Raw genomic sequence first — 115,343 nt, 5'->3', positions numbered from 1 at the left:
CCGTACTCATGGCGGAGCTTGTTATCAATGCTATGAATTTTAAAGATATTCAGCATTAGTCTGGATGACGTGTTGATACCATGAAAAAGATTTCTTAGGCGAGCGTGCTAATGTCCCACTACCGTCATTATTTTTATCGACGTAGATAAACCCGTAGCGTTTTTTCATCTCCCCCGTCCCGGCCGAGACTAAATCAATACACCCCCACGGGGTATATCCCATCAGTTCCACGCCATCTTCCACCACCGCTTTTTTCATCTCACGTATGTGGGCGGCAAGGTAGTCGATACGGTACTGGTCGTTGACTGTACCATCGCTCTCGCGCACGTCGATGGCGCCAAATCCATTTTCGACAATAAATAGCGGCAGTTGATAATGATCCCAGAACCAGTTCAGCGAATAGCGCAGACCGACCGGATCAATCTGCCAGCCCCAGTCCGATTTTTGCACGTACGGGTTAGGTACCAGGCTTTTCGACTCATCGTAATCCAACTGGGGGTTATCCGCCGTAGCCTGCGTCGCGAAAGACATATAGTAGCTAAAACCGATGTAATCAACGCAGCCCAGGGCCAGCGCCTGACGGTCTTCCTTGGTGATATCGAGTTCAAAGCCACGGCGAGCAAAGTAGTTGAGAAGATGTTGCGGGTATCTACCACGCACATGCACGTCGGTAAACCAGTAACGACGGTGCATGGCGTTCATCGCCATCATCATATCGTCTGGCGCGCAGGTCAGCGGGTAGATTGGACACATGGCAATCATGCACCCTACCTGCAACGCGGGGTTAATTTCACGCGCGGTCTTCACCGCCAGCGCGCTTGCCACCAGTTCATAGTGCGCCGCCTGGTACATGACCGGCTCGCGATCTTCACCAGGCTGGTACTTCAGACCAGAATTAGTAAAAGGGGCGAAGTCTTCGTGATAATTCGCCTGGTTGTTAATCTCATTAAACGTCATCCAGTACTTCACTTTGTGCTGATAACGCGTGAAAACCACCCCGGCAAAACGGACAAAGAAATCGATAAGTTTACGATTGCGCCAGCCGCCGTATTCCGTCACCAGATGGTAAGGCATCTCAAAATGCGACAGCGTAATTACCGGCTCAATGCCATGTTTCAGACATTCGTCGAACAGATCATCATAAAACTGCAGGCCGGCTTCATTAGGTTGCGCTTCATCGCCTAATGGGAAAATACGTGTCCACGCAATGGAAGTACGAAAACATTTAAAGCCCATTTCAGCAAACAGCTTTATGTCCTCTTTATAGCGGTGATAAAAATCAATCGCCTCATGGTTAGGGTAATTTTTACCGGCGATCACACCGTCAGTAATTTCACGCGCCACACCATGCGCCCCCGCCGTCATCACATCAGCAACGCTAATTCCCTTTCCACCTTCCCGCCAGCCACCTTCCAGTTGGTGAGCGGCTACAGCGCCCCCCCACATGAAATCTGCTTTAAATCCAGACATACCTTCCCCCTATCATGATTACCCTGTTCAAAACACTCTCGGTGAGGTCCGCAACAGAAAACAGAAACCGGTTTCAGTACGATACTGCGCATTTGGCTGGCTGGTTTCAAGCACAAGAATGTACCCGGTTTCATTTTCGTGGCGCGATTCAAACAAATAGATAAATGACTGTAAAATGCTGAAAAAATCAGCAGATAAAACTTGATGCAGAGCAGGCTCGCAAACGTTTGCTTTCCCTGTTAGAATTGCGCCGAATTTAACTTTTACTGCAAGTAAACATGTGGGGAAGCAGGCAGTGACCGATAAAACCTCTCTTAGCTACAAAGATGCCGGTGTTGATATTGATGCAGGTAATGCTCTGGTTGATCGAATCAAAGGCGTAGTAAAGAAAACGCGTCGCCCGGAAGTAATGGGTGGTCTGGGTGGCTTCGGTGCGCTGTGCGCATTGCCGCAAAAATATCGTGAACCGGTACTGGTTTCCGGCACAGATGGCGTAGGCACAAAACTGCGTCTGGCGATGGACCTGAAACGCCACGACACCATTGGCATCGACCTGGTCGCGATGTGCGTCAACGACCTCGTGGTTCAGGGTGCTGAGCCGCTGTTTTTCCTCGACTACTATGCGACTGGCAAACTGGATGTGGATACCGCAGCCAGCGTCATTAATGGTATTGCCGAAGGCTGTCTGCAGTCAGGCTGTGCGCTGGTGGGCGGTGAAACGGCTGAAATGCCGGGCATGTACCACGGCGAAGATTACGACGTGGCTGGCTTCTGCGTTGGCGTCGTCGAAAAATCCGAGATTATCGACGGTTCAAAAGTGGCTGACGGCGACGTGCTGATTGCGCTCGGCTCCAGCGGCCCGCACTCCAACGGCTACTCCCTGGTACGTAAAATCGTTGAAGTCAGCGGTTGTGACCCTGAAACCACCGAGCTTGAAGGCAAGTCGCTGGCCGATCACTTACTGGCCCCGACCCGTATTTACGTAAAATCCATTCTGGAGCTGATCGAGAAGGTTGATGTGCATGCCATCGCCCACCTGACCGGCGGCGGCTTCTGGGAAAATATTCCGCGCGTCCTGCCAGACAACACGCAGGCAGTGATCGACGAATCCTCATGGCAGTGGCCAGCCGTCTTCACCTGGCTGCAAACGGCGGGTAACGTCAGCCAGCACGAGATGTACCGTACCTTCAACTGCGGCGTAGGCATGGTCATCGCCCTGCCAGCTTCGGAAGTGGACAACGCCCTCGCTTTGCTCAATGAGAAAGGTGAAAACGCATGGAAAATCGGTATCATCAAAGCCTCTGATTCCGAACAGCGTGTGGTCATTGAATGAAAAACATTGTGGTGCTCATTTCCGGTAACGGAAGCAATTTGCAGGCGATCATCGACGCCTGCGAACAGAAAAAAATCAATGGCACCATACGGGCAGTATTCAGTAACAAGGCCGATGCGTTCGGCCTTGAACGTGCACGAGAAGCGAATATTCCGGCACATTCGCTGGAGGCCGCTCAGTTTGCCAGCCGCGACGCATTTGACCGCCAACTGATACAAGAGATTGACGCCTACGGCCCCGATGTCGTGGTGCTGGCCGGTTATATGCGCATCCTCAGCCCGGCGTTTGTCGCTCACTATTCGGAACGGTTGCTGAATATCCACCCGTCTTTATTGCCGAAGTATCCCGGTTTGCACACGCACCGTCAGGTACTGGATAACGGCGATGAAGAGCATGGAACCTCCGTCCATTTTGTTACTGATGAACTGGACGGTGGACCGGTTATTCTCCAGGCCAAGGTTCCGGTATTTGAAGGCGACAGCGAAGATGACGTCACTGCCCGGGTTCAGGCCCAGGAACATGCGATTTACCCGCTGGTGGTAAGCTGGTTTATCGATGGTCGCCTGAAGATGCGCGATAACGCAGCATGGTTGGACGGCGTTCGCCTGCCGCCGCAAGGCTACGCCGCCGACGAATAATCACATCTTCCGGTAGGCCTGATGGCGCTTCGCTTATCCGGCCTACTATTCTTCCCCCCTTTCTCTTTGCTATCAGACAGTTTATTGTCATATTTTTCTGGCACAGTTGGACATCTGAGAGCAATGCTCGCCATAATAAATCGGTAGTGTCCCGTGAATGAAACGGAGTAAAAGTGGTAATGGGTCAGGAAAAGCTATATATCGAGAAAGAACTCAGCTGGTTAGCGTTTAACGAACGTGTACTCCAGGAAGCTGCTGATAAATCAAACCCGTTGATCGAACGGATGCGTTTTTTAGGCATCTATTCCAATAACCTCGACGAGTTTTACAAGGTTCGTTTTGCCGAACTGAAGCGCCGAATCATCATTAGCGAAGAACAGGGTTCAAACTCTCACTCCCGCCATCTGCTCGGCAAAATCCAGGCCCGCGTATTAAAAGCCGATCAGGAATTTGACGGCCTGTATAACGAATTACTGCTGGAGATGGCGCGTAACCAGATTTTCTTAATCAACGAACGCCAATTGTCGGTGAATCAGCAGAGCTGGTTACGCCATTACTTCAAGCAATATCTTCGCCAGCACATTACGCCGATTCTGATTAACCGTGAGACGGATTTAGTCCAGTTTCTGAAAGATGACTATACCTATCTGGCGGTGGAGATTATCCGTGGTGATACGATCCGCTACGCGCTACTGGAAATCCCTTCTGACAAGGTTCCCCGTTTTGTGAATTTGCCGCCGGAGACCCCGCGTCGTCGTAAGCCGATGATCCTGTTGGACAACATTTTACGTTATTGCCTTGACGATATTTTCAAAGGGTTCTTTGATTACGATGCGCTGAACGCCTATTCGATGAAAATGACCCGCGACGCGGAATACGATTTAGTGCACGAGATGGAATCCAGCCTGATGGAGCTGATGTCATCCAGCCTGAAACAGCGTCTGACCGCCGAGCCTGTGCGCTTTGTTTATCAGCGAGATATGCCTAATGCGCTGGTCGAGGTGCTGCGTGAAAAACTGACCATTTCTCGCTACGACTCCATCGTTCCCGGCGGGCGTTACCATAACTTCAAAGACTTTATTAACTTCCCCAATGTTGGCAAAGCTAACCTGGTGAATAAACCACTGCCCCGTCTGCGTCACATCTGGTTCGATAACGAGAAATTCCGTAACGGATTTGATGCAATCCGCGAGCGTGATGTACTGCTTTATTATCCGTATCACACCTTTGAACATGTGCTGGAACTGCTGCGTCAGGCCTCCTTCGACCCAAGCGTACTGGCGATAAAAATCAACATCTACCGTGTGGCAAAAGACTCGCGCATCATCGACGCGATGATCCATGCCGCGCATAACGGTAAGAAAGTCACTGTCGTCGTGGAACTGCAGGCACGCTTCGATGAAGAAGCCAACATTCACTGGGCCAAACGTCTTACCGAAGCGGGCGTTCACGTCATCTTCTCCGCCCCAGGCCTGAAAATTCACGCCAAGCTGTTTCTTATCTCACGTAAAGAAGGCGATGACGTCGTGCGCTATGCGCATATCGGGACCGGTAACTTCAACGAAAAAACGGCGCGCCTCTATACCGATTACTCATTGCTTACCGCCGATTCACGCATTACTAACGAAGTTCGCCGGGTGTTCAACTTCATTGAAAACCCATATCGTCCGGTAACATTTGATTATCTGTTGGTTTCTCCGCAGAACTCACGTCGCCTGCTGTACGCCATGATCGACAAAGAGATCGCTAACGCACAGCAAGGGTTACCTTCAGGAATTACGTTAAAACTGAATAACCTGGTCGACAAAGGTCTGGTGGATCGTCTCTATGCAGCCTCAGGCTCGGGCGTGCCGGTCAATTTATTGATTCGCGGTATGTGTTCTCTGATCCCGAACCTTGAAGGCATCAGCGATAATATTCGCGTTATCAGCATTGTTGACCGCTACCTCGAACATGACCGGGTTTATATCTTTGAGAACGGCGGCGATAAGCAGGTGTATCTCTCCTCGGCTGACTGGATGACAAGAAATATCGACTATCGTATCGAAGTCGCTACCCCGCTACTTGATCCACGCCTCAAGCAACGCGTGCTGGATATCATTGATATTCTGTTTAGCGATACGGTGAAGGCCCGCTTCATCGATAAAGAACTGAGTAATCGCTACGTGCCACGTGGAAACCGCCGTAAGGTTCAGTCACAATTGGCGATTTACGACTACATCAAATCACTCGAGCAACCTGACTAACGATATGCCAATACACGACAAGTCACCACGACCGCAGGAATTTGCTGCGGTCGACCTGGGTTCAAACAGTTTTCATATGGTCATTGCCCGCGTGGTTGATGGTGCAATGCAAATTATCGGACGACTGAAACAACGCGTACATCTGGCGGATGGACTCGGCGCAGACAACAAGCTGAGCGAAGAAGCAATGGAGCGCGGGTTAAGCTGTTTGTCGCTTTTCGCCGAACGACTGCAAGGTTTTCCCCCGTCGAGCGTATGTATCGTGGGAACCCATACTCTACGTCAGGCGCTGAACGCGACCGATTTTCTCAAGCGCGCAGAAAAAGTTATCCCCTACCCGATTGAGATTATTTCTGGCAATGAAGAAGCACGTCTGATTTTTATGGGCGTTGAACACACCCAGCCGGAAAAAGGCCGCAAGCTGGTTATCGATATCGGCGGCGGTTCAACGGAACTGGTGATCGGCGAAGATTTCGAACCCAAACTGGTCGAAAGCCGCCGTATGGGCTGCGTTAGTTTTGCTCAGATGTATTTCCCGGGCGGCGCTATCAGTCGGGAAAACTTCCAGCGCGCCCGCATGGCGGCAGCACAAAAACTTGAAACGCTAACCTGGCAGTTTCGTATTCAGGGCTGGAACGTTGCGCTGGGCGCGTCGGGTACCATTAAAGCGGCACACGAAGTGCTGCTGGAGATGGGGGAGAAAGATGGTTTTATCACCCCCGAACGTCTGGAAAAACTGACCGCTGAAGTGCTGAAGCACGCGTCATTCGATGCGCTCAGTTTGCCGGGACTGTCAGAAGAACGAAAAGCGGTGTTTGTACCTGGGCTTGCTATTTTGTGCGGCGTTTTTGATGCGCTGGCGATTCGCGAGCTTCGGCTGTCCGATGGCGCGCTACGTGAAGGCGTGCTGTATGAGATGGAAGGCCGTTTTCGCCATCAGGATGTACGTAGCCGCACCGCCAGCAGCCTGGCGAATCAGTACAACATTGACAGTGAGCAAGCCCGGCGTGTGCTGGAAACCACCATGCAGATGTATGACCAGTGGCATATTCAGCAGCCAAAACTGGCCAATCCCCAGCTGGAAGCGTTACTGCGCTGGGCTGCGATGCTGCATGAGGTTGGGCTGAATATTAACCATAGCGGCCTGCATCGCCATTCTGCTTACATTTTACAAAATAGCGATTTACCGGGATTCAATCAGGAACAGCAACTGATGATGGCAACATTAGTTCGTTACCATCGTAAAGCGGTGAAACTTGATGATTTACCCCGCTTTACGCTGTTTAAGAAAAAACAGTTTCTGCCGTTAATCCAGCTATTGCGTCTGGGGGTATTACTGAATAATCAGCGTCAGGCGACAACCACGCCGCCGACCCTGACCCTGCTAACCGAAGACAACCACTGGACCTTACGCTTCCCACATGACTGGTTCAGCCAAAATGCGCTGGTACTGCTCGATCTGGAAAAAGAGCAGCAATACTGGGAAGCGGTAACCGGCTGGCGTCTCAAAATTGAAGAAGAAAGCTCACCCGATATCGCAGCATAAGCTCTTAACAGGTGCCGGCTCGTCTGGCACCTGCTCTTCCAGCGTTTCGCGCAGCGGCAACGGTTTGCCAATCAAATACCCCTGCAGGTAATCAATTCCCAGCGAAATCACCGCGCTGCGTATTTCTTCGCTTTCGACATACTCCGCAACCACCAGCATTCTTTTCATCCGCGCCAGATGACAAATGGAGGCCACGATTTGGTAATCGAGGCTGTTCGAAACGATATTACGAATAAAACTGCCGTCAATTTTCAGGATATCGGCATTCACATTTTTCAGTCGCGCATAGCTGGCATATCCGGTGCCAAAATCATCAATCGCAATCTGACAGCCCAAAGATTGCAGCTGTAGTAACGTCGCCTGTGCCTGTTCCGCATTGGTTAAGGCATTGCTTTCCGTCACCTCAAAGATGAGTTGCCAGGCTTCAACTTTGTATTTTGTCAGTAACTGATTGATGTCATGCGGAAGCCGGGCACGGCATACCGATGTAGGTGATAAGTTAATAGCAAACCGACGGGCAGGCATTTGTTCCCGATTCCGCGCCATAAATTTCAGCGTGTTTTCAATCACCCACATGTCGATGCTGGATGACAAACCAAACTCGTGCGCTACCGGCAAGAAATTATCCGGAGCGATAGTTTCACCATCATCCCCATGAAGTCGCAGCAGAATTTCATGATAGACATCGCCACGCACGCCAGCGATCGGCTGCGCCATCAGGAAAAAGCGATTGTGCTCCAGCGCCTGCTGCAGACGGTTCATCATCGCAACCTTATCTTTCAGGTCACGTTGCAAGTGCATCACGCCGCGTCGCTGCATATTTTCTGGAGAATTGGTCGCCAGAGATATTTCGGCAATGGTGCTTAACTCACCGAGCAATAAATAAATGTGGTTAACCGGAGCGCGAACATAGCAAAAGCTGATGCCAACCTGCGGCTGTAAAGGCATGCCATCCCAGATAAAGCGGAATTGCTTAATATGCCTGTCCAGGGCTTCAATGCGCTCCTGATGAGCCTCTGTGTTAAAACGCAAAACGAGATCATTACCCGATAATTGATAGACATGCTCATCCGGTTCTAACAGAGGTGTTATCCACTGAGCGAGCTTTTGCTTGTACTGGATACGCAGCATAATGCCGTAATTTTTCACCAGCAGTTCCATGCCGGGCACGCGCAAAAAGCAGAGCACTGACCAGGGCGCTTTTTTCAAATCCCGATTCAACGCACGCAAGTTTGGAATATGTACCATTGGATCATAGAATGCCAGACGATGGTTCCGTCGGGTAACAAACCGCTGGCGCGTTGCCAGTACGGCAATGAAATTCACTATAAAGGAGAAAACCAGATAGCTCGATGAGGTAATGGCAAGCTGGGTATCATAGCCCGAATACCAGGGCATATAGCGCTGATAATAATGAATTGCAGTAATAAGTACGACTGACCATATCAACGAAATAAATCTATAACCGTAACGCATTGCGCCCCATAGCATAACGGGCAGTAACAGTGATAAGGTATAATTCGTGCTAAATATTGAGCTTTGTTCATTTAGCGGCATACACAACATTGACATAAATGCGGCCAATATAATCGACCAGACTGCAAGCTCTGTTTTGGTAACTTTGCTGTCAAACTGCTGCTTTAACTGAGAAAAATAGCCTCTCAGGTGCAATGGATTGCGAATCGTTCGAATAATAAGATAGCACAGTGGTACCCCAACCAAATTCCCCGCCAGCATAGCCTGATAATTGATTAACGTGCCGGTGTTAAAGGGCATTACGCCCACCATGCCTGATTTGCTCTCATAGACGCCCACAAAGGCGGCAAACTGGAAGAGAATCAGAAACAGCGTTGCCGGGCAGAACACCTGCCAGAACATTCGCTGAAACATCAGGTGAGAATCGCCGTGGGAAACATTGTTGCGTCGGGGAACGAATACCTTATACCCGCCCCAACTAAGCACTAGCGTAACTATAAAGTGAGAAATTATTGAGAGTGTTTCAAATAGTCCAACCTGCGGATATTTATACCAGATTATGGAAATGATAATTCCTGGCAATGCCGCCCAGCCAAAAAAGAGCATCAGACTAATCATCAGCGCCAATGGCAGATAGAAAAGTATTACGGTCCCCGTACTAATATGGGCATAGGTGTTGGCAGTGCTCAATATAGGCAACAGCAAAGAAGGCAAGATGAGAGGTAACGCCCACCATCTATCTCTAATACCAATATATTTTTTATTGAGTTTCATAGATGCTCAGTAGAATCCCACACATCCTGTAGGGGGTATTCAGACAGGCATCCCACCTGACTTTAAATCGTTAAAGTAATACATCATATTGATTCATCAATTCTAGTTGTCAGCAAAGGCCGACGTTTGATACATATCAAAAAAAATGCCCCTCATTAATCAATTATTACTCTTTTCATTATTTTTTATCGTTAATTCATTATTCGCGCAAATAATCATATTAATTTCCATAACATAAGGGGATAAAACAACTGAAGCAATTTTACATAACGAAGAATTGACCATTCCCTCGCAGTATGCCTTAATGTGAGTATCGCCCATGTCGGGTACACTACAAGGAACCTTTTGTGAGCCAGGTTACCAGCCTACGCAAACGACACCGATTTAACAGTCGCATGATCCGGATCGTACTGCTTATCAGCTTCCTCTTCTTCTTCGGACGCTTCGTCTACTCCGCCATTGGTGCGTGGCATCACCACCAGGACAAAAAAGAATCTCAGCAGCTAACCCTGCCGCAACAGACCTCCCCAGCACAAACAGCCCCACGTTAATCGCTCGCAGACCGCGTTGATGTCCTGACCCTCAAGATTCCTTACCGGATGGCTAATCGTCTGACAGTTAACCATCCGGTAAGGGATTTGTGTTCCCTCCCGTCACTACTTTTATAATGCCGCATACTACCCCAGCAAATCATTTTTTGATTTCCGTACAATTGCACAATATTTTCGCTCCTCGTCACCACAATATTCGCACTGAGTTACTATGTTTCTGTGTATTGGAGATAATAAACGTAAATACAGTTCAAATAGTCACACACCAATAGCATTAGTTAATATAAATAACGCCCACATTAATATTTAAAATGTAATTACATATATATAAGATTTTGGCTTTTTATATTCAACAAGGTAATACGATGCAGGGTTTTACATTATTCCCGAAAATTCGAAGCGGTATTGAATGACTCACTGGGCACAGCGATGCTATCCAACATCACCGCTGGTGTATTGTTGGTTTCCCTGCGACCTTTCCGCGCCGAAGAAATCGTGCAGATTGGCACTGTCACCGGGACAGTTGAAAAAGTGCATCTTTTCTCAACTACCCTACTCACCGCTGATAGTAAAAAGGTGGTGATCCCTAACGGCAAAATTATCGCTGACAATATTGCCCCCCGTTTCGCCGCACCGACCAGGTCGATTGTCGATGAAAATACGCTGACCGGGGGGTATTTCCTCTGCTGGGCCGCATTAGCGTTGATTAATAGCTTAAAAACCCACTCTTAAATAAAATTTGAAAATTAAATGCTAAAAAGGAGACCGTAAATATCATCATCGTTACATGTTTCCATGTCTCACATTACAGGCTACAAAAAACAACCTCCCCCCCTCCCCAACATATCTGTACAATACTCTCTATCGTTTTCTATGCGTTATTCATGATGAAGGAATCCATAAAAATGGAACAACCGGTCAAATGTGACCCACATATCCTGTCGTTACTGAAAAAAACCTCCCTCAATCACATTGACTATCTGGTCGACGTTCTGACAGACAACGGCAAGGGCCGGGTAGCATTATCATCGTCCGTTAAGGACTTACTACTCGAAGAGAAGGCAGAACGGGACTACAGCGAGCATGGACTGCGGCATCTGCTACATGAATTGCAGGAATATGGCGGACACTCGCTCGTTAATATTTTCCGCAGTGAGCCGTTGCCTTATTCTGAGTTATTAACCGATGTTCATAAAAAGCTCAATGGCAAAGACAGCAAGAAAAAAAATAACGCCACAAAAGAGCGGGAAATCGTCCTAAGTTTGTTTGGTGATGACTGGCAGTCATTAGCCGATCATGAACGTTGGGAGCGCTGCACAGAAACGAAAGTTGTCTCCGGTTTTTTCAAGATGCAGGATAATCTGCGCATCAACGATAAAGGGGTTGTTATCGGCCTGTCAACTGCGGCAAGCGTAGCGGCATTTGCCGCACTCCGCTTACATCCCGTCACTGCTATCGTCAGTACGATTGGCCTTGCTAACCAAACGCTTGGGGAGGCATACCGGGTAACAATTCCTTTCATTGCCCATATCGCGATGCTCAACATGCTTTACTCGCCCAAAGTAGCGCAGTAAAAATACCGTAACTAACCCAGCAGAATTCACCCTATGTCAACTTTAGCGAACAACAATCAGATAGCTGAGCAAGAAGCGGCCTTCGAGGTGGACATCGTCGACGCGCAAAATAATGCCCTGGTGAAAATACACAGCCAGCCTGGATACTGGCAAGATATTGCGCAACAGGACTCGCAGACGGAACTTGATCCCAGCAGCATTTCACTCTTTAACCACTGGCTCAGTAGCGTACCCACCGTCGCCACTGCCGTTGCAGGTAACGCGACACAATTAATGACCTGTTCTTTCGAATACAGCCAACTGGTACAGGCGAAAGATGGCAGCGGAGCAATCGGCGCGGTACTTAATCCAGACACCAACAAAATTGGCGCACAAGCCCGATTTCACGAAGCTGAAAATCTGAAGTCGCTGGTCAATGCCAGCCTGGTTTTTAATATCGCGTCACAACTTCTGGCCCAAAAACATCTTGCCGATATTAATGAGAGGCTGCGGATCATCGAACAAAAGATCGATTCGATTAAAAGCCATCTTGAACAATCGCGCCTCGCGAAGATCCAGGCTTTCCATGAACATCTCAATATTATCGGTTTATTACTGAGCCGTAATGACATTATCACCAAAGAGTCACTACTCAACCTGGCCAAAAGCGCGCAGGAAGTACGCTCGCAGGTTAAGCATCTTGAAAAGGATATCACTCAGGCATATCGAGAAATTGAACAATTTGAACCAACCAGTTGGTTTGGATCTGACGATCTCCGGGAAGCGCTCAAACTGAAAATAAGCAATGTTGAACGGTTGCAGCGTGAGTATCTGACGGGTATGCAATGTTTGTTGGTGGCTAATCTCATCCTGTTCATCAAGCATGACGGCAACCAAGAATTTGTCCTGACAAGCGAAGTATATTTAAAAGAACTGAATGCCAGCAACGGCATATTTCAGCAATGGGAAAAAATAAAACGTAAAGTCGCCCATCATCTCAGCAAGATGAAGCCGTTATTTGAACGAGCAAGCAGCACCCAGGCAAATGCCTTACAGGTAGAACGCAAGCTAAATCAAACGGATAATCTGCTTAACACTGATAACGTTTTACTTACACAACTCGGCGAACGCATCCAGGCAGCCCAATCACCGCAGGTATTGTTAGAGATTGTGGATAATAAGGTGCTGAGAGGTCGCTTTTTGCGTTAGCGCACCGGCGCTAACTAACCGTCCTGAATTGGCTATACAATACGAGATGTCGCGGCTGGAAGCAGCGGCATCTCGCCAACCAAGCGGGTGAAGGCGTGCTGGTTGAGATTTCCACAAATTATTGATATTTGGCAATCTCATTCTAATGACAATCAACTTGAAATATACGCTGTAAATTCCGCAAAGAATATATCCAGTTTTAGTAATAAGCAGGACATGGAGTCCCCGAAGTAATCAATATGGATATTCATTATTATTAAATGACTTTCTTTATGACTCGACCTGGTTCGACGATTACGTCAAATTTACCGTCAGGAACTGTGCGCCGCATAGAAAATTCATGAATGTACACAAATAAAAACCCCCTGTAAAAACAGAGGGTTGATTGCAATTTTACCTGTTCATGAAAACTCAGGAAAGGTTATCGGCTTATTCCCACTCAATCGTGGCTGGTGGCTTACCGCTAATGTCATACACCACGCGAGAAATGCCGTTCACTTCGTTGATGATGCGGTTAGAGACGCGGCCTAAGAAGTCATACGGCAGGTGCGCCCAGTGTGCGGTCATAAAGTCGATAGTTTCGACCGCGCGCAGAGAGACAACCCAGTCATATTTACGGCCATCGCCCATCACGCCAACGGAACGTACCGGCAGGAACACGGTAAACGCCTGGCTGACTTTGTTGTACAGGTCAGCTTTGTGCAGCTCTTCAATGAAGATAGCGTCCGCACGACGCAGCAGGTCGCAGTACTCTTTCTTCACTTCACCCAGCACACGAACACCGAGACCCGGGCCCGGGAACGGGTGACGGTAGAGCATGTCGTACGGCAGGCCCAATTCCAGACCGATTTTGCGCACTTCGTCTTTGAACAGCTCACGCAGCGGCTCAACCAGCCCCATCTTCATCTCTTTCGGCAGGCCGCCCACGTTGTGGTGAGATTTGATGACGTGTGCTTTACCGGTCGCGGAAGCGGCAGATTCGATTACGTCAGGATAGATAGTCCCCTGCGCCAGCCACTTCACATCTTCCAGCTTCAGCGCTTCTTCGTCGAATACTTCAACGAACACACGGCCGATGATCTTACGTTTAGCTTCCGGATCGTTCTCGCCTTTCAGCGCTTCCAGGAAGCGCGATTCGCCTTCCACGTGAACAATGTTCAGACCAAAGTGGTCGCCGAACATGTCCATCACCTGCTGGGCTTCGTTCAGACGCAGCAGACCGTTGTCCACGAACACGCAGGTCAGGTTTTTACCGATTGCGCGGTGCAGCAGCATGGCGGTTACGGAAGAATCCACGCCGCCGGAAAGGCCGAGGATCACTTTGTCGTCGCCAACCTGCTCGCGAATACGGACAACGGCATCGTCGATGATTTTCGCCGGAGTCCACAGCGCTTCACACTGGCAGATATCGCGTACGAAGCGCTCCAGCATGCGCATACCCTGACGGGTGTGGGTTACTTCCGGGTGGAACTGCACGCCGTAGAAGCGTTTTTCTTCGTGCGCCATAATGGCGAACGGGCAGGTCTCGGTGCTGGCAACGGTGACGAAACCTTCCGGGATCGCGGTTACTTTGTCGCCGTGACTCATCCATACGTCAAGCAGCGGTTTGCCGTCGGCGGTCAGAGAATCTTCGATACCGCGAATCAGCGCGCTGTCGGTCTGTACCTCAACCTGGGCGTAGCCGAATTCACGCTCGTTAGAACCTTCAACGTGGCCGCCCAGCTGCATTGCCATGGTCTGCATACCGTAGCAGACGCCGAAGACCGGCACACCGGCGTTGAAGACATACTCAGGCGCACGCGGGCTGTTTGCTTCGGTGGTGCTTTCCGGGCCACCGGAGAGGATGATGCCGCTCGGGTTAAACTCACGGATTTGTGCTTCAGTAACATCCCATGCCCACAGTTCACAGTAGACGCCCAGTTCACGTACGCGACGTGCAACCAGTTGGGTGTACTGCGATCCGAAATCGAGGATGAGAATGCGATGTTTATGAATATTGTCTGTCATTTGACGATAATTCCGAGGCAAGTGAAACAATAACAAAACGCCCGGTTTAAAACCGGGCGCGGAAACTTATCAGGAGCCCAAGCGGTAGTTCGGGGACTCTTTGGTAATGGTCACGTCGTGAACGTGGCTTTCCTGGATACCCGCACCGCTGATACGCACGAATTCAGCCTTCGTACGCAGCAGGTCGATGGTACCACAACCGGTCAGACCCATACAGGAACGCAAGCCCCCCATCTGCTGGTGAATGATCTCTTTCAGGCGGCCTTTATACGCTACGCGGCCTTCGATACCTTCCGGCACCAGTTTGTCAGCGGCGTTGTCGCTCTGGAAGTAACGGTCGGAGGAACCTTTGGACATCGCGCCCAGGGAGCCCATACCGCGGTAGGATTTGTAAGAACGGCCCTGATACAGTTCGATTTCGCCCGGAGACTCTTCGGTACCCGCCAGCATAGAGCCAACCATGACGGCAGCGGCGCCAGCGGCAATCGCTTTAGCGATGTCGCCGGAGAAACGGATACCGCCGTCGGCGATAACTGGAATACCGGTACCTTCCAGCGCTTCAACCGCGTCAGAAACGGCAGTGATCTGCGGAACGCCCACGCCAGTGACGATACGGGTAGTACAGATGGAGCCAGGGCCGATACCGACTTTCACCGCGCTGCAACCAGCTTCGGCGAGTGCGCGAGCGCCAGCGCCAGTGGCGACGTTACCGCCGATGATTTGCAGGTCAGGATATTTAGCACGGGTTTCACGGATACGTTGCAGCACGCCTTCAGAGTGACCGTGAGAGGAATCGATCAACAGTACGTCAACGCCGGCAGCAACCAGCGCGTCAACACGTTCTTCGTTACCTGCACCTGCGCCTACAGCCGCGCCGACACGCAGACGACCATGCTCGTCTTTACATGAGTTCGGTTTACGTTCTGCTTTCTGGAAATCTTTAACGGTGATCATGCCGAGCAGGTGGAAGCTGTCATCAACAACCAGCGCTTTCTCAACGCGCTTCTCGTGCATTTTGGCCAGCACGACATCACGCGCTTCACCTTCACGAACGGTCACCAGGCGCTCTTTCGGCGTCATGTATACGCTAACCGGCTGGTTCAGGTCAGTCACAAAGCGCACGTCACGACCGGTGATGATGCCAACCAGCTCGTTGTCTTCAGTCACTACCGGGTAACCCGCAAAACCGTTACGCTCAGTCAGTTCTTTTACTTCACGCAGGGTGGTGGTTGGCAGCACCGTCTGCGGGTCGGTTACCACGCCAGATTCGTGTTTTTTCACGCGGCGGACTTCCTCAGCCTGGCGCTCGATAGACATGTTCTTGTGGATAAAACCGATGCCGCCTTCCTGTGCCAGGGCAATAGCCAGGCGCGCTTCCGTCACGGTATCCATTGCTGCGGAGAGCATAGGAATGTTCAGGCGAATCGTTTTGGTCAGCTGAGTGCTAAGGTCAGCCGTGTTCGGCAGAACGGTAGAATGAGCGGGAACGAGGAGGACGTCGTCAAACGTCAGGGCTTCTTTTGCGATACGTAGCATGGGCAATATCTCACCTGGGAGGTTATTAAATATTGCCGCGGCATTATACAGAGCGTAACCGATTGCATCCACACTTTTTTGCAAAAAAACCTTGCGCTCCTCTGTGAGCATGTTACTTTCGACTGAATAACCTGCTGATTTAGAATTTGATCCCGCTCACATGTTATCCTCTCAGACCTCCTCAATTTTTACCGTAAGCCGCCTGAATCAGACGGTTCGTCTGCTGCTTGAGCAGGAGATGGGACAAGTGTGGATCAGCGGCGAAATATCGAATTTCACCCAGCCCTCTTCCGGCCACTGGTACTTCACCTTAAAAGACGATAACGCCCAGGTGCGTTGCGCGATGTTCCGCAACAGCAACCGCCGGGTGACGTTCCGTCCGCAGCACGGTCAGCAGGTACTGGTACGCGCCAACATCACGCTGTACGAACCGCGCGGCGATTACCAGATAATTGTTGAGAGCATGCAGCCCGCGGGCGAAGGGCTATTACAGCAGAAGTATGAACAGCTGAAAGCCAAACTGCAGGCGGAAGGGTTGTTCGATCAGCAATATAAGCAGCCGCTGCCCTCCCCGGCCCACTGTGTCGGGGTGATTACCTCGAAAACCGGCGCGGCGCTGCACGATATTCTCCACGTTCTTAAACGCCGCGATCCGTCGCTGCCGGTAGTTATCTACCCTACCGCTGTACAGGGCGACGACGCGCCGGGGCAAATCGTTCGCGCCATTGAACTGGCAAACGCGCGCGGCGAGTGCGACGTGTTAATCGTCGGGCGCGGCGGCGGCTCGCTGGAAGATTTATGGAGTTTTAACGACGAACGCGTGGCGCGCGCAATATTTGCCAGCCGCATTCCAGTGGTTAGCGCTGTCGGCCACGAAACCGACGTCACTATCGCCGATTTTGTCGGAGACCTGCGCGCGCCGACGCCGTCGGCGGCGGCGGAAATCGTCAGCCGTAACCAGCAAGAGCTGCTGCGTCAGGTGCAATCTGCCCAGCAGCGTCTGGGCATGGCGATGGATTACTACCTCGCCAACCGCACCCGTCGTTTCACGCAGCTTTTCCACCGCCTCCAGCAGCAGCACCCGCAGTTGCGTCTGGCGCGCCAGCAAACTTCTCTGGAACGGCTGCGTCAGCGCATGAGCAGCGCGCTGGAAAACCAAATAAAGCAGGCGAATCAGCGCCAGCAACGTATGCTGCAGCGACTGAATCAACAAAATCCACAGCCCCGCATTTATCGCGCACAAGCCCGTATTCAGCAGTTGGAATATCGTCTGATGGAGAATGTACGCACACGTATAAGCGAACAGCGAGAGCGTTTCGGCAACGCGGTTACCCATCTCGAAGCGGTCAGTCCGCTGGCGACGCTGGCGCGCGGCTACAGCGTTTCTACCACCACGGGCGGCGGCGTACTGAAACAGATCAAACAGGTCAGCGCAGGCGATGTCATCACCACCCGACTAGCAGATGGCTGGGTGGAAAGCGAAGTGAGGGGCGTAACGGCGGCGAAAAAAACGCGGAAGAAAAAGCCGGTTTAAACCGGCACATACTCCACGCGTTTTTTCGAAATCAGCCCATGGCCATGCTGACAGAAATAATCCACCGCGCCACAAGCCTTGAGTACTTCGAGTGGTTGATGGCACTCTGGGCAACGTGCTTCCAGTTGAAAATCTTTTTGGCAACTCTCACAGCGCGCCGCACCGTTTTGTGGCTCCAGTTCAGCGTGGCAATCCGGACAAATGATAGACATTGCAACTCCAGTACAGGGATCGATTCTTGCGTTGAGTTTAACACGCTGCGCTGAATGTCGCCCAGGTCCAACAAAACGTCATACCTCATCAATTGAATGACCGGGGCATAGTTTCTGCCCCGGCATAATCGAGGTGTTATCAGGCGCTGGTTGCCGGTTTAGTTTGCGTATTTTCCAGCATGCGACGAATGGGAACAATAAGGACAATCAGGACCGCGGCGCAGATCAGCAGCGCAATCGAGCAGCGAGCGAAGAGATCCGGCAGCATATCCAGTTGGTCAGCCTTCACATGACCGCCAATCAGACCTGCGGCCAGGTTACCCAGCGCACTGGCACAGAACCACAGGCCCATCATTTGCCCACGCATTCTTTCCGGCGCCAGCAGCGTCATGGTCGCCAGACCGATCGGGCTCAGACACAGCTCGCCAAGCGTCAGCATCAGGATACTGCCTACCAGCCAGAATGGAGAAACGCCCGCTCCGCCGTTGCTGAGAACGTTTTGCGCCGCCAGCATCATCAGGCCAAAGCCTGCCGCCGCACACAAAATACCGATAACGAACTTAGTGATGCTGCTCGGGCGAATGTTCATACTCGCCAGCTTCGGCCACGCCCAACTAAATACCGGCGCCAGCAGGATGATAAACAGGGCGTTTATCGACTGGAACCAAACCGCCGGAATTTCAAAATCACCGATCATACGGTTAGTGTAGTCGTTGGCGAACAGGTTGAACGAGGTGGGTTTTTGCTCAAACGCCGACCAGAAGAATGCGGCGGAAACCAGCAGGATAAAGCAAACCAGCAGTCTGGCGCGCTCTTTGCGATTCAGGCCGGCAAAGATGAACAGGTAGATAAAGTAGAGCGCAACAGAGGCGGCAATCACGTACACCAGTATGCTGGCAACCGCGACCGGATTAATCACAATCACGCCCTGCGCAATCAGCGTAACGATAATCGCCACACCGACAGCCAGCGCGAGTAGCCATGCGCCCACACCGTTACGCTTCACTACCGGGCTGTTCCAGGTCGAGTCCAGTCCCACTTCGCTGTCGTAGCGTTTCATCGACGGAACGGCAAACACACGGAAGATGATTAACGCCACCAGCATGCCGATACCACCGATACCAAAGCCCCAATGCCAGCCATGGGTTTTAATCAACCAACCGGAGATCAAGGGGGCGATGAATGACCCCATATTGATGCCCATGTAAAACAGCGAGAAACCGCCGTCACGACGCGCATCGCCTTTTTTATACAATGTGCCAACCATGACCGAAATACAGGTCTTAAACAGACCGGAACCGAGCACGATAAACATCAGGCCGATAAAGAACAGGTTGTTACCCATAATGGCCGAAAGCGCAATCGACAGATGACCAAGCGCAATCAGGATGGAACCGTACCATACGGCTTTCTGTTGGCCGAGCCAGTTATCCGCCAGCCAACCACCAGGCAGCGCGGCGAGATACATCGTACCGGCAAAAATACCCACAATCGCCGAGGCGTTTTCACGCGCCAGCCCCATGCCGCCGTCATAGACGGTAGCCGCCATAAACAGGATCAGTAATGGGCGAATGCCATAAAACGAGAAACGCTCCCACATCTCTGTGAAGAACAGCGAGCCGAGCGGATAAGGATGACCGAAGAAAGTTCGGCTTTCTTTTTGATTAACAGAGGATTGCATAATTCTCCCGAAAGTTATGTCGTCGTGCGTGTATACACCGCATGTACGCCAGCCAGTTACGTATCTGACCGATTTTTTACATGCGGCGAAAAGTTATTTAACCATTTGATAACCTAAGACTAGTTTTGTCTAGTACCAACCCCCGGACTTTAAGATGAAAACTCGACAAATGTCTACTTTCTTAGATTTAAACTTGGTAAAAAACGAATAGTGATTGACATCGCACGGTCAGAAGCTGGCGATGGAATACCGAAAAAAAACCCGCGACAAGCGCGGGTTTTTATCAACATCAGCAATGATTATTTGCTTTTTTTAATGTGCTTAATCAAACGTTTACGTTTACGCATCTGGGTCGGCGTCAGCGTATTACGTTTATTCGCAAACGGGTTTTCCCCTTCTTTGAACTGAATGCGGATCGGAGTCCCCATCACGTCCAGAGTTTTGCGGAAGTAGTTCATCAGATAGCGCTTATATGAATCCGGCAGATCTTTCACCTGATTGCCATGAATCACCACGATCGGCGGGTTATAACCACCGGCATGGGCATATTTCAGCTTCACGCGACGACCACGTACCAGCGGCGGCTGATGATCTTCTACCGCCATGGTCATGATACGCGTCAGCATCGCGGTACTAACGCGACGAGTGGAGCTGTCGTACGCTTCGCGGACCGATTCAAACAGATTACCGACACCGCTACCGTGCAGCGCAGAGATAAAGTGTACGCGCGCAAAATCAATAAAGCCCAGACGGAAGTCCAGCGTTTCCTTGACCTGCTCTTTCACTTCCTGCGTCAGGCCGTCCCATTTGTTGACGACAATAACAAGTGAGCGCCCACTATTGAGGATAAAGCCCAGCAGCGACAGGTCCTGATCGGAAATACCTTCCCGCGCATCAATCACCAGCATGACCACGTTGGCATCTTCAATCGCCTGCAGCGTTTTGATGACTGAGAATTTTTCTACCGCTTCGGTAATTTTCCCGCGCTTACGCACGCCAGCGGTGTCGATCAGCACATATTCACGTTCGTCGCGTTGCATCGGAATATAAATGCTGTCACGCGTGGTCCCTGGCATGTCGTAAACCACCACGCGGTCTTCGCCGAGAATACGGTTAGTCAGTGTGGACTTACCTACGTTCGGACGCCCGACAATCGCCAGCTTGATCGGCAGATCCTGCGGGTTGAAGTCGTCTTCAGGCTCTTCTTCACCGTTTTCTTTGGCTTCCAGTTGCGCCCAATATTCCGCATCTTCATCGACTTCTTCCTGCGGCGCAACGTCATCCATCCACGGCAGCAGAACATGCTCCAGCAGGCTGAGAACGCCGCGACCATGGGAGGCAGCAATCGGATAAATTTCACCCAGACCCAGCGAGTAGAAATCAACAACCGCCTGATCGGGATCCAGTCCGTCCGTTTTGTTGGCCACCAGGAACGTCGGTTTCTGGCGTGAACGCAGATGTTTAGCAATGGCTTCATCCGCTGGCATCAGGCCAGCACGCGCATCCACCATAAACAGTACAACGTCCGCTTCCTCGATAGCCAACAGAGACTGTTCAGCCATGCGGGTTTCAACACCGTCTTCGGTGCCATCAATACCGCCGGTATCAATGCAGATAAACTCGCGGCCTTCAATTTCCGCACGACCGTACTTACGGTCACGAGTCAGACCCGGGAAATCCGCAACCAGCGCATCTCGGGTGCGAGTTAGACGGTTAAATAACGTGGATTTGCCAACGTTAGGGCGCCCGACAAGCGCGACCACAGGTACCATGTTTAAAGCCTCATTTAAAAAATCATCAGACAACGCGCACATTTTTGCGCCGTTGTTAAAAACAGTAAAACGGCCCCTGCACCAGGAGCCGTTTTTCAAAGCGAGCGGCCAAGACGATTAACGCGTAATGGAGTACAGCGTACCGTCTTTCGCCTGGATCAGCAGTTTACCATCCGCAGAGACTGGCTCGGTCAGGAAACCGGAGCTGTCGACTTTCTGCTGGGCAACAAAGCGACCATCTTCAACGTTAATCCAGTGCAGGTAGCCTTCGCTATCGCCCACAACCAAATTGCCGTTATACAATGCCGGAGACGTCAGCAGACGGTGCAACAGATCGCTTTGCGTCCACAGCGTCACGCCGCCGTCGGTGGTCAGCGCCAGTATGCGGTCGTTCTGATCGACCAGGTAGATACGGTTTCCATCGACGATGAAATCATTTACCGAGCCCAGTTCACGTTTCCACATAATCTGGCCACTGCGCAGATCCAGCGCGGTCAGGTTACCATTATAAGCCAGCGCGTAAACAACGCCATTGACGATAACCGGCGTGGTATCAACGTCACTCAGACGATCGATTTCCGTTGGGCCTGTCGCCTGAGAAATACGTTGCTGCCAAATCATCTGGCCCTGCTGCATCAGCACGGCGCTTACGCGACCGTTATCACCACCAACAATTGCTGCGCCAAAGGCCGTCGCAGGGGCAGATTCGCCACGCAGAGACAGGGATGGCATGTCGAGGTTAACGGTCCACTTGATGGCGCCGTCAGCTTCGTTCAACGCCTGCAATTGACCGTTGCTGGTGTGGATTAATACCATGCCATCGCTCACAACCGGACGGGACAGCGCTTCACCGGCAACTTTCGTTTGCCATGCGGTGGTACCGTCGCTGGTATTCAACGCATAAACCTGCGCTTTTTCACTGCCAATGTAAACATGACCACCGGACACGGTTACGCCGCCAGAAAGCTGTGCAGATGCACGGGAGAACCAACCGTCTTTCTCACCCAGATTAACAGACCACACTTCTTTGCCGTCGTCTGCGTTCAACGCTTTCACGACACCTGCGCGATCGGCTGCATAGACAACGTTATCCGCCAGCGCAGGATGAAGATTGGAATAGAAATCACCAATACCGTTGCCCACGGAAGTGCTCCAGTCCGTAGACGGAGTAAACTGATTTTCAACCACCGGTAATGGGGACATCTTAACGACATCTTCTTCGCCACTAAACAGTGAACAGCCGCTCAATAGGGTAACGGAAAGCAGCCCTGGCAGAAGTAATTTACGCAATTGCATCGGGTCCCTCTCAGATGGACAAATTATTGATTTTCATCTGCATCATTTCGCTCAGAGCAGGAGAGGCATCGCTTTTCACACCCGCTTCCCATGCGCTACGCGCACCTTGTTTGTCGCCCTTGCTCAGCAACGCTTCACCGCGCAGATCGGCAACAATGGCCGTCCACCCTTCACCTTTAATGGTGTCGAGTGTTTTCAGCGCGGTATCAGCCTGTTTAAGCTGCACCTGAACACGAGCCAGACGCAGGTTAATCACCGCTTTGAGATTCTCATCGCTGGTTGCAGCCAGGCCTTGTTGCAGCTGGCTTGCAGCTTTCTCAAGTTCATTTTGGTCAACAAACTGCTGCGCAAGTTCCAGTGAAGCTAACGCGCCGTAGGTATTTTTATTCTCTGCTGCAAATTTCTCTGCCGCAGGAATGCTATCCGCTTTACCCGCGCTAACCGCGGTCACCGTATTTTGGTATGCCAGAGAAGCAGAGCGTGCGGACTCCGTCTGATGGCTGGTCCAGTAACGCCAGCCAACCAGTGCGCCAACCCCTAAAATTATCCCAACCGCCAGCGCTTTGCCGTTTTCGGCAAAGAAGCGTTTTACCGCATCAACCTGGTCGTGTTCGTTCTCGTAAATTTCCACGCTGTCCTTCTCCTTAGCCCAGTAGAGTGCGCAAATGCGCGGCAACGCCATCCTGCGCTACTGCCGTTTGCTCACCAGAGCGCAAATCCTTCACTACAACAGTACCGTCAGCCACTTCGGACTCACCCAGTACCAGTGCAACGCGGGCGCCCCACTTATCGGCACGGGCAAACTGTTTCTTAAAGTTGCCGCCGCCGTGGTTGGTCATCAGTTTCACACCAGGAACTTCATCACGCAGACGTTCCGCAAGCCGCATTGCCGCCGACTGCGTGTCTGTGCCTGAAGCAACCAGGTATATATCGACAACAGGGGAGGTAATAAATTCCGGATTCACTGCCTGAACTAATAAAACAAGGCGTTCCAGGCCCATGGCGAAGCCCACAGCTGGCGTTGCACGACCGCCCAGTTGCTCTACCAGACCGTCGTAACGACCACCGGCACACACGGTGCCCTGCGAGCCCAGACTGCTGGTAACCCACTCAAATACGGTGCGGTTGTAGTAATCAAGACCACGAACCAGACGCTGATTAACGGTGTAGGCAATCCCTGCGGATTCCAGTAGTTTGCACAGACCCGCGAAATGCTCGCGAGAGTCATCATCGAGATAATCACCCAGCGCAGGTGCGTCGTTGAGCAGCGCCTGCACTTCTGGGTTTTTGGAGTCAAGCACGCGCAGCGGGTTGGTGTACATGCGACGCTTGCAGTCTTCGTCCAGTTTCTCTTTATGCTGTTCCAGATAGGCGACCAGCGCATCACGGTAGTTAGCGCGGGCTTCAAGCGAACCAATTGAGTTCAGCTCCAGGCTAACATGTTGAGAAATACCCAGCGCGCGCCACCAGCGAGCGGTCAGCATAATCAGTTCAGCATCAATGTCCGGCCCCTGCAGGCCAAACACTTCGACACCCAACTGATGGAACTGACGATAGCGTCCTTTCTGCGGACGTTCGTGGCGGAACATCGGCCCGATATACCACAGACGCTGTTCCTGATTGTACAGGAGACCATGTTCAATGCCGGCGCGTACGCAGCCCGCAGTCCCTTCAGGACGCAGAGTCAGGCTGTCGCCATTTCTGTCCTCAAAGGTATACATCTCTTTTTCAACCACGTCGGTAACTTCACCGATCGCGCGTTTGAATAACGGGGTCTGCTCTACAATCGGCAAGCGGATTTCACTGTAACCGTAGCTACCGAGCACGTTTTTGAGTGTGCCTTCAATGCGCTGCCAGATGGCGGTTTCGCCAGGCAGATAATCGTTCATGCCGCGAATGGCTTGAATGTTTTTTGCCACGTTTATTCTCTTTATGAATATAAAAATGAACCCTCAGCGCTAACCCGAACAATGCGGGCGCCATGCGGGTTCAATCATACACGGGAAGCACGCCGCTTCCCATCACGTTGTTATTTTTCAAGCTGCTGCACGTCGATACGGCGCGCTTCGTCCAGGATACTCGCTTTAGCGCGAATACGGGCTTCAAGCTGTGTGATCATATCGTCGTTGTCGAGTCGGTCCTTACGCACACCGTCTTCGTACAGGCCGCTTTTCTTGTTACCGCCCGTCACGCCCAGCGTAGAAACCAGCGCTTCGCCAGGACCATTTACCACACAGCCGATGATCGAAACATCCATTGGCGTAATGATATCTTCCAGGCGTTGCTCCAACGCGTTAACCGTACCGATAACGTCGAATTCCTGACGTGAGCAGGTTGGACAAGCGATGAAATTGATCCCGCGCGCGCGAATGCGCAGCGATTTCAGAATATCGAAGCCCACTTTGATCTCTTCCACCGGATCGGCAGCCAGAGAAACACGCAGCGTATCGCCGATCCCTTCTGATAGCAGCAATCCTAAACCGATCGCGGATTTCACCGCCCCGCTACGTGCGCCACCGGCTTCGGTGATCCCCAGATGCAGCGGTTGATCGATCTGTTTCGCCAGCAGGCGATAGGATTCTACGGCGAGGAAAACGTCAGAGGCTTTAACGCTGACTTTGAATTGATCGAAGTTCAAACGATCGAGGTGATCCACATGACGCATAGCGGATTCCAGCAGCGCCTGCGGCGTCGGTTCACCGTATTTTTCCTGCAGATCTTTTTCCAGCGATCCGGCGTTTACGCCGATGCGGATAGGAATATTTTTATCACGAGCGCAGTCTACTACCATACGGATGCGCTCTTCATTACCGATATTGCCTGGGTTGATACGCAGACAGTCAACGCCGTATTCCGCCACTTTCAGCGCGATACGGTAGTCGAAGTGAATATCGGCAACCAGCGGGACATTAACCTGCTGTTTGATAAGCTTGAACGCTTCTGCAGCATCCATTGTCGGTACAGAGACACGAACAATATCTGCGCCTACGCGTTCCAGCGCTTTGATCTGATTAACCGTCGCTTCCACGTCAGTGGTGCGCGTATTGGTCATAGACTGTACGGCGATGGGCGCGCCATCGCCGATCGGCACGTTCCCAACGTAAATGCGTGTCGATTTTCTACGTTGAATTGGAGCCTGGTTATGCATTAAAAAATCTCCCGCATTGCCGTCTGTTACTGAGCCGGTGATTGTTCGGCATTAACGGTCAGACGTGCAACCTGGTTAGTTCTGATAAAACGACTCAGATCGACAGGTTTACCCTGGAACTGAATCTGCACTGCCGCCGGAGCGCCAATTTTCAGTTTGTACGGCGCCTGACCGGTCAAATTCAGATTACCGTCTTTACGCTGCATACCGCTGAACAATTTTTTACCGGTCGCATCGGTTACTTCCAACCAGCAATCGGCGGTAAAGTTCATTACCAGTGCGTTAGGATCGGCTGCTGGGGTACTTACACCCGCCTGGTCAGTCGGCAGCGGGGCCGCATTTGTTGGTGCTGCGGTTGCGGTATCGACATTGGCCTGAGACGGCGCTACAACAGCATTCTGTTGCGCATCCGCGGCTGGCGCCGGGGTTGCCGGAGCATCCGTCGATGGCGCGGCGTCCGCCACTGCGCCATCATCTGCAGTCGGCGTCGTCTCCTGACCTGCTGCGGCGCTGGTATCTAACGGTACATTCTGCGCAGTGTCTTTACCGGCATTCAGCTCAGCAGAAGATTGATCGGCCATGGTGCTGATCTCTTCCTGCTGCGCTTTATGGTTCTGCCACCACCAGGCGCCTGTCAGTCCGACAACGACAAACAGCACCAGCCAGGTGAAGGTCATTAACCAGCCATCGCGCTTTTTACGACGCTTACCGAGCGAGAAGCTCTGCATCGGCGCGACTTTAGCAGGGCGAACTGGAGCCTGTTTTTCCAGCCCTGGCAACAGTTCTTCTTCAGGAATATGCACCAGACGCGCATAAGAACGGATGTACCCACGCAGGAATGTTGAAGCGAGATCGGCTGGTGCCTTATCTTCTTCAATATCGCGTACCGTGGAGACCTTCAGGCACAGTCGTTCCGCGACTGCCTGTTGGCTGAATCCGAGTTGTTCACGGGCATTGCGCAGACGAACGCCGGTGGAGAGTGCTTCATTTTTGTCGTGCGTGGCTTCAGTATTCATTCGCTACAGCTGCGTAAATTTGGGTTCTGGCGCCGGCGAGTCACAATGCTCACCCACACCGCGAAACATCTGGTCAGTTAACCTTCGTCAGACAGTATAAAACGGTCAGACTACCAATGACAAAAAAGCGTAAACCTGAGGGCTAAACTCTTGTTGCGCCGTTACATACTGCCTTAAAGTCGACAAAAACGCACCGTTATTATTGACCTGACGACAACAACCAAAGAACCTCACCTGGCTTACATTGCACTACGGTACAAGAATTATACCGTAGTGCGCTCGACATCAAACGGTTTTGATGTCGATAGCATCACCCTGCATACGCTTGCGCAGAGTACGCTTGGTACGGTCGATAACGTCGCCTGCCAATTGGCCGCAGGCTGCATCGATGTCATCGCCACGTGTTTTACGCACGATGGTGGTGAAACCATAGCTCATCAACACTTTGGAGAAACGATCGATACGGCTGTTAGAGCTACGACCATACGGTGCGCCAGGGAACGGGTTCCACGGGATCAGGTTGATCTTACACGGCGTATCTTTCAGCAGTTCAGCCAGTTGATGCGCGTGTTCGGTACCGTCATTGATGTGATCCAACATGACATACTCAATGGTCACACGACCCTGGTTGGCGTTGGATTTTTCCAGATAACGACGCACTGCCCCGAGGAACGTTTCGATATTGTACTTTTTGTTGATAGGCACAATTTCGTCACGAATTTCATCGTTCGGCGCATGCAGAGAGATCGCCAGCGCAACGTCAATCATATCGCCCAGCTTATCCAACGCAGGTACAACCCCTGAGGTGGAAAGCGTAACGCGACGCTTGGACAGCCCGAAACCGAAGTCATCCAGCATGATTTCCATCGCCGGCACCACGTTAGTCAGGTTGAGCAACGGCTCGCCCATCCCCATCATCACCACGTTGGTGATAGGACGAACACCCGTTGCTTTTACCGCGCCGACGATTTTCGCCGCACGCCAAACCTGACCAATGATTTCCGACACTCGCAGGTTACGGTTAAATCCCTGTTGCGCCGTAGAGCAGAATTTACACTCTAATGCACAACCAACCTGTGAAGAAACACACAGGGTCGCGCGATCGTCTTCCGGAATATAAACGGTTTCAACGCGCTGATCGCCAACCGCGATAGCCCATTTGATCGTGCCGTCAGAGGAACGCTGCTCTTCCACCACTTCCGGGGCGCGAATTTCAGCGACTTCTTTCAGCTTGTTACGCAGCACCTTATTGATGTCAGTCATGTCATCAAAGTTGTCGCTGCAATAGTGGTACATCCACTTCATGACCTGATCGGCACGAAACGGCTTTTCGCCCATTTCTTTGAAGAATTCGCGCATTTGCTGACGGTTCAGATCCAGCAGGTTAATTTTTCCATTTTTATTTGGAACCGCAGGAATGACGACTTCAGAGGTGTTAACTAATTCAGACATAATTTTTTCCGGCCTCGTTGTTACACGTTGTGGCCCGTGGAGGGTTAAAAAGAAACGCCCCGGCAAGCGGTCTGCTCTTCCGGGGCGTTACATTGTACAAAGTCTGGCGCAGGGATGCCACGTTTGCACGAAGCATTAGCGAAAATAATATGTAAAGAAAGAACGTAGGCCTGATAAGACGCCTCGCGTCGCCATCAGGCAAAGCAGAGCCGGATGCGCAAACGCTTATCCGGCCTACAGGACGAGCTTATTAGCGCGTACGCGGGCAAACCTCGCCCTCACCGAAGAAATAGGCGATTTCGCGAGCGGCAGATTCAACGGAATCAGAACCGTGAGTCCCGTTTTCGGTGAAGCTGTCAGCGTAGTCGGCACGCAGGGTACCGGCCAGCGCGTTCGCCGGGTTGGTAGCGCCCAGCAGATCGCGATGACGCTGTACGGCGTTTTCGCTTTCCAGAACGGAAACAACGATCGGACCGGAGGTCATGAATTCAACCAGACCGTCAAAGAACGGTTTGCCGTCGTGCTCAGCATAAAAGCCACGCGCCTGCTCAACGGTCAGGTGCAGCATTTTAGTCCCTACAATCTTGAACCCTGCAGCTTCAAAGCGCGCAAAGATGCTCCCAATAACGTTTTTTGCCACCGCGTTTGGTTTAATGATGGAAAAAGTACGTTCAATAGCCATTGATAACCTCTGTAATATGTTCTGTTGTTGTCTATATAGATGTACGACCTGGCGCGGATTATAAAGAGCATCCCGGCAATTGACTATTGATGAAGGTAACATTTCTTTAAAATAAGATGAGTTTTAGCAACAAATACTCACCAACTGGTCTACTGCACCGAAAATCTCACCGTCGCCACCTGTCCGGCGTCATCCATCACCAGCAGTTGGTAATCCCCTTTGACCGTCAGACGTAGCGTCAGGTGACGCCCGCGCTCGTCCAGACGTTGTCCGTTAAGAAACCACCAGCGATCGCCTGTTCCACCGCTGGTTTGCACCGGCAATGAAGCCTCTGGAGAACCAGGTAAACGCTTCACAATCGCGCCATCGCGCAGACCTGTCAACTGCAACGGTAACCCGGGATCCTGCCCCAACGGCGGACATGTGGCAGAAACAGGCGGTAATCTCGCCCCACGGCGCTCTGCTTCCGGCAGCCATGGTTCAAGCGGCAAGGGCCAGACGATAAGCGTCTGTTCGCGCGCCTGCGGGCAATCCGCCGCCACGCGTTTGCCCTCTCCGTCCAGCCAGACAGGGAAACGAATGCCGTTAACGCCTTCCTGCTCAGGTAATAACAGTGTTGGCGGCTGACTGCCATCCAGTAGCCAGGTTGCCAGACGGCGGCGACAGTTACTGTCTCCAGCCGCAAGAGATTGCCCGCCCGGCCAACATACCACGCCGCGGCTAACGGATTCAGGACGGGGGTCTTCCGGCTGATTCGTCCCGCGAGAGAGCAGCAGATTGTTGACCTGATTGAGCACAGGTACGGCGCTGGCAAAGCCAAACTGCCCCACCACCGGCGTACCGTCGGGCCTGCCGGTCCAGATGCCAATCACATAACGGGCGTTAATCCCAATCGCCCACGCATCGCGATAGCCATAGCTGGTACCCGTTTTCCACGCCAGAGGAACCACTCTGCTCAGTGCGTTATCCGGTAGCGGTTGTGCTTCGTCAGCCATAATCCGGCGAATAATCCACGCCGCGCCTGCCGACATCAGCGGACGCTCCAGTAGCGGGTCTGCCGGCTGCAGGCGCAATTTACCCGCCTTCCCGTGGCGGGCGAAGGCGCTATACGCCGCCGCCATATCATCAAGCCTTGCCCCCGCCCCGCCCAAAATCAGCGACAGATTCGGCGCAGCCCCTGCGGGCAGATATAACGGTAAACCGACGTTACGTAACGATGCGGCAAAACGCTTCGGGCCATAGGCTTCCAGAACCTGGACCGCAGGTAGATTCAGCGAACGAACCAGCGCCTCGCTCATGCTTACCGGTCCGTGAAAACCACTGTCAAAATTCCCCGGTCGATAATCACCGGTTCGCCGTGGTACATCCTGCAACAACGAAGCAGGATGAATTAATCCGTCATCCAGCGCCAAACCATAGATAAACGGCTTCAGCACCGATCCCGGCGAGCGGATCGCATTCACCATATCCACATGACCAAAGCGGGAGTCATCATTCATATCCACCGACCCCACCCAGCCACGCACGCTCATATCGGTGTGATCGACCACAATCATCGCCAGCGAACTGCGCGCCGGCAATCGCCCTTTCCAGTTTTGCGCCAGCTCTTCGAGTTGCCGCTGCAACCCGGCGTCAAGGGTAGTCACGATTTTATCGCTGCGGCTTTTTCCCAGCATCATGCGCGAAAATAACGGCGCTAACTGCGGCATCTGCCTGGGGGCCAGCCAGACCGGCTCTTCGCGTGACTCCTGCACCTGTTTTGCGGACCAAATGCCCTGAATTGCCATACGTTCGAGCACTTTATTACGCGCCGCCTCAGCGCGCTCCGGCCAACGGTCCGGACGCAGACGGCTCGGCGCCTGTGGCAGCACAGCAAGCAATGCTGCATCAGAGTAGCTCAGTTGTGCAGGCGATTTGCCAAGATAGGCCCAGCTCGCTGCGCCCACGCCTTGCAGCGTGCCGCCAAACGGCGCACGGTTAAGATACAGCGTCAGAATGTCGCGCTTGGACAGATGCCATTCCAGTTGCAACGCGCGCCAGAGCTGGCGAAACTTGCCGCCAAAGGTGCGTGGGTGGGGATCGAGTAAACGCGCCACCTGCATGGTGAGCGTACTGCCGCCCGAGACGACACGCCCGGATGAGAGGTCCTGCCACGCGGCGCGCAGTACTGAAAACGGATTGACCCCGGGGTGTTTCCAGAACCAACGGTCTTCGTAGTTAATTAAGGCCTGAAGGTAGCGGGGGGATACCTCATCAATCGTCACCGGATAACGCCAGATACCGTCCGCGTCGGCGAAGCGCCAGAGAGGCGTACCATCGTGCGCCACCACGACACGCGCGGGATCCACCTCATGAAGCGGCAGCGGCCAGATTTTGTCTGCCGCCCAAATCGCCATCACAAACACTAGCGCAACGACTGCCAGCCAGAGCCAGCAGCCGCGTTTACCCAACCCGCGCATCATTTATGGTCTGACAATCAAAAGCCCCTCTGCCGCACCGGTTGCCCGCCACTGCGGAACATACATTGATTCCACCTGCGGGACGGGAACCTGATACGTTCCCGGTGTTACTGCTCTCGCCAGATAGACCAGCGTAACCGCCTGTCCTTCATTGACCGCCACCGCAGCGACAAAGCGATCGTCACGGAACTCAATATGCTGGATATCCGCCTGCTGCATCTGATTGAGCAGGTTCGCCACTTCGCTACCGCTATCCTGCAGACTGGCGCTGCCGTTAGCCAGATTTTGGTTTTCCAGCTCCAGTCCGGCAGGCAGTAAGTCGACGACCAGCGCATCCGGCACGTTCTGGCTGGCTTTAACGTCCAGCCAGACCAGCACCAGTTCGCCGCTGCGCAGAGAATCCAGTGATTTGCTGCTCCCGTCGAGTCCCAGGATCTGACGTTCAATATGCAGGACGTTGCTGGCAGGCGTCGGTGCGGTTTGCGGATAACCGCTGACATCCAGACGCAGCCACAGCGGCAGATTACCGGTATTCGTGACGCTCAGCGTGGACAGCTCGTCGGCATCCAGATTCCGGGTTTGCGATTTATCACCTGCTAACGGTTGTTCAGAGAGTGATGTTTGCGCCTGCCACGTGCCAGGTAAATCCTGTAACGTACGCGCGGCAAGGAACAACGCATTATTTTCCTGAGTAGAGAGCCAGCGCTGACCAAAGGCCTGTTCTGACAATGTGTTCAGCAACGTATTCTGCTCTTCAGGTTTGAGCTTGTTCTCTTCCAGCAATGCCAGCATCAGCGCGTTGTCGCGTAGCTGACTGCCGTAATCCGCCATCCACTGTTGTGCATCGCGACGCGGTGTATTCAGCGCCAACGTAAGCGCCTGTTCACTGCGATTAGCATCGCCCATGTTTTTCAGCGCGATCCCCAGTTGCAACAGCGGTAAACCAGAAGCCGCCTGAGCGCGGCGCTCCCAGATTTCACGCAGTGCGCCAAGCGGGGCTTTTTGCTGACGAGCCAACACCAGCGCGGCGTAGGCCTGTACAGCAAACCTGCTTGCAGACGAGTCATCGGTATAACGAATCGACATCATCCCCGGATCCTGCAAATAACGCAGCAGCCGCTCGTTCCCCCGGTTAATCACCTCAACCGGGACGCTGTAGCCTTGTTCGTTCGCGCGGACGAGGAAATCCATTACGTACGCGGTCAGCCAGTACTCTTCCGGCCCGTTCTTATCCCACAGCGCAAAACCGCCGTTATCGCGCTGCATTTGCAGTAAACGGGAAATGCCAATCTCTACTGCCACACGGCGTTTTTCATCACTGTCGCCCGCGATACCTAATGCCTTCAGTTGCGCGGCATTGGTGTATAAAGAGGGGAACAACCCGCTCGCCGTTTGCTCAAGACAACCGTAAGGGTAAGCTTTCAGTTCACGGATGTAGCGCGCCAGATTCAGCGGCGGTTTACCGCTGAACAGCAATTGTCCCTGCATTGTCACAGGAGAGAAATTAGCCAACTCTTCGCCTGGCAGCTGCCAGGTTGCCCCCGGCTGGAGCGCAACGCCATTATTGACAGTTTGCGCGGGAAACGCCGGGCGCACGCCAATCTTCCACTGTTTGTGCTGCACAGGCAGCGTCTCCCCTGGCAGAGACAGACCGCTAATCTGCGCCTGAATTTCCCCCTCGCCAAAGCCTTCCCGCGCGCGCACCGGAATAAACAGCGTAGTCCGTACGCCTGGCGCCAGATTCACAGGCGCAAGATCTTGCCCTATCAGTTCCAGTAAACCGCTGGCCGCGAGGTTAATATTCAGCGTCTGTGGTTTATCGGTCAGGTTGGTCACGTCCAGCGTCAGGCGCGAAGTATCTCCCCCGGCCAAAAAGCGCGGCATGTTCAGTTCAGCAATCACCGGCGCGGCGACAATCACTTTGCTTTCGCTGCTGCCAAAGTCATCCGCCGTCCAGGCCTGCGCCATGACCCGCAGCTCGCCGTTGAAATCACCAATCGGTAACGTCACCGTACCTTCGCCCTGCTCGTTAAGCGTGACCGGTAACGCCTGTTGCGCCACGATATTGACGTGATTAACCGGAGGCTTACCGCCACGCTTTAACTCATCGCCATCGCCACCAAAGCGCAGCGCCGCCAGACGACCTTGCCCTTCGATGACCTGACCGTAGATATCATAAATATCCGCACCATAGCGTTTTTGCCCGAAAAACGCCTGCCAGGGGTCGGGCGTAACGTAATCAGTGATGTTCAACACCCCGCTGTCAACGGCAGAGACCAGTACGTTAACCTGTTTTGGCACGTCGCCATTTTTAACGCTGGCTTTAATCTTGACGGTTAACGGCTGATTTGGGCGTATTTTCGCCGGGGTTTCCAGCGCCAGTCCCAGACGACGATTTTCATCGCCCAGCGGTAAATGCAGCAACCCAACCGCCCGTTTTGGCGTCGCCGAACGGGATTTGTCGCCAGGACGAACCACCAGCGCACTGAGATACAAATCGTGGCGATTCCAGGTTTTATCGACTGGAATAGTGAGGTCCAGGCCATTCGCAGGCACGTCTATTTCTTGCCACCACAACGGTCCTTCGCTGGATTCTACCATCGCATAACCTTTGCCAGCCGCGGGGGCGGCAATATGCAGCTTCATGGTATCGCCAGGACGATAGCCGGGTTTATCCAGTTTCAGGGTCACACGATCGGGGCGAACAGAGCCGCTGCCGTCGCTATTATCCTGCCAGCTATAACCCGCCCAGAAGCGCACGCTGCTCACCGCATCATTCGGCGCTTTTACTTCCAGACGATAAGCGCCCCACTCAACCGGGAAGCTCACTTTACCGGTTTCATCGGCCTTAAGATCCAGAGTCTGCTCACCTTCGATCAGATCTTTTTGATCAAACTGCGATTGCCAGCCCTCGCCTTCAGTCCAGTTCCAGTAATAATCACGACGTTCGCGGATCAAACGCACCTGCAAGCCGGACACCGCTTTTTTATCGCCTTGCGCATCGGCATAAACGATATCGAAAGCGGCATTGCTGTCTTCATCGACGATAGGCTGATTCACCGTGGTGTCAGTGCGATAATCATAAACAGCTTTCGCCGCAAACTGCGGTCGAATCCCCGGCAGCGTATCCGCAGGCCAGATGGCTTGTTCAACCCGACGCGTCACCGGGCGGCCACCCGACTCCAGCAGGCTGGCTTGCAACACCACCTGTAACGGGGAATGCGTCTCCTGCCACTGGCTGTTGGCGGTCACTTCACCGCGACCGTGATCGTCCAGCGTGAGCTGAACTTCATCGAGACTGCGGGAAAGGTTTTCTTCGGCAATATTACCAAACTGAAACCCCGGCAGTGTCTGCACCGCTTCGCGTAACGGGCGCAGGAAAAGCTGGCCTTGCAGAGCGTTGCCGTTGGCGGGCGCGCCGTACAGGTAGTAACCCACCACCGAGAATTTCACTTCATCAGTTGGCGCTACCGGCATTTTGCTGGCGGTGAGATTGAGCGCCATCCGCTCTGGCATAAAATCTTCAACGTGGAAATCCCACATCCGCGACTGGTTGTCGCCAGTATTGGCGCGAATATGCCACATACCGGTTGGCGCGCTGCTATCCAGCAGCCAGCTAAAGCGGTACAGACCGTTCTCCGGCTGGCTGACAACCGAGCGTAAAACCTGTCCGTCGGGCTTGACCACTTCCAGCTTCACCGGCTGGTCGGGCAACGTTTTACCGTCGCTGTCACGTAGTAATCCATTGAGGATCACCGTTTCACCGGGGCGATAGAGATCGCGCGGACCAAACATAAAGAACTGTTTGTTGTATCCCGGCGCGCCGGCAATATCAAACTCAGCCAGATCCAATGCCGGAAGTTTCAGGTCAAGCAGCGTAGTCTGCCCGTCTTTGCGGGCCAGCAATAAGGCAGCTTCTTTATCAGTCTTAAGCTGTACATGCCCCTGCGCGTCACTGGTGGCTTGCGCCAGCGTCTGCCCTTTTTCGTTGAGTAATGTGACGTCAATGCCCTGCTGCGCTGCGCCGTTTTCCAGACTCTGCGTAAAGATATCCAGTTGATTATGGTAACGATGCGCTGACACACCAATATCGCTGAGCGTAAACAGCGTCGCGGCATTACTGTAGTTGTATTTTCCGGCCTGATTCATCACCGCGATGTAAACACCAGCCTGCTGCAACGGTTTGATTTCGCTCAGCGGCAGCAACAGCTTTTCGCGAGTGTTGCGCGCAGGGTTGAGGTCAAAGCGTCCGGTATAGACCAGTTCCGCCATTTTCAGCAGATTATCGGATTCCCAGTTCGACAACGAATTGCGGTATTCCCACTGGCTGACAAACGCGCCGAGCGACTCTGGCTTCACGCGATAAAAATTCACATCCACACTGTTAACGTTGAGCGCCATCACCGGCAGCCCTTCAATCACCTTTCCCGGCAGTAGCGAACCGCGACTGGCGAACCCTACGCTCGGCTGGACGTCACGTGTGGTGATATTTTTTTCATAATCGATACCAAACGTCGCTTTATTCAGCGCCAGTAAATCACGCTCAATGGTAACCACCAGTTCCCGGTTAGGTTCGAGGTGCCGTAAGCGTAGCTCTTTCAGGTTTGGCGCCAGCTCCCAGGCACCATCGACTTTGCCGCTTTTTTTATCGACAACGTGCACTACGCGGGAAAAATCCTGTTCCGGATCGAGGGGAATGGAGAAGGTCAACACGAGCGTTGCCGCGCCGTCGAGCTGGACCTCTGAGGCATCTAACAGCGTCAGCGACTTGCCCTGACTTTGTTGCATCAGCTTCTCTAACTGGGTCTTGTCTTTTGCGGGCGCAGTCTGCGGAGCAGGTGCATCCGGCTTCGCAGCCGTCGTCGATTTTTCGTTATTATTATCACACCCGACAAGTGCCAGCATCAGCATGCAGGCCGCTACGCGTAAATGTTTCATTTTTCATCCCTGGCCGTAGTGGCCCGTTAGCTACGTAGAACAACTATTATGCGTTAGTTTTCAGGCTGTGGAAGCCAGTAAATAAACAACGTTGTCCTAATTTTCGTGATTAATGTGGATTCGCCTGACAAATCAGCCTCTTTTACTTGTCGCTTTGCACTAAACGTCCGACAATTTGCCAAAACCTGGTAAAAATGGAGATGCCTATGACCACCGCCTTCTTTGTCGCTGCCGACTGGCTTGCCGAACACATTGACGACCCGGAAATACAAATCCTTGATGCCCGGATGGCACCTCCAGGTCAGGAAGATCGCGATGTTGGCGAGGAGTATCGCGCAGGTCATATTCCTGGCGCCGTTTTTTTTGATATTGAAGCGCTTTCCGACCATACCTCGCCGTTGCCGCACATGATGCCGCGCCCGGAAGCCTTCGCTGTCGCGATGCGCGAATTGGGTGTTCATCAGGATAAACATCTGGTTGTCTACGATGACGGCAATCTGTTTTCGGCGCCGCGCGCATGGTGGATGCTGCGGACTTTTGGCGTCGAAAATGTCTCCATTCTGGCGGGTGGTCTTGCTGGCTGGCAGCGCGATGAGCTCATGCTGCAGGAAGGAAACGAGGAGTTACCCGAAGGCGAATTTAACGTCGCATTTACGCCTGAAGCCGTGGTGCGCGTCACCGATGTGCTGCTGGCCAGTCATGAAAAAACGGCGCAGATCGTCGATGCCCGCCCGGCTGCGCGTTTTAATGCCGAAGTTGACGAGCCGCGTCCAGGCCTGAAGCGTGGTCATGTACCCGGTGCGCTTAACGTACCGTGGACAGAGCTGGTTCGTGACGGCGAACTCAAAACTACCGATGAGCTGGATGCTATTTTCTTCAGCCACGGCGTGAGCTTTGACCGCCCCATTATCGCCAGCTGCGGCTCCGGCGTAACGGCTGCCGTGGTGGTACTGGCGCTTGCCGCGCTGGATGTTTCGAACGTCGCACTGTATGACGGGGCGTGGAGCGAATGGGGAGCGCGCAACGATTTACCGGTAGAACCATCTGAGGCTAAATAAAATCTGATTTACTCATCTTTTTCGCCCACAAAAAAACCGCCCAAATGAGCGGTTTTTTTGTGCCAGTCCGGTTCGCGGCCTTTCCAGCAGGCTATGTCACCATAGCAATGCAAGCGCGTCTCAGCAAACAAATACTCCCTTTTAAGGGAGCGAAAGTCAAGTTGATTAGCAGGGAAACTATTCAATATTTAGCGTATTATCTTCCCCGGCCCTTTCCGCCGTCTCGCAAACGGGCGCTGGCTTCAGGAAAGGATGTCCCATGGCCGTTTATGCAAGCGCGTCTCAGCGCTTGCTATCGCGGCATTATCGCCAGTGGTGCTGTCGTGATGCGGTCTTCGCATGGACCGCGCAATGAAGATACGATACTTCTGTATCGTGCTTGTTGTTTCTGGCGCGTTGTGTCTTCACGGGGATCGGGATTACCCAGGTAATTCCATACACGTGACGCTCAGCACCCAGGGCAAGTAAGCCTGGTAGCCGCCCTTCGGGGCGGCTTTCCTTCACTCAGATAATCCGGTTCTGTTTAAAGTCGCGCAGGAAGCCGCCCCAGCGGCGTTCGTAGAACGGTGCGATATGCTCGGTGATAAAGTGGCTGACACCCTTCTCGCCTTTCTTCACCTGGCAAATATCAATCGGTTCATCGCCCGGCAATGTGTCGGTCGCGACGCTGCCCGCAGCGTGGATGATCTCTTCAATATCACCGTCAGCTTCAATCCCGATCAACAGGTTTGGCTGAGCTTCCGCACTTTCTTTGATTGAGCAGAGAAACGCACGTTTTACCGGCTTGATGGTTTTAAACAGCGTGGTCAGCGAGTCGATCATCTGCGCTGGCGGTTCAGCGACTTCAGAGAGGATCAGCGATTCGCCGCCTTCCAGTACTTCCTGGGTGCTTAGCGGACTCCCCTCTTCACCGATCAGCAGACTGATTTCACGCGGCATAAACTCTTTGCCGGTCGGCAACTTCGCGTTGAGAAACAGCGTTTCGCCGAGCGTCATTTCAAATAACGTACGCACCGGCATGACGACAAATGCTTGCTCATCTTCAACCGCCTGCTGCAGGGCCTCAAGGGAAGTAAAGAACGGGATCACGGTTGTGCCGTCTTCTTTTTCCCAGTGCTGAAGGTCGAGGGCGCTGTCTTCAACCACCGCCTCGCCTTCTGCAGCAGTACCCGGCACCCAGACGGTGGATTCAAGTAAAGTACGGAAAAATGCCGGTCGATGCGCAGGCTCTGTCGCCGCTTGTTCCAGCAACGTTTCTAATTCATTTTTTGTTTCGGACATAAGGATCACAAATTGGATGAATACATGTAGGCCGGATAAGCGTAGCGCCATCCGGCAATACAGTCATGAATTATGCGGTCAGCAGATTCGCGATGGTGCGCACACCCAGACCGGTTGCGCCCGCAGACCACTGCTCAACTGGCGCTTTGCGATAAGTTGCAGAGCAGTCGATGTGCAGCCAGCCTTGCTGGTAGTTTTCCACAAAATGAGACAGGAAGCCTGCTGCAGTGCTCGCACCCGCCGGATAGGCCGCACTGCCGGTGTTATTCAGTTCGGCAAAGTTAGACGGCAGCTGACTACGGTGGAACTCAGCCAACGGCAGACGCCAGAACGGCTCGTTTTCTTGTGCCGCGCTTGCCAGCAGACGGGCAGCCAGCTTGTCGTCAAAACTGAACAACGCGTGATAATCGTTACCCAGGGCGGTTTTCGCGGCGCCGGTCAGCGTAGCTGCATCAATAATCAGCTCCGGTTTTTGCGCGCTGGCGTCGATCAGACCATCCGCCAGCACCAGGCGTCCTTCCGCATCGGTATTCATCACTTCCACTTTTTTGCCGTTGCGATAGTGAATAATATCGCCCAGCTTAAAGGCGTTGCCGCTGATCAGGTTATCCGCGCAGCACAGATACAGCTTCACACGCTTGTTCAGACCACGGGTGATGGCAAACGCCAGCGCGCCGGTGACCGTTGCCGCACCGCCCATATCGGACTTCATTGAGTCCATAAATGCGCTTTGCTTGATGCTGTAACCGCCGGAGTCAAAAGTAATGCCTTTGCCAACCAAACAAGCGTAAACCGGGGCTTCTTTGTCGCCAGTCGGGTTGTAGTCCAGCGCCAGCAGCACCGGAGGACGCTCAGAACCGCGCCCCACGGTATGCAGTCCCATGTAGTTCTGCTCACGCAGATCTTCTCCTTTGGTGATGCGGTAAGAGACGTTATCGCAGGCAACAGAGCACAGCAGGTCGACCGCGCGCTGCGCCAGTTGTTCCGGGCCCAGTTCTTCCGCCGGGGCGTTAATGGTATCGCGCACCCAGTCAATAATCTTCAGACGGTTATCCAGCTCTTTACGCTGTGCTTCGTCCAGGGCAGCCCACTCAACTTTGCGACTGCCTTTCGGTCCTTTATAACCCTGCCAGAAAGCCCAGCTGCGTTCGGTATCCCAGCCTTCACCGTCCAGTTGCACGTGTTTAATACCCAGGCCATCGATTTTACGCGCGGCGCGCTGGATAAGGCCGAGGTCATCTTTTCCGTTCAGGTGCAGGGTAATGCCTTCATTATTAATGCTGTATGTTGCCTTTTCACCCCAGCGGGCATCGGCAGGTTGCGTGGAAAGCGTAATTTTCATGGCTTCTGTCATTTTATTTATCCTTATTTTCGCGCATACAGGAAAACGGGCCACCCGTGGGCAGCCCGTTGACTTATTCGGCTTCGTCCAGCCAGACCAGTAAAATGGCCTCAAGGATTTTTTCGTTCGATGCCTGTGGATCATCATCGAACTCTTCCAGGTCACAGATCCACTGGTGCAGATCGGTGAAACGAACGGTCTTGGGATCGAGATCGGGGAAGGCGTCGTACAGCGCTTCACCGATTTCACGGCTATCGGTCCACTTCAGTCCCATACTACCCTCTGTTAATGCTCACGTGCATGATTGATTGTGTAACGTGGGATTTCGACCACTAAATCGTCCTCGGTTACCCGCGCCTGACAGCTTAAACGGCTCTCCGGCTCCAGGCCCCAGGCTTTATCCAGCATGTCGTCTTCTTCTTCCGTGCTTTCCGGCAAAGAATCAAAACCTTCACGTACGATGCAGTGACAGGTCGTGCAGGCACAGGATTTTTCACAGGCATGTTCAATCTCGATACCGTTACGCAGGGCAACGTCGAGAATGGTTTCGCCGGTCTCAGCTTCCAGAACTGCGCCATCAGGACAGAGATCCTGATGAGGCAAAATAACAATCTTTGGCATATTAAACCTCGTCCACGGAATGGCCTTTCAGCGCGCTACGGACGGATTTGTCCATGCGGCGAGCGGCGAATTCCTGGGTTTGTTTGTCTACGTTTTTAATGGCTTGTTCTATCGCGTCAACATCGTCACCCTGCGCAACCTCGCTCAAGTGCGCGGCGGCGGTGTCGATAGCCTGACGCTCTGCGGCGCTTAACAGCGCGGCATCAGCGTTCAGCGCACCGGATAAGCTTTCCAGTACACGTGCCGCTTCGACTTTCTGTTCTGCCAGCATACGGGCTTTGACGTCCTGCTCGGCAAAACTCATCGAATCCTGAATCATGGAGGCGATTTCACCGTCGGTCAGACCATAGGACGGTTTGACCTGAATGGAGGACTCAACGCCGGTGGATTTCTCCATAGCGGTGACGCTCAGCAGCCCATCGGCATCCACCTGAAAGGTCACACGGATATGCGCGCCGCCTGCTGGCAGCGCAGGAATACCGCGCAGCGCAAAGCGCGCCAGTGAACGACAGTCCTGCACCAGCTCACGCTCGCCTTGCATCACGTGGATGGACATCGCGGTCTGGCCGTCTTTAAAGGTGGTAAAGTCCTGCGCACGCGCCACCGGGATAGTGGTGTTACGCGGGATCACTTTCTCCACCAGACCGCCCATGGTTTCAAGGCCCAGGGACAGCGGAATGACGTCCAGCAGCAGCATTTCGCTGTCTGGTTTATTCCCGACCAGAATATCCGCCTGGATTGCCGCGCCGATAGCGACCACTTTATCCGGGTCGATAGAGGTCAGCGGCGTACGGCCAAAAAACTCACCAACGCGTTCACGTACCAGCGGCACGCGGGTTGAACCACCGACCATCACCACTTCCAACACATCTTGCGGCTCAACGCCCGCATCTTTCAGCGCGCGACGGCAGGCCAGCAGCGTACGCTTAACCAGTGCGGAAATAAGTTCATTGAAGGTTTCACGGGTGATTTCACCCTGCCATCCCGCCACGTTAACCGTTACAGAATCGGCGTCGCTGAGTGCAATTTTCGCCGCAATGGCGGCATCCAACAGTTCACGCTGTACGCGGTTGTCGCTGCGATCGGCAACCCCCGCCTGCTCGCGAATGTAATCGGCGAGCAGATGGTCAAAATCATCGCCGCCGAGCGCGGAATCACCGCCGGTCGCCAGCACTTCGAACACGCCGCGGCTCAGGCGCAGAATAGAAATATCAAAGGTACCGCCGCCAAGGTCATAGACTGCGATCACGCCTTCCTGACCGGAGTCCAGGCCATAAGCGATCGCCGCAGCGGTCGGCTCATTCAGCAGACGTAATACGTGCAGACCAGCCAGGCGCGCGGCGTCTTTGGTTCCCTGACGCTGTGCATCGTCAAAATATGCCGGAACGGTGATCACGACGCCGTCCAGTTCACCGGACAGCGATTCGGTTGCCCGCGCGGCCAGCGCTTTCAAAATGTCAGCAGATACGCGCACCGGATTAAGTAAACCGGCAGCGGTTTCAATCATCGGCAGGCCGTTTTCACTGGCCTGAAACGTATAAGGCTGATGCGGATAGCGCACCTGGATATCCGCCAGAGAGCGGCCCATCATGCGTTTTACCGAACTCACGGTATTGGTCGGGTCAAGCGCGGCATTGGCGCGGGCATCGTAACCGACAGAGTAGCCCTGCGGCTGATAGTGAACCACTGACGGCAACAGGTGGCGACCCTCATGGTCTGCCAGCGTTTCGGCCTGGCCGCTGCGTACGGTTGCAACCAGGGAGTTGGTAGTGCCTAAATCGATACCTACCGCCAGACGACGCTGGTGCGGCGCGGCGCTCAGACCAGGCTCACTAATTTGTAATAAGGCCATTTTCGCTTCCGGAAATTAAAAATCGAGCAGTTTTTCTTCGAGTTGTTCTGCACTGCTTCGCAGTTTATCGAGAAAACGCAGCTTACGCACGGTATCCGCCGCCGCGTCCCACATCTCGTTATCCAGCTGTTCAACCATCAGTTGATGGCGACTTTCAAACATTTTTTTCACGCGCTGGATAAAACTTTCCAGTCGCGATTCGTCTTTCGTCTGCCCGATCTCGTCAAGCTCTTCTCGCAGTTCCAGTTGCTCCATCAGGAACGCGGTATCACGCACCGTGTGCTGCTCATTGCGAATATCAAAACCGTGTAAAGACAATAAGTATTCGGCGCGCATCAAGGGATGACGCAGCGTTTGCCAGGCCTGGTTGATAGTGGCGGACTGCGAAACCGCAGCAAGTTGTTCCGCCTGAGAACCGCTGGCGAATTTATCAGGATGATACTGACGTTGGAGATCCTGAAAACGGATCGTCAGGGCCTGGAGATCAATAGGATATTGAGCGGGTAATCCGAAGAGAGTGAAGTAATCCATAACTATCTCAGGGGTAGCCTGTTAGAACAAACCCCACACGTAAAATCATGCGTGTGGGGTTATCGGTGAGCGCGTTATACGTGGAAGCTTTCGCCGCATCCACATTCGTCTTTCACGTTCGGGTTAGTGAACTTAAACCCTTCGTTCAGACCTTCTTTGACGAAGTCTAACTGCGTACCGTCGAGAAATTGCAGGCTCTTACCGTCGACCACAACTTTAACGCCTTTGTCTTCAAACACGGTATCTTCAGCCGCCGGCTCGTCAACAAATTCCAGTACATAGGCCATACCTGAGCAGCCGGAGGTTCTCACGCCCAGACGCAGGCCAAACCCCTTACCGCGGTTCGCCAGGAAGGTATTTACACGCGCTGCTGCACTGTCGCTTAAGGTAATCGACATAATAAAACCTCAACTCTTAATTATTTTGCTTCACGTTTGCTTTTGTAATCCGCAATCGCGGCTTTAATCGCGTCTTCAGCCAGGATAGAGCAGTGAATTTTCACCGGTGGCAGTTCAAGCTCGTCGGCGATATCGGTGTTTTTAATCGCCTGTGCTTCGTCCAGCGATTTCCCTTTTACCCATTCGGTAACCAGAGAGCTGGAGGCAATGGCGGAACCGCAGCCGTAAGTCTTGAAACGCGCGTCTTCAATGATACCCTCATTGTTGACTTTGATCTGCAACTTCATCACGTCGCCACAGGCCGGTGCGCCGACCATGCCGCTACCCACGTTCTCGTCGCTGTTGTCAAAAGAGCCCACGTTACGTGGATTCTCGTAGTGATCGATAACTTTTTCGCTGTAAGCCATGTTGAATTCTCCTTATTGGTGCCGAATTAGTGATGTGACCATTCAATACTGTTCAAATCCACGCCCTGTTTGAACATTTCCCACAGTGGAGAAAGGTCGCGCAGACGGCCAATGGAGTTGCGAACCAGATTGATGGCATAGTCAATCTCTTCTTCGGTAGTGAAACGACCTAAAGAGAAACGAATTGAGCTGTGTGCCAGCTCGTCGGTCATACCCAGCGCGCGCAGCACATAGGATGGCTCCAGGCTTGCTGAAGTACATGCAGAACCGGAGGATACCGCCAGGTCTTTCAGCGCCATAATCAGCGACTCGCCTTCAACAAAGTTGAAGCTGACGTTGAGAATGTTCGGTGCGCCCTGTTCGAGATCGCCGTTCAGGTACACTTCTTCCATGTCCTTCACGCCGTTCCACAGACGGTTACGCAGACTGCGCAGACGCGCCATCTCGGTTTCCATCTCTTCTTTCGCGATACGGTACGCTTCACCCATGCCAACGATCTGGTGGACAGGCAAAGTACCGGAACGCATGCCGCGCTCGTGACCGCCGCCGTGCATCTGCGCTTCGATACGAATACGCGGTTTACGACGCACGTACAGCGCGCCGATACCTTTCGGACCATAGATTTTGTGGCCGGAGAAGGACATCAGGTCAACTTTCAGTTGGCTCAGGTCGATAGGCAGTTTGCCCACGCTCTGAGTGGCGTCAACGTGATAGATGATGCCGCGCGCACGGCACATTTCACCGATAGTCGCGATATCCTGCACCACGCCGATTTCGTTGTTCACGTGCATGATGGACACGAGGATAGTGTCGTCACGCATTGCCGCTTCAAGTTCTTTCAGGTCGATAATACCGTTACGCTGTGGGGCGAGGTAAGTGACTTCAAACCCTTCGCGCTCCAGCTGACGGCAGGTATCCAGCACGGCTTTGTGTTCGGTTTTGCTGGTGATGATGTGCTTGCCTTTTTTCTGATAAAAGTTGGCTGCACCTTTAATCGCCAGGTTATCGGATTCCGTCGCACCGGAGGTAAAGACGATTTCACGCGGATCGGCACCGACCAGCTCAGCGATCTGATTACGGGCGATATCTACCGCCTCTTCAGCATGCCAGCCAAAACGGTGTGAACGGGAAGCTGGGTTACCAAAGTTTCCGTCCAGGGTCAGACACTGCATCATTTTCTCGGCAACACGCGGGTCCACCGGCGTGGTTGCGGAGTAATCGAGATAGATCGGTAATTTCATTGCTCTATAAACTCCGTACATCGCTTCAATGCAAGGAACCAGGCAACCGGCTGGATGTACGACCGAGTTAACGGGGCGTTTAACACCCCGGCCTGATTCTAAAATACTTTTATTATGCGCGTAACTTAACGTCGATCGCGTCTTGAGCACGATTAGTGCGTGGAGCGTCATGCGTGTGCTGGCGACCAGACACATCCAGGACTTCCTGATTATTCACCAGTTCGCCCAACGTAATGTTGTTGAGGAACCCGGTCAGACGATCGCTCAGATCGCGCCACAGCGCATGGGTCAGGCATTTATCGCCGCCCTGACAACCGCCTTTGCCCTGGCAACGGGTCGCATCTACAGACTCGTCGACAGCGCTAATGACTTCACCTACTGCGATGCTGCCGGCATCTTTACCCAGCAGATACCCGCCGCCTGGTCCACGTACGCTTGAAACCAGACCGTTTTTACGCAAACGGGAAAACAGCTGCTCCAGATATGACAGGGAAATTCCCTGACGTTCAGAAATATCAGCCAACGGTACCGGGCCCGTTTCTGAGTTGAGCGCAACGTCCAACATTGCGGTCACGGCATAACGCCCTTTTGATGTCAGTCTCATGTCTTACTTAGCCTCAAACTCGCCCCTGCCCGGGGTTTTTTATTGTAAAATGGGGGTATTGCATAGCAGGGGCAAGTCTGACATTCCCGACTAAATCAGTCAACTATTTACTTGACTAATTTAGTCAGGTATTTAACCTTCAGTGCCGTTTTCACTTACAGGAGGCGTTTCGCTTACTTGCCTTTATTCTGCTGTTCGATAGATGCCAGAATCCCGCGCAGGATATTCAGCTCCTGACTCTCAGGACGCGCACGCGTAAACAGACGGCGCAGCTTGTTCATCACTTGTCCCGGATGGCCTTCGCGAATAAACCCGGTCGACAGCAGCGTTTGTTCCAGATGACCGTAAAAACGCTCTAAATCATCCACCAGCGGATACTCAGCTTCTTCGTATTCGACGCTCTTATCACCTTCCTGCGTCGCCAGCCAGGCCATGCGGACTTCATAAGAGATAACCTGCACCGCCATCGCCAGGTTGAGCGAACTGTATTCCGGGTTCGCAGCAATGGCGACGTGATAATGGCATTTTTGCAGTTCTTCGTTGGTCAGGCCAACGCGTTCACGACCAAATACCAGCGCCACCGGCGTATTCGCCGCTTCAGAGACGCTTTTTAAGCCGCATTCGCGCGGGTCCAGCATCGGCCACGGCAACGTACGGGAACGCGCGCTGGTGCCTACTACCAGACTACAACCCGCCAGCGCTTCATCGAGGGTATCGACGATCTGCGCGCTGCCGATCACATCGCTGGCGCCTGCCGCCAGGGCGATGGCCTGCGAGTCCGGTTTGACCAGTGGATTAACCAGCCACAGATTGGTTAAACCCATGGTTTTCATTGCGCGGGCCACAGAGCCCATGTTGCCAGTGTGAGAGGTTTCCACCAGCACAATTCGAATATTTTGCAGCATTGTATTTCTTCGGCTAAAGATTATTCGGGCATATTATCATAAAACGAAGACATATTCCGAACTCGCTGCTATACTCTGCGCCGTTTTCCCGTTCTTTAACATCCAGTGAGAGAGACCGATGCATCCGATGCTGACCATCGCCGTGCGCGCAGCGCGCAAGGCGGGTAATGTAATTGCCAAACACTACGAAACGCCAGACTCTGTAGAAACCAGCCAGAAAGGCAGCAATGATTTCGTGACTAACGTCGATAAAGCCGCCGAAGCGATTATTATCGAAACGATTCGCAAATCTTACCCACAGCACACCATCATCACCGAAGAAAGCGGTGAACATGTTGGTGAAGATTTGGATGTTCAATGGGTTATCGATCCACTGGATGGCACCACCAACTTCGTAAAACGCCTGCCGCACTTCGCGGTATCTATCGCAGTACGCATTAAAGGCCGTACTGAGGTTGCCGTTGTTTACGATCCAATGCGTAATGAACTGTTCACCGCAACCCGCGGTCAGGGCGCGCAGCTTAACGGTTACCGTCTGCGTGGCAGCACGGCTCGCGATCTGGACGGCACCATCATTGCCACCGGCTTCCCGTTCAAAGCGAAACAACACGCCGCTTCTTACATGAAAATCCTTGGCAACATGTTTACCGAATGCGCTGACTTCCGCCGTACCGGCTCTGCCGCGCTGGATCTGGCCTACGTTGCCGCAGCCCGCGTTGACGGTTATTTCGAAATTGGTCTGCGCCCGTGGGATTTCGCCGCAGGCGAGCTGATTGCGCGTGAAGCTGGCGCCCTGGTGTGCGACTTCACCGGCGGGCATAACTACATGGCGACCGGCAACATCGTTGCAGGTAACCCGCGCGTAGTGAAAGCCATGCTGGCTAACATGCGTGACGAACTGAGCGACGCGCTGAAGCGCTAATTGTTTGATGCCTGATGGCGGCTAGCGCCTGATCCGGCCTACCAGGGAAGTTCCCCGTAGGCCTGATAAGCGAAGCGCCATCAGGCATTCATCCTACAACAGTGCTAAAACGGTCTTATCCCTCGCCCCACCGGCACCGCGCTCATCCACATCACCACCGCTGCCGCAATTAATACCGTGCCCCCGGCTAACGCCAGCGTCGTCCAGCCAATCTGTCGCCACAGCACCGGCGCTTTATGCCCGCTAAGTCTCACCGCCAGCGTGCGGAAACTGTGTACCAATAAAGCCAGTGACGTAATCGTCAAAGAGGTGCCCGCCGCCATCGCCAGCGCCGACGCCATACCCCAGTAAAAGACGCCAATCACTTTGCTGAACAGCAGCACCATGATGGCCCCGGAGCATGGGCGCATCCCCATAGACAGAATAATCATCAGCCGGGCGCGCCAGTCATCACCGCTTTGCACCTGTTCAGGGTTCGGTAGGTGCTGATGCCCGCAGCCACAGCCGTCGTGATGCACATGGCGAGGCGTGAAGGCGATAAACGTTGGCCGCTTTAGCAATAAGCGCAGTTTTTTCAGCGCCCGCCAGCACAGCAGCAGGCCTAACACGCCCACCAGCACATAGCTCCCTCTCTCCAGCCAGAAGCTGCTCATATGCAGTTGCCGCGCAGGCAACTGCAAGACGGTGAGCACGATAATCACCAGACCAATCGCGACCAGTCCTTGTAATAAAGACGACGCCAGCGTCAGGCCGATACTGGATTTGAGTTTTGACGGGTGCGTCGCAAGCCAGGTAGTAATCACCACTTTTCCATGTCCCGGCCCCAGCGCATGCAGAACACCGTAGAGAAAACTAAACAGCAGCAGCGATCCCCCTGCCTGGGTCGGACTGGCAGCAACCGCTTTCAGCAATCCGCTCATCTGTTGGTTTACTTCGCGCTGCCAGACGATGCTTTTCATCATCACCTGCGGCCAGGCCAGCCATAGCCACAGTATGCCGCCTGCCGCCAGCAGCAAAAATAGCGCCAGCGGCCACAGCGTGAGCCAGCGACGTCCGGTGGGTCGTGGTTGATAAACTACTGACATTGCAGCGTTACCGTTTGTGCGAACTGTTTACCCAACTCCATATCCTCCGGCGGGGCGTCTTCTTTATCCAGCGACTGCGCAAAGATCAGCGTTTGTTCATTCGGCGTCGGGGTGTGTACTGAAATACGGCATTGCTGGCTGATCGCCTGCGACAGCCGGGCATCGCTGTCCTGGTCATAGCTCATGTCCACGTAGTAGGTCGGATCGAAGGTTGAAATGGTATATTTTTGACCACTCAGCGGCTGTGGTTCAGCTAAGGGTAGAACGAACGTCAGCACCGCCTGATGTTCCTCACGTTCCATGCCGTATTCCGTCGGCCTGTTTTTAAACTTTACCTTTTGCCCTTCATGCCACACTTCAGTGAAATAATGCTGCCCAAGCACATTCGCCATCACTTCCGCCGCCAGTTTTTTCCAGATCTCCGAGCCAGGTTTAGCATTCCCCGCATCGTAAAGCAGATCTGCCGAGGTGATTTCATCCATCGTCCAGCGCATTTTCAGCGCCACGAACTGATTATTCTCGCTCACTATCTCGGTTTTCAAATGGATAAAGCTGTGGGGATGCGCGCCTGCGCCAAAGGACAGGACAGCAAGAAACAACGTTACAATGATGTGCTTAACACGCAGCATGACTTCTCCACGATAAAAATCCAGGCCGCCAGAAATAATGGTGTGTTTGGCGAAAGAGTGCTGAGGATAACATTGAACGAAAAAATGTTGAGCCCCCTTTTCCGGTATCGATTCAGTTCTCAATTTCGACAATTCTTTCTCCAGCAACACCCATCGGAATCCCTTTTCGTGGCCACAATTTATGCAAAATGATAATAAATTGTTAATTAAAAGTTTTATTTTAATTATTTATTAACAATAATTTTGCTGGTATGGATATAAAATCCCATTAATTTAACCAATATTTAACCATTAATTTTCTTTAAATTTACAATAACGGACATAGATCACATTCACGGAACTTATGATTCATTCCCTCTTCCATTCGTAGTTAACTTCACCCCGTGACATGTCCTGCCCCCTACGAAAGGTACAACTATGAAATTCAAACTCGCATTACTCAGTGCAACCCTGGTTTCTGCATGCATGTTGTCCGGCACGTCCTTTGCGGCGGAAAAATATGAAATTGCTGTGGTTGCCAAAGTCACCGGGATTCCGTGGTTTAACCGGATGGAAACCGGCGTTAATGAAGCAGCAAAAAAACTGGATGTGAATGCTTACCAGACCGGGCCTTCCACGCCGGATCCGGCTCAGCAGGTGAAAGTCATTGAGGATCTGATCGCCAAAAACGTTAACGCGATCATCGTGGTGCCGAATGATGCCAAGGTCCTTGAGCCGGTGCTGAAAAAAGCGCGCGATAAAGGCATCGTGGTGCTGACGCACGAATCCCCGGACGAGCAGATTGGTCAATGGGATATTGAAACCATCGACAGTGAAAAATATGCGCAGGCTAACGTCGATGAATTAGCGAAAAGCATGGGCGGTAAAGGGGGTTATGCCATCTATGTCGGTTCACTGACGGTACCGTTGCATAACGCGTGGGCCGATTTTGCGATTAAGTACCAAAAAGAAAAATATCCCGAAATGTTCGAGGTCACTTCACGTCTGCCGGTCGCGGAAAGCATCGATAAATCCTACGCCACCACGCTGGACCTGATGAAAACCTATCCGCAGATGAAGGGCATTATTGGTTTCGGATCGCTGGGTCCAATCGGTGCGGGTCAGGCGGTGCAGAAAAAACGCGCCAAAGATAAAATCGCCGTCGTCGGGATCGCCATGCCAGCACAGGCTGCGCCGTACCTGATGCGCGGCGATATCAAAAAAGCGCTGCTGTGGGATCCAAAAGACGCCGGATACGCTCTGGTAACGGTGGCCGACCAGCTGTTGCAGGGTAAAGAAGTGAACGCCGATTTGAGTATTGATGGTTTAGGGAAAGCCGATATCGACACGGAGAAGAAAGTGATCCGCTTTAACAAGATCCTCGAAGTCACCAAAGACAACGCACAATCACTCGGTTTCTAAGGCTTTAGCCGACACCAGGGAACCTTAACGCCGACCGTCTGGTCGGCGCTATCAACCAAACTAACACTTAGCGTCCATGCGGACGTGCGCAGGGGTATTGTCCATGACAGACACCACCGCATTTATCACTCTTGAGAATATCAGCAAACAATTCCCGGGCGTGCTGGCGCTGGATAACGTGAATCTGACGCTGAGAAAAGGCGAAGTTCACTGTCTGGCAGGTCAAAACGGCTGTGGTAAAAGCACCATTATTAAAGTGATCTCTGGGGTGTATCATCCGGAAAAAGGCGCGCAGATTTTACTCGATGGTAAATTATTCCATCACCTGACGCCGCAGCTTTCTTCCCATTATGGTATTCAGGTTATTTATCAGGACCTGTCGTTATTCCCTAACTTTAGCGTCGCTGAAAATATCGCGGTCAACCGCTATCTGCCCGGTGGCGATATCTGGGTACGCCGTGGCGCGATGAAACAGCAGGCGCTGGCCGCCATGAAACGCATCGGCGTGAACATCGATCCCGATAAAAAAGTCGAAAAACTGTCGATTGCCGACCGGCAACTGGTCGCTATTTGCCGCGCTATTGCCGCCGATGCGCGTCTGGTGATTATGGATGAACCCACCGCTTCGTTAACCCGCCAGGAGGTCAATGGTCTGCTGCGGGTCGTCAACGAACTGAAAGCGGCCGGGATTTGCGTGGTGTTTGTCAGCCACCGTCTGGATGAAGTGATGGAAGTGGCTGACCGTATCAGCGTGATGCGCGACGGCAAACTGGTGGGAACATACCCAGCCAGCGAACTCGACAGTCACGAACTGGCCTTCCTGATGACCGGACAACGCTTCCACTACAGCCCGCTGCCGGAAAGACCCGCTATTGAGCAAGAGCCGCTGCTCGAGCTACGCAACCTCAGCCGCCGGGGGAAATACCAGAACATCAATTTATCGCTACATAGCGGTGAGATTGTCTCCATTGTCGGTCTGCTGGGTGCCGGTCGCACCGAGCTTTGCCTCAGTTTGTTCGGCATGACCCATCCGGAAAGCGGCGAAATGCGCATTAACGGTCAGCCGGTTACTCTGCGCAATAACCATGACGCCATCAAACACGGGATCGGCTATGTCTCAGAAGATCGCCTGACGCAGGGGTTGATCATGGAGCAGTCGATCTATGACAACACCATCGTCACGGTGTTTGACCAACTGCATACCGGCAGCGGTCTGCTCGATCATCGTAAAGCGCAAAAGCTGGTCGCCGATTTGATCCGTGAGTTGAACATTAAAGTCTCCGATCCGCATCTGCCGGTCAAAACGCTCTCCGGCGGTAATGCCCAACGCATTGCCATTGCCAAATGGGTGGCAACCCATCCGCGCATCCTGATCCTCGACTCCCCTACCGTCGGCGTGGATATCGCCAACAAAGAGGGGATTTACCAGATAGCCCGCGATCTGGCGGAACAGGGAATGGCGGTACTAATGATTTGCGATGAAATCCCGGAAGCGTATTACAACAGCCATCGTGTGCTGGTGATGCGCCGCGGCAAACTGGTGGCGGAATTTAATCCTCATCACTGCCGTGAAGAGGAGATTGCTGAAGTGGTCGAGGTAATCAATGAATAGTCTGCGTCTCTCCCGTTTAATCGGGCAACATGAATTCTGGCTGGGCCTGCTGGTCGTGGCGCTCGCCGTCGGGCTGAGCGTCAGTACCGATGAGTTCCTGTCGCTGGGCAATCTCACAGATGTCGCCACCAGTTACGCGATTCTCGGCATTCTCGCCTGCGGGCTGTTTGTGGTGCTTATTTCCGGCGGGATCGACATCTCATTTCCGGCGATGACCGCGATTGCCCAGTATGCGATGGCCAGTTGGGTGATCGCTCACGGCGGCAACTTCATATTGGCTTTAACCATCGCAATGGCGGTAGGTCTGCTGCTTGGGCTGATTAATGGCTTCCTGGTGTACTGGCTGCGCGTTCCGGCGATCATCATTACCATCGCCACGCTAAACGTCTACTACGGCCTGCTGGTTTATGCCACCAAGGGTACCTGGCTGTACGGCTTCCCGGACTGGTTTATGAACGGTATCAACTGGTTGTCGTTCACCGCGACAGACGGCTACGACTACGGTTTAACCCTGCCCCTGCTGTGCCTGGCGGCGGTGATCATCTTTACCGCCGTGCTGATGAACTATACCCGTCTTGGCCGTCAGGTTTACGCCATGGGCGGCAACCGCGACGCGGCCTCGCGCCTGGGGCTGAATTTGCTGAAGCTGCATTTCTACGTCTATGGCTATATGGGCATTCTGGCAGGCGTTGCCGCCGTGGTTCAGGCGCAAATCACCCAGTCTGTTGCCCCCAATTCCCTGCTCGGCTTTGAGTTAACGGTGCTGGCGGCGGTCGTGCTCGGCGGCACCAGCATGAGCGGCGGGCGCGGTACGTTAACCGGAACGCTACTGGGTGTTGTGCTGCTGGCGTTCTTGCAAAATGGTCTGACGCTGCTGAGCGTCTCCTCTTACTGGCACACCGTGTTCAGCGGCGCCATTATCCTGGTCAGCATTAGCGCCACGGCCTGGAACGAAAAACGTAAACTGGCAAGGGAGCTTTGAGATGAAAACAATCGCCAGATTTTTACCCGGTGATGCCATCATTCGTCTGCAATGCGTCATTATTGTGGTCGTCGCCCTGGTCTTCTCGGCCCTGCTCGGCAGCCGTTTTTTCAGCGTCGCTAACTTCCAGTCGATCGGCTCGCAGTTGCCAATCCTCGGCATGCTGGCCCTCGGGATGGGTATGACCATGCTGACCGGCGGCATTAACCTGTCGATTATTGCCGGTGCGAACGCCTGCTCGCTGGTGATGGCGGCGATTATCGTCACCCACCCGGATAACCCGCTGTTTCTGGCGCTGGCGTTGATTGCAGGCGCAGCGGTGGCGGTGGCTATCGGCACGCTCAACGGCGCTTTAATTGCCTGGGTCGGCGTCTCGCCTATTCTCGCCACCCTCGGCACGATGACGCTGATCTCCGGGCTGAATATTTTGCTCTCCAACGGGACGGTGATTTCCGGCTTCCCGACCGCCATTCAATACCTTGGTAACGCGACGATTGCCGGTATTCCGGTGGCACTGCTGCTCTTTTTCCTCGTGGCAATCCTGCTGTGGGTGCTGCTGGAGCACACCACGCTTGGGCGCAGCCTGTATCTCGTCGGTTCCAATGAGCAGGCTACCCGCTACAGCGGTGTGAATACCGTACGGGTACAAATTTCGGTGTACGTTATTTCTGCCCTGCTCGGCTGGGTCGCCGCCATTCTGATGATGGCGAAATTCAACTCGGCAAAAGCCGGATACGGTGAATCCTACCTGCTGGTCACCATCCTTGCCTCCGTGCTCGGCGGTATCAATCCGGACGGCGGCTTCGGACGCATTATCGGCCTGGTACTGGCGCTGATTGTGCTGCAAATGCTGGAAAGCGGCCTTAACTTGCTGGGGGTCAGCAGCTATCTGACGATGGCGCTGTGGGGCGCGGTGCTGATCCTCTTTATCGCATTACAGAATCGTAAAGCCTGATTTCAGGAGAAAAAATTATGGCAAGTTACTTTATTGGTGTGGATGTCGGAACCGGAAGCGCCCGCGCTGGCGTGTTTGATCTCAACGGCAGAATGGTCGGTCAGGCCAGTCGGACCATCGAAATTTACCGTCCGCAGGCCGATTTTGTTGAGCAGTCTTCCGATAACATCTGGCAGGCTGTGTGTAACGCGGTACGCGATGCGATTAACCAGTCGGATATCAATCCTATCCAGGTGAAAGGTCTGGGCTTCGACGCCACCTGTTCATTGGTGGTGCTGGATAAAGAAGGCAACCCGCTGACCATCAGCCCTTCCGGGCGTAGTGAACAGAACATTATTGTATGGATGGACCACCGCGCCATTACTCAGGCCGATCGCATTAACGCCCTGCATCATCGGGTGCTGGACTATGTGGGCGGTATTATCTCCCCGGAAATGCAAACGCCAAAACTGCTGTGGCTGAAGCAGCATATGCCCAATACCTGGGCTAACGCCGGTTACTACTTTGACCTGCCTGATTTCCTCACCTGGCGGGCAACGGGCGATGACACGCGCTCATTGTGCTCGACGGTGTGTAAATGGACCTATATGGGTCATGAAGATAAATGGGATGCCAGCTATTTCCGCCAGATTGGGCTGGAAGATTTGCTGGAGCACGATGCCGCCAAAATTGGCCGTTACGTGAAGACCATGGGCGAACCGCTCGGCCATGGGCTGTCAGCGCGCGCCGCCAGCGAAATGGGACTCATCCCCGGCACCGCGGTCAGCGTATCAATTATTGATGCCCACGCCGGTACGCTCGGCACGCTCGGCGCCAGCGGCGTTTCTGGCGAGGTGCCGGATTTCGACCGTCGTATCGCACTGATTGGCGGTACCTCCACCGGACACATGGCGATTTCCAAAGAGCCGCGTTTTATCGGCGGCGTCTGGGGGCCTTACTACTCTGCCGTGTTACCGGAATACTGGCTCAACGAAGGCGGACAGTCGGCTACGGGGGCGTTAATCGACCACGTAATTCAGTCGCATCCGTGCTACGACACCCTACTGGCGCAGGCTAAGTCCCAAGGGCAGACCATTTATGAAGTGCTGAATGCGTTGCTGCGTAAAATGGCCGGTGAGCCGGAAGATATCGCCTTCCTGACCCGCGATATGCATATCCTGCCCTATTTCCACGGCAACCGCTCGCCGCGCGCCAACCCAACGCTTACGGGTGCAATCACCGGACTTAAGCTGTCGCGCACGCCGGAAGATATGGCGCGACAGTATCTGGCGACCATCCAGGCCATTGCCCTCGGTACCCGGCATATTATTGAAACGATGAATCAAAGCGGCTACACCATCGATACGATTATGGCCAGCGGCGGCGGCACGAAAAACCCGATCTTCGTTCAGGAGCATGCCAACGCCACTGGCTGCGCGATGCTATTGCCGGAAGAGAGTGAAGCCATGCTGCTGGGCGGCGCCATGATGGGAACCATCGCCGCAGGCGTTTTTGACTCCTTCCCGGAAGCGATGTCGGCGATGAGCCGGATTGGTAAAACGGTCACCCCGCAAACCAACCGTATTAAGCAGTACTACGATCGCAAATATCGGGTATTCCACGAGATGTATCAGGATCATATGAAATATCGCCAGTTGATGCAGGAGGAGGCATGAGTAATTCATGGTCTCAAGCCACCGGCGTATTCCAGATCTACAGCGATGCCCTTGCGGGACTGGGACAGCATCTGACTGAGCCGGTCTGGCAGTCGCTGATGGCGGAACTGCGCGGATGCCAGGGGAAAATCGTCGTTACCGGCGTCGGTACCTCCGGCATTGCGGCGCGTAAAGTCGCGCATATGCTCGCCTGCGTGGAGCGCCCGGCGATTTATCTCAATGCCACCGATGCGGCGCACGGCGATCTGGGTTTTTTACGCGCCGACGACCTGGTTATTATGCTGTCGCGCGGTGGCAATTCGGATGAACTTACCCGGCTGCTGCCTGGGCTGGCGGCGAGAAATGTGCCGATCCTGAGCGTGACGGAAAACGCCGATTCAGCCATCGCTAAAGCGTCGAGGCTGGTGATTTCCACCGGCGTACAGCGTGAGGCCGACCCGCTGAACATGCTGGCGACGACCTCAATTCTGCTGGTTCTGGCTATCTTTGACGCCGCCTGCGCCTGTCTGATGAGTGAAAGCGGCTACTCAAAGGAGACGCTGCTGGCGGTGCATCCCGGCGGCGATGTGGGATTAACGCTGAGCCGTGGGCAGTAACGGCATCCGGTGTATTGTTACGTTCACCTTATGTTATTCACTTCTCTGAAACGATACTGCCTGTGAACGTGTTAAGGGTACTATCGCCGTACCCTTAACAATCCCGGCTCCCGGCGGGAAAATTGCCACTTCGTGGTTCCCTCCGCTTTATTCCTCCAGGCTACCGGGCCGGGCGCGAGGTAGCGTCCTTGCAAAGCGCGCCCTGAGCCAGCATCCATGCTGGCTCTCCCGGCCTTACGGAAACACGTCGGCAATTTTCAGCCGGACCAGCCACACCTGACCACCTGTATTTTTATTTGAAAATATCTGAACAGCAAAACCGATATAGCTGAAAGCAAGAGCGCTGAAGCGCCCCCCGTCCGGAATCACATGTTCTCCATAATGTTTAACAGACATGCAGTACATCTCTACCAGTTCTTTTATATGTAAACTAAAGATAAAACCGTGAAAAAGTGGATTAACGCGCTGCGTTTCACTACCGCTATCTGTTCCGCACGTTAAAAATTCTGTGACGCTCCCCAGCATTCCTGGTGTAAAGCTTTCCATTCCGCAAATCTATGCGCAAACTTTAACTATTCTTATCAAACATACTCACGGGAGATTCTACAGATGATGTCAACGCTCGCCCCGCCATCTGTACTTTCCGCTCCCCAACGCCGTTGCCAGGTACTGCTGACGCTTTTTCTGCCGGGGCAGATTGCTACCGCGCAGACCTTCAGCAGTCTCAATGGCGTCGATGATGCCACCGTTCAGGAGGATATCATTGGCGCGGGGCTCGAAATCCAGCGCTATCATCGGCTCGCCATTACTTCCGCCCAGAATGGCGGCTATACGATCGAAGGCGCCCCGCTGAACCAGCGGCTGTGCCTGTTGCATTGGCTGCGCCGTGGCCTGCGGATCTGCCCGACGTTTATCACGCAACATTTCACACCCACATTGAAAATGGCGCTTAAACAGCAGGGCATAGCGCGCACGTTGTATGATGACACCAATCTGCATGCGCTGATTAATCTCTGCTCCCGACGCTTGCAAAAGCCCTTTGAGTGCCGTGATATCCAGTTCCTGCGGCTGTTTTTACAATACTGCCTGCTGCAACATCACGCGGGGATCACCCCGGAGTTTAATCCGCTCCAGCAGCGCTGGGCGCAATCCTGCGCGGAGTATGCGCTCGCTGAGGAGATTGCCCGCCACTGGCAACGTCACGTCATGCAAAGTGCGCCGCCGGGCGAATCGCTGTTTATGGCATTGCTGTTCTCAATGATTCGCATCCCCGATCCCATCCGCGATAACCACCAGCAGGATCGCCGTTTGCGTCTGGCTATCGCGCGGCTGGTGCTGCGTTTTCGCGAGTATGGCAACGTTCGCTTCAGCGATGAACAAGGGCTGAACGACCAACTGTATATCCACCTTGCCCAGGCTCTGAACCGCAGTTTGTTTGCCATTGGTATTGATAACACGCTGCCGGAGGAGTTCAGCCGACTTTATCCCCGGCTGGTTCGCACCACCCGCGAGGCGATACACGGATTCGAAGCGGAATACGAAGTGCAATTTTCAGAAGAAGAGATCGGTCTGGTAGCGGTGATTTTCGGTGCCTGGCTGATGCAGGAGAAGGATTTGCACGAAAAGCAGATTATCCTGCTGACCGGCAGTAATGAACAACTCGAAGCGCATATTGAACAGCAGCTACGCGAACTGACGCTACTGCCGCTCAACGTAAAACATATGCCAATGCAGGACTTTCAAAAAGAGGGTGCGCCGCGCGGCGTAACGCTGATCGTCACACCGTACACTACGCCGCTGCCGCTGTTTTCACCACCGTTGATTCATGCGGATCTGGCGCTGACGTCTCACCAGCAGCAGCAGATCCGCAAAATCCTCGAATCATAACGTCGCAGGCTGCGCCACTACTTTCGGGCGCAGCACGATAGCCGGTAGCGCCACCAGCGCCATCACCCAGAATACGCCGCTGCCCAGGTTTTGGTACAGGTAGCCAGCGAAAACGGTCATAATGGCGATACTGCCGCCCATCGCTATCGCGGAGTAGACCGCTTGTAAACGAATCACTTCGCTGCCCTGTCGCGCCGCGATATAGCGCATTGCCGCCAGGTGGCAGACGGTGAAGGTACCGCAGTGCAGGATCTGCACCACAATCAGCCACGGTAGTTCGGTGCTCCAGCCCATCAGCCCCCAACGCGCCACGCCGCAAACGGCGGAAAGCAACAGCAGATCGCGGGCGCTAAAGCGGCGGAACAGCTTGTGGCTAAGCGCGAAGATAATGACTTCCGCCACCACGCCCAATGACCATAAATAGCCCACCGCCGAAGCGGAATAACCAGCAGACTGCCAGTAAATGGCGCTAAAACCGTAATAGGCGGCATGCGCGCCCTGCAGCAGACTCACGCAGGCAAGAAAACGCCAGCTTTGCGTTATTAACGCGCGCCATGCGGGCCATCCCGCACTCTCCTGCTGACGGTTTTCACCAGCTGGCTGCACGCTCGGACGAATCATCATGCCCAGCAGCATTGAGGCGACGCCAAGCGACAGCAGAATAAGGATCACCCGATAGTCAAACAGGCTCACCAGCTTACCGGTCAGCGCAGAGCCAATCACAAAGGCCACGGATCCCCACAGTCGAACCCGCCCGTAATCCATGGTTATCTGTTTTTGCCAGGTGTTAGCCAGCGCGTCAGTCAGCGGCACCAACGGTGAGAAAAACAGGTTAAATCCGACCATCACCACCATCAGCCACGCCACGTTGGTCCCCGCCCAGAAGGCCAGCGCAAACACCAACGTCAACAGAGCCAGAATACGTAAAGCGGTAATCAGACGAGAGGGATCGCTCACGCGCGGCGCAATCAGCAAGCTACCGAGAAAACGGGCAATCAGCCCCGCGCCCAGCAGTAAACCAATGGTTTCCGGCGTCAGCCCCAACCCTTCGAGCCAGACGCTCCAGAAAGGCAGAAAAATACCGTAGCTAAAGAAATAGGTGAAATAACCGAGCGCCAGCCAGCGCGTGGAATGCAAAGCCATGAATCCCTCCCGTTTGGAGACGGTAGTCTGGCGATAAACTCTGGCTGGCGCAAGAGACCATTAACAGGCAGATAACATGATTTTCGCCCTATTCGACGCAAATTTGCATCGCAAAATGACAGCGTTCTCCCTGCGCTAAAACCTGCAATCCCGGCTGCCCCTGCATGTGGTGGGCATTCACCGGATGCGTCTGCGGCTCCAGGCACAGGAATGGTTCACCCGACATTCTGAACAGCATCAGCCACGGAGTTTGCGCTAAAATCGTGACTTTCATCACATCGCGCTGAATAACGGCCCGCCCGCTCCAGCCAGAATAACCCACATTCAACCAGGCATCTTCACCGTATTGCGCATGCATAAAATCCGCTGCGGGTGGAATATCACTTTGCCAGTCCAGTGGCAGATGCTGTTCCCCCTCCGGCCAGTAGCCGCTGGCAGTGAACTGGGCCGTACTGTACGTATCAAAGGCGAAAAACGGATGGAACCCGCAGCCATAGATCATCGGTCGTTCCCCGCAATGGGTGAGCGTCAATGAAGCATGCAGGCTCGACGCTTCCAGTTGGTAGCAAATCTGCGCCGTATAGTCGTAGCCACAGGGATGCCAACTGCGCAACTGTAGCAAACAACCGCTTGGTGTCGCGGTGATAACCCGCCAGCGCTGCAGCCAGCCGTCACCGTGCAGGAAGAAGTGTTCATCCGCCTCATGGTGCGGTAGCACAACCTCTTCCCCACGTAGCATAAAACGGTTGCCCGCCACCCGGTTTGCCACCGGCAGCATCGGGAACAGGCCGCAATCACCGGGCTGCTGACCATGACCTTCACGTAATATTGCCCGTTGATGTTGTAACGAAACCAGACTCAATAGCGAACCGCCCTGCGGATCTACGCACATCCGTAGATGTGCGTTTTGAAGCATCAGCAGAGAATTCATTAGCGGGTGCTTCGTTGTTGGCTTGATGCGCCAACTTTCGTATGCTGCGCCGCCAGCTGTTCCTCCAGCGCTTCCAGCGTCACGCCTTTGGTTTCCGGCACATTACGCAGAATATAGATAAAGCCCATCGCGCAAATCACACCGTAGAGCAGGAAGCTTCCCGATGCGCCCAGACTCGCATTCAGCAGTGGGAAGGTATAGGTCAGCAGGAAGCAGGCAACCCACAACGCCAGCGTGCCGAACGACATCGCTAACCCGCGTACTCGGTTGGGGAAGATTTCGGACAGCAGCACCCATGTTACCGGGGCCAGCGTCAGGGCGTAAATGGCGATCGCCGCCAGCACCAGTACCAAAACCGGCCAGCCCAGAATGCCCAACCCGTATGCCCCGGCAATGAGTACGTAGATAACCGTCAGCCCTGATGCACCAAACAGCATCAGTTTACGACGCCCAATTTTGTCCACCAGCGGCAGAGCGGCAAGGGTAAAGACCAGATTGATGATCCCGGTCGCTACGATCGATTTTAACGTGCCGTTGATGTCGAATCCGGCAGAAGCAAATATCTCCTGCGCATAGTTGAAAATAACGTTGATCCCACACCACTGCTGGAACACTGCCAGCACCATGCCAATAATCACTATCGGTTTGATCTGCGGTTGTAACAGTGATGACCACGCGACCTTGTGGTTATCTTTTTGTAGCGTATGTTCAATCTCTTTCAGCGTTTGCCCGGCATATTCCGCCGAACCAATGCGCTGCAGCATGGTGCGCGCACGTTCGGCTTTTCCTGCCTTCACCAACCAGCGCGGCGATTCAGGGACAAAGAACATCAGCACCAGGAAAATTACCGCGGGCACTAATTCAGCGCCAAACATCCAGCGCCAGCCCGTCTGACCGTTCCAGCTTTCCACAATCGCCTGCTGCGTAGCGCCTGTGGCGACAGGTTCGGCAATCATCAGGTTGATAAGCTGCGCCGCCAGGACGCCAATGACGATGGTGAGCTGGTTAACGGCAACAAAGCGACCACGCTTTTCCGCCGGGCTGACCTCAGCGATATACAGCGGGCTTAGCGCGGATGCCAGACCAATCCCCACGCCGCCAACGATGCGATAGACAACAAACATGTCAAAATTGCTGGCAACTGCTGTTCCCCAGGCTGAAGCGCTAAAAAGGATTGCCGAGAGAATCAGCGGCATCTTTCGGCCAAACTTATCGGCGCACCAGCCGGAAATCAGCGCACCAAAGATACAACCAACCAGCGCCGAGCTCATCGCCCAGCCAGATTGCGCCGGATCGGTAATCGAAAAATAAGCTTCATAGAAGGGCTTTGCCCCGCCGATCACCACCCAGTCATAGCCAAACAGTAAACCACCGCAGGCGGCAACCAGGCAGATAGTCCAGACGTAACCAATCTTTAAATGTGTCTGCGCGTTATTCATTATGATTCCTCTTTCAGGGAAACGCAGGGGACAGAAGGTTTCGGGTGAGGTTGCCCCCACCCGTTTCGGGTATTACTGGAACAGCCTTACGTTAATGGCGTGACGCAGCAGTAACGCCTTGTCATGTGCCGGATTGAGTTGCAGAAGCTCATCAAGATCGCGCTGGCAAGCAGAACTATTTCCCAGCCCCAGATGCCCAAGCGCATTGATAAACAGGCAGTGTTGCTGGTGTTTTGCTTGTGCTGAGGTATCCAGCACCACCAGATCGGGCAGCGATACGGCAAAGAAATCGACATCCGGGACGTTGTCGCGATGCGACTCAACCCATTGCAGGAAGCTGTTGAACAGAGCGTCCGCCTGTGCATCATCGCCGAGTTTTCTCTGCGCCATCCCCTGCCAGAAGAGATAGTCCACCGGCTGGTCGTTGTAGTAACGTCCGGCATCCAGTGAGCTACCGCCACGCGTGGCACGGGAGAAATAGCGCCGGGACTCCTCGAAATGCCCCTGCTGCTGGGCGCAATAACCCAGCAAATACCAGATGTCATTATCCGTTTGCCCAGGCAGGCGCCCCTCTCCAAGGTTTTGCGGGTAGTGCAGCGCCTGTTGCAGTTGCGTGATGGCGGTTTGCGGGTCGCCCGACTGAACGGCCTCCAGTGCGCGATGCATCTGATTCAGCAAATATTGCCCGGTGGCTTTGCCTTCTCCCCCCTCCCACGGATGAAATACACGCTCACGTAATATTGCCGCGGCCTCGTCGTAGCGCCCCAATCCATTCCACAGACTAAGCAGTTCCACCGTCAGATCGTCACGATGGAAGACAATATCTTTGCTGGCTTCCAGTCGTTGCAAACGCTGTTCAGTCGGTTGCGCCATCAGCTTTTTGAGATAGTCGAGTTCGAACAGGAAACGGGCATTTTGCGGCTCCAGTGCTACGGCCTGCGACAGATACTGCATCGCCTGCTGTGCATCGTGCTGTTTGTTCCAGGCATAGATACCCAATAAGCGATGCACTGGGGCAAAATCCGGCTCCTGCGCAAGGGTAAATTGCCAGCAGGAGACCGCCTCGTCATAGCAGCGTTTGCTGTACCAGAAACAGCCGAGCAAATAGCGGGCAAAAGCGCTCTGCTCAAGGGTTTGCAGCATCTGTACTTCATCCAGCGTATTAGGAAAACGGACGCGATTTTGCAGACACTTACGCGCTCGTTCGATGAAAGGTTGCGGATTGTCGCTCAGCGAAGCGCGCCACAGCATCGGTAGCGTTTCCTGGCTGTCGAGCAGTTCCAGCACGCCACGGGCAGCATCTTTTTGCCCCAATGCGATCAACCAGCCAGCCAGTTCACACGCGTTGGTACCGCGCCGCCCGGTAATCGAGATTAGCGCCTGTGCAGTGGCCTCATCCTGGCAAATAGCCCAGCGCGCATAGTGCAGGGTGTAACTCAGCGGATAATCAACCAACTGTTGGCGAATGTATTCCAGCGCTTGCGCATTGCGATCAAGCTTAGCCAGCGCCAGCGCTTTCAGTCCCATCGCCAGGTTATTACTGCCGTTAAAACGCAGGCTCTGCTCGACTTTTTCCAACGCGCCGGCATAGTCCTGACGTTTCATCGCCAGGCGCGCTAACGACCAGAAAGCCGCGTCCCGGCAGTTGCCGCTCCAGCTCGCCTTATAATAATTATCCCAGGCGCTTTCATCGTCGCCCTGGCGTTCCTGCGCGGCGGCCAGCAGCATACTCGCCTCGCCATCACGTGGATTCTTATTGAGCTTGTGCGCCCGCTCCAGCGCCTTGCCCGCGCAATGGGCTGCTAATGCCCAGTCCGCGCGGTTTAGCGCCAGCGTCCCCAAAGCCACATTATTGCGATAATCAAGCGGGTCGACCTCCAGCGCGCGGCGGTAATAGTCCTCGGCATAGCGGCTGGCGTGGTTGTACTGCTCCAGATGCTGACCAATAAAATAGAGTTCATCGGTATTAGCAAGCGCTTCTGGCTGAGCTGGCGCGCTGGCCGCCGAGGGTAGTGGTAACTCTTGCGCCATGTGCTCTTCGTACTGTAAAAGCGTGGAGCCATCGGCGCGAGTGACGGTCATCGTTACCCGGGCATGGCCTCTGTCAGACACATCGGCTAACCAGCTCTGCCCCGGCTCAAGGGTGAGTGTATTCTCAAAGAACGGCTCCCCTTGTGCCGCAAGCGTAACCTGAACATCGCGTAGCGGCGCTATCGCATAAACGCCCACTGAAAGTTGGCTTCCCTCACGCACCAGCCGAAGCGCCAGTTGCGTGCTGGCGTTTTGCACCATGCCAAGTTCGCTGTAGGGCAGGAAGTTTTGCACGAAAACTTTCTCTTCGTACGGCGCAAGCCAGGTGAAATCCGGTTGGTTATCGGTAAAGACCCCGGTCATCAGTTCGATATACGGACCGTTGTCATCGGTGAGATTACGATCCCAGGCAACGCCAAAGTCGCCGTATCCCCAGGTCCACTGTTTTTTCCCCGGCGAAACATGGTGGTCCGCCACGTGCAGTAATCCACCGCGTTCGCCGTGGTGCCAGGCGCCGACAAAGTCATAATCCGATTTTTCCGCCATATAAGAGGTCGGAACGGGTACGTTTTTGTAGCGAGAGATATCCACACCCGCCGAGTAATCCACTTTGTAGTAGGTGCCAGTAGCGACAGGAAACGCTGAAACATCGCGCTTGCCGTGGTCGAATACCGCGGTTACATCCGGCGGAAACACGCTCTGATGATCGTCGCCGCCTTTCACCGCCGGATTCGCCCACCACAGGAAGTGGCGCGGCGTGGCGTTACCGTTAAACACCTTCCCGGTTATTTCGATCAGCGCGCGATCTGGATACAGTGTGAATCCGGTCATCACCTGTAAACCACGCATGGGTTCAACCTCCCCCATCCACACGGTATATTCGCCCTGCTCGCCCTGCTGCTGCGTAAAATCAACCGGCATAAAGGTGGTTGGACGATGATGCTGCGGCCAGTTGAACTCAATGCCGCCAGAGATCCATGGCCCAAGCAGGCCAACCAACGCTGGTTTCACCACTTCGTTGTAGTAGACGAAATCACGTTGCTGCACTTTGTCATACGCCCGATGGATACGTCCGCCTAATTCCGGCAGCAGCATAATGCGAATGAAGTCATTCTCCATCCACACCGCCTGATAATCGCGCATTTCACGCTTGCCGGTCAGGGTATCAATCACGCCGTAGGGATAAACCGCACCAGAGGATCCCTGATATACCCTTTTCTCCAGAAACATCGGGTTAGCGTCTTCTTCACCCACCGTCCACGTTGGGAGGGTGATCGTTTCCTGCCAGACTTTAACTGAACCGTACATGCCGCTCTCCACTCAATAAACAAAAGTAAAAATTTAACCTGAGGCTATTCTGCGGCAGTTAAGTGGCGTTAAAATGCGCAATGCTCACGCAATATAGTAAAGGGAGTTAAGTGTATGCAGCGTTCGGGATTCAATAACGCCAGGGTACGTCAAGCAAATAAACAGATCTTTTTGTCGCATCTATGGCGGGAAAAACAGCTTAGCAAGTCGCAGTTGGCGCAGCTGACCAGTCTGTCGATCCCGGCGGTCAGCAATATTCTTGAAGAGCTGATGGATGAAGGGAGAATCAGCCATTCGCGAGAGACGTTAAGCCAGCGCGGTTTGAGTAGCGGCAGTTATCATTTGCCAGAAACAGGCGCCTGGACGCTCTGCATCAACGTCACCCCCACCAGCATCACCAGCCAACTGGCGGACGCGCGTCTGGTGGCCGTCGGCGACTGGCGCCATGAGGTCATTAATCCTGATACGCCAAAAGCGCTGCTGAGAGCATTGGCGGCACACTGGCGAGAATACCGTCGGCAATTTCCAGAGGTTACGATTAATCTGGCGCTGGGCGTGCACGGCCAGGTTGATCCGATTACCGGCGCATCAAAAACCATGCCTCAGGCTCCGTGGAAAACACCGGTGGAAATAAAATACCTGCTTGAGGAGATGCTTGGTGTGCTGGTCCGGCTGGACAATGACTGCGTGATGCTGGCGCTGGCGGAAAAGTGGCAAAATCCGGCGGCTAACGGTGATTTTTGTGTGATTAACGTTGATTACGGCATTGGCTCATCGTTTGTCATTAACGATAACATCTGGCGGGGTAGTTTGTACGGCAGCGGTCAGATTGGCCATACAATAATTGATCCGGACGGGGTTGCCTGCGACTGTGGCCGTTATGGGTGTCTGGAAACGGTGGCGTCATTAAGCGCACTGAAAAAGCAGGCTCGCGTGTGGATGAAATCGCAACCGACATCCCTGTATGATCCCCAAACGCTGACGACCGACCAGCTTATTGATGCCTGGAGGCACGGAGATGTTCGCATTCAGGCGTGGGCCGAACATGCCGCCAGCGCCATTGGCCTGAGTCTGTACAATTTTCTAAATATATTAAATATTAATCAAATCTGGCTGTATGGTCGTAGCTGCGCCTTCGGCGAGAGCTGGCTCAATACGCTGGTGCAGCAAACCGGATTTAATCCGTTCGATCATGGCGATAACCCACGAGCCCGGGCAACGCAGATCGGTTTCGGTAAGCTTAATCGCGCTCAGCAACTGATGGGCATCGGCTATCTGTATGTCGAGTCGCAGCTTAGCGAGCTGTAGTCGTTAATCCACAACGCTCACGGCTAAACGTTCATGCACCGTGGCGATAAAGTCGGTCAGCGCCGGTTTCAGCGCCCCCTTTTTCCACGCCATCAGCAGCGCAATGGTTGGAACATCGCCAACAATAGGGCGAAAAACCACCTGCCCGGTATTAAAATTATTCATATAACCGGGTATCAAAGTCACCCCCAACCCCATGCTGACCAGGTTCATGGTCACCAGAATATTGGTCGCCACCTGCACGATATTGGGCTGGCTTTTTTGCTGCTGAAACCAGTTTTTGACAATCATCGCTAACGCGCCGGAATAGGCCGGATCGGTACTGACAAAATTGACGCCGTGCAGTTGCTGTGCCGATATCGCTTTCTCATTAGCGAGCGGATGATTCACCGGTAACACCACCACCAGCGGCTCATGAATCAGTTCCAGATAATCCAGCTCTGGGCTGTAAACCGGATGACGCATTAAGCCAACGTCCAGCTCTCCGCGCAGGATCTTCTCCTCCTGCTCGGTGGTGATCAAACTGACCAGTTCAATATGCGTATCCGGTTGTTTTAAACGAAACAAAGGCAGCACTTTGGGCAACAGATTTACCTCTGCGGAAGGGACAAAGCCGATGGCGAAATGGTTATCTTCCTGCACCGTTTTACGGGCGCGAACTTTGGCATTTTCCGCCTGCTCGAGGATAACCAACGCATCCTGTAAAAAACATTCACCTGCTGCCGTTAACGCAACTTTGCGCTTGTCCCGCACCAGCAAGGGAACCCCCACACAGGTCTCCAGATCGCGGATCTGACTGCTTAACGAGGGCTGAGAGGTATGCAGTTTTTCTGCCGCCCGGGTGAAATTCAGCGCCTGCGCCACCGCCACAAAATAGCGTAAGTGCCTCAGTTCCATGCCCTTCTCCTTGTTATCGAAAAAATGTCTCAACTGGTAGAAATTTACTATTTCACAGATTGATAACTAACCAGCAACATCCTTAGGGTACAAAAAAAGAAGGTCAATACATCTTAGCTTTCAGGATTAAAAAATATGACCATACCCTCAAATTTAGACATCTACCGACTGATCGACACGCAAAACGGTCGCGTAACCCCACGTATTTATACCGACCCTGAAATTTACCAACTGGAGCTGGAACGCATCTTCGGACGTTGCTGGCTGTTTCTCGCCCACGAAAGCCAAATCCCCAAACCGGGCGATTTCTTTAACACTTATATGGGCGAAGACGCCGTGGTGGTGGTGCGCCAGAAGGACGGCAGCATCAAAGCGTTTCTCAACCAGTGCCGCCACCGCGCGATGCGCGTGAGTTATGCCGACTGCGGTAACACCCGCGCCTTCACCTGCCCGTATCACGGCTGGTCGTATGGCATTAACGGCGAGCTGATCGACGTGCCGCTGGAGCCGCGCGCCTACCCACAAGGGTTGTGCAAATCCCACTGGGGGCTGAACGAAGTGCCATGCGTCGAGAGCTACAAAGGGCTGATTTTCGGTAACTGGGATACCACCGCGCCGAATCTTCGCGATTATCTCGGCGACATCGCCTGGTATCTCGACGGCGTGCTGGATCGCCGTGAAGGCGGCACTGAAATCGTCGGCGGCGTACAGAAGTGGACCATCGACTGTAACTGGAAATTCCCCGCTGAACAGTTCGCCAGCGACCAGTATCACGCGTTGTTCAGCCACGCCTCTGCCGTACAGGTATTGGGCGCGAAAGACGACGGCAGCGACAAACGCCTGGGAGACGGTCAAACCGCCCGCCCGGTGTGGGAAACCGCCAAAGACGCGCTACAGTTCGGCCAGGATGGACACGGCAGCGGCTTCTTCTTTACCGAGAAACCGGACGCCAACGTCTGGGTCGACGGCGAAGTCTCCAGCTACTATCGCGATACCTATGAAGAGGCTGAGCAGCGTCTGGGTAAGGTTCGTGCACTGCGTCTCGCCGGTCACAACAATATTTTCCCCACGCTCTCCTGGCTGAACGGCACCGCCACGCTGCGCGTCTGGCATCCGCGTGGGCCGGACAAAGTCGAAGTGTGGGCGTTCTGCATCGCCGATAAAGCCGCCTCTGATGACGTCAAAGCCGCTTTTGAAAACAGCGCCACCCGCGCCTTCGGCCCGGCGGGGTTCCTTGAGCAGGACGACTCGGAAAACTGGTGTGAGATTCAAAAACTGCTCAAAGGCCACCGGGCACGCAACACCAACCTGTGCCTGGAGATGGGTCTCGGCCAGGAAAAACGTCGTGAAGACGGCATTCCGGGGATCACTAACTACATCTTCTCGGAAACCGCCGCCCGCGGCATGTATCAGCGTTGGGCCGATTTATTAAGCAGCGAAAGCTGGCAGGAAGTGCAGGAAAAAACCGCCGCATACCAGCAGGAGGTGATGAAATGAGCGCGTTAGTCTCCCCTGAGCTACATCACCGCATCAGCCAGTTCCTGTATGAAGAAGCGCGTCTGCTGGACGACTGGCAGTTCCGCGGCTGGCTGGCGCAACTGGATGACGACATACGTTACACCATGCGCACCACGGTGAATGCCCAGACGCGCGACCGCCGTAAAGGCGTACAGCCGCCGACCACCTGGATTTTCAACGACAATAAAGACCAGCTTGAACGCCGTATCGCGCGGCTGGAAACCGGCATGGCGTGGGCCGAAGAGCCACCTTCCCGCACCCGCCACATGATCAGCAACCTGCAGGTGAGCGAAACCGACCAGCCGGACGTGTTCGCCGTGCGCCTGAACTATCTGCTGTACCGCGCACAAAAAGAGCGTGACGAGACGTTCTACGTCGGCACGCGCATGGATAAGGTCCGTCGTCTGCCGGGCGACGAATGGCGCTTACTGGAGCGTGAGATCGTGCTCGATCAGGCGGTGATCACCTCCCACAACCTGAGTGTACTGTTCTGATGAGCCGCATATTTGCCTGCTCCGCCACGGAGCTGCCGGAGGGGGAAGCCCTCCGGCTGGAAACCTCTCCCGTCATCGCGCTGTTTCACGTTGGCGGTGAGTTTTATGCCATTAACGATCGCTGTAGCCACGGTAACGCCTCGATGTCGGAGGGTTATCTGGAAGACGACGCCACGGTGGAGTGCCCGCTGCACGCCGCCAGCTTCTGCCTGAAAACCGGCAAAGCGTTGTGCCTGCCCGCCACCGATCCGCTCACCACCTATGCGGTGCATGTGGAAGGCGGCGAGGTGTTTATTGATTTACCCGAGGAGGCCAGATGAGCGATTTACGCGATAACGTTGTGTTTATTACTGGCGGCGGCTCCGGGCTGGGGCTGGCGCTGGTAGAACGCTTTATTGAAGAAGGTGCGAAAGTCGCCACGCTCGAGCTGTCCGCAGCGAAGATTGCCAGCCTGCGCCAGCGCTTTGGTGAACACGTACTGGCGGTGGAAGGCAACGTGACCTGCTATGCCGACTACCAGCGCGCGGTGGATCGGATCCTCACCACCTTCGGCAAGCTGGACTGTTTTATCGGCAACGCGGGTATATGGGATCACAACGCTTCGCTGGTCAATACGCCCGCCGAGGCGCTGGAAAGCGGCTTCCACGAGCTGTTTAACGTTAACGTGCTGGGCTATCTGCTGGGCGCCAAAGCCTGCGCCCAGGCATTAATCGCCAGCGAAGGCAGCATCATCTTTACCCTGTCTAACGCCGCGTGGTATCCCGGCGGCGGCGGGCCCCTGTATACCGCCAGCAAGCACGCGGCCACCGGGTTGATTCGCCAGTTGGCCTACGAACTGGCGCCTAAGGTGCGGGTGAACGGTGTCGGCCCATGCGGCATGGCGACCGATCTGCGTGGCCCGCAGGCGCTCGGTCAGAACGATACCTCGATTATGCAGTCGCTGACACCGGAGAAAATCGCCGCCATTCTGCCGCTGCAGTTCTTCCCGGAACCGGCAGATTTTACCGGCCCGTACGTGATGCTGGCGTCACGGCGCAACAACCGTACACTGAGCGGCGTGATGATCAATGCCGACGCCGGTCTGGGGATCCGTGGGATCCGGCACGTCGCGGCTGGTCTGGATCTGTAAGGAGTCATCATGAACGAACAGATTATTGCCATCATCGGCGGCGGCCAGGCGGGAGCGATGGCCGCCGCTGCGCTACGTCAGCAGGGGTTTAGCGGACCGTTACACCTCTTTTCTGACGAGGCTCACCTGGCCTACGAGCGCCCGCCGCTGTCAAAAGCGATGCTGCTGGACGATAACCCGCAGCTTCAGCCGGTTCTGCCCTCCAGCTGGTGGCAGGAACACAACGTGCAGTTGCATCTGGGCGTTACGCTACACGAGATTGATCGCGCCTCGCGTACGTTAACGCTCGCCGATGGGCAAACCTACCGCTGGACTCAGCTGCTGCTGGCTACCGGGGCCGCCGCCAGACCGCTACCGCTGCTGGATGCGCTGGGCGAGCGCTGTTTTACCCTACGTCATGCGAGAGATGCCGAGCGTCTCCGGGCTGCGCTACAGCCAGGAAAATCGATCGTGATTGTCGGTGCGGGTACCATCGGCCTGGAGCTGGCGGCCAGCGCCACCCAGCGCGGCTGCCGGGTGACGGTAGTCGAACTGGCATCAACGGTGATGGGCCGCAATGCGCCTGCGCCGGTGCGCGACTATCTGTTAGCCCGCCATCAGCAGGCCGGGGTGAGAATGCTGCTCAATAGCGCCATTGAGCACGCTGAAGCGGGAGAATTTCTCACGCTCACGCTGCAAAACGGCGAAATACTGAAGGCCGATGCGGTCGTTTACGGCATCGGCATCGTGGCGAACGATACGCTGGCCCGCGAGGCGGGGCTGGAAACCGCTAACGGAATTATCGTCGATGCCGCCTGCACGACCGCCGACCCGGCGATTTTCGCCGCGGGAGATGTGGCGCTCACTCGCCAGCCGGACGGCTCCTTAAGACGCATAGAAAGCTGGGAAAATGCCAACTTCCAGGCGCAGGTCGCCGCCGCCGCGATGCTCGGTTTACCCCTGCCGGAAGCCACGCCGGGCTGGTTCTGGACCGATCAATACAGTGATAACCTGCAATTTGTTGGTGAAATGCAGGGAGAAAGTTGGCTCGTACGTGGCGATCCTGATGCGCAGAAAGCAATATGGTTTAGTTTGCAGAATGACGTCATTGTCGGCGCAGTGACGTTGAACCAGGGCCGGGAAATGCGCTTATTGCGGAAATGGATTCAGGCTAAGAAAAAGCCGCCAGTGGCGGCTTTAGTCGATGAAACAATCTTGCTTAAGTCACTATAACTGGCGGATGTCTCTTCGTTTATCCGGCCTACAGGTGAGTTACCTGTAGGCCGGATAAGGTCCAGCAATCAATATGACTTACGCGTAAACCGGGAAGCGTGCGCAGATATCAAGCACTTTACCTTTGATGCGCTCAATTACCGCTTCATCATTGATATTGTCCAGAACATCACACATCCAGCCAGCCAGCTCTTTCACTTCCGCTTCTTTAAAGCCACGGCGAGTGACAGCCGGAGAACCGATACGGATACCGGAAGTCACAAACGGGCTCTTCGGATCGTTCGGTACGCTGTTTTTGTTGACAGTGATGTTAGCACGACCCAGTGCAGCGTCGGCTTCTTTACCGGTCAGGTTTTTATCAACCAGATCCAGCAGGAACAGGTGGTTTTCAGTCCCACCGGAAACCACTTTGTAGCCGCGGTTCAGGAACACTTCCACCATCGCTTTGGCGTTTTTCGCAACCTGCTGCTGGTAAACTTTGAACTCTGGCTCCATCGCTTCTTTCAGCGCCACGGCTTTCGCCGCAATCACGTGCATCAGCGGGCCGCCCTGCGCGCTTGGGAACACGGCGGAGTTCAGTTTTTTGTACAGCTCTTCATCACCGCCTTTCGCCAGGATCAGGCCGCCGCGCGGACCCGCCAGGGTTTTGTGGGTGGTGGTGGTCACAACGTGAGCGTGCGGAACCGGGTTCGGGTAAACGCCAGCGGCAATCAGACCGGCAACGTGCGCCATGTCGACGAACAGGTATGCGCCGATGCTGTCAGCAATTTCACGCATTTTTGCCCAGTCAACCACGCCGGAGTAGGCAGAGAAGCCACCGATAATCATTTTCGGTTTGTGCTCTTTGGCCTGCTTAGCCATGTCTTCGTAGTCAATTTTACCGGACTCATCAATGCCGTAAGGAATGATGTTGTACAGTTTGCCGGAGAAGTTAACCGGGGAGCCGTGAGTCAGGTGGCCGCCCTGCGCCAGGTTCATACCCAGCACGGTATCGCCCGGCTGCAGCAGCGCGGTGTAGACAGCGAAGTTAGCCTGAGAGCCAGAGTGCGGCTGTACGTTAGCGTAGTCAGCGCCAAACAGCTCTTTAGCGCGATCGATAGCCAGTTGCTCAACGATATCAACGTACTCGCAACCGCCGTAGTAGCGCTTGCCCGGATAACCTTCAGCGTATTTGTTGGTCAGCTGAGAACCCTGCGCCTGCATTACACGCGGGCTGGTATAGTTTTCGGAGGCGATCAGTTCGATGTGCTCTTCCTGACGTACTTTTTCCTGCTCCATAGCCTGCCACAGTTCGGCATCATAATCGGCAATGTTCATTTCACGCTTTAACATCCGCATCTCCTGACTCAGCTAACAAGTAAATTTTGGCCTGAAAAGGCAGTCTTCCAGGACTTCGGCCAACAGTATAACCGAATCATTCTTCGATAACAGGTCTTGACAAAGGATTTTACGCAAACGATTACCTTCACGGCACACAAGGCTTTGGAGAACAAAGGTCTGCTGAATTTCAACGGATTTCTTTTCAGGTTTGTGATGCAGATTTTTCACGATGTAACCTTTAAAACGCAAAGTTACAAAGAACCATTTACAATGCAGGGGTATTTTTTATAAGATGCATTTGACATACATCATTAAAGTTTCAGATAAAGGAAGACCGTATGCTTGACGCACAAACCATCGCTACAGTGAAAGCCACCATTCCCCTGCTGGTTGAAACAGGTCCGAAGCTGACCGCCCATTTCTACGATCGCATGTTTACGCATAACCCAGAGCTGAAAGAAATTTTCAACATGAGTAACCAGCGCAATGGCGACCAACGTGAAGCGCTGTTTAACGCCATTGCCGCGTATGCCAGCAACATCGACAACCTGCCAGCGCTGTTGCCAGCCGTTGAGAAAATCGCCCAGAAACATACCAGCTTCCAGATTAAACCAGAGCAGTACAACATCGTAGGAAGTCACCTGCTGGCCACGCTGGACGAAATGTTCAGCCCGGGCCAGGAAGTGCTGGATGCGTGGGGCAAAGCATACGGCGTGCTGGCGGGCGTGTTTATTAACCGTGAAGCGCAAATCTACAGCGAAAACGCCAGCAAAACCGGCGGTTGGGAAGGTACGCGTCCTTTCCGTATCGTGGCGAAAACGCCGCAAAGCCGCGCGATTACCAGCTTTGAGTTTGAACCCGTCGATGGCGGCGCAGTGGCGGAATACCATCCGGGTCAATACCTGGGCGTCTGGCTGAAGCCGGAAGGTTTCCCGCATCAGGAAATCCGTCAGTATTCGCTGACCCGTAAGCCAGATGGCAAAGGCTACCGTATTGCCGTGAAGCGCGAGGACGGTGGTCAGGTTTCAACCTGGCTACATAACCACGCCAATGTCGGTGATGTGGTTCACCTGGCCGCGCCAGCAGGGGATTTCTTTATGGACGTCGCGACCGATACGCCGGTGTCGCTGATTTCCGCTGGCGTGGGCCAAACGCCAATGCTGGCGATGCTGGATACGCTGGCAAAAGCTCATCATACGGCGCAGGTTAACTGGTTCCACGCGGCGGAAAATGGCGATGTACATGCTTTCGCCGATGAAGTAAAAGAACTCGGCAAAACGCTGCCACGCTTTAGCGCACATACCTGGTATCGTGAGCCAAACGAAGCCGATCGCGCGAAAGGTGCGTTTGATAGCATTGGTCTGATGGATCTGAACAAATTGGAAGGGGCAATCAGCGATCCGGCGATGCAGTTTTATCTGTGCGGCCCGGTCGGCTTTATGCAGTTCGCCGCGAAGCAACTGGTCGGTCTGGGCGTGAAAAACGAGAACATTCATTACGAATGCTTCGGCCCGCATAAAGTATTGTAATGTATTACGCGAGTAGGCCGGATAAGGCGTTTACGCCGACATCCGGCAATCACTCTGCCTGATGCGCTACGCTTATCAGGCCTACAAATTAACGGCGCGGCTTAGATTGCCGCGTCGTCTTCTTCACCGGTACGAATACGAATAACGCGCGCCACGTCGAAAACAAAAATCTTACCGTCACCGATTTTACCGGTCTGTGCGGTACGAATAATGGTGTCAACGCAGGTATCGACGATGTCGTCGGGAACCACAATTTCAATTTTTACCTTCGGCAGAAAATCCACCATGTATTCCGCACCACGGTATAACTCGGTATGGCCTTTCTGACGGCCAAACCCTTTCACTTCTGTCACAGTCATACCGGTAATGCCGACTTCAGCCAGCGCTTCACGGACGTCGTCCAGCTTGAAAGGTTTAATAATCGCATCAATCTTTTTCATGCTATTCCTTGAAAAGGTCGCCTGTCTTTTGATCGAATAAAGCTAACATAATCCGCAGATTTATTCTTTGAAATCGTTTGCATCCAGCTCATGGCGAGAAAGCAACTTGTAGAACTCGGTGCGATTGCGCCCCGCCATTCGCGCCGCGTGGGTCACATTGCCTTTTGTGATTTGCAATAGTTTGCGCAGGTAGTTAAGTTCAAACTGATTGCGCGCTTCAACAAAAGTCGGCAGCGCGGTGTTCTCCCCTTCCAGGGCCTGCTCCACCAGCGCATCGCTGATAACCGGCGAAGAGGTCAAGGCCACGCACTGCTCAATCACGTTGACCAACTGGCGTACGTTGCCCGGCCAACTGGCGGTCATCAAACGCTTCATGGCATCGGTCGAGAAGGCACGCACGAAGGGTTTGTGCCGTTCAGCAGACTGTCGTAGCAGGTGGTTTGCCAGCAGCGGAATATCTTCCGTACGCTCGGCAAGCGCCGGGATCTTCAGACTAACCACGTTGAGGCGATAGTACAAATCTTCACGGAACTCGCCCCGCGCCATCGCTTTAGGCAGGTCGCGGTGGGTAGCCGATATAATGCGCACATCAATGTCTATATCGCGGTTACTGCCCAGCGGCCTGACCTTGCGTTCCTGTAAAACGCGCAGCAATTTGACCTGTAACGGCGCGGGCATATCGCCAATCTCATCAAGGAACAGCGTCCCGCCTTCCGCCGCCTGAAACAGGCCCTCGCGATTGCTTACCGCACCGGTAAAGGCGCCGCGCGCATGACCAAACAGTTCGGATTCCAGCAGCTGTTCCGGTAACGCGCCGCAGTTAATAGCAATGAATGGCTTGTGGCTGCGCGGGCTGGCGTTATGAATCGCCTGGGCAAACACCTCTTTCCCGGTTCCGCTTTGACCGTTAATCAATACGCTCACATCCGATTGCGCTACCATCCGCGCCTGTTCTAACAGACGCAGCATCAGCGGGCTGCGGGTGACGATAGACTCACGCCAGCTGTCATCAGTGGCTGGCGCAGACTGTTCTAATGCGCCATCAATCGCGTGGTATAACGCGTCTTTATCAACCGGCTTGGTGAGAAAACTGAATACTCCTTGCTGCGTCGCGGCAACGGCGTCAGGGATGGAACCGTGAGCAGTGAGGATGATAACCGGCATTCCAGGTTGTACTTTCTGGATTTCAGTAAACAGCTGCATGCCGTCCATTTCATCCATACGCAGATCGCTGATAACCAGATCCACTTTTTCGCGGTTCAGCACCCGTAACCCTTCCTGCCCACTTTCGGCGGTTACGACGCTGTAACCTTCGCTGGTCAGTCGCATACCGAGCAATTTCAACAGGCCCGGATCGTCATCCACCAGCAGCAGATGTGCGGGCTTACGGCTTATCATGGTGTGACCTCATCGGCAGATGGCGCAGTGCCATCCTCGTTATCAGGCGTGGTGAGTTTATCATTCCCGTGCGGCGCGTCAGGATTGTAGCTGCCGGCAGGTTTGCGCGTGGAAAGCTGACGTTCTATATCAGTCAGATTCTCCAGCTTACGGGTTGTGAGATCGAGCTGAGACTGCAAATGCTGCTGCTGTTGACGCAGCGTGTCCAGATCGCTGTCCGATGTTTGCTGGAGTTTACTGTAGCGCATACGCTCTTCGGCAAGCTGCAGTTGTAGCGTTTGGCTGCTGAGCCAGACCTGATACAGCGGTCTGACTTGCGGCGGAATTTGCGGACTTAATGCCTCGAGGCGCGTAACAGCCTCCCGCCTTTCAGGTGGCGTAATGTTAGCGTTATCAAGCAGAATCCCGCGTCTGAAAGCCCCCTGCCAGGTATCTGGCATCATCATACTGGCTTCACTGCGCGCCTGTACCGGCATCAGGCGATTGGCGCAATCCATAGCCCGCAGCCAGTACAGTGGGTTTGTCTCTGTAGGCTGGCTCGTCAGGGACCAGATATCCGTACACTCGGTTGCAAGATAGTCCGCCAGTTGGTAAGGCGGGATTTTCTCCTGAGAGGGATCGCCAGTAACATGATTCACCGCGTTCGGCACACACCCGGCCAGCGCCAGACACGGCAGGCTCATAAGCAAGACTCGACGGAAAAAATGTCGTTTAAGCATTCGGAAAACAACGTGTGGCATACTCACCAGACTTAGGTTTATTTTAGTGATTTTTTGCAGCAGATAGGGGCAATTCTATGCGAAAACAAACGCTTTGCGCATGGTCATCAACCAGATACAGTTTGCCTCGCATACGGCGGATGCAATCTCTGGCAATGCTCAGCCCCAACCCGCTTCCTTTTACCGCCCCTTTTCGCTGATGGCTACCCTGGAAAAAAGGCTCGAAGATCATGGTCTGTTCTGCTTCTGGAATCGGTGTGCCTGTATTCGTTATATCGATGTATACCGTTGAGCCATGCAAACTGCTGCGAATCCAAATGTTACCGGATTCAGCGCCATAGTGCACCGCATTGGAATAAAGATTGTCCAGCACGCTCATCAACAGCATCGGTTCCGCCAGGCAGGTGTTCGCCTCAAGCGCTACCTCAGTATGTATCATTTTGCCGCGAGCAGGCAGGCTATGTGCAGAAACAACGCTTTCAACCAGCGGCGCGATGTCCACACTCTCAAGCTCAACCTCGTCATCCGCCAGTTTGCGGTTGTAATCAAGAAGCTGCTCAATCAGCTTTTGCAGGTTACGGCTGCTGTCATCCAGAATACCGACCACCTCTTTTTGCTCCGGCGTAAGCGGTCCAACAACCTGATCGGCCAGCAACTCCGTCCCTTCACGCATGCTCGCCAGCGGCGTTTTCAGCTCATGGGAAAGATGACGTAAAAACTGATGCCGTTGCGACTCAAGCCAGGAAAGACGTTCGCTCAACCAGATAATGCGCTGACCGACAGACCTCAGCTCACGCGGCCCGGTAAATAATACGCTGTCGCCCAGCGAGCGCCCTTCCCCCAGCCGATTGATCATCCTTTCTATGCCCTTCACCGGGCCGATAATCATACGAGTGAACAGCAGTACCATCGCCAGGCTGACGAGAAACAGCACCAGCGCCTGCCAGCCGAAGAACTGCCCACGTTCGGCAATTTCCTGCTGTAGCTGCTGGCCACGAGAAAAGACCACGGTGCGCGTCGCCTGTACCATCTCGGTATTGGCATTCGCGAACGCTTCCAGCCGGGCTGCCGCTACGCTATCTGGACCGCTGTTATTGCACTGTAATTGCGCGAGGTCGTTGAGATCCTGACGTAACGCCTGATAAAGCTTGGTATCCGGCAACACGCCCGCATGCGCATCCAGCATGTCGCTATAGCGCTTACGCTGACTCTGGTAGACCTTTGCCAACGTTGAGTCATCAAGCACACAATACTGCCGGTAGCTACGCTCCATCTCCAGCGCGGCGTTGGTCATCGCCTCACTGCGTCTGGCGTCAATCAGCGTGGTGCGGTTGGTCAGCGCCGCCTGCGCGCTCAAGGCATTCAGGCTTTGCCACGCCTGCCAGGCCAGAACTAACAACGGCAGCAGAATCAGCAAGAATGCCAACATAACCAATTGACGTAAAGATCGGGGGAAAACTGACCAGCGCTTCAAGGCGTTACTCTCAATGGACAGGAATAGCTTGATGCTAACTGAGGGGAACGCCAGATACAACAAAGCCGGGATTAACCCGGCTTTGTTGTGGAATAAGGCGGTGCCTAACTCGACGTTTCGCCCGGAGGTTGATATGAGCCATGCTAATATCAGATGTTGGACGGCAGGCACCTTGTTGTGCGTCATTCGAAGTTTATGTAGCGCTTCCCGAAGGGGCTGACATAAGAAGGTGAATGAGCCACTGGTTAATATTATGCAGCATCTGTGCCAATATTCAAAACACTTTGTTAACACAATGATAGATATGAAGAATATCGTTGTTCATGCAAAAAATGGTTCTGCCGGTTTTTTGCACTTTCTGTCGCCAATCAGCAACACCTGTAGCACTTAAAAACAAAACCATTATAAATCATATGATTAAGTGTCTCTTTTTGACGACATCGTCACCCCGCCCATGTCGGGATTTCCCGACACTTTAATTTTGCGGCATAAGCACTGAGTTTATTGCCGGATGGCGGCGTAAACACCTTATCCGGCCTACAAAGAGACAGGCAAAAAAAAAGCCCCTCGCAGGAGGGGCTTAATGGCTATCGGGCTAATTAACCGAGCTGTTTGCGCGCGTTGCGGAAAATACGCATCCACGGGCTGTCTTCGCCCCAGTTTTCCGGGTGCCAGGAGTTAGCCACGGTGCGGAACACACGTTCCGGATGCGGCATCATAATGGTGACGCGACCATTTTCAGTGGTAACGGCAGTAATACCGTTCGGCGAACCGTTCGGGTTAGCCGGGTAGGTTTCGGTCACCTTACCGAAGTTATCAACGTAGCGCAGCGCCACCAGGCCTTTGCTCTCAAGCTGAGCCAGATGCGCGTCGTCACGCACTTCCACACGGCCTTCACCGTGAGAAACGGCAATCGGCATCATCGAACCAACCATATCGCTAAGCAGTAATGACGGGCTTTGCGTCACTTCGACCAGGCTGAAGCGGGCTTCAAAACGATCGGAGTGGTTACGCACAAAGCGCGGCCACAGGTCGCTTCCCGGGATCAGTTCGCGCAGGTTAGACATCATCTGACAACCGTTACACACGCCCAGCGCCAGCGTTTGCGGGCGATGGAAGAAGGTTTCAAACTCATCACGGACGCGGTTGTTGAACAGAATCGACTTCGCCCAGCCCTCCCCGGCGCCGAGCACATCACCGTAAGAGAAGCCGCCACAGGCTACCAGCGCCTGGAAATTCCCCAGACCGATACGTCCGCCCAGCAGATCGCTCATGTGCACGTCGATAGCATCGAAGCCCGCACGATGGAAAGCGGCCGCCATCTCGACGTGGGAGTTAACGCCCTGCTCACGCAGTACAGCGACTTTAGGACGTGCACCGGTAGCGATGTACGGGGCAGCAACATCTTCGTTGATATCGAACGTCAGTTTAACGTTGAGGCCAGGATCGGCGTCGTTGGTTTTAGCGTCGTGTTCCTGATCGGCGCACTCCGGGTTGTCGCGCAGACGCTGCATCTGCCAGGTGGTTTCTGCCCACCACATACGTAGGGTAGTACGGCTTTCGCTGAACACCGACTGTCCGTTAGCGGAGAGAGTGAAGCGGTCGCCTTCCACGGCTTTGCCGAGGTAGTGTACGCTGTCTGCCAGACCGTTGGCCGCCAGAATGGCTTCCACCGCGTCACGGTCAGCGGCGCGAACCTGGATCACCGCGCCCAGTTCTTCGTTAAACAGCGCTGCCAGACGATCGTCGCCCAGCGTGCTGATATCAGCCTCAATACCACAGTGCCCGGTGAAAGCCATTTCCGCCAGCGTCACCAGCAAGCCGCCGTCGGAGCGATCGTGGTAAGCCAGCAGCTTGCGCTGTGCGACCAGCGCCTGCATGGCGTCGTAGAAGCCTTTCAACTGCGCCACATCACGTACGTCGGCCGGTTTGTCTCCCAATTGGCGGTAAACCTGCGCCAGCGCGGTCGCGCCGAGTGCGTTGTGGCCCAGACCAAGGTCAATTAACAGCAGGGCATTATCTTCAGTAGAGAGCTGCGGAGTAATGGTGTGGCGCACGTCTTCCACGCGGGCAAAAGCGGTGATCACCAGTGACAACGGCGAGGTCATTTCGCGCTGTTCGTTGCCTTCCTGCCAGCGGGTCTTCATCGACATGGAGTCTTTACCCACCGGAATGGTCAGGCCAAGCGCCGGACATAATTCTTCCCCGACGGCTTTTACCGCTTCGTATAACCCGGCATCTTCACCCGGGTGACCCGCAGCCGCCATCCAGTTTGCGGAGAGTTTAATGCGTTTGATGTCGCCAATCTGTGTTGCCGCAATGTTAGTCAGCGCTTCACCTACCGCCAGACGGGCAGAAGCGGCGAAGTCCAGCAGAGCGACTGGCGCACGTTCGCCGATAGACATCGCTTCACCATAGTAGCTATCAAGACTGGCGGTGGTCACCGCACAGTTAGCCACCGGGATCTGCCACGGCCCGACCATCTGGTCACGCGCCACCATACCGGTAACGGTACGGTCGCCGATGGTTACGAGGAAGGTTTTTTCCGCGACGGTCGGCAGATGCAGTACGCGGTTCACCGCATCGGCAATCGAGATTTCGCCACGATTCAGGGCATCACCCTTCGCTTTCAGCGTCTGCACGTCGCGGGTCATCTTCGGCGTTTTGCCCAGCAACACGTCCAGCGGCATATCGATCGGCTGGTTGTCGAAGTGGCTGTCGCTCAGGGTCAGATGCTGCTCTTCGGTGGCTTCGCCAATCACCGCGTACGGCGCGCGCTCACGCTTACACAGCTCGTCAAACAACGGCAACTGGTCAGCGGCCACCGCCAGCACGTAACGTTCCTGAGATTCGTTACACCAGATTTCCAGCGGGCTCATACCCGGCTCGTCGCTGAGGATATCGCGCAACTGGAATTTACCGCCGCGACCGCCATCGCTTACCAGCTCCGGCATGGCGTTGGACAGACCGCCCGCGCCGACGTCGTGAATAAACAGAATCGGGTTGGCATCGCCCATCTGCCAGCAGCGGTCGATAACTTCCTGACAGCGGCGTTCCATTTCCGGGTTATCGCGTTGTACGGAGGCGAAGTCGAGATCGGCATCAGACTGACCGGAAGCCATAGAGGATGCAGCGCCACCGCCGAGGCCGATGTTCATCGCCGGACCGCCGAGGACAATCAGCTTCGCGCCGACGACGATCTCGCCTTTCTGCACGTGATCGGCGCGGATGTTGCCGATCCCGCCCGCCAGCATGATCGGCTTGTGGTAGCCGCGCAGCTCTTCACCGTTGTGGCTGTTAACCTTCTCTTCGTAAGTTCGGAAGTAGCCGGTCAGCGCCGGGCGACCAAATTCATTATTAAACGCCGCGCCGCCTAATGGCCCTTCGGTCATGATATCCAGCGCGGTAACGATACGGTCCGGCTTACCAAAGTCTTCTTCCCATGGCTGTTCAAAGCCCGGAATACGCAGGTTGGAAACGGAGAAGCCCACCAGCCCGGCTTTCGGCTTCGCGCCGCGCCCGGTTGCGCCTTCATCACGAATTTCACCGCCGGATCCGGTTGCCGCCCCCGGCCACGGAGAGATGGCGGTCGGGTGGTTGTGAGTTTCTACCTTCATCAGGATATGGGCTGGCTCCTGATGGAAATCGTAGCGACCGGTTTTGTGGTCGGCAAAGTAGCGCCCCACGTCAGAACCTTCCATCACCGCGGCGTTGTCTTTATAGGCGGACAGCACGTGGTCCGGCGTGGTTTCAAAGGTATTTTTGATCATCTTAAACAGCGACTTCGGCTGCTGTTTACCGTCGATAACCCAGTCGGCGTTAAAAATCTTGTGGCGACAGTGCTCAGAGTTGGCCTGCGCGAACATGTACAGTTCGATGTCGTTCGGGTTGCGCCCCAGTTTGCTGAACGCGTCCTGCAGATAGTCGATTTCATCCTCCGCCAATGCCAGGCCGAGACGCACGTTGGCGTCAATCAGCGCCTGACGGCCCTCACCCAGCAGATCGACGCTGGAGACCGGCGCAGGCTGGTGATGCGCAAAGAGTTTTTCGGCGTCGTTTAGCGCAGAGAAAACCGTTTCCATCATGCGGTCGTGCAGTACGTCGGCAACCTCCTGCCACTGCTCCGCAGTCAGCGTAGAAGCTTCGACATAGTAAGCAACGCCACGTTCCAGGCGGCTAATCTGTTGTAGGCCACAATTGTGGGCAATATCAGTCGCTTTAGAAGACCACGGGGAGATGGTGCCCGGACGAGGGGTGACCAGCAGCAATTTGCCCTCAGGAGCGTGGCTGTGAAGAGCAGGACCATATTTCAGCAGGCGTGCAAGCTGCGCGTGCTCATCTTTATTCAATGGTGCGTTCAGATCGGCAAAATGGACGTACTCGGCGTAAATATTGTGGACCTGGAGGTTGGCAGCCTGAAAACGTGCCAGCAGTTTGTTAATACGGAATGCAGACAGTGCAGGTGAACCACGCAGAATTTCCATCATAAGTCTCTCGTCTTCTAAGCTTTCGGTGTGCCCAAGTGGGGGAAACGGGCGGTATTATAAAGAATCTACCGCGCCGACGAAACCGTTTGCGTCGAAATAAAATCGCGGCCTCGTCTTATCATCAAATGCGGTCTGTTTTCTGAATAAGTTGCCAACTGACGCAAGTTTAAGCAAAATGCCGCTCATTAATGACGACTTCACTTCTTAAACAACACTACAGCAGGCAGAGACAACGTACGGTTCAGAGAATTAACTAATTGAAAAAATTAAAGATTAATTATCTGTTCATCGGCATATTAACGCTGTTGTTGGCAGCGGCCCTCTGGCCATCTATTCCCTGGTTCGGTAAAGCCGAAAATCGTATCGCCGCCATTCAGTCGCGGGGAGAACTGCGCGTCAGTACCATTGACTCGCCATTAACTTATGCGACCCTCAACGGCAAAAAATTCGGTCTGGATTATGAACTGGCCCAGGCGTTCGCCAACTATTTAGGCGTGAAATTAAAAATCACCGTGCGCCAGAACATCAGCCAGCTGTTTGACGACCTGGATAACGGGGATGCCGATCTGTTAGCCGCAGGTCTGGTGTATAACAGCGAGCGGGTGAAAAATTACCAGCCCGGCCCGACCTATTACTCGGTGTCACAACAGTTGGTGTATCGGGTTGGGCAATATCGCCCTCGAACCCTGGCTAGCGTGAATGAAAATCAGTTGACTATCGCCCCGGGACATGTGGTGGTTAACGATCTCCAGCAGCTAAAAGAGAAAAAATTTCCCGACCTGAGCTGGAAAGTGGATGACAAAAAGGGCACCACTGAACTACTTGATGATGTCATCGCCGGTAAGCTGGATTACACCATTGCCGATTCCGTCGCCATCAGCCTGTACCAACGCGTACACCCTGAGCTGGCCGTCGCGCTGGACGTCTCCGACGAACAGCCGGTGACCTGGTTTAGTCGTCTGGACGATGACAATACGCTGGCCGCTGCCCTGTTGGATTTCTTTAATTCCATGAACGAAGAGGGTTCCCTGGCAAGACTGGAAGAGAAATATCTTGGGCATGGCGATGATTTTGACTATGTCGACACCCGCACCTTTTTGCGCGCCGTAGACAGCGTGTTGCCAGACCTCAAGCCGCTGTTTGAGAAGTATGCGCAGGAAATAGACTGGCGACTGCTTGCCGCGATCTCTTATCAGGAGTCGCACTGGGACGCGCAGGCCACTTCTCCGACCGGCGTACGCGGACTGATGATGTTGACCAAAAATACCGCCCAGAGTCTCGGGCTGACTGACCGTACCGATGCCGAACAGAGCATCAGCGGCGGCGCGCGTTATTTGCAGGATATGATGAGTAAAGTGCCGGATACCGTCCCGGAAGGAGAACGGATCTGGTTTGCGCTTGCCGCCTACAATATGGGTTATGCGCATATGCTGGACGCGCGGGCGCTGACGGTCAAAACCAAAGGCAATCCGAATAGCTGGTCCGATGTAAAACAGCGGCTACCGCTGCTCAGCCAAAAGCCGTATTACAACAAGCTGACCTATGGCTATGCGCGTGGTCATGAAGCCTACGCCTATGTGGAAAATATCCGTAAATACCAGATAAGCCTGGTGGGATATCTGCAAGAAAAAGAAAAGCAGGCGCAGGAAACGCAGCAACTGGCGCAGGATTACCCGGCGGTGTCGCCCGCGGAGTTATTAGGTAAAGAGAAATTCCCGCTTTCCGCGTTTCTGTCTCAGACGTCGTCAAACTACCTGACGCACTCCCCTTCCCTGCTGTTTTCAGCGCAAAAGAAAGAGGAAAAGTAGTCTTATCGGCCTGATAAACATCAGGCAATCAGACCGGCATTTACGCATTGGCGGATTTTTTCAGGGCTTTAATTTCCTGACGACGCATACGAAAGAAATCGCTGAGCAGCGTGGCGCATTCATCCCGCAGGACTCCCTCTGTCACTTCAACCCGATGATTCATTCCAGGGTGATGTAGCACGTCAATTAATGAACCCGCCGCCCCCGTTTTCGCATCGCGCGCGCCAAAAACCACCCGGCCGATACGGCTGTGCACCATCGCGCCGGCGCACATCACGCACGGCTCCAGAGTGACGTACAACGTGGCATCCAACAGACGGTAATTTTGCAGCACCAGGCCGCCCTGACGCAGCGCCATAATTTCAGCGTGGGCCGTGGGATCATGGTGACCAATCGGCCGGTTCCAGCCTTCGCCAATGACGCGGTTATTATGCACTAATACTGCGCCCACCGGGACTTCACGCTCATCCCAGGCGCGCTTAGCCAGCGTTAAAGCATGACGCATCCAGTATTCGTGGCTAAATTCAACTTCAGACAAAGGGGGTAACTCCAGTAATCAAAGCGGGCGCATTATACACAGACGCTATCGTTTACTCTATTCGAGTTGTTGCAGTTCCCCACGCGGCGTGACGCGCCAGCGATGCTGGCAAAAAGAGAGCAGCGGGTTGTCCTGCTTACTGTCGCTATAACCACTATAAAGTTGCAGCGGCGCGCCAATCTGACGTTCCAGCTGTGTCACTTTCTCATGCCCCAGACAACGCAGAGGCAGCACCCAGCCACCGTATCCTCGCGCCATTTTACTGGCGATCAGATTGACGCGCGGTAGCCACGGGGTATCAAAGTAAACCTGCTCCACCAGCGACTGTGGGGAGCCGGTGATAAGCCAGATGTCGGCGTCAGAACTTAACAGATAAGTGGTCAGCCGCTGCTGTACGAGCGGAAACGCCGTCACGTTATCGCGAAACCAACGTACAAAATCGGCCTGGTGCGCTTTCAGACGCGCCTCGCTACGACCAAAAGTGCATCCCCACAACAGCAGGCTCATTGGCCAGCGGGCCGCGCGTCCTTTTATCAACAACGCCAGCGCAATCACCGGTAACAGAGGCAGCACAAGCAGCACGTTCAGCGGCTGACGACGCAGCAGATAACGTATAAAACTCCCGAACATATCCTGCTGATGTAACGTGCCATCCAAATCAAAAAAGACAACGCGGCGCTGGTGATTGGTCAAACTTTATTCCTCTGGATCGTTGAACCCCAATAGCCAGGTAAACAGAAACCCGGCAATAACTGCTACCAGATAGCCTAACAGATAGAACATCACTTTTCCGGCAACAATCGTTAATGCCAGCGGTAATCCTGAGATACCAAAGGTGATAACCGTCGCCACTTTCCAGTAGCTTATCAGCGCCCCGCCTACCGCTCCGCCAAGACAGGCACCGATAAACGGCTTACCCAACGGCAGCGTAACACCAAAAATCAGCGGTTCGCCAATCCCCAACAATCCAACCGGCAACGCCCCTTTGATCACCTTTTTTAGTCGTGCGTTGCGGGTTTTCATCAGCACCGCAATCGCAGCACCGATTTGCCCAACACCCGCCATTGCAAGGATTGGGAAGAGCGCGTTATAACCATGCGCCTGCACCAGTTCGACGTGGATAGGCACTAACCCCTGATGAAGTCCGGTGAGCACCAGCGGCAGGAAGGTTCCCGCCAGTATAGCGCCGACCAGAAAACCGCCGCGATCGATAGCCCAGGATGCGCCGTGAGCGATAGATTCGGAAATCCAACCGCCCAACGGTTGCAGCGCCACTATCGCAATAGCCCCGGTAATAATGGTGGTCAGCAGTGGGTTAAGGATCAGTTCCAGTGATTCCGGCAGCAGTTCACGGAATTTGCGTTCGATCCAGCACATCAACGCTACCACCAACAGCACGGCGATTACCCCGCCGCGCCCCGGCTGCAGCGTTTCGCCAAACAGGGTAATTTGCGCCAATTGCGGACTGGAGAGGATCCCCGCCATCACTCCGCCCATCGCCAGAGAACCGCCAAAGACTTTAGCGGTATTCACCCCGACCAGAATATTCATAATGGCAAACACGGCGCTGCCAAATATGCCCATCAGTCCAAGTAAATTCGGATAGTGGGTCGCAAAATCCCCGACGATATCCGGTCGCTTAAGGATGTTAATAATGCCGGTAATTAAACCGGAGGCGATAAACGCCGGAATAAGAGGGATAAAGACGTTCGCCAGCTTACGCAGCGCATCGCTCATCGGCGCTTTGTATTTCGCTTTAGCCGCTGACTTCGTGCGCTCGATATCATGCGCATCGGTGCGCTCGCCGCCATCGGCAATCAGGGCGCGCATCGCATCCACCACCCTGGCGGCTTTACCGGGACCGACGATGATCTGGTGCTGCGCGCCCTGCTTCACGTAGCCGCTGACGCCGGACAGTTGCTTGAGTCGGGATACATCGAGCTGAGCCTCATCCCGGACTTCCACCCTGACACGGGTCATACAGTTTTCCAGGCGCAGAATATTTTTCTCTCCGCCAACGCCCAGCAGAATGTCGCTGGCCAGCACCGCCGTCTTATCCATATACACCTCTTAGTGTTCTAACGCCGCGCGTAAAAAACCCTGGTGAGCGGCAAGCTTTTCGCGGGCGGCAGCGGCGTCCAGGCCGGTGAGCGCCATTAAAATGGCGGGTTTAACCTCAAAGTCAGTCTGCTTTAACAGCGCTTGCGCCTGCTCACGCGCAATGCCAGTGGCCTCAACCACCATGCGACACGCCCGATCGACCAATTTGACGTTGGTTGCCTGCATATCCACCATCAGGTTCTGATACACCTTGCCAAACTTCACCATCGCACCGGTGGAGATCATATTGAGCACCAGTTTTTGCGCAGTGCCGGATTTCAGTCGTGTTGACCCCGTCAGGGCCTCCGGCCCTACCACAGGGGAGATGGCAATATCCGCTTCATGAGCAATAGGAGAGTCCGGATTGCAGGAAATGGCCACCGTCGTACAGCCTACCGTCCGGGCATATTTCAGCCCACCAATCACATATGGCGTACGACCTGACGCCGCCAGACCAACCACCAGATCCTCTGGGGTAAGGTTGAGCGTACGCAGATCGTCTTCACCTAACTGCGGGTTATCTTCCGCGCCTTCAACCGCCTTCAGCAACGCGCCCGGTCCTCCGGCTATCAGGCCAACCACCAGACCGTGCGGTACGCCGAAAGTCGGTGGGCATTCAGAGGCATCCAGCACGCCAAGACGCCCGCTGGTACCCGCGCCCATGTATATAATGCGTCCGCCAGCTTTAAGCGCATCCGCCGCCGCATCGACCGCTCGCGCAACTTCAGGAAGAGTGGCTTTTACTGCTTGTGCTACCAGCGTATCCTGTTGATTAAAACGATGAACCAACTCCAGCGTGGAGAGCGCATCAAGATCCATGGTCTGAGGGTTACGGGTTTCTGAAACTAATGCACCGAGATTCATTTTTTGGTCCTTAGGAATTTTTAATTCATAATAATCTGTCATAATGGAATATTATATTCATCCAGGCGAGGGAAATTTTGTTTTGTAATCGCCATCACGTTTTCGCCAGGAGACAGCATGAACTGTTTAATTCGCATTCGTCAGCGTTACCCGGATCTCGCGCAAAGCGATAAAAAACTTGCGGATTATCTCCTTGCTCAACCAGATACCGCGCGTCATCTCAGCTCACAGCAGTTGGCCTTCGAAGCGGGCGTCAGCCAGTCCAGCGTGGTGAAGTTCGCGCAAAAATTGGGTTTTAAAGGATTTCCGGCACTGAAACTGGCGATTAGCGAAGCGCTGGCCAGTAATCCCAACCCCCATTCTGTTCCGGTGCATAACCAGATTCGGGGTGATGACCCGATGCGTCTGGTGGGCGAAAAGCTGATTCAGGAGAACGTGGCGGCGATGCATGCAACGCTGGATATTAACAGCGAAGAAAAACTGTTGGAGAGCGTCACGATGTTGCGCTCTGCCCGACGTATTATTCTGACCGGTATTGGCGCATCGGGTCTGGTCGCGCAGAACTTTGCCTGGAAGCTGTTGAAGATAGGTTTTAACGCGGTAGTCGAACGTGATATGCACGCCCTGCTGGCGACGGTGCAGGCGCTTTCACCAGGCGATTTGTTGCTGGCTATTTCGTACACCGGTGAGCGCCGCGAACTTAATCTGGCGGCAGATGAAACGCTGCGTACCGGGGCCAAAATTCTCGCCATCACCGGATTTACGCCCAATGCCCTGCAGCAACGCGCAAGTCATTGTCTGTATACGATTGCCGAGGAGCAGGCCACGCGCAGCGCCGCGATCTCCTCCACCCACGCGCAAATGATGCTCACCGATTTACTGTTTATGGCGCTGGTGCAGCAGGATCTGGAGCATGCCCCGGAACGCATTCGTCACAGCGAAGCGCTGGTAAAAAAACTGGTCTGAGCAAAGAATGCGCGTATAATGCCCGCCCGATTTGTGATGTTTTGAGAGTTTCCTGATGGCCCTGTTAATCACTAAAAAGTGTATCAATTGCGATATGTGCGAACCTGAATGCCCGAATGAGGCGATTTCGATGGGTGACAGCATTTACGAGATTAACAGCGACAAATGTACAGAATGCGTAGGCCATTACGACACGCCAACCTGCCAGAAGGTGTGCCCGATCCCCAATACTATTTTGAAAGATCCGGCACATTTAGAGAGTGAAGAGCAGTTGTGGGATAAATTCGTCCAGATGCATCACGCGGACAAAATCTAACTTTCAATAATCACCGTGGCGCAGGCGTAGTGACGTTCATCGGCCAGCGTCACATGCATATGGGCGACGCCGAGTTTTTCCGCCAGGTTTAACGCCTCCCCCCATAACCGCAGACGCGGCTTACCGAGCTCGTCGTTGAAAACCTCAAACTGGTTGAATGCCAGGCCGTTGCGGATACCCGTACCAAAGGCTTTTGCTGCCGCTTCTTTAACCGCAAAACGCTTCGCCAGAAAACGCACCGGCTGCTGATGCGTCTCCCAGATTGCCCATTCGTTGTCGCTGAGCACGCGTCTTGCCAGACGGTCACCGGAGCGGGAGATCACCGCTTCAATGCGGGCAATCTCCACGATATCCGTACCTAATCCCAAAATCGCCATTAGCCACGCGCTTCCAGCATCAGGCGTTTCATTTCTACTACCGCGTCTTTCAGACCGCTCATCACTGCGCGTCCGATAATGGCATGACCGATGTTCAGTTCGTGCATTTCCGGGATCCGCGCGATGGCTTTAACGTTGTGGTACGTCAGGCCGTGACCCGCATTCACCTTCAGGCCGAGGCTTGCGGCAAAGGTCGCCGCTTTGGCGATACGCGCCAGTTCGCTGGCCTGTTCCGCGTCGGTTTTCGCATCAGCGTAACAGCCGGTGTGAATTTCAATAAACGGCGCACCAACTTCAGCAGCGGCTTTAATCTGTTCTTCGTCGGCATCGATGAACAGCGAAACCAGAATGCCAGCATCCGCCAGGCGTTTACAGGCGTCGCGCATTTTATCGCGTTGACCGGCGACGTCCAGACCACCTTCGGTGGTAACTTCCTGGCGTTTTTCCGGCACCAGGCAGCAAAAATGCGGCTTCGTCTCAACGGCAATGGCCAGCATCTCTTCGGTTACCGCCATTTCCAGATTCATACGGGTATCCAGCGTCTGGCGCAGAATACGCACGTCTCTGTCGGTAATATGGCGACGGTCTTCACGCAGATGTACGGTAATGCCGTCTGCGCCCGCCTGTTCAACGATAAACGCCGCCTGAACCGGGTCCGGGTATGCGGTGCCGCGTGCATTACGTAAAGTGGCAATGTGGTCAATGTTGACGCCTAACAGTAATTCAGCCATGACAATCCTCGTTAATCATTTTTAATTTTTACTGCGCGTTTTGGCATAAATTGCCGGAACAGTTCCCGGCTTTTTAACGGCTTACCACCAAGATACGGCTTTAACGCCATGCGGGTAAAGCGTTTCGCAGCGCGAAGCGTATCAGCATCCGGAAATTCACGCGACTCAAGCGCTTTCAGATGGCGTCCGGTAAAGGTGGCGTTATCAATCACTACACTTGCGATAAATCCTTTCTCTTCCCGATAGCGATAGGTCATGGTGTCATCTACCGGCTCACCGCTACCCGCGCAGTGGGTAAAATCCACGCCGTAACCCAGATGACCGAGTAAAGCCAGTTCAAAGCGACGCAAGGCAGGCTCTGGCGAACCCGTCGCGCCTGCCAGCGCCTGAATACAGTTCAGGTAGTCGAAAAAGAGTTCAGAAAAGCGGGTCTCGTATTCAAGCACGCGTGAGATAAGCTCGTTGATATACAGACCGCTGTACAACGTAATACCGCTTAGAGGGAGTGCCAGAGAGACGGCTTCGGCGCTACGCAAGGTTTTGACCTCACCACGTCCACCAAAGCGAAGCAGTAACGGCGTAAAAGGCTGGAGGGCGCCTTTAAGATTAGAACGTTTGGAACGCGCGCCTTTGGCTACAAGGCGCACGCGGCCCGATTCTTCCGTGAAGACGTCCAGCACGAGGCTGGTTTCGCTCCACGGGCGGCTATGCAGGACAAAAGCGCGTTGCCAGCCCTCCATCGGGGTTATTCTCAGAGATCGTCGCCGTAACCGAGGCTGCGCAGCGCGCGTTCGTCATCGGCCCAGCCGGATTTCACTTTCACCCACAGTTCAAGGTGAACAGGCGCTTCGAACATTTCCTGCATGTCTTTACGCGCTTCAATACCGATGGTTTTAATTTTGGCCCCTTTGTTGCCAATCACCATCTTCTTTTGCCCTTCACGTTCGACAAGGATCAGACCGTTGATATCGTAGCCGCCGCGCTCGTTAGAGATAAAACGCTCAATCTCAACGGTGACGGAATACGGCAGTTCAGCGCCCAGAAAACGCATCAGCTTTTCACGGATGATTTCAGAGGCCATAAAGCGCTGAGAACGATCGGTGATGTAATCTTCCGGGAAGTGATGAATTGCTTCCGGCAGATGCTTACGTACGATACCCGCAATGGTATCAACATTCAGACCGGTCTCGGCAGAGATCGGCACGATGTCGAGAAAGTTCATCTGGCTGGCCAGGAACTGCAGGTGCGGCAGCAGATCGGCTTTTTCCTGAACATTGTCTACTTTGTTCACCGCCAGAATTACCGGGGCTTTACCATCACGCAGCTTGTTGAGTACCATTTCGTCGTCCGGCGTCCAGCGAGTGCCTTCCACAACGAAAATCACCAGCTCAACATCACCAATCGAGCTGCTCGCCGCCTTGTTCATCAAGCGGTTAATGGCACGTTTTTCTTCCATATGCAGGCCCGGGGTATCAACATAAATCGCCTGATACGCGCCTTCGGTATGGATGCCAACAATACGGTGACGAGTTGTCTGAGCCTTACGAGAGGTAATAGAAATCTTCTGCCCAAGCAGATTATTCAACAAGGTGGATTTGCCAACGTTCGGGCGGCCGACGATGGCAATAAATCCGCAGTAAGTTTTATCGATGCTCATTCCAGCTCCAGTTTTTTCAACGCCTGTTCGGCGGCAGCCTGCTCAGCCTTACGACGGCTCGAACCTGTGCCAACCACCGGTTCACTCAGGCCGCTGACCTGGCAGTGGATAGTAAATTCTTGATCGTGAGCTTCACCACGGACCTGCACCACCAGGTAGGACGGCAGCGGCAGGTGGCGACCCTGCAAATATTCCTGCAGGCGCGTTTTCGGATCTTTTTGTTTGTCGCCTGGGCTAATTTCATCCAGACGGGTTTGATACCAATTCAGGATCAGTTGTTCAACGGTTTGAATATCGCTGTCGAGGAAGACGCCGCCGATCAAAGCTTCAACGGTGTCCGCCAGGATCGATTCACGACGGAAACCGCCGCTTTTCAGCTCGCCTGGCCCCAAACGTAAACATTCACCGAGGTCAAACTCACGGGCTAATTCTGCCAGCGTATTACCGCGAACCAGCGTCGCGCGCATGCGGCTCATATCACCTTCATCCACACGCGGGAAACGGTGATATAACGCATTAGCGATGACAAAGCTCAAAATAGAGTCGCCTAAAAATTCTAAACGCTCGTTATGTTTGCTGCTGGCGCTACGGTGAGTTAATGCCTGCTGCAACAGCTCCTGATGATTAAAAGTGTAGCCCAGCTTCCGTTGAAGCCGATTAATTACGATGGGGTTCATGCGATACCAATAAATGAATGCGTCAACAATTCAGCACACGAAACAGACCTGGTATACGCCATTCACTTAGCCATCTGGCATCGTCTGAATGCTTTTGTATACAAACCAACGCTGTTTCGTGTGCCGTGGCAACCTGTCGGTGCCAACCTAAAACTTCGGGGGAATATTCTATACACAACGACAAGGGATGTCGTTAGTCTGCGGGAATTTATCCGAGAAATAATTCACGTTGTCGCCATAATGACGACAACGTGAACGATTATTAGCAATTAATGAATACCGCCAATACGGCTTAAACGCACGCCGGTCGGCCATTCACCCTCTTGCTTGTCGAAACTCATCCAGATAGCAGTCGCTTTACCCACCAGATTCGCTTCCGGCACAAATCCCCAGTAACGGCTGTCCGCGCTATTGTCACGGTTATCACCCATCATGAAGTAGTGTCCCGGTGGGACGATCCAGGTCGCTAGCTGCTGACCAGGCTGACGGTAGTACATCCCTACCTGATCCTGCGCGATTGGCACGGTCAGAATGCGGTGCGTTACCTCACCGAGCGTTTCTTTACGTTCGGTGAGACGAATACCGTTCTCTTTCGTTTCGTTCAACGGAACTTCAAAGAAACCGCTGGTCGCTTCCCCGCCGTTACGACGAGCAAAGGTCTGCACAAAATCACTTGGCTGAACATCAGAGTAGGTTACCGGCAGCGCATTTTCACACGCCTGACCGGAGCTGCAACCAGGCTGAATAGTCACCTCTTTCGCCACCGGATCGTACGTCACTTTGTCTCCCGGTAAACCGACAGCGCGTTTGATGTAGTCCAGGCGCGGATCTTCCGGGTATTTAAACACCACGATATCACCGCGTTTCGGATGGCCGGTTTCGATCAACGTTTTCTGGTAAATCGGATCTTTAATCCCGTAGGCGAATTTCTCCACCAGAATAAAGTCGCCAATCAACAGCGTCGGCATCATCGAACCTGACGGGATCTGGAACGGTTCATAAATAAACGAACGCACCACCAGCACGATAGCTAATACCGGGAAAACGGATGCGCCAGTTTCCAGCCAGCCCGGCTTAGGGGCCACTTTTTTCAGCGTTGCTTTATCCAGTGAATCACCTGCAGCAGCTTGCGCTGCTGCCTGACGCTCCCGGCGTTTTGGCGCGAAAATGAATTTATCTACGCACCATAAAATGCCCGTCACTAGTGTGGCAATCACCAGAATCAGGGCAAACATGTTCGCCATGCCAACTCCTTAAGATTATTTGCTGTCTTTACCGACATGCAGAATGGCGAGGAACGCTTCCTGCGGCAGTTCGACGTTACCGATCTGCTTCATGCGCTTTTTACCCTCTTTCTGTTTTTGCAGCAGCTTTTTCTTACGGCTGATGTCGCCACCGTAGCATTTCGCCAGAACGTTTTTACGCAGTTGCTTCACCGTTGAACGCGCGATGATGTGCGTGCCGATGGCCGCCTGGATCGCGATATCAAACTGCTGGCGCGGGATCAGATCTTTCATCTTCTCGACCAGCTCACGGCCACGGCTCTGGGAGTTGTCGCGGTGAGTGATCAGCGCCAGCGCATCGACACGTTCGTTGTTGATGAGGACATCAACACGCACCATGTCAGACGCCTGGAAGCGTTTGAAGTTATAGTCCAGCGACGCATAGCCGCGGGAGGTCGACTTCAGGCGGTCGAAGAAGTCGAGTACCACTTCCGCCATCGGAATTTCATAGGTCAGCGCGACCTGGTTACCGTGATAAACCATGTTGGTCTGTACGCCACGTTTCTCGATACACAGCGTGATGACGTTACCAAGGTAAGCCTGCGGCAGCAGCATGTGACACTCGGCGATCGGCTCGCGCAGTTCGTAGATGTTGTTCAGCGGCGGCAGCTTGGACGGGCTATCGACGTAGATTGTCTCCTTCGCTGTGGTTTCCACTTCGTAAACTACGGTCGGCGCGGTAGTGATCAGATCCAGATCGTATTCACGTTCCAGACGTTCCTGAATGATCTCCATGTGCAACAGGCCGAGGAAGCCACAGCGGAAGCCAAAGCCCAGCGCGGTTGAGCTTTCCGGCTCATAGAACAAGGAAGCGTCGTTCAGGCTCAGCTTGCCGAGCGCATCACGGAAGTTTTCGTAATCGTCAGAGCTGACCGGGAACAGACCGGCATAAACCTGCGGTTTCACCTTCTTGAAACCTGGTAGCGCTTTCTCTGCCGGGTTACGCGCAGACGTTAAGGTATCACCCACCGGGGCGCCAAGGATGTCTTTAATCGCACAAACCAACCAACCTACCTCGCCGCATTTCAGCTCGGTACGGTCAACCTGTTTCGGCGTGAAGATACCCAGACGGTCGGCGTTATAAACCTGACCGGTGCTCATCACTTTAATCTTGTCGCCTTTACGCATGGTGCCGTTTTTAATACGCACCAGCGAAACCACGCCCAGGTAGTTATCGAACCAGGAGTCGATGATCAGCGCCTGCAATGGGCCTTCCGGATCGCCTTCCGGCGGCGGAATGTCGCGCACCAGACGTTCCAGCACGTCGGTCACGCCCACGCCGGTTTTCGCCGAGCAGCGTACTGCGTCGGTGGCGTCGATGCCGACGATATCTTCAATTTCTTCCGCTACACGCTCAGGGTCAGCGGCTGGCAGGTCAATTTTGTTCAGTACCGGCACCACTTCCAGATCCATTTCCATGGCGGTGTAGCAGTTGGCCAGCGTTTGCGCTTCTACACCCTGCCCGGCGTCAACCACCAGCAGTGCGCCTTCACAGGCGGCAAGCGAGCGGGAAACTTCATATGAGAAGTCGACGTGGCCCGGGGTGTCGATAAAGTTAAGCTGATAGGTTTCACCATCAGATGCTTTGAAATCGAGCGTCACGCTCTGCGCTTTGATAGTAATACCGCGCTCACGCTCAAGATCCATCGAGTCGAGAACCTGCGCTTCCATTTCACGGTCAGACAGGCCACCGCAGATCTGGATAATACGGTCAGACAGCGTCGATTTACCGTGGTCGATGTGAGCAATGATTGAAAAGTTACGTATGTTCTTCATATAGAGTAATTATTGTGCCTTACGCCCGCCTGAGCAGGCTCTGAGAAGTCGCTGATCTGAGCTTAACGTCTGTTTAAGTGAAACGCCGCATTCTACACTACAACGCTGAGGCGAGGAAACGTTCATAGAGCAAGGATAGCGGGAACTGGAAACAACCTTACAAAGTCGGTGAAACTTTTGCCGGATGGCAGCATAAACGCCTTATCCGGCCTACGCCTGCATCTGAAAACGCGGTAGGCCTGATAAGCGCAGCGCCATCAGGCAAAGATATCACTGCTGGGTTTCAACGCGAATAAGATCGGGCGGGAGGGCAACGTTCAGAATGACCGGCTGCCAGGCTTCACGTTCAGCAAGCTTACGGGAATATCCGCGGGCGATCAGGAATCCGCCCACGCCACCCAGTACAGCCCCGCTTAAAGCTGCCAGGTCGGAGCCAAACAGCACCTGGAACAGCGCCGCGAAAAGAAAGAGCCCCGCCAGCGGAGACATATAAACCAGCATCGCCGATCCCAACAGGCTCCTCTCGGCAATGCCCAGCTCAACTTTTTGACCAGGGGCCAATGGCTCATCGCTGGGTACCACAATAGTGTGCGTGGTCTGCGGTCCAAGTTTATTCAGCACGCGGCTCCCGCATCCGGCCCGGGAAGCACAGCTGCTACATGACGCTTTCACATCACAGCTGACCGTCGCCAGACCATTTTTCCAGGAAACGACTGTCGCCCACTCTTTGATCATTGTGCGGCCCTGAACTTAATATTGTCCGCGATACGCTTCGCCGTTTGTGGCGGCAGTTCGCCCACTATCGTAATTTCCGCGTTATCACGCACGCTGGTGCTGACCGTTCTACGCCCGGTTCGCAGCAGTTGATCGGTGCTGTTTTGCGTCGCGCGGTTTACGTTCACGGAGAAACTGAACAGGCCATCCGAATAAAGGCGTGATTCAATCGGCATGTTATCCATGGTCGGCAGCGGACGTCGACTGCTGGAGACTTCACTAAAGCCTTGCGGCACCCATGACGGACTCCAGTTGAAGTTGGTTTTTTCACCCGCAGGAACCGACAGCAACGGCGGTAGATTGGCTTTCGCCAGCGTCTGCATGCTGTCGCTAACGCCGTTGTTTACGGTAAAGGCGATGACGCGGAACTGTTCCAGCGTTTCGCCATCACGATCGAGAAGATCGACACGCATCGGTAGCTTGGTTTCGGTGTCCATCCAGACGATATAGCTGTAACGCGTGCCGTCACGAGCGACAACGCGGATCACTTCACAGAGCCGATCGGCAATGCGAGTGCGGCCTACTGAAATAAAATCATAGTAGGGTGCAAGGCGTTTGAAGTCGGTATAAATCAGGGATGGCAATGAATCAACGATATAGTCGCCGTTCAGCGTGAACGGTTCGAGCCCAGGCTCGAAATAACTTATTTCATTGCCGCGTTGCACCACTTCCCGGCGCGGTCCATCCAATTGCAACAACTGCGCTAACGGACGGTTATCCTGGCGGGCATGGCGATAACGTAGGGATTCAACACCCTGTTTATTGATGCTGACAAATGACAGCTCATAGGTTAGCGACTGGCTGGCCAGATTCATCTGCTGCAACAACGCCCCGGACGCAGGATTGGCCGAGGCGTTTACAGAGAAGAACAGGCTACCAGCCACAAGTGACATGGCAAACCAAAGTTGCTTCATTACTGCGATTGCGTTCCTAAAGTTTGAATTCCTGGCACCTGCACAGCGGCTTGCTGTGTTTGCGCCTGCTCAAACTGAAGCTGTTCAGAGTGCAGTCGACGTTGCAGTTCGTAATCCTGCAACATGGCATTAATACGACGACGCTGCTCCTGTACCTGCTGTTGCTGACCGCCGCTGGCTGTCGCGTCAGAAGGTACACCCAGGCTTACCGGACTGGCTTTACCCATCATCGGTAATGTATTAAATACCGGCGTTTCGGGCTGCTGGGACGTTTCAGATTGACCGTTATAGTGCTGGACGCCAACAATAACTGCAAGTGATACACACGCGGCCACCCCCATTTGGGTAAGCTGCGCGGCCCACGGACGCATTTTCTTCCAGAATGGCATTTTCTGCCACTGGTGCGGTGCTGGCTGGGCCTCAGGAATCAATGGCGCCGTCTGACGTACTGGCTCATCCTGGATGGCAGCCATTACGCGGGCGGAAATATCGAAATGGAGAACGTCGGCGGTATCACCTCGCATGGAATCGCGAATCAGGTGATAACTCTCCCAGGTTTTTTGCATTTCCGGGTCGTGAGTCAGCTCTTTAAGCAACTCAGTATCCAGCGTTTCACCATCCATTAAAGCGGAAAGTTTTTCTTTCTGCATGCCTAATACCTTTTCCAGTATCCCGCTATCGTCAACGCCTGATAAGCGGTTGAACTTTATTATCAATAGCTTCCCTCGCTCGGAAGATACGTGAACGCACCGTACCTACCGGACAATCCATGATAGCGGCTATCTCTTCATAGCTCAGGCCATCCAGCTCCCGCAAGGTTATTGCCATGCGTAAATCTTCCGGGAGGGACTCAATAGTTCGGAAAACTATCTGTCTCAGTTCTTCTGACAACATTAAGTTCTCAGGGTTCGAAATTTCTTTCAGTGCACCGCCACTTTCGTAGTTTTCTGCTTCAATCGCATCTATATCACTGGAAGGTGGACGACGCCCCTGAGCGACCAGGTAATTCTTCGCTGTATTGACTGCGATACGATACAGCCAGGTATAAAAAGCACTATCCCCCCGGAACGAGTCCAGCGCACGATAGGCCTTGATAAATGCTTCTTGTACTACATCGGGTACATCGCCCGACGGTACATAGCGAGAAACCAGACTCGCCACCTTATGCTGATAGCGGACTACCAGTAGGTTAAAGGCTTTCTGATCTCCCTTCTGGACCCGTTCTACCAGGACCTGGTCCGTTAACTGCTCGCTCATCCGAGGTAAAGTCTCCCCAAACCAAATTTCCACGCGCTGTCGAAACGCCACTCCATAAGCTTCACTATGAGCAAGCAAATGCTTAGAGTGCTCAAGTTTCGTAAAGTTCCGTTACGCATTTGTTTTTTGTTTGTCATGTTGTAGACAGGTCTTATCTCTCATTATAAGTCTACATAACCCGATCAACGCACTATCTGTAAGAAATGCCCATTTCACCGCTTGCAGAGTAACCCAACGGCCACTTTATTTCATCACATAATCTGATGCTAACGGCCTGCTTCACAAAATAATTTTGCTCATTTCGGCCTCGTCATACTTTTCCTTTCATGTTTAGCCATTGCAACACATTTAAAAATAAAACGTGCAGCAACGCGTATTCTGGTGCTATTGTGAGCAAACACTGTTTAGTAAATTAAACAAACATTATGAATACAACTCCTGAATTATCCTGTGACGTGCTGATCATTGGCAGCGGAGCTGCCGGACTCTCGCTAGCGCTGCGGCTGGCTGAGAAACATCAGGTTATTGTACTGAGCAAAGGTCCTGTTAGCGAAGGCTCGACGTTTTATGCTCAGGGTGGTATTGCCGCGGTTTTCGATGAAACCGACAGTATCGACTCCCACGTTGAAGACACGCTGGTTGCCGGGGCCGGACTTTGCGATCGTCATGCGGTAGAGTTTGTCGCCAGCAATGCCCGCACCTGTGTGCAGTGGCTTATCGATCAGGGTGTGTTATTTGATACGCAGGTTCAGCCCAACGGTGAAGAGAGTTATCACCTGACCCGTGAAGGCGGTCATAGTCATCGACGCATCCTGCATGCTGCGGATGCTACCGGTAAAGAAGTCGAAACCACCCTTGTCAGCCAGGCGCAAAATCACCCTAACATACAGGTTCTGGAGCGCAGTAATGCCGTCGATCTGATTGTCTCTGATAAAATCGGCCTGCCGGGAACGCGTCGGGTTGTTGGGGCCTGGATCTGGAATCGTAATAAAGAAGCTGTCGAAACCTGCCATGCGAAGTCAGTGGTGTTAGCTACCGGCGGCGCGTCAAAAGTGTATCAGTACACTACCAATCCGGATATCTCCTCGGGGGACGGGATTGCGATGGCCTGGCGCGCGGGATGTCGTGTCGCCAATCTTGAATTTAACCAGTTTCATCCAACGGCGCTGTATCATCCGCAGGCGCGCAATTTCCTGTTGACCGAGGCGCTGCGTGGCGAAGGCGCGCACCTGAAGCGCCCGGACGGCTCGCGCTTTATGCCCGATTTTGACGAGCGTGGCGAACTGGCTCCCCGCGATATCGTCGCCCGTGCCATTGACCACGAGATGAAGCGTCTGGGCGCTGACTGCATGTTCCTCGACATCAGCCATAAACCGGAAGCATTTGTTCGTCAGCATTTCCCGATGATTTATGAAAAACTGCTGGGACTGGGCATCGATTTGACCAAAGAGCCGGTCCCTATCGTCCCTGCCGCGCACTATACCTGCGGCGGTGTGATGGTTGATGACTTTGGCCGCACGGATGTCGACGGCCTGTATGCCATCGGCGAAGTGAGCTATACCGGCCTGCATGGCGCCAACCGTATGGCGTCGAACTCATTGCTTGAGTGCCTGGTTTACGGCTGGTCAGCCGCTGAAGATATCGACAGGCGAATGCCTTACGCACGCGGTGTCAACACACTTCCCGCCTGGGATGAAAGTCGTGTGGAAAATCCGGATGAGTTGGTGGTGATTCAGCATAACTGGCATGAGCTGCGCTTATTTATGTGGGACTACGTCGGGATTGTGCGTACGACTAAGCGTCTGGAGCGCGCGCTGCGCCGTATCACCATGCTGCAACAGGAAATCGACGAGTATTACGCCCATTTCCGCGTGTCGAACAATTTGCTGGAACTGCGCAACCTGGTGCAGGTTGCCGAGCTGATCGTACGCTGCGCAATGATGCGCAAAGAGAGTCGGGGCCTGCACTACACGCTGGATTATCCTGAACAACTTCCCGAGTCAGGCCCGTCCATCCTCTCGCCGCTAAGTCATCACATAAACAGATAAAACGCCTGGGTCAGCGCCGTGTAACCTTCAGAGTAACGTTGGTCTGGCCCACGGATAAACAACCTGTCGCTAAAGCACTCCCCGGCCTGCGGGGAGAATGCCAACAATACACGATGTGGTAGCCGGGCCTCAGTTTCTGCCACATCCGTACGTAAACGCAAATGCCAGCCCATACTTAATGCCTGCTGGGTAAAGGCGTTACCAATTTGTTCCGGCAGCACGACACAAAAAAAACCATCTTCTGTAATACTCCCCGCCGCCAGCGCCAGCAATGCTTCATGATCGAGCGCAGTCGTGTAACGTGCCTGTTCGCGCTGCGGCGTGGCGCATTCCACTCCCTGTTCATAATAAGGTGGATTGCTGATAATCAAATCAAAACGCACGGTCTGGCGTGGTATCCATTGCTGCGCATCTGCTGTATGAACGCTGACGCGATGCATCCACGGAGATTGCGCGATGTTCTCCTGCGCCTGCTGCGCGGCGTCAACATCAAGCTCCACGGCGTCAATGATGACATTTTCATCAGTACGCTGGGCCAGCATCAGCGCCAACAGGCCGCTCCCGGTACCAATATCCAGGATCCGTTTTACGCCCGCAACGGGGGCCCAGGCCCCTAATAAAATACCGTCCGTTCCGACTTTCATCGCACAACGATCATGCGCCACAAAAAACTGCTTAAATGTAAATCCATTACGTCTAAGTACGGATGTAGACTGGGGCATGGAGAACAACCTTCCTGGGGAAAAAAGACGATAACATAGGATAAAAACAATACCTGAGAAGCTATATCCATACAAACAGATGAAGATTGCAGCCGTAACGTCTATAATCAGCGCCCCACACAGAGGTAGAACATGACTGTAACGACTTTTTCCGAACTTGAACTCGATGAAAGCCTTCTGGATGCCCTCCAGGAAAAAGGTTTCACTCGCCCGACCGCCATTCAGGCTGCCGCCATTCCGCCTGCGCTCGATGGCCGTGATGTACTCGGTTCTGCGCCGACAGGCACCGGTAAAACGGCGGCATATTTGCTGCCAGCGTTGCAGCACCTGCTCGACTTCCCGCGCAAAAAATCTGGCCCACCGCGCATTTTAATTCTGACGCCAACGCGCGAACTGGCGATGCAGGTTGCCGACCACGCCCGTGAACTGGCGAAGAATACGCATCTGGATATCGCCACAATTACCGGCGGCGTGGCTTACATGAACCATATGGAAGTCTTTAGCGAAAACCAGGATATCGTGGTCGCCACCACCGGTCGCCTGCTGCAATACATCAAAGAAGAGAATTTCGACTGCCACGCGGTTGAAACGCTGATCCTCGATGAGGCAGACCGTATGCTGGACATGGGCTTTGCCCAGGACATCGAACATATCGCCGGAGAAACCCGCTGGCGTAAGCAGACGATGTTATTCTCTGCCACGCTGGAAGGCGACGCGATTAAAGATTTTGCCGAGCGCCTGCTGGAAGATCCGGTTGAGGTTTCGGCGGATCCATCGACCCGCGAACGCAAGAAGATCCATCAATTTTACTACCGTGCCGATGACATCGAGCACAAAACGGCTCTGCTGATCCATCTGTTAAAACAGCCGGAAGCGACCCGTTCGATTGTTTTTGTACGTAAGCGTGAGCGTGTGCACGAGCTGGCAGGCTGGCTGCGCCAGGCTGGCATTAATAACTGCTATCTCGAAGGCGAGATGGTACAGATCAAGCGTAACGAAGCGATCAAACGCCTGACCGATGGTCGTGTGAACGTACTGGTTGCGACCGATGTTGCCGCTCGCGGGATCGACATTCCTGATGTTAGCCACGTGTTTAACTACGACATGCCGCGCAGTGGTGATGCCTATCTACACCGCATTGGCCGTACCGGCCGCGCTGGCCGTAAAGGTACCGCGATTTCTCTGGTTGAAGCGCACGACCACCTGCTGCTTGGCAAAGCGAGCCGCTATATCGACGAACCGCTGAAAGCGCGCGTTATTGACGAACTGCGTCCGACAACTCGCGCGCCAAGTGAGAAATCTAACGGCAAGCCGTCCAAGAAAGTGCTGGCGAAGCGCGCCGAGCAAAAAGCCAAAGAAAAAGAGAAACCGCGCGTGAAGAAACGTCACCGCGACGCCAAAAATATCGGCAAGCGTCGTAAGCCGAGCGGAACGGCTCCCCAGCAGTCCGACAAAGAGTAAAACCGTATGCCGGGCCGTTTAGCCCGGCATTTTTTCATGCGTCGCAAAGCTCTCTTCAATACACTCAATAAACACCCGCATCGCCGGGCTAACGACTTTTCCAGCATGATAACCGCACAATGCCGTAATTAACTCCGGCTGTTCGCTGAACGGTAACTCAACCAATTCCCCTGAACGTAGCTCCTTCTCAACGGCAAAACGCGGCAAAAAACTGACGCCAAGATTTGCCGATACGCAGTGCTTGATGCTCTCAATACTCCACAACTCAATCGTATTTTCCAGCGTAATATGACGCTTACGCAGTAGCCCTTCGAAGCGTTGTCTGAAAATACATTGCGGTTCATTAATGATAAAGCTGCAGGGAATGTGCTGGTGATGCCGGGTGAAATCAACGTGCTGCAGCAGAGGCGACGCAACCAGCGCCAGTGACTGATCGCCCAGCGGTATCATCTCAAGTGCATCATCATTACCAACACGATAAAACACGCCCAGATCAACCTCATCACCGAGCAACGCATCGCGAATGACATAGCAGTTGAGCGACTGTAAGGACAACCGCACATGAGGCGCGCGTTGTTTAAATCGCTGTAGAACCTGCGGCATTTTATACGCCAGCAGCGTTTCGCCGGTCGCAACGCGTAGATCGCCGCTCGGCTGCGCATCCTGCTGCGCTGACTGACGAATCGATGCCATCACGCGGGTCAGGTCGTGTATATGCGGCATCAACCGTTTGCCCTCACTGGTAAGACACATTCTGCGGCCAATTTTTTCGAACAGTTGCACCGAAAGCTCTTGCTCAAGCTGTTGAATATGAAACGTCACGGTCGATTGCGTACAACAAAGCTTTTGTGACGCCCGCAGGAACGACCCCTCTTCCACCACCGTTTTTAACGTAATAAACCGACGTAAATCCATCCGCACCAACCCATCGAAAATATCGAACTCAGAATGCAAAAACATTCATTTTTTTAAATGTTTTGACTCGGGTACTGTCTACCAAAACAGAGGAGATAACAAGTGACCCCCATACTTTTAAGCGCATTCTGGACCTATACATTGATTACCGCGCTAACCCCCGGCCCAAATAACATCCTTGCGCTCAGTGCTGCGACGTCACACGGTTTTCGCCAGAGCACGCGCGTGCTTGCCGGGATGAGTCTGGGCTTTTTAATCGTCATGCTGATATGCGCCGGGATTTCGTTTTCGCTTGCGGCGATGGATCCTGCCATCATCCACTGGCTCAGTTGGGCAGGTGCGGCATATATCTTGTGGCTGGCATTGAAAATCGCCACCAGCCCGGCGGCAAACGATAATTTGCAGTCCGAACCGATCGGCTTCTGGGCGAGTTTTGGCTTGCAGTTTGTTAACGTCAAAATCATTTTGTACGGCATTACCGCGTTATCCACGTTCGTACTGCCCTATACGCAGGATGCACACTGGCTGATTGGGGTGAGTATTCTGCTGGCGCTGATCGGCACCTTTGGTAATGCATGTTGGGCGCTGGCAGGCCATCTTTTTCAGCGCCTCTTTCGCCGTTACGGCCGACAGTTGAATATCATTCTGGCGCTGCTGTTAGTGTATTGCGCAGTACGAATTTTTTACTAACGGATATAAAAAAGCGGAAGACGCGCTGGCATCTTCCGCTTTTGATTCTCTGCTAAACGGGGTTATTCCCCGCGAGCCTTACAGGCTCTCAGTAAAGGTACGAGCAATAACGTCGCGCTGCTGTTCTGGGGTCAGAGAGTTGAAACGTACCGCATAACCAGAAACACGGATGGTCAGCTGCGGATATTTTTCCGGATGCTTAACCGCATCTTCCAGCGTTTCGCGACGCAGAACGTTCACGTTCAGGTGCTGACCACCTTCCACGCGAACTTCCGGCTGTACGTCTACCGGCACTTCACGGTATTCGATTTCACCCAGTTTGCTGACGGCAACGACGTCATCCGCATTGAAACCTGCTTTCGCAACGATGCAGCGTGCTTCGCCTTTTTCGCTGTCCAGCAGCCAGAAAGAGTTCAGCAGGTCGTCGTTTGCAGCTTTAGTAATCTGGATACCTGTAATCATTTGATGCCTCCCCGGCAAAATTATTTGATCTCGGTTGGCCGTCATCCGGCCAATTGGTAAAACCATTGTTGCTTGAGTGTATATATACCCCTCACACACCCTTGAATCTTTGATTTAAATCAACAAAAACCACACATGAAAAGTGGTGATAGGTGGATTTTATTGTTTTACATCAACTTACGCCACGTACACAGCTAAACTTTTTACATAAATTTTCAACTATCTTTAAGGCCCATGCCGTTGAGAAACGTACAGAATTTTGCGACGTGGTAAGAAGCAGTTAAGCTAGAGGGATTGAAAATTCGCAGGAGAGCGAGATGGCCACCGAATTAACCTGGCACGATGTGCTGGCAGATGAGAAACAGCAGCCTTATTTTGTTAACACGCTACATACTGTCGCTGGCGAGCGTCAGTCGGGTATGACAATTTACCCGCCGCAAAAAGATGTGTTTAACGCTTTTCGCTTTACCGAACTTGGCGACGTGAAAGTCGTCATCCTGGGGCAGGATCCTTACCACGGTCCAGGCCAGGCACACGGTCTCGCGTTCTCTGTTCGTCCGGGTATTGCCACTCCCCCCTCGCTGCTGAACATGTACAAAGAGCTGGAAGCGACGATTCCTGGCTTCACGCGCCCAACGCACGGTTATCTGGAAAGCTGGGCACGTCAGGGGGTATTGTTACTGAATACCGTACTCACCGTCCGCGCCGGTCAGGCACATTCGCACGCCAGCCTGGGCTGGGAAACCTTCACCGATAAAGTCATCAGCTTGATTAATCAGCATCGCGAAGGCGTCGTTTTCCTGCTCTGGGGTTCACATGCACAAAAGAAAGGCGCGATTATTGATACCCAACGTCACCATGTGTTGAAAGCGCCGCACCCGTCACCGCTCTCCGCGCATCGTGGTTTCTTTGGCTGCAATCACTTTGTACTGGCTAATGAATGGCTGGAACAACGAGGTGAAAAACCGATTGACTGGACGCCGGTGTTACCTGCAGAAAGTGAGTAAAAAAAATGCCAGCGATTCGCTGGCATTTTTATTATCAGGCTTTGTTCTGACGCCACCACTCCGCGAGCAGTACGCCGGTTGCCACAGATACGTTGAGCGTTTCAACGTTACCCGTACCGTCAATCGCCACGCACAGGTCGTCGGCTGAGCATGCCGCTTCCGGCAGCGCTTCACGCTCACGCCCTAATACCAGCACCATTTTTTCCGGCAGCGTGGTAGTAAACAACGGTTTGCCTTTCACGCTTGAGGTCATCACTACCGTGTAACCTGCCTTACGGAAGTCGTCCAGCACATCGACAATGCTGTCACCGGTGATCGGCTGAACATGCTCTGCGCCACCTTCAGCGGTACGGATTGCCGCACCTGATTCCAGCAGCGCCGCATCCTGTACCACCACGCCTTTCACACCAAAGTGGGCGCAGCTACGCATCATTCCGCCCAGGTTGTGCGGGTTAGCGATGTCTTCCAGAGCCAGTACGCAATCCTGCGCCCCAGCCTGACCCACCCACTGCTTAACGGTGGTACCGTTACGTTTTTTGATCAGGAAACAAACACCGCCATGGTGCTCAGTACCGGAGGCTTTCGCCAGCTCAGCTTCATCAACCACATGGTAGGCTTTACGGTTTGCCGCCATCCAGCGTAATGCTTCTTTAAAGCGCGGGGTGACGCTCTGCACGAACCAGGCGCGAACAATAGCGTCCGGACGACTCTGGAACAGAGCCTGACAGGCATTTTCACCGTAAACGCGGGTTTCTTCCGCGCGCTGACGACGTAAGACTTCAGGATCGATAAAACTCTTGCCGCTAATGCCACCATGATCGGCTTTATCCTCAGCATCATCATTCGGTGCGCGGGATACGGTACGCCATGGTGAATCTTCACGTCTGCGATCGCGTTCTGCATCGCGGTCACGACCACGTTCACGGCCGCGTTCGCTGTTCGGACCCTTTCTGTCATCACGGGCAGGGCGACGACCGCCTTCGGCTCGGGAAGTACCGGGGCGTCCGCCGCCTTTACCAGTACGTGGATTTTGGGTGCGTTTATCCGAGTCATCGTCACTGCGGACGTACATCACTTTGACCTTGCCGTTTTTGTTCTTCAGTTCGTCGCTCATGTTTTTCTCCACCTGCTCTGCGCGAAGCGCGCAGATTACCCGATGTGCACGTCGTTAGCCATTATTTCATTTAAAAGCTAAGGACTATTGTACTCATTGAATAAAACGCATTGTTGTTTAGAACAGACTCCCCGATAATATGTAACATAATAGAAACATACTGGCGTCACTGCCATGAAGTCCACACTACTCATCCAGAGGTTAGTTATGAATACCGTTTGTACCAGCTGCCAGGCTATCAACCGCATTCCCGACGATCGTGTCCAGGAAGCGGCTAAATGCGGACGCTGTGGTCACGACCTGTTCGATGGGGAGGTGATCAATGCGACCGGTGAAACACTGGATAAACTGTTAAAAGACGATCTCCCGGTGGTGGTTGATTTTTGGGCCCCCTGGTGCGGACCATGCCGTAACTTTGCCCCAATTTTTGAAGATGTCGCGGAAGAGCGTAGCGGTAAAGTGCGTTTTGTTAAAGTGAATACAGAAGCCGAACGTGAGCTCAGCGCCCGCTTCGGCATCCGCAGTATTCCGACCATCATGATCTTCAGAAAAGGTGAAATCGTCGATATGCTTAATGGCGCCGTACCTAAGGCTCCGTTTGATAGCTGGCTTAACGAATCATTATAATCTCTGCGGGGCGCATCTTGTGCCCCGTTTTCACCTCTGCGACAATAGCGTTTTTCAACGTGTTCCCCCATGACCGATAACGCAGTTCTTCAGTTACGCGCTGAGCGCCTCGCGCGCGCCACGCGTCCTTTCCTCGCCCGAGGTAACCGTATTCGTCGCTGCCAGCGCTGCCTGCTGCCGCTAAAGCTCTGCTTATGCGCAACATTAGTACCGTCTGAGGCCAAAAGCCGTTTTTGTCTGGTCATGTTTGATACCGAGCCGATGAAGCCCAGTAACACGGGACGTTTAATCGCCGATATTTTGCCCGATACCGCGGCTTTTCAGTGGTCACGCACCGAACCGCCGCAGGCGCTGCTTGAACTGGTGAAAAATCCTGATTACCAGCCGATGGTGGTATTCCCGGCTTCCTATGCGGGCGAAGAGCGCGAAGTGATTTTCACGCCGCCGACCGGCAAACCGCCGTTGTTTATTATGCTCGATGGCACCTGGCCGGAAGCGCGTAAAATGTTCCGCAAAAGCCCGTACCTCGACAACCTGCCGGTGATCTCCGTTGATTTATCGCGCCTTTCTGCTTATCACCTGCGTGGTATTCACGCCGAAGGGCAATACTGTACTGCCGAAGTCGCCATCGCTTTGCTGGATCTGGCTGGCGATAGGCAAGCTGCGGAAGGGTTAAGCGATCACTTCACACGCTTTAAAACCCGTTACCTGGCAGGAAAAACTCAACATCAGGGAAGCGTCACAGCAGACTCGACAGAAAGCGTTTAAAATCATTCGGTCACTGGTGTCATTAAGGAAGCCGATATGAGTCAACGTGGTCTGGAAGCACTACTGCGACCGAAATCCATTGCGGTGATTGGGGCGTCGATGAAGCCTAACCGCGCGGGTTACCTGATGATGCGTAATCTGCTTGCCGGCGGTTTCAATGGGCCAGTTCTACCGGTGACGCCCGCCTGGAAAGCGGTATTGGGCGTACTGGCCTGGCCCAATATCAGCAGCTTGCCTTTTAGCCCCGACCTCGCCGTGTTGTGCACCAATGCCAGCCGTAACCTGGCATTGCTCGAAGCGCTTGGCGAGAAAGGTTGTAAAACCTGCATTATTCTTTCGGCTCCCGCGGCCCAGCATGCAGAACTGCTGGCCTGCGCCTCACGCTATAAAATACGCCTGCTGGGTCCCAACAGTCTGGGACTTCTCGCCCCCTGGCAGGGACTTAACGCCAGCTTTTCCCCCGTCCCGATTAAGCGCGGCAAGCTGGCTTTTATCTCTCAATCCGCCGCCGTATCCAATACCATACTCGACTGGGCGCAGCAGAGAGAAATGGGCTTTTCTTACTTTATCGCGTTGGGTGACAGCCTGGATATCGACGTTGATGAGCTGCTGGATTACCTGGCGCGCGACAGTAAAACCAGCGCAATATTGCTCTATCTCGAACATTTGAGCGATGCCCGGCGCTTTGTCTCTGCCGCCCGTAGCGCCGCGCGCAACAAACCCATTCTGGTGATTAAGAGTGGCCGCAGCCCGGCAGCGCAGCGTTTACTGCACACCAGTGCAGGGATGGACCCAGCCTGGGATGCGGCTATTCAGCGCGCCGGTTTATTACGCGTGCAAGATACTCACGAGCTGTTCTCGGCGGTCGAAACCCTGAGTCACATGCGCCCGCTGCGTGGTGACAGACTAATGATCATCAGTAACGGCGCCGCGCCTGCCGCACTGGCATTGGATGAGCTATGGTCGAAGAATGGCAAACTCGCCACGCTGAGTGAAGATACCTGCCAGAAATTACGCGATGCGCTACCAGCCCATGTTGATATCGGCAACCCGTTGGATCTTCGTGACGACGCCAGTAGCGAACATTATGTAAAAACGCTGGATATTTTGCTCACCAGCCAGGACTTCGACGCACTGATGGTAATTCATTCGCCCAGCGCCGCCGCCCCCGGGACCGAAAGCGCGCAAGCGTTGATCGAAGCAGTAAAGCAGCATCCTCGAGGGAAATTTATCTCCTTACTAACCAACTGGTGCGGGGAGTTTTCTTCCCAGGAAGCCCGTAGGCTATTTAGCGAAGCAGGGGTGCCCACCTACCGTACACCGGAAGGAACCATCACCGCATTTATGCATATGGTTGAGTATCGGCGTAACCAAAAGCAACTGCGAGAAACGCCTGCGCTACCGGACTACCTGACCACGAACACCGCCGAGGCGCATAATCTGTTACAGCAGGCGATTGCCGAAGGGGCCACATCGCTGGATACCCATGAAGTGCAGCCGATTTTACAAGCTTATGGCTTACACACGCTCCCGACCTGGATCGCCAGCGACAGCGCAGAAGCTGTGCATATCGCAGAGCAGATCGGCTATCCGGTGGCGCTCAAGCTGCGTTCCCCTGATATCCCGCATAAATCGGAAGTTCAGGGGGTAATGCTCTACCTGCGTACGGCAACAGAGGTACAGCAGGCCGCGAATGCGATTTTTGATCGGGTGAAAATGGCCTGGCCGCAGGCGCGCATCCACGGTTTATTAGTGCAAAGCATGGCGAATCGCGCTGGCGCTCAGGAGCTTCGCGTCGTCGTTGAACACGATCCGGTATTTGGCCCGCTGATTATGCTGGGTGAAGGCGGGGTTGAGTGGCGACCAGAAGAGCAAGCCGTGGTGGCATTGCCGCCATTGAACATGAATCTGGCGCGTTATCTGGTGATCCAGGGGATCAAAAATAAGAAGATCCGCGCTCGTAGCGCACTACGCCCACTGGATATCGCCGGACTAAGCCAGCTTCTGGTGCAGGTATCCAACCTGATCGTCGATTGTCCGGAAATTCAGCGTCTGGATATCCATCCGCTGCTGGCCTCCGCCGATGAATTTACCGCGCTGGACGTCACGCTGGACATTGCCCCTTTCACGGGCGATAACGAAAGCAGATTGGCTGTACGCCCCTACCCTCATCAGCTTGAAGAGTGGGTTGAGTTGAAGAACGGCGAGCGCTGCCTGTTCCGCCCCATTTTGCCAGAGGATGAACCTCATCTGCAGCAGTTCATTTCTCAGGTAACCAAAGAAGATCTTTATTATCGCTATTTTAGTGAGATCAACGAATTTACCCATGAAGATTTAGCCAATATGACACAGATCGACTACGATCGTGAAATGGCCTTTGTCGCTGTGCGTTGTAGAGATAATCATGAAGAGATCCTCGGCGTGACGCGAGCTATCTCGGATCCTGATAACGTAGATGCCGAGTTTGCCGTCCTGGTTCGTTCTGATCTCAAAGGACTTGGACTGGGTCGCCGATTGATGGAAAAATTAATTGCCTATACCCGAGATCACGGACTTAGACGTTTGAATGGTATTACGATGCCAAACAATCGCGGTATGGTCGCCCTGGCCCGGAAACTCGGGTTCGTTGTTGACGTCCAACTCGAAGAGGGGATTGTTGGGCTAACGCTTAATCTGGCCCAATTTGAGGAATCGTGAGTAAGGTACTGGAAATGTTGACCACATTAATGGGTACTGGTGGTATCATTGCCCGCTTATGTCGTCTGCATAGCACAGAGGACCCTTCAATGAACAGAGAAGAAATGCACTGTGATGTTGTCAAAATTTAAGCGTAATAAACATCAACAACACCTTGCCCAACTACCCAAGATTTCTCAGTCAGTTGATGATGTAGATTTCTTTTATGCTCCCGCTAATTTCAGGGAGACTCTGCTGGAAAAAATCGCCAGCGCGACGCGACGGATCTGCATTATTGCGCTGTACCTGGAACAGGATGACGGTGGCAAAGGCATACTCGACGCGCTCTATGCGGCAAAACGGCAGCGTCCTGAACTGGATGTCCGGGTGCTTGTCGACTGGCACCGAGCCCAGCGCGGGCGCATTGGTGCTGCGGCATCTAATACCAATGCTGACTGGTATTGCCGCATGGCGCAAGAAAACCCCGGTATCGATATTCCTGTCTATGGCGTGCCGATTAACACGCGCGAAGCCCTTGGCGTTCTGCATTTCAAAGGCTTTATCATCGATGACAGCGTCCTGTATAGCGGCGCCAGCCTGAACGATGTTTATCTGCATCAGCATGATAAATATCGCTACGACCGTTATCAGTTGATTCGCAACGCGCAAATGGCCGATATCATGTTCAATTGGGTGGCGCAAAACCTGATGAATGGTCGCGGCGTTAATCGTCTTGATGATATCAATCGCCCTAAAAGCCCGGAAATTAAAAACGACATCCGCTTGTACCGTCAGGAACTGCGCGATGCGTCATTCCATTTTCAGGGAGATGCGGATAATGAACAGCTTTCTGTTACGCCTCTGGTTGGACTCGGAAAATCCAGTCTGTTAAATAAGACTATTTTCCACCTCATGCCCTGCGCAGAGCACAAACTCACAATTTGTACCCCTTATTTCAATCTGCCCGCCATACTGGTGCGCAATATCATTCAGCTGCTGCGTGAAGGGAAAAAGGTCGAAATCATTGTCGGTGATAAAACCGCCAACGACTTTTATATCCCGGAAGATGAACCTTTTAAAATCATCGGCGCGCTGCCCTATCTGTATGAAATTAACCTGCGCCGTTTCCTCAGCAGACTGCAATATTATGTGAATACCGACCAGTTAGTCGTGCGCTTATGGAAAGATGATGACAACACTTATCATCTGAAAGGTATGTGGGTTGATGATAAATGGATGCTGCTCACCGGCAACAACCTTAATCCTCGAGCCTGGCGTCTGGATCTGGAAAATGCCATCCTTATCCACGATCCTAAGCAAGAGCTGGCGCCCCAGCGCGATAAAGAGCTGGAGCTTATCCGCACGCATACCACCGTGGTTAAGCACTACCGCGACCTGCAAAGCATTGCCGACTATCCAGTCAAAGTGCGTAAGCTGATCCGTCGACTACGCCGTATTCGTATCGACAGATTAATTAGCCGTATTCTGTAACCAAGACCCCGTCACTGACGGGGTTTTTCATATGGAGGCAACGGTGCGCCTGTTTATTCTTACCAGTATCCTGGCTATTTCTGGCTGCAGCCACATGGCAAACGACCGCTGGAGCGGACAAGACAAAGCTCAACATTTTATTGCCTCCGCCATGCTTGCCGCAGCCGGTAACGAATATGCCCAGCATCAGGGTAACAACCGAGATCGCAGTGCGGCTATTGGTTTGATGTTCTCAATCAGCCTGGGCGCATCGAAAGAGCTGTGGGACAGCCGCCCCGCTGGGAGCGGCTGGAGCTGGAAGGACTTTGCCTGGGATGTTGCGGGCGCCTCAACCGGCTATGCAGTCTGGCAACTGGCGCATCATTAGAGGCGCAGCCCTTTTCCCTTCCCATGCAGCATCAGCGATACTAAAAATGCGACAACTGCCAGCGCGGTAACGTACCAGAAGAATGTGGTTTCCATACCGATGGATTTCAGGGATAAGGCAACATATTCGGCTGAACCACCAAACAGAGCATTCGCCACCGCATAAGATAACCCAACCCCCAGGGCACGCACCTGCGCCGGAAACATCTCAGCCTTCAGAATGCCGCTGATGGACGTATAGAAACTCACGATCAACAAGGCGCACATTACCAGAGCAAACGCCATATACGGAGACGTCACGTTTTGCAATGCAGTCAAAATGGGAACGGTGAAAATCGCAGCTAATGCGCCAAAGCATAGCATGGAAGTACGTCGGCCAATTTTATCTGACAAAGCGCCAAACAATGGTTGCACCAGCATGAACACACACAGTGCCGCCGTCATAATCCCGCTGGCTACGTTGGCATGCATACCTGCGGTATTAACCAGGTACTTCTGCATATAGGTTGTGAAGGTGTAAAAACACAGCGAGCCAGCAGCAGTAAAGCCAAGCACCATGATGAAGGCTTTGCGATTACGCCACAGACCTTTCAGAGAGCCCGCTTCTTTCAGCGCGCGAACGTCCTGTTTCGAGGTTTCATCCAACTGGCGACGCAGCCATAGCGCGACAATAGCTAACACGGCTCCCAGCGCAAATGGAATACGCCACCCCCACTCTCTGAGCGCTGAATCTTCTAAGGTTTGCTGTAAAATGACCACAACCAGTAATGCCAATAGCTGCCCGCCAATTAACGTTACGTACTGGAATGAAGCATAAAAACCTTTCTTACCTTCAATGGCCACTTCACTCATGTAGGTAGCGCTGGTCCCGTATTCGCCCCCGACAGACAGTCCCTGAAATAGTCTGGCCAGTAGCAATAGCGCAGGAGCCCAGGTACCGATGGTTTCATACCCCGGAAGACAAGCGATCACCAGCGATCCCATACACATCATACAAACTGACAGCAGCATGGATTTTTTGCGCCCGTGCTTATCAGCGATGCGACCAAACAACCAGCCGCCAATTGGTCGCATCAGAAAGCCTGCGGCAAAAACGCCGGCAGTCTGTAAGAGTTGCGTAGTGGTGTTTCCTGATGGAAAAAAGATATGAGCAAAATAGAGAGAGCAGAAAGAATAGATATAGAAATCAAACCATTCGACCAGATTCCCTGATGATGCTCCGACAATCGCCCAAATACGACGACGGGTATCGCCGTCTGTCAGCGTCCCGTTCTCAGTTACACTACTATCAGCCATTAGAATTATACCCCTGCCAAGGATCGCGTGAATTTATCAATGCTAGTTGTGTCTTTTTTGGTAAATTAAATGTTATATAATTGTTATAATTAATTATGCGATATAAGTCACGGTTTTAATTAGCACAGAAAGGATTCAGATATGTTCGAGGGGATAGCGTCGGAGGTCGCATAAGGCGACAGGCGGAGTTTATTTCACACAGACGCAAAAAAGCCCATCCGGCAGGACGGGCTTCTTCACTTGTTTGATGCCTGGCAGTTTATGGCGGGCGTCCTGCCCGCCACCCTCCGGGCCGTTGCTGCGCAACGTTCAAATCCGCTCCCGGCGGATTTGTCCTCCTCAGGAGAGCCCTCACCGACAGACAACAGATAAAACAAAAGGCCCGGTCTTTC

At 53.7% G+C, this 115,343-nt stretch carries 99 protein-coding genes and 2 pseudogenes; 38 read left to right on the top strand and 63 right to left on the bottom strand.

Annotated elements, in window-relative coordinates; all coding sequences use genetic code 11:
• Positions 1 to 39: 39 nt before the first annotated feature.
• Positions 40 to 1,470, bottom strand: a complete 1,431-nt coding sequence (locus tag FDX09_RS08440) for a 6-phospho-beta-glucosidase (protein ID WP_137347053.1) — start codon at positions 1,468 to 1,470, stop codon at positions 40 to 42.
• A gap of 295 nt (positions 1,471 to 1,765) precedes the next feature.
• Between FDX09_RS08440 and purM the strand changes: the two genes are divergently transcribed.
• The 4 genes from purM (at position 1,766) to ppx (ending at position 7,233) form a co-directional block, all read left to right on the top strand.
• Positions 1,766 to 2,803, top strand: a complete 1,038-nt coding sequence (gene purM, locus FDX09_RS08435; protein WP_069324467.1) for a phosphoribosylformylglycinamidine cyclo-ligase — start codon at positions 1,766 to 1,768, stop codon at positions 2,801 to 2,803.
• Positions 2,800 to 3,441 carry a phosphoribosylglycinamide formyltransferase gene (gene purN / locus FDX09_RS08430; RefSeq protein WP_085049257.1) on the top strand — a complete coding sequence of 214 codons (642 nt, stop codon included), beginning with the start codon at positions 2,800 to 2,802 and terminating at the stop codon, positions 3,439 to 3,441. The genes purM and purN overlap by 4 nt, the downstream gene beginning before the upstream one ends.
• Positions 3,442 to 3,620: 179 nt before the next feature.
• Positions 3,621 to 5,687, top strand: coding sequence for a polyphosphate kinase 1 (ppk1, locus tag FDX09_RS08425; RefSeq protein ID WP_069324466.1), 2,067 nt, complete (start codon positions 3,621 to 3,623; stop codon positions 5,685 to 5,687).
• Between the two features lie 4 nt (positions 5,688 to 5,691).
• On the top strand, positions 5,692 to 7,233 hold the full coding sequence (gene ppx, locus FDX09_RS08420; protein WP_038642590.1) for an exopolyphosphatase: 1,542 nt from the start codon (positions 5,692 to 5,694) through the stop codon (positions 7,231 to 7,233).
• On the opposite strand, the gene FDX09_RS08415 is transcribed toward ppx, so the two are convergent.
• Both FDX09_RS08415 and FDX09_RS23855 read right to left on the bottom strand, forming a co-directional pair.
• On the bottom strand, positions 7,213 to 9,483 hold the full coding sequence (locus FDX09_RS08415; protein ID WP_085049259.1) for a sensor domain-containing phosphodiesterase: 2,271 nt from the start codon (positions 9,481 to 9,483) through the stop codon (positions 7,213 to 7,215). The two genes, ppx and FDX09_RS08415, sit on opposite strands and share 21 nt — an antisense overlap.
• A gap of 159 nt (positions 9,484 to 9,642) precedes the next feature.
• Positions 9,643 to 9,804: a hypothetical protein gene (locus tag FDX09_RS23855; protein ID WP_223229544.1), complete on the bottom strand. Its 162-nt coding sequence runs from the start codon at positions 9,802 to 9,804 to the stop codon at positions 9,643 to 9,645.
• Between the two features lie 26 nt (positions 9,805 to 9,830).
• Here FDX09_RS23855 and FDX09_RS08410 point away from each other — a divergent pair, with 26 nt between their 5' ends.
• From FDX09_RS08410 to FDX09_RS08395, 4 genes and pseudogenes are all read left to right on the top strand, one after another.
• The gene (locus FDX09_RS08410; RefSeq protein WP_071888163.1) at positions 9,831 to 10,034 is read left to right on the top strand and encodes a YfgG family protein; all 204 of its coding nucleotides are present in this window, start codon (positions 9,831 to 9,833) and stop codon (positions 10,032 to 10,034) included.
• Positions 10,035 to 10,448: 414 nt separating this feature from the next.
• Positions 10,449 to 10,649, top strand: a pseudogene (locus FDX09_RS23665) (mechanosensitive ion channel domain-containing protein); the annotation flags it as partial.
• 290 nt (positions 10,650 to 10,939) lie between these two features.
• On the top strand, positions 10,940 to 11,608 hold the full coding sequence (locus tag FDX09_RS08400) for a hypothetical protein (RefSeq protein ID WP_085049260.1): 669 nt from the start codon (positions 10,940 to 10,942) through the stop codon (positions 11,606 to 11,608).
• Positions 11,609 to 11,641: 33 nt separating this feature from the next.
• Positions 11,642 to 12,796: a hypothetical protein gene (locus FDX09_RS08395; protein WP_137347052.1), complete on the top strand. Its 1,155-nt coding sequence runs from the start codon at positions 11,642 to 11,644 to the stop codon at positions 12,794 to 12,796.
• A gap of 429 nt (positions 12,797 to 13,225) precedes the next feature.
• On the opposite strand, the gene guaA is transcribed toward FDX09_RS08395, so the two are convergent.
• Together guaA and guaB are read right to left on the bottom strand one after the other, a co-directional pair.
• Complete coding sequence (gene guaA / locus FDX09_RS08390) at positions 13,226 to 14,803, bottom strand: glutamine-hydrolyzing GMP synthase (protein ID WP_038642595.1); 1,578 nt, start codon at positions 14,801 to 14,803, stop codon at positions 13,226 to 13,228.
• Between the two features lie 69 nt (positions 14,804 to 14,872).
• The gene (gene guaB, locus FDX09_RS08385; protein ID WP_038642597.1) at positions 14,873 to 16,339 is read right to left on the bottom strand and encodes an IMP dehydrogenase; all 1,467 of its coding nucleotides are present in this window, start codon (positions 16,337 to 16,339) and stop codon (positions 14,873 to 14,875) included.
• Between the two features lie 160 nt (positions 16,340 to 16,499).
• On the opposite strand from guaB, the gene xseA reads away from it, so the two are divergent.
• Positions 16,500 to 17,873 carry an exodeoxyribonuclease VII large subunit gene (gene xseA, locus FDX09_RS08380; protein ID WP_121529396.1) on the top strand — a complete coding sequence of 458 codons (1,374 nt, stop codon included), beginning with the start codon at positions 16,500 to 16,502 and terminating at the stop codon, positions 17,871 to 17,873.
• On the opposite strand, the gene FDX09_RS08375 is transcribed toward xseA, so the two are convergent.
• The 12 genes from FDX09_RS08375 to FDX09_RS08320 form a co-directional block, all read right to left on the bottom strand.
• Complete coding sequence (locus FDX09_RS08375) at positions 17,870 to 18,085, bottom strand: zinc ribbon domain-containing protein (RefSeq protein ID WP_074458516.1); 216 nt, start codon at positions 18,083 to 18,085, stop codon at positions 17,870 to 17,872. The genes xseA and FDX09_RS08375 overlap by 4 nt on opposite strands.
• Before the next feature lie 139 nt (positions 18,086 to 18,224).
• Positions 18,225 to 19,766 carry a peptide MFS transporter gene (locus FDX09_RS08370; RefSeq protein WP_069324461.1) on the bottom strand — a complete coding sequence of 514 codons (1,542 nt, stop codon included), beginning with the start codon at positions 19,764 to 19,766 and terminating at the stop codon, positions 18,225 to 18,227.
• 299 nt (positions 19,767 to 20,065) lie between these two features.
• A complete protein-coding gene (der, locus tag FDX09_RS08365; protein ID WP_038642605.1) occupies positions 20,066 to 21,538 on the bottom strand; it encodes a ribosome biogenesis GTPase Der in 1,473 nt (490 codons plus the stop codon).
• Positions 21,539 to 21,655: 117 nt separating this feature from the next.
• Positions 21,656 to 22,834 carry an outer membrane protein assembly factor BamB gene (bamB, locus tag FDX09_RS08360; RefSeq protein ID WP_069324460.1) on the bottom strand — a complete coding sequence of 393 codons (1,179 nt, stop codon included), beginning with the start codon at positions 22,832 to 22,834 and terminating at the stop codon, positions 21,656 to 21,658.
• A gap of 10 nt (positions 22,835 to 22,844) precedes the next feature.
• Complete coding sequence (locus tag FDX09_RS08355; protein WP_038642608.1) at positions 22,845 to 23,465, bottom strand: YfgM family protein; 621 nt, start codon at positions 23,463 to 23,465, stop codon at positions 22,845 to 22,847.
• Between the two features lie 13 nt (positions 23,466 to 23,478).
• Positions 23,479 to 24,753 carry a histidine--tRNA ligase gene (hisS, locus tag FDX09_RS08350; protein WP_137347051.1) on the bottom strand — a complete coding sequence of 425 codons (1,275 nt, stop codon included), beginning with the start codon at positions 24,751 to 24,753 and terminating at the stop codon, positions 23,479 to 23,481.
• Positions 24,754 to 24,863: 110 nt separating this feature from the next.
• The gene (ispG, locus tag FDX09_RS08345; RefSeq protein ID WP_016154000.1) at positions 24,864 to 25,982 is read right to left on the bottom strand and encodes a flavodoxin-dependent (E)-4-hydroxy-3-methylbut-2-enyl-diphosphate synthase; all 1,119 of its coding nucleotides are present in this window, start codon (positions 25,980 to 25,982) and stop codon (positions 24,864 to 24,866) included.
• A gap of 26 nt (positions 25,983 to 26,008) precedes the next feature.
• Positions 26,009 to 26,998: a cytoskeleton protein RodZ gene (rodZ, locus tag FDX09_RS08340; protein WP_085049325.1), complete on the bottom strand. Its 990-nt coding sequence runs from the start codon at positions 26,996 to 26,998 to the stop codon at positions 26,009 to 26,011.
• 285 nt (positions 26,999 to 27,283) lie between these two features.
• Complete coding sequence (locus FDX09_RS08335) at positions 27,284 to 28,450, bottom strand: bifunctional tRNA (adenosine(37)-C2)-methyltransferase TrmG/ribosomal RNA large subunit methyltransferase RlmN (protein ID WP_003037713.1); 1,167 nt, start codon at positions 28,448 to 28,450, stop codon at positions 27,284 to 27,286.
• A 250-nt stretch (positions 28,451 to 28,700) separates the two neighbouring features.
• Positions 28,701 to 29,132, bottom strand: a complete 432-nt coding sequence (gene ndk, locus FDX09_RS08330; protein ID WP_003037710.1) for a nucleoside-diphosphate kinase — start codon at positions 29,130 to 29,132, stop codon at positions 28,701 to 28,703.
• Between the two features lie 149 nt (positions 29,133 to 29,281).
• A complete protein-coding gene (gene pbpC / locus FDX09_RS08325; protein WP_137347050.1) occupies positions 29,282 to 31,594 on the bottom strand; it encodes a peptidoglycan glycosyltransferase PbpC in 2,313 nt (770 codons plus the stop codon).
• Positions 31,595 to 36,529, bottom strand: a complete 4,935-nt coding sequence (locus FDX09_RS08320) for an alpha-2-macroglobulin (protein ID WP_137347049.1) — start codon at positions 36,527 to 36,529, stop codon at positions 31,595 to 31,597.
• A gap of 206 nt (positions 36,530 to 36,735) precedes the next feature.
• Between FDX09_RS08320 and sseA the strand changes: the two genes are divergently transcribed.
• Both sseA and timP read left to right on the top strand, forming a co-directional pair.
• Entirely contained in the window at positions 36,736 to 37,587 is an 852-nt protein-coding gene (sseA, locus tag FDX09_RS08315; protein ID WP_137347048.1) for a 3-mercaptopyruvate sulfurtransferase, read from the top strand.
• A gap of 339 nt (positions 37,588 to 37,926) precedes the next feature.
• Positions 37,927 to 38,055, top strand: a complete 129-nt coding sequence (gene timP, locus FDX09_RS23850) for a small toxic inner membrane protein TimP (RefSeq protein ID WP_312027932.1) — start codon at positions 37,927 to 37,929, stop codon at positions 38,053 to 38,055.
• Between the two features lie 36 nt (positions 38,056 to 38,091).
• Here timP and sseB read toward each other — a convergent pair whose 3' ends face one another.
• The 11 genes from sseB to trmJ all read right to left on the bottom strand — a co-directional run bounded on the left by sseB (position 38,092) and on the right by trmJ (position 46,769).
• Entirely contained in the window at positions 38,092 to 38,868 is a 777-nt protein-coding gene (sseB, locus tag FDX09_RS08310; protein ID WP_085049331.1) for an enhanced serine sensitivity protein SseB, read from the bottom strand.
• Positions 38,869 to 38,938: 70 nt separating this feature from the next.
• A complete protein-coding gene (gene pepB, locus FDX09_RS08305) occupies positions 38,939 to 40,222 on the bottom strand; it encodes an aminopeptidase PepB (RefSeq protein WP_038642620.1) in 1,284 nt (427 codons plus the stop codon).
• Between the two features lie 61 nt (positions 40,223 to 40,283).
• A complete protein-coding gene (iscX, locus tag FDX09_RS08300; protein WP_003037694.1) occupies positions 40,284 to 40,484 on the bottom strand; it encodes a Fe-S cluster assembly protein IscX in 201 nt (66 codons plus the stop codon).
• Positions 40,485 to 40,495: 11 nt separating this feature from the next.
• The gene (gene fdx, locus FDX09_RS08295; protein ID WP_003037690.1) at positions 40,496 to 40,831 is read right to left on the bottom strand and encodes an ISC system 2Fe-2S type ferredoxin; all 336 of its coding nucleotides are present in this window, start codon (positions 40,829 to 40,831) and stop codon (positions 40,496 to 40,498) included.
• 1 nt (position 40,832) lies between these two features.
• Positions 40,833 to 42,683: a Fe-S protein assembly chaperone HscA gene (gene hscA / locus FDX09_RS08290; RefSeq protein WP_137347047.1), complete on the bottom strand. Its 1,851-nt coding sequence runs from the start codon at positions 42,681 to 42,683 to the stop codon at positions 40,833 to 40,835.
• A gap of 15 nt (positions 42,684 to 42,698) precedes the next feature.
• Entirely contained in the window at positions 42,699 to 43,214 is a 516-nt protein-coding gene (gene hscB, locus FDX09_RS08285; protein WP_137347046.1) for a co-chaperone HscB, read from the bottom strand.
• Between the two features lie 74 nt (positions 43,215 to 43,288).
• Positions 43,289 to 43,612 (bottom strand): iron-sulfur cluster assembly protein IscA, encoded by a 324-nt coding sequence (iscA, locus tag FDX09_RS08280; protein WP_003037681.1) that lies wholly within the window; start codon positions 43,610 to 43,612, stop codon positions 43,289 to 43,291.
• A gap of 20 nt (positions 43,613 to 43,632) precedes the next feature.
• Positions 43,633 to 44,019 (bottom strand): Fe-S cluster assembly scaffold IscU, encoded by a 387-nt coding sequence (gene iscU, locus FDX09_RS08275; RefSeq protein WP_002913991.1) that lies wholly within the window; start codon positions 44,017 to 44,019, stop codon positions 43,633 to 43,635.
• Between the two features lie 26 nt (positions 44,020 to 44,045).
• Positions 44,046 to 45,260: a cysteine desulfurase gene (iscS, locus tag FDX09_RS08270; RefSeq protein ID WP_032939471.1), complete on the bottom strand. Its 1,215-nt coding sequence runs from the start codon at positions 45,258 to 45,260 to the stop codon at positions 44,046 to 44,048.
• Between the two features lie 112 nt (positions 45,261 to 45,372).
• Complete coding sequence (gene iscR, locus FDX09_RS08265) at positions 45,373 to 45,864, bottom strand: Fe-S cluster assembly transcriptional regulator IscR (RefSeq protein WP_003037674.1); 492 nt, start codon at positions 45,862 to 45,864, stop codon at positions 45,373 to 45,375.
• Between the two features lie 173 nt (positions 45,865 to 46,037).
• Positions 46,038 to 46,769, bottom strand: coding sequence for a tRNA (cytosine(32)/uridine(32)-2'-O)-methyltransferase TrmJ (gene trmJ / locus FDX09_RS08260; protein ID WP_069324453.1), 732 nt, complete (start codon positions 46,767 to 46,769; stop codon positions 46,038 to 46,040).
• A gap of 118 nt (positions 46,770 to 46,887) precedes the next feature.
• Between trmJ and suhB the strand changes: the two genes are divergently transcribed.
• Entirely contained in the window at positions 46,888 to 47,691 is an 804-nt protein-coding gene (gene suhB / locus FDX09_RS08255) for an inositol-1-monophosphatase (RefSeq protein WP_003835237.1), read from the top strand.
• Positions 47,692 to 47,795: 104 nt separating this feature from the next.
• Here the strand turns inward: suhB and FDX09_RS08250 are convergent, their stop codons facing one another.
• Positions 47,796 to 48,776, bottom strand: a complete 981-nt coding sequence (locus tag FDX09_RS08250) for a nickel/cobalt transporter (RefSeq protein WP_137347045.1) — start codon at positions 48,774 to 48,776, stop codon at positions 47,796 to 47,798.
• Entirely contained in the window at positions 48,767 to 49,405 is a 639-nt protein-coding gene (locus FDX09_RS08245; protein WP_137347044.1) for a DUF1007 family protein, read from the bottom strand. The genes FDX09_RS08250 and FDX09_RS08245 overlap by 10 nt, the downstream gene beginning before the upstream one ends.
• Before the next feature lie 417 nt (positions 49,406 to 49,822).
• Here FDX09_RS08245 and FDX09_RS08240 point away from each other — a divergent pair, with 417 nt between their 5' ends.
• From FDX09_RS08240 to FDX09_RS08215, 6 genes are all read left to right on the top strand, one after another.
• Positions 49,823 to 50,806, top strand: a complete 984-nt coding sequence (locus FDX09_RS08240) for an autoinducer 2 ABC transporter substrate-binding protein (RefSeq protein WP_038642638.1) — start codon at positions 49,823 to 49,825, stop codon at positions 50,804 to 50,806.
• A 103-nt stretch (positions 50,807 to 50,909) separates the two neighbouring features.
• Complete coding sequence (locus FDX09_RS08235; protein WP_069324450.1) at positions 50,910 to 52,418, top strand: sugar ABC transporter ATP-binding protein; 1,509 nt, start codon at positions 50,910 to 50,912, stop codon at positions 52,416 to 52,418.
• The gene (locus FDX09_RS08230) at positions 52,411 to 53,400 is read left to right on the top strand and encodes an ABC transporter permease (RefSeq protein WP_038642642.1); all 990 of its coding nucleotides are present in this window, start codon (positions 52,411 to 52,413) and stop codon (positions 53,398 to 53,400) included. Before FDX09_RS08235 ends, FDX09_RS08230 begins: the two co-directional genes overlap by 8 nt.
• Before the next feature lies 1 nt (position 53,401).
• On the top strand, positions 53,402 to 54,355 hold the full coding sequence (locus tag FDX09_RS08225) for an ABC transporter permease (protein WP_038642644.1): 954 nt from the start codon (positions 53,402 to 53,404) through the stop codon (positions 54,353 to 54,355).
• A 17-nt stretch (positions 54,356 to 54,372) separates the two neighbouring features.
• A complete protein-coding gene (locus FDX09_RS08220) occupies positions 54,373 to 56,010 on the top strand; it encodes an FGGY-family carbohydrate kinase (RefSeq protein ID WP_085049317.1) in 1,638 nt (545 codons plus the stop codon).
• Positions 56,007 to 56,606: an SIS domain-containing protein gene (locus FDX09_RS08215; RefSeq protein WP_137347043.1), complete on the top strand. Its 600-nt coding sequence runs from the start codon at positions 56,007 to 56,009 to the stop codon at positions 56,604 to 56,606. The genes FDX09_RS08220 and FDX09_RS08215 overlap by 4 nt, the downstream gene beginning before the upstream one ends.
• A gap of 234 nt (positions 56,607 to 56,840) precedes the next feature.
• Here FDX09_RS08215 and FDX09_RS23660 read toward each other — a convergent pair whose 3' ends face one another.
• Positions 56,841 to 57,152, bottom strand: a complete 312-nt coding sequence (locus tag FDX09_RS23660; protein ID WP_170973232.1) for a hypothetical protein — start codon at positions 57,150 to 57,152, stop codon at positions 56,841 to 56,843.
• A gap of 63 nt (positions 57,153 to 57,215) precedes the next feature.
• Between FDX09_RS23660 and csiE the strand changes: the two genes are divergently transcribed.
• Entirely contained in the window at positions 57,216 to 58,493 is a 1,278-nt protein-coding gene (csiE, locus tag FDX09_RS08210) for a stationary phase inducible protein CsiE (protein ID WP_038642650.1), read from the top strand.
• Here csiE and FDX09_RS08205 read toward each other — a convergent pair.
• The 4 genes from FDX09_RS08205 to FDX09_RS08190 form a co-directional block, all read right to left on the bottom strand.
• Positions 58,488 to 59,636 (bottom strand): 3-phenylpropionate MFS transporter, encoded by a 1,149-nt coding sequence (locus FDX09_RS08205; RefSeq protein ID WP_038642652.1) that lies wholly within the window; start codon positions 59,634 to 59,636, stop codon positions 58,488 to 58,490. The genes csiE and FDX09_RS08205 overlap by 6 nt on opposite strands.
• A gap of 88 nt (positions 59,637 to 59,724) precedes the next feature.
• The gene (locus FDX09_RS08200) at positions 59,725 to 60,567 is read right to left on the bottom strand and encodes an aldose 1-epimerase (RefSeq protein WP_137347042.1); all 843 of its coding nucleotides are present in this window, start codon (positions 60,565 to 60,567) and stop codon (positions 59,725 to 59,727) included.
• Positions 60,567 to 62,006: a sugar porter family MFS transporter gene (locus FDX09_RS08195; RefSeq protein WP_137347041.1), complete on the bottom strand. Its 1,440-nt coding sequence runs from the start codon at positions 62,004 to 62,006 to the stop codon at positions 60,567 to 60,569. The genes FDX09_RS08200 and FDX09_RS08195 overlap by 1 nt, the downstream gene beginning before the upstream one ends.
• A gap of 72 nt (positions 62,007 to 62,078) precedes the next feature.
• Positions 62,079 to 65,345: a DUF5107 domain-containing protein gene (locus FDX09_RS08190; protein ID WP_137347040.1), complete on the bottom strand. Its 3,267-nt coding sequence runs from the start codon at positions 65,343 to 65,345 to the stop codon at positions 62,079 to 62,081.
• Between the two features lie 114 nt (positions 65,346 to 65,459).
• On the opposite strand from FDX09_RS08190, the gene FDX09_RS08185 reads away from it, so the two are divergent.
• Entirely contained in the window at positions 65,460 to 66,653 is a 1,194-nt protein-coding gene (locus FDX09_RS08185) for an ROK family transcriptional regulator (protein WP_137347039.1), read from the top strand.
• Between the two features lie 3 nt (positions 66,654 to 66,656).
• Here FDX09_RS08185 and hcaR read toward each other — a convergent pair whose 3' ends face one another.
• Positions 66,657 to 67,550: a DNA-binding transcriptional regulator HcaR gene (hcaR, locus tag FDX09_RS08180; protein ID WP_085049311.1), complete on the bottom strand. Its 894-nt coding sequence runs from the start codon at positions 67,548 to 67,550 to the stop codon at positions 66,657 to 66,659.
• Positions 67,551 to 67,685: 135 nt separating this feature from the next.
• Here hcaR and hcaE point away from each other — a divergent pair, with 135 nt between their 5' ends.
• Genes hcaE through hcaD form a run of 5 tightly spaced genes read left to right on the top strand, consistent with a single transcriptional unit; the run spans position 67,686 to position 71,903 of the window.
• The gene (hcaE, locus tag FDX09_RS08175; protein ID WP_087856404.1) at positions 67,686 to 69,047 is read left to right on the top strand and encodes a 3-phenylpropionate/cinnamic acid dioxygenase subunit alpha; all 1,362 of its coding nucleotides are present in this window, start codon (positions 67,686 to 67,688) and stop codon (positions 69,045 to 69,047) included.
• Positions 69,044 to 69,562, top strand: coding sequence for a 3-phenylpropionate/cinnamic acid dioxygenase subunit beta (hcaF, locus tag FDX09_RS08170; RefSeq protein ID WP_087856403.1), 519 nt, complete (start codon positions 69,044 to 69,046; stop codon positions 69,560 to 69,562). Before hcaE ends, hcaF begins: the two co-directional genes overlap by 4 nt.
• The gene (gene hcaC, locus FDX09_RS08165) at positions 69,562 to 69,882 is read left to right on the top strand and encodes a 3-phenylpropionate/cinnamic acid dioxygenase ferredoxin subunit (RefSeq protein WP_038642667.1); all 321 of its coding nucleotides are present in this window, start codon (positions 69,562 to 69,564) and stop codon (positions 69,880 to 69,882) included. The genes hcaF and hcaC overlap by 1 nt, the downstream gene beginning before the upstream one ends.
• Positions 69,879 to 70,691, top strand: coding sequence for a 3-phenylpropionate-dihydrodiol/cinnamic acid-dihydrodiol dehydrogenase (hcaB, locus tag FDX09_RS08160; protein ID WP_085049308.1), 813 nt, complete (start codon positions 69,879 to 69,881; stop codon positions 70,689 to 70,691). Before hcaC ends, hcaB begins: the two co-directional genes overlap by 4 nt.
• 9 nt (positions 70,692 to 70,700) lie before the next feature.
• The gene (hcaD, locus tag FDX09_RS08155) at positions 70,701 to 71,903 is read left to right on the top strand and encodes a phenylpropionate dioxygenase ferredoxin reductase subunit (RefSeq protein WP_137347038.1); all 1,203 of its coding nucleotides are present in this window, start codon (positions 70,701 to 70,703) and stop codon (positions 71,901 to 71,903) included.
• Positions 71,904 to 71,981: 78 nt separating this feature from the next.
• On the opposite strand, the gene glyA is transcribed toward hcaD, so the two are convergent.
• Entirely contained in the window at positions 71,982 to 73,235 is a 1,254-nt protein-coding gene (gene glyA, locus FDX09_RS08150) for a serine hydroxymethyltransferase (protein ID WP_032939458.1), read from the bottom strand.
• A 326-nt stretch (positions 73,236 to 73,561) separates the two neighbouring features.
• Here glyA and hmpA point away from each other — a divergent pair, with 326 nt between their 5' ends.
• A complete protein-coding gene (gene hmpA / locus FDX09_RS08145) occupies positions 73,562 to 74,752 on the top strand; it encodes an NO-inducible flavohemoprotein (protein WP_069324438.1) in 1,191 nt (396 codons plus the stop codon).
• Positions 74,753 to 74,853: 101 nt separating this feature from the next.
• On the opposite strand, the gene glnB is transcribed toward hmpA, so the two are convergent.
• The 5 genes from glnB to purL all read right to left on the bottom strand — a co-directional run bounded on the left by glnB (position 74,854) and on the right by purL (position 83,270).
• On the bottom strand, positions 74,854 to 75,192 hold the full coding sequence (gene glnB, locus FDX09_RS08140) for a nitrogen regulatory protein P-II (protein WP_000717694.1): 339 nt from the start codon (positions 75,190 to 75,192) through the stop codon (positions 74,854 to 74,856).
• 60 nt (positions 75,193 to 75,252) lie between these two features.
• Entirely contained in the window at positions 75,253 to 76,587 is a 1,335-nt protein-coding gene (gene glrR / locus FDX09_RS08135) for a two-component system response regulator GlrR (protein WP_304441077.1), read from the bottom strand.
• The gene (gene qseG, locus FDX09_RS08130) at positions 76,587 to 77,330 is read right to left on the bottom strand and encodes a two-component system QseEF-associated lipoprotein QseG (RefSeq protein WP_038642680.1); all 744 of its coding nucleotides are present in this window, start codon (positions 77,328 to 77,330) and stop codon (positions 76,587 to 76,589) included. The genes glrR and qseG overlap by 1 nt, the downstream gene beginning before the upstream one ends.
• Positions 77,331 to 77,352: 22 nt before the next feature.
• A complete protein-coding gene (qseE, locus tag FDX09_RS08125; RefSeq protein ID WP_123261017.1) occupies positions 77,353 to 78,783 on the bottom strand; it encodes a two component system sensor histidine kinase QseE/GlrK in 1,431 nt (476 codons plus the stop codon).
• Positions 78,784 to 79,382: 599 nt separating this feature from the next.
• Positions 79,383 to 83,270 (bottom strand): phosphoribosylformylglycinamidine synthase, encoded by a 3,888-nt coding sequence (gene purL / locus FDX09_RS08120; RefSeq protein WP_137347037.1) that lies wholly within the window; start codon positions 83,268 to 83,270, stop codon positions 79,383 to 79,385.
• A gap of 257 nt (positions 83,271 to 83,527) precedes the next feature.
• Between purL and mltF the strand changes: the two genes are divergently transcribed.
• Positions 83,528 to 85,078, top strand: a complete 1,551-nt coding sequence (gene mltF / locus FDX09_RS08110) for a membrane-bound lytic murein transglycosylase MltF (RefSeq protein WP_137347036.1) — start codon at positions 83,528 to 83,530, stop codon at positions 85,076 to 85,078.
• A gap of 40 nt (positions 85,079 to 85,118) precedes the next feature.
• Here mltF and tadA read toward each other — a convergent pair whose 3' ends face one another.
• From tadA to murQ, 4 genes are read right to left on the bottom strand one after another with little or no spacing between them, the layout of a single operon-like run.
• Positions 85,119 to 85,616 (bottom strand): tRNA adenosine(34) deaminase TadA, encoded by a 498-nt coding sequence (gene tadA / locus FDX09_RS08105; RefSeq protein ID WP_038642688.1) that lies wholly within the window; start codon positions 85,614 to 85,616, stop codon positions 85,119 to 85,121.
• A 57-nt stretch (positions 85,617 to 85,673) separates the two neighbouring features.
• Positions 85,674 to 86,309, bottom strand: coding sequence for a phosphatidylglycerophosphatase C (gene yfhb / locus FDX09_RS08100; RefSeq protein ID WP_038642689.1), 636 nt, complete (start codon positions 86,307 to 86,309; stop codon positions 85,674 to 85,676).
• A 3-nt stretch (positions 86,310 to 86,312) separates the two neighbouring features.
• The gene (locus tag FDX09_RS08095; RefSeq protein ID WP_085049301.1) at positions 86,313 to 87,677 is read right to left on the bottom strand and encodes a PTS transporter subunit EIIC; all 1,365 of its coding nucleotides are present in this window, start codon (positions 87,675 to 87,677) and stop codon (positions 86,313 to 86,315) included.
• 9 nt (positions 87,678 to 87,686) lie between these two features.
• Positions 87,687 to 88,580, bottom strand: a complete 894-nt coding sequence (murQ, locus tag FDX09_RS08090; protein ID WP_085049329.1) for an N-acetylmuramic acid 6-phosphate etherase — start codon at positions 88,578 to 88,580, stop codon at positions 87,687 to 87,689.
• A gap of 117 nt (positions 88,581 to 88,697) precedes the next feature.
• On the opposite strand from murQ, the gene FDX09_RS08085 reads away from it, so the two are divergent.
• The gene (locus FDX09_RS08085) at positions 88,698 to 89,546 is read left to right on the top strand and encodes a MurR/RpiR family transcriptional regulator (RefSeq protein ID WP_085049300.1); all 849 of its coding nucleotides are present in this window, start codon (positions 88,698 to 88,700) and stop codon (positions 89,544 to 89,546) included.
• A gap of 55 nt (positions 89,547 to 89,601) precedes the next feature.
• Positions 89,602 to 89,862, top strand: a complete 261-nt coding sequence (locus FDX09_RS08080; protein WP_038642696.1) for a YfhL family 4Fe-4S dicluster ferredoxin — start codon at positions 89,602 to 89,604, stop codon at positions 89,860 to 89,862.
• Here the strand turns inward: FDX09_RS08080 and acpS are convergent.
• From acpS to rseD, 12 genes and pseudogenes are all read right to left on the bottom strand, one after another.
• Positions 89,859 to 90,239, bottom strand: coding sequence for a holo-ACP synthase (gene acpS / locus FDX09_RS08075; RefSeq protein WP_038642698.1), 381 nt, complete (start codon positions 90,237 to 90,239; stop codon positions 89,859 to 89,861). The two genes, FDX09_RS08080 and acpS, sit on opposite strands and share 4 nt — an antisense overlap.
• Positions 90,239 to 90,970: a pyridoxine 5'-phosphate synthase gene (pdxJ, locus tag FDX09_RS08070; protein ID WP_003838383.1), complete on the bottom strand. Its 732-nt coding sequence runs from the start codon at positions 90,968 to 90,970 to the stop codon at positions 90,239 to 90,241. The genes acpS and pdxJ overlap by 1 nt, the downstream gene beginning before the upstream one ends.
• Positions 90,971 to 90,981: 11 nt before the next feature.
• Positions 90,982 to 91,710, bottom strand: coding sequence for a DNA repair protein RecO (gene recO, locus FDX09_RS08065; protein ID WP_038642700.1), 729 nt, complete (start codon positions 91,708 to 91,710; stop codon positions 90,982 to 90,984).
• 11 nt (positions 91,711 to 91,721) lie between these two features.
• On the bottom strand, positions 91,722 to 92,627 hold the full coding sequence (era, locus tag FDX09_RS08060) for a GTPase Era (protein ID WP_042306656.1): 906 nt from the start codon (positions 92,625 to 92,627) through the stop codon (positions 91,722 to 91,724).
• Positions 92,624 to 93,304, bottom strand: coding sequence for a ribonuclease III (gene rnc / locus FDX09_RS08055; RefSeq protein WP_003037579.1), 681 nt, complete (start codon positions 93,302 to 93,304; stop codon positions 92,624 to 92,626). The genes era and rnc overlap by 4 nt, the downstream gene beginning before the upstream one ends.
• Positions 93,305 to 93,573: 269 nt before the next feature.
• On the bottom strand, positions 93,574 to 94,548 hold the full coding sequence (gene lepB, locus FDX09_RS08050) for a signal peptidase I (RefSeq protein WP_038642704.1): 975 nt from the start codon (positions 94,546 to 94,548) through the stop codon (positions 93,574 to 93,576).
• Positions 94,549 to 94,563: 15 nt separating this feature from the next.
• Complete coding sequence (gene lepA / locus FDX09_RS08045; RefSeq protein ID WP_038642706.1) at positions 94,564 to 96,363, bottom strand: translation elongation factor 4; 1,800 nt, start codon at positions 96,361 to 96,363, stop codon at positions 94,564 to 94,566.
• 270 nt (positions 96,364 to 96,633) lie between these two features.
• A complete protein-coding gene (gene rseC, locus FDX09_RS08040) occupies positions 96,634 to 97,098 on the bottom strand; it encodes a SoxR-reducing system protein RseC (RefSeq protein ID WP_137347035.1) in 465 nt (154 codons plus the stop codon).
• Entirely contained in the window at positions 97,095 to 98,051 is a 957-nt protein-coding gene (gene rseB / locus FDX09_RS08035) for a sigma-E factor regulatory protein RseB (protein WP_038642710.1), read from the bottom strand. Before rseB ends, rseC begins: the two co-directional genes overlap by 4 nt.
• Complete coding sequence (rseA, locus tag FDX09_RS08030) at positions 98,051 to 98,701, bottom strand: anti-sigma-E factor RseA (RefSeq protein ID WP_008785497.1); 651 nt, start codon at positions 98,699 to 98,701, stop codon at positions 98,051 to 98,053. Before rseA ends, rseB begins: the two co-directional genes overlap by 1 nt.
• Positions 98,702 to 98,732: 31 nt before the next feature.
• Positions 98,733 to 99,308, bottom strand: coding sequence for an RNA polymerase sigma factor RpoE (gene rpoE / locus FDX09_RS08025; RefSeq protein ID WP_003037573.1), 576 nt, complete (start codon positions 99,306 to 99,308; stop codon positions 98,733 to 98,735).
• A pseudogene (rseD, locus tag FDX09_RS08020) lies at positions 99,305 to 99,470 on the bottom strand (rpoE leader peptide RseD). The gene rpoE and the pseudogene rseD overlap by 4 nt, the downstream one beginning before the upstream one ends.
• A gap of 263 nt (positions 99,471 to 99,733) precedes the next feature.
• Between rseD and nadB the strand changes: the two are divergent.
• On the top strand, positions 99,734 to 101,356 hold the full coding sequence (nadB, locus tag FDX09_RS08015; RefSeq protein ID WP_038642714.1) for an L-aspartate oxidase: 1,623 nt from the start codon (positions 99,734 to 99,736) through the stop codon (positions 101,354 to 101,356).
• Here nadB and trmN read toward each other — a convergent pair.
• Positions 101,341 to 102,078, bottom strand: a complete 738-nt coding sequence (gene trmN / locus FDX09_RS08010) for a tRNA(1)(Val) (adenine(37)-N(6))-methyltransferase TrmN (RefSeq protein ID WP_061382218.1) — start codon at positions 102,076 to 102,078, stop codon at positions 101,341 to 101,343. The genes nadB and trmN overlap by 16 nt on opposite strands.
• Positions 102,079 to 102,210: 132 nt before the next feature.
• Here trmN and srmB point away from each other — a divergent pair, with 132 nt between their 5' ends.
• On the top strand, positions 102,211 to 103,539 hold the full coding sequence (gene srmB / locus FDX09_RS08005; protein ID WP_038642718.1) for an ATP-dependent RNA helicase SrmB: 1,329 nt from the start codon (positions 102,211 to 102,213) through the stop codon (positions 103,537 to 103,539).
• A gap of 18 nt (positions 103,540 to 103,557) precedes the next feature.
• Here the strand turns inward: srmB and FDX09_RS08000 are convergent, their stop codons facing one another.
• Positions 103,558 to 104,454: a LysR family transcriptional regulator gene (locus tag FDX09_RS08000; RefSeq protein ID WP_137347034.1), complete on the bottom strand. Its 897-nt coding sequence runs from the start codon at positions 104,452 to 104,454 to the stop codon at positions 103,558 to 103,560.
• A 102-nt stretch (positions 104,455 to 104,556) separates the two neighbouring features.
• Between FDX09_RS08000 and eamB the strand changes: the two genes are divergently transcribed.
• Positions 104,557 to 105,144 (top strand): cysteine/O-acetylserine transporter, encoded by a 588-nt coding sequence (gene eamB / locus FDX09_RS07995; protein WP_038642722.1) that lies wholly within the window; start codon positions 104,557 to 104,559, stop codon positions 105,142 to 105,144.
• Between the two features lie 78 nt (positions 105,145 to 105,222).
• Here eamB and grcA read toward each other — a convergent pair whose 3' ends face one another.
• On the bottom strand, positions 105,223 to 105,606 hold the full coding sequence (grcA, locus tag FDX09_RS07990; RefSeq protein ID WP_005121223.1) for an autonomous glycyl radical cofactor GrcA: 384 nt from the start codon (positions 105,604 to 105,606) through the stop codon (positions 105,223 to 105,225).
• Positions 105,607 to 105,923: 317 nt separating this feature from the next.
• Here grcA and ung point away from each other — a divergent pair, with 317 nt between their 5' ends.
• On the top strand, positions 105,924 to 106,613 hold the full coding sequence (gene ung, locus FDX09_RS07985) for a uracil-DNA glycosylase (RefSeq protein WP_042306632.1): 690 nt from the start codon (positions 105,924 to 105,926) through the stop codon (positions 106,611 to 106,613).
• A gap of 34 nt (positions 106,614 to 106,647) precedes the next feature.
• Here ung and FDX09_RS07980 read toward each other — a convergent pair whose 3' ends face one another.
• Entirely contained in the window at positions 106,648 to 107,727 is a 1,080-nt protein-coding gene (locus FDX09_RS07980) for a tRNA/rRNA methyltransferase (RefSeq protein ID WP_038642726.1), read from the bottom strand.
• A 207-nt stretch (positions 107,728 to 107,934) separates the two neighbouring features.
• Here FDX09_RS07980 and trxC point away from each other — a divergent pair, with 207 nt between their 5' ends.
• The 5 genes from trxC to FDX09_RS07955 all read left to right on the top strand — a co-directional run bounded on the left by trxC (position 107,935) and on the right by FDX09_RS07955 (position 113,656).
• Complete coding sequence (trxC, locus tag FDX09_RS07975) at positions 107,935 to 108,354, top strand: thioredoxin TrxC (protein ID WP_003037559.1); 420 nt, start codon at positions 107,935 to 107,937, stop codon at positions 108,352 to 108,354.
• A 69-nt stretch (positions 108,355 to 108,423) separates the two neighbouring features.
• Entirely contained in the window at positions 108,424 to 109,122 is a 699-nt protein-coding gene (gene tapT, locus FDX09_RS07970) for a tRNA-uridine aminocarboxypropyltransferase (RefSeq protein WP_069324430.1), read from the top strand.
• A 36-nt stretch (positions 109,123 to 109,158) separates the two neighbouring features.
• Positions 109,159 to 111,819 (top strand): protein lysine acetyltransferase, encoded by a 2,661-nt coding sequence (gene pat / locus FDX09_RS07965; protein ID WP_137347033.1) that lies wholly within the window; start codon positions 109,159 to 109,161, stop codon positions 111,817 to 111,819.
• A gap of 114 nt (positions 111,820 to 111,933) precedes the next feature.
• Complete coding sequence (pssA, locus tag FDX09_RS07960; protein ID WP_038642732.1) at positions 111,934 to 113,289, top strand: CDP-diacylglycerol--serine O-phosphatidyltransferase; 1,356 nt, start codon at positions 111,934 to 111,936, stop codon at positions 113,287 to 113,289.
• Between the two features lie 43 nt (positions 113,290 to 113,332).
• Positions 113,333 to 113,656, top strand: a complete 324-nt coding sequence (locus FDX09_RS07955) for a YfiM family lipoprotein (protein ID WP_061382238.1) — start codon at positions 113,333 to 113,335, stop codon at positions 113,654 to 113,656.
• On the opposite strand, the gene FDX09_RS07950 is transcribed toward FDX09_RS07955, so the two are convergent.
• On the bottom strand, positions 113,653 to 114,951 hold the full coding sequence (locus FDX09_RS07950) for an MFS transporter (protein ID WP_061382224.1): 1,299 nt from the start codon (positions 114,949 to 114,951) through the stop codon (positions 113,653 to 113,655). The genes FDX09_RS07955 and FDX09_RS07950 overlap by 4 nt on opposite strands.
• Positions 114,952 to 115,343: the final 392 nt, after the last annotated feature.

The sequence above is a fragment of the Citrobacter sp. wls717 genome, assembly GCF_005280955.1.
GTDB classification, from domain to species: Bacteria; Pseudomonadota; Gammaproteobacteria; order Enterobacterales; family Enterobacteriaceae; genus Citrobacter; species Citrobacter werkmanii.
The sequence above is the reverse complement of the archived record's forward strand: the minus strand, read 5'-3'. Positions and strand labels throughout refer to the sequence as shown.

What these genes read in the sequence shown, in the direction of transcription:
- FDX09_RS08440 (WP_137347053.1), bottom strand. Translation starts at nt 1,470, where the DNA reads ATGTCTGGATTTAAAGCAGATTTCATGTGGGGGGGCGCTGTAGCCGCT.
- purN (WP_085049257.1), top strand. Translation starts at nt 2,800, where the DNA reads ATGAAAAACATTGTGGTGCTCATTTCCGGTAACGGAAGCAATTTGCAG.
- ppk1 (WP_069324466.1), top strand. Translation starts at nt 3,621, where the DNA reads ATGGGTCAGGAAAAGCTATATATCGAGAAAGAACTCAGCTGGTTAGCG.
- ppx (WP_038642590.1), top strand. Translation starts at nt 5,692, where the DNA reads ATGCCAATACACGACAAGTCACCACGACCGCAGGAATTTGCTGCGGTC.
- FDX09_RS08415 (WP_085049259.1), bottom strand. Translation starts at nt 9,483, where the DNA reads ATGAAACTCAATAAAAAATATATTGGTATTAGAGATAGATGGTGGGCG.
- FDX09_RS23855 (WP_223229544.1), bottom strand. Translation starts at nt 9,804, where the DNA reads ATGGGCGATACTCACATTAAGGCATACTGCGAGGGAATGGTCAATTCT.
- FDX09_RS08400 (WP_085049260.1), top strand. Translation starts at nt 10,940, where the DNA reads ATGGAACAACCGGTCAAATGTGACCCACATATCCTGTCGTTACTGAAA.
- FDX09_RS08395 (WP_137347052.1), top strand. Translation starts at nt 11,642, where the DNA reads ATGTCAACTTTAGCGAACAACAATCAGATAGCTGAGCAAGAAGCGGCC.
- guaA (WP_038642595.1), bottom strand. Translation starts at nt 14,803, where the DNA reads ATGACAGACAATATTCATAAACATCGCATTCTCATCCTCGATTTCGGA.
- guaB (WP_038642597.1), bottom strand. Translation starts at nt 16,339, where the DNA reads ATGCTACGTATCGCAAAAGAAGCCCTGACGTTTGACGACGTCCTCCTC.
- xseA (WP_121529396.1), top strand. Translation starts at nt 16,500, where the DNA reads ATGTTATCCTCTCAGACCTCCTCAATTTTTACCGTAAGCCGCCTGAAT.
- FDX09_RS08375 (WP_074458516.1), bottom strand. Translation starts at nt 18,085, where the DNA reads ATGTCTATCATTTGTCCGGATTGCCACGCTGAACTGGAGCCACAAAAC.
- FDX09_RS08370 (WP_069324461.1), bottom strand. Translation starts at nt 19,766, where the DNA reads ATGCAATCCTCTGTTAATCAAAAAGAAAGCCGAACTTTCTTCGGTCAT.
- der (WP_038642605.1), bottom strand. Translation starts at nt 21,538, where the DNA reads ATGGTACCTGTGGTCGCGCTTGTCGGGCGCCCTAACGTTGGCAAATCC.
- bamB (WP_069324460.1), bottom strand. Translation starts at nt 22,834, where the DNA reads ATGCAATTGCGTAAATTACTTCTGCCAGGGCTGCTTTCCGTTACCCTA.
- ispG (WP_016154000.1), bottom strand. Translation starts at nt 25,982, where the DNA reads ATGCATAACCAGGCTCCAATTCAACGTAGAAAATCGACACGCATTTAC.
- rodZ (WP_085049325.1), bottom strand. Translation starts at nt 26,998, where the DNA reads ATGAATACTGAAGCCACGCACGACAAAAATGAAGCACTCTCCACCGGC.
- FDX09_RS08335 (WP_003037713.1), bottom strand. Translation starts at nt 28,450, where the DNA reads ATGTCTGAATTAGTTAACACCTCTGAAGTCGTCATTCCTGCGGTTCCA.
- ndk (WP_003037710.1), bottom strand. Translation starts at nt 29,132, where the DNA reads ATGGCTATTGAACGTACTTTTTCCATCATTAAACCAAACGCGGTGGCA.
- pbpC (WP_137347050.1), bottom strand. Translation starts at nt 31,594, where the DNA reads ATGATGCGCGGGTTGGGTAAACGCGGCTGCTGGCTCTGGCTGGCAGTC.
- FDX09_RS08320 (WP_137347049.1), bottom strand. Translation starts at nt 36,529, where the DNA reads ATGAAACATTTACGCGTAGCGGCCTGCATGCTGATGCTGGCACTTGTC.
- sseA (WP_137347048.1), top strand. Translation starts at nt 36,736, where the DNA reads ATGACCACCGCCTTCTTTGTCGCTGCCGACTGGCTTGCCGAACACATT.
- timP (WP_312027932.1), top strand. Translation starts at nt 37,927, where the DNA reads ATGGACCGCGCAATGAAGATACGATACTTCTGTATCGTGCTTGTTGTT.
- sseB (WP_085049331.1), bottom strand. Translation starts at nt 38,868, where the DNA reads ATGTCCGAAACAAAAAATGAATTAGAAACGTTGCTGGAACAAGCGGCG.
- pepB (WP_038642620.1), bottom strand. Translation starts at nt 40,222, where the DNA reads ATGACAGAAGCCATGAAAATTACGCTTTCCACGCAACCTGCCGATGCC.
- iscX (WP_003037694.1), bottom strand. Translation starts at nt 40,484, where the DNA reads ATGGGACTGAAGTGGACCGATAGCCGTGAAATCGGTGAAGCGCTGTAC.
- fdx (WP_003037690.1), bottom strand. Translation starts at nt 40,831, where the DNA reads ATGCCAAAGATTGTTATTTTGCCTCATCAGGATCTCTGTCCTGATGGC.
- hscA (WP_137347047.1), bottom strand. Translation starts at nt 42,683, where the DNA reads ATGGCCTTATTACAAATTAGTGAGCCTGGTCTGAGCGCCGCGCCGCAC.
- hscB (WP_137347046.1), bottom strand. Translation starts at nt 43,214, where the DNA reads ATGGATTACTTCACTCTCTTCGGATTACCCGCTCAATATCCTATTGAT.
- iscA (WP_003037681.1), bottom strand. Translation starts at nt 43,612, where the DNA reads ATGTCGATTACCTTAAGCGACAGTGCAGCAGCGCGTGTAAATACCTTC.
- iscU (WP_002913991.1), bottom strand. Translation starts at nt 44,019, where the DNA reads ATGGCTTACAGCGAAAAAGTTATCGATCACTACGAGAATCCACGTAAC.
- iscS (WP_032939471.1), bottom strand. Translation starts at nt 45,260, where the DNA reads ATGAAATTACCGATCTATCTCGATTACTCCGCAACCACGCCGGTGGAC.
- iscR (WP_003037674.1), bottom strand. Translation starts at nt 45,864, where the DNA reads ATGAGACTGACATCAAAAGGGCGTTATGCCGTGACCGCAATGTTGGAC.
- trmJ (WP_069324453.1), bottom strand. Translation starts at nt 46,769, where the DNA reads ATGCTGCAAAATATTCGAATTGTGCTGGTGGAAACCTCTCACACTGGC.
- suhB (WP_003835237.1), top strand. Translation starts at nt 46,888, where the DNA reads ATGCATCCGATGCTGACCATCGCCGTGCGCGCAGCGCGCAAGGCGGGT.
- FDX09_RS08250 (WP_137347045.1), bottom strand. Translation starts at nt 48,776, where the DNA reads ATGTCAGTAGTTTATCAACCACGACCCACCGGACGTCGCTGGCTCACG.
- FDX09_RS08245 (WP_137347044.1), bottom strand. Translation starts at nt 49,405, where the DNA reads ATGCTGCGTGTTAAGCACATCATTGTAACGTTGTTTCTTGCTGTCCTG.
- FDX09_RS08240 (WP_038642638.1), top strand. Translation starts at nt 49,823, where the DNA reads ATGAAATTCAAACTCGCATTACTCAGTGCAACCCTGGTTTCTGCATGC.
- FDX09_RS08235 (WP_069324450.1), top strand. Translation starts at nt 50,910, where the DNA reads ATGACAGACACCACCGCATTTATCACTCTTGAGAATATCAGCAAACAA.
- FDX09_RS08230 (WP_038642642.1), top strand. Translation starts at nt 52,411, where the DNA reads ATGAATAGTCTGCGTCTCTCCCGTTTAATCGGGCAACATGAATTCTGG.
- FDX09_RS08225 (WP_038642644.1), top strand. Translation starts at nt 53,402, where the DNA reads ATGAAAACAATCGCCAGATTTTTACCCGGTGATGCCATCATTCGTCTG.
- FDX09_RS08220 (WP_085049317.1), top strand. Translation starts at nt 54,373, where the DNA reads ATGGCAAGTTACTTTATTGGTGTGGATGTCGGAACCGGAAGCGCCCGC.
- FDX09_RS08215 (WP_137347043.1), top strand. Translation starts at nt 56,007, where the DNA reads ATGAGTAATTCATGGTCTCAAGCCACCGGCGTATTCCAGATCTACAGC.
- FDX09_RS23660 (WP_170973232.1), bottom strand. Translation starts at nt 57,152, where the DNA reads ATGGAAAGCTTTACACCAGGAATGCTGGGGAGCGTCACAGAATTTTTA.
- csiE (WP_038642650.1), top strand. Translation starts at nt 57,216, where the DNA reads ATGATGTCAACGCTCGCCCCGCCATCTGTACTTTCCGCTCCCCAACGC.
- FDX09_RS08205 (WP_038642652.1), bottom strand. Translation starts at nt 59,636, where the DNA reads ATGGCTTTGCATTCCACGCGCTGGCTGGCGCTCGGTTATTTCACCTAT.
- FDX09_RS08200 (WP_137347042.1), bottom strand. Translation starts at nt 60,567, where the DNA reads ATGAATTCTCTGCTGATGCTTCAAAACGCACATCTACGGATGTGCGTA.
- FDX09_RS08195 (WP_137347041.1), bottom strand. Translation starts at nt 62,006, where the DNA reads ATGAATAACGCGCAGACACATTTAAAGATTGGTTACGTCTGGACTATC.
- FDX09_RS08190 (WP_137347040.1), bottom strand. Translation starts at nt 65,345, where the DNA reads ATGTACGGTTCAGTTAAAGTCTGGCAGGAAACGATCACCCTCCCAACG.
- FDX09_RS08185 (WP_137347039.1), top strand. Translation starts at nt 65,460, where the DNA reads ATGCAGCGTTCGGGATTCAATAACGCCAGGGTACGTCAAGCAAATAAA.
- hcaR (WP_085049311.1), bottom strand. Translation starts at nt 67,550, where the DNA reads ATGGAACTGAGGCACTTACGCTATTTTGTGGCGGTGGCGCAGGCGCTG.
- hcaE (WP_087856404.1), top strand. Translation starts at nt 67,686, where the DNA reads ATGACCATACCCTCAAATTTAGACATCTACCGACTGATCGACACGCAA.
- hcaF (WP_087856403.1), top strand. Translation starts at nt 69,044, where the DNA reads ATGAGCGCGTTAGTCTCCCCTGAGCTACATCACCGCATCAGCCAGTTC.
- hcaC (WP_038642667.1), top strand. Translation starts at nt 69,562, where the DNA reads ATGAGCCGCATATTTGCCTGCTCCGCCACGGAGCTGCCGGAGGGGGAA.
- hcaB (WP_085049308.1), top strand. Translation starts at nt 69,879, where the DNA reads ATGAGCGATTTACGCGATAACGTTGTGTTTATTACTGGCGGCGGCTCC.
- hcaD (WP_137347038.1), top strand. Translation starts at nt 70,701, where the DNA reads ATGAACGAACAGATTATTGCCATCATCGGCGGCGGCCAGGCGGGAGCG.
- glyA (WP_032939458.1), bottom strand. Translation starts at nt 73,235, where the DNA reads ATGTTAAAGCGTGAAATGAACATTGCCGATTATGATGCCGAACTGTGG.
- hmpA (WP_069324438.1), top strand. Translation starts at nt 73,562, where the DNA reads ATGCTTGACGCACAAACCATCGCTACAGTGAAAGCCACCATTCCCCTG.
- glnB (WP_000717694.1), bottom strand. Translation starts at nt 75,192, where the DNA reads ATGAAAAAGATTGATGCGATTATTAAACCTTTCAAGCTGGACGACGTC.
- qseG (WP_038642680.1), bottom strand. Translation starts at nt 77,330, where the DNA reads ATGCCACACGTTGTTTTCCGAATGCTTAAACGACATTTTTTCCGTCGA.
- purL (WP_137347037.1), bottom strand. Translation starts at nt 83,270, where the DNA reads ATGATGGAAATTCTGCGTGGTTCACCTGCACTGTCTGCATTCCGTATT.
- FDX09_RS08095 (WP_085049301.1), bottom strand. Translation starts at nt 87,677, where the DNA reads ATGGATAAGACGGCGGTGCTGGCCAGCGACATTCTGCTGGGCGTTGGC.
- murQ (WP_085049329.1), bottom strand. Translation starts at nt 88,580, where the DNA reads ATGAATCTCGGTGCATTAGTTTCAGAAACCCGTAACCCTCAGACCATG.
- FDX09_RS08085 (WP_085049300.1), top strand. Translation starts at nt 88,698, where the DNA reads ATGAACTGTTTAATTCGCATTCGTCAGCGTTACCCGGATCTCGCGCAA.
- FDX09_RS08080 (WP_038642696.1), top strand. Translation starts at nt 89,602, where the DNA reads ATGGCCCTGTTAATCACTAAAAAGTGTATCAATTGCGATATGTGCGAA.
- acpS (WP_038642698.1), bottom strand. Translation starts at nt 90,239, where the DNA reads ATGGCGATTTTGGGATTAGGTACGGATATCGTGGAGATTGCCCGCATT.
- pdxJ (WP_003838383.1), bottom strand. Translation starts at nt 90,970, where the DNA reads ATGGCTGAATTACTGTTAGGCGTCAACATTGACCACATTGCCACTTTA.
- recO (WP_038642700.1), bottom strand. Translation starts at nt 91,710, where the DNA reads ATGGAGGGCTGGCAACGCGCTTTTGTCCTGCATAGCCGCCCGTGGAGC.
- era (WP_042306656.1), bottom strand. Translation starts at nt 92,627, where the DNA reads ATGAGCATCGATAAAACTTACTGCGGATTTATTGCCATCGTCGGCCGC.
- rnc (WP_003037579.1), bottom strand. Translation starts at nt 93,304, where the DNA reads ATGAACCCCATCGTAATTAATCGGCTTCAACGGAAGCTGGGCTACACT.
- lepB (WP_038642704.1), bottom strand. Translation starts at nt 94,548, where the DNA reads ATGGCGAACATGTTTGCCCTGATTCTGGTGATTGCCACACTAGTGACG.
- lepA (WP_038642706.1), bottom strand. Translation starts at nt 96,363, where the DNA reads ATGAAGAACATACGTAACTTTTCAATCATTGCTCACATCGACCACGGT.
- rseC (WP_137347035.1), bottom strand. Translation starts at nt 97,098, where the DNA reads ATGATCAAAGAGTGGGCGACAGTCGTTTCCTGGAAAAATGGTCTGGCG.
- rseB (WP_038642710.1), bottom strand. Translation starts at nt 98,051, where the DNA reads ATGAAGCAACTTTGGTTTGCCATGTCACTTGTGGCTGGTAGCCTGTTC.
- rseA (WP_008785497.1), bottom strand. Translation starts at nt 98,701, where the DNA reads ATGCAGAAAGAAAAACTTTCCGCTTTAATGGATGGTGAAACGCTGGAT.
- rpoE (WP_003037573.1), bottom strand. Translation starts at nt 99,308, where the DNA reads ATGAGCGAGCAGTTAACGGACCAGGTCCTGGTAGAACGGGTCCAGAAG.
- nadB (WP_038642714.1), top strand. Translation starts at nt 99,734, where the DNA reads ATGAATACAACTCCTGAATTATCCTGTGACGTGCTGATCATTGGCAGC.
- trmN (WP_061382218.1), bottom strand. Translation starts at nt 102,078, where the DNA reads ATGCCCCAGTCTACATCCGTACTTAGACGTAATGGATTTACATTTAAG.
- srmB (WP_038642718.1), top strand. Translation starts at nt 102,211, where the DNA reads ATGACTGTAACGACTTTTTCCGAACTTGAACTCGATGAAAGCCTTCTG.
- FDX09_RS08000 (WP_137347034.1), bottom strand. Translation starts at nt 104,454, where the DNA reads ATGGATTTACGTCGGTTTATTACGTTAAAAACGGTGGTGGAAGAGGGG.
- grcA (WP_005121223.1), bottom strand. Translation starts at nt 105,606, where the DNA reads ATGATTACAGGTATCCAGATTACTAAAGCTGCAAACGACGACCTGCTG.
- ung (WP_042306632.1), top strand. Translation starts at nt 105,924, where the DNA reads ATGGCCACCGAATTAACCTGGCACGATGTGCTGGCAGATGAGAAACAG.
- FDX09_RS07980 (WP_038642726.1), bottom strand. Translation starts at nt 107,727, where the DNA reads ATGAGCGACGAACTGAAGAACAAAAACGGCAAGGTCAAAGTGATGTAC.
- trxC (WP_003037559.1), top strand. Translation starts at nt 107,935, where the DNA reads ATGAATACCGTTTGTACCAGCTGCCAGGCTATCAACCGCATTCCCGAC.
- tapT (WP_069324430.1), top strand. Translation starts at nt 108,424, where the DNA reads ATGACCGATAACGCAGTTCTTCAGTTACGCGCTGAGCGCCTCGCGCGC.
- pat (WP_137347033.1), top strand. Translation starts at nt 109,159, where the DNA reads ATGAGTCAACGTGGTCTGGAAGCACTACTGCGACCGAAATCCATTGCG.
- pssA (WP_038642732.1), top strand. Translation starts at nt 111,934, where the DNA reads ATGTTGTCAAAATTTAAGCGTAATAAACATCAACAACACCTTGCCCAA.
- FDX09_RS07950 (WP_061382224.1), bottom strand. Translation starts at nt 114,951, where the DNA reads ATGGCTGATAGTAGTGTAACTGAGAACGGGACGCTGACAGACGGCGAT.